Here is a 115,343-nt window from a genome sequence, read left to right on the forward strand (position 1 = left end):
TTGGGCGATGGCGACCGTCTATATCGTGTCGAATCCGTTCGTCGGCGCGACGCGCTCGAAGGCGCTGTATCGCGCGCTCGGCACCATGATCGGCGCGGCAGCGGCTCGCGGCGACCGTCAACGGACTCGAATTCCTGCTGAGTCAATTGACCTACGATCACACGCGGCCCGACATCATCCGGCGTGCGCGCGCGTTGCAGGGACGCATGCAGATCTTTCTGCCGCTCATTTCATCGATGGCCGATCCGCTCATCGAACTGATCGGGAAGCACGGCGAGCATCCTGAAGGGCTCGAAGCGCTGTTGAAGGACGTCGCCGCGTGGGTCGGCTCGCCCACGCCGCGCGCCAAAGAGGATGTCGCAAACGACCGTGCGCCCGATGCCTTCCGCGAGCGCATCAATGCGATGCGTCCGCCCGTCGAAGCGCTCGCGAGCGCGGACGGCGCGCTGCTCTCGAATGCGCTGTGGCGTCTCGGTCAGGTCATCGACGTATGGCAGGACATTCGCGCGTTGCGTGCGGCCATTCTCAACGAGACGAGCGAATGGCGTCCGCACTTCCGTCACTGGCGTTTGGGCGGCACCGCGCGCTTTTTCGATCGCGGCATGATGCTCTTTTCGACCGGCGTCGCGGTGAGCGCGATCATCGTTGCATGCGGGTTGTGGATCGAATCGGGATGGAACGACGGCGCGGCCGCCGTGACGCTCGCCGCCGTCGCGTGCTGCTTCTTCGCCGCGCTCGACGAGCCCGCGCCGCAAGTGTTCACGTTCTTTCTCGCGACGTGTCTGAGCGTCGTGCTCGCCGGACTCTACGTGTTCGCCGTCTTGCCGCACGTACACGATTTCCCGATGCTCGTCGTGATTTTCGCGGTGCCGTTCCTTATCATCGGCACGCTGATTCCGCGCCCGCGCTTCACGCTCGTCACGATGCTCACGGCCGTGAACACCGCAACCTTCATCAGCATCCAGAGCGCCTACGAAGCGGACTTCTTCGTGTTCGCCAACAGCAATCTCGCGGGCGTCGCGGGCCTGCTCTTCGCATTCATCTGGACGCGCATGACGCGTCCGTTCGGCGCCGAACTCGCGGCCGCGCGTCTCACGCGCTCGGCGTGGGCCGATATCGTGCTGAGCGCGTCGCCTTCGGTGCTGATCGCGGATCAGCGCAATCTCTACGCACGCATGCTCGACCGTCTGATGCAGCTCTTGCCGCGTCATGCCGCGACGGACTCGCATCGTCATCCGTCGATCGAAAGCTTTCGCGATTTTCGTGTCGCGCTCAATGCACTCGATCTGCGCCGCACGCGCCGCAAGCTGCCGCTGGACATACAGACATCCGTCGACGATACGCTCGACGCACTGCGCCGTTACTTCGAATCCTGCATCGCGCGGCGCGCACGACAGCCGGTGCCGCCCGAGCTGATTCGCAGCATCGATGTGACGAGCGCTCAGGTCACGTCGCGCGCGCTCGAGCAGTCGCAGAATGCGGCCGCGGAAAGATGGCTGCGCGACACGCTGCACGCGCTCGTCGGCATGCGGCTCTCATTGCATCCGCCCGCGACGCAGGAAGAGCCGGCATGATCTTCGTCACTCATTCTTCATCGGAACGCCATACATGATCGGCGAAATCGACATTCTCGGCGTCTTCGTGCCCGCCGTGCTCGTGCTGATGTTCATCGCCTATCTGTTGAATCTGGCGATTCGCAACGTGCTCGCGCGCGTCGGCTTTTATCGTTTCGTGTGGCACCGTTCCATCTTCGATCTCGGCATCTATGTTCTGGTGCTGGGCGTTGTCGTCATCGTTTCGCAGCGGCTCATCTCGTGAAAAAAACCTGGTTCTCTCTCGGACAGATTCTGCTTACGCTCATCGTCGTCGCGATTGCGTGCGTCGTGTTGTGGAAGCTCGTCGATTACTACATGTTCGCGCCGTGGACGCGCGACGGCCACGTGCGCGCCGATGTCATTCAAGTCGCGCCCGACGTGTCCGGCCTTATCACCGACGTGAAGGTCGCCGACAATCAGCAGGTGAAGAAAGGTGACGTGCTCTTCGTGATCGATCAGGCGCGCTACACGCTCGCGCTGCGCAATGCGCAGGCGACCGCGCAGCAACGCCGCGCCACGCTCGATCAGGCGCGTCGCGAAGATGCGCGCAATCGCGCGCTCGGCAATCTCGTCGCGCGCGAAGTCGTCGAGGAAACGCATTCGCGCGTCGAGCAGGCGACAGCCGCCCTCGCCGATGCCGAAGTCGCCATCGATACCGCGCGCCTGAATCTGCAGCGCACGGAGATCGTGAGTCCCGTCGACGGTTATCTCAACGATCGCGCGCCGCGCACCGGCGAATTCGTGTCGGCGGGACGCGCGGTGCTGTCGGTGGTGGACATGCAATCGTTCCGCGTCGAGGGTTACTTCGAGGAAACGAAGCTCGGCGGCATCGATATCGGCCAGCCCGTCGATATCAAGGTCATGGGCGAAGCCAACATTTTGCGCGGTCATGTGCAGAGCATCGTCGCGGCGATCGAAGACCGCGACCGTCAGCAAAGCCCGAGTCTCCTGCCGAACGTGAACCCCGCGTTCAGTTGGGTACGTCTCGCGCAGCGCATTCCGGTACGCGTCACGCTCGATGAGATCCCCGCCGACTTCCGCATGATCGCGGGACGCACGGCGACGGTTTCGGTGCGGGGCATCGGGCCGAAGATCGGCAAGCGCGCGGCGTCGGAGACGTCGCCCGCATCGGCGCCCGCGCCGACTTCGAGCACGTCGGGCACATCGCGATGAACGGCACGCGCATCATGAAAGCGATCGCCATCGCGGCTTCGTCGGCCTTCGCGCTCTTCGGCTGCACGACCCTCGGACCGAACTACACGCTGCCCGATAACGCCGCGATCAAGGCGCCCTACGCGAACGCGGCCATCGACGGCGCGGATCGCGCGCCCGTCACGCAAGGCGAAGTGCCCGCGAAATGGTGGCGTCTCTATGACGATCCCGTCGTCGATCAGCTCGTCACGCAGGCGCTCGCATCGAATACGGATTTGCGCATCGCCGCCGCGAATCTCGCGCGTTCGCGCGCCGAAGTCGAGTTCGCGAACAAGCAAGGCGGATTCTCCGGCAAGACCTCGGCCGCGTTTCAGCGCGCGCAGGAATCGGCCGAGCAATATCTGTTGTCGGAGAAGCTTCCGGTCGTCAACGAAGGCGCGCTCGATCTGTCCATTTCCTACGAGATCGATCTCTTCGGCAAGCTGAAGCGCGGTGTCGAAGCAGCGAACGCGGACGACGAAGCCGTCGAGGCCGCGCAGGATCTCGCGCGCATCACGGTGGTCGCGGATGTCGTGCGCGCGTATGTCGAATCGTGCTCGGCGGGCGAAGAGCTGGAGATCGCGCAGAAGTCGTTCAACCTGCAGAAAGAGCGCGTGAAGCTCACGCAGCGTTTGCGCGACGCGGGCCGCGGCAATCAGTCGGAAGTCACGCGCGGACAGACTCAGGCCGATACGCTCGCCGCCGACATTCCGCGCTTCGTCGCGCGCCGCCGCGTCGCGCAGTATCGGCTCGCGATGCTGCTCGCGCGCGCGCCGTCCGACTTGCCCAAAGCCGCGCTCGCCTGCAAGAAGCTGCCGAAGCTGCGCGCGCCGATTCCCGTCGGCGATGGCGCTGCGCTGCTGAAGCGCCGTCCCGATGTGCGTCAGGCCGAACGGCAGCTCGCGTCGTCGACGGCGCGCATCGGCGTCGCGACGGCGGCGCTGTATCCGTCGGTGAGTCTCGGCGCATCGGTGGGTTCCGTCGGCATCGCGGAAGACTTGTTCGGCGCGAACACGAACCGCTGGGCGTTCGGGCCGCTCATCAGCTGGAGCTTTCCGATCAACGGTCAGCGCGCGCGCGTGACGCAGGCGGAAGCATCGGCGAGCGGCGCGCTCGCGCATTTCGACGGCGTCGTGCTGAAGGCGCTGCAGGAAACGCAAAGCAGCCTCGCGACCTACGCATCCGACACCACGCGCGCCGATGCATTGCGCACCGCGTATAAATCGGCGATCGAATCCGCCGATGAGACGAATCGCCTGTATCGCGCGGGACGCGAGTCCTTCCTCAACGATCTCGATGCGACGCGCACGCTCACCGGCGTCGCGGCGCAGGTCGCGGCCGCCGAAGGTCAGGTCGCGATCGATCAGGTCAACCTCTTTCGCGCGCTCGGCGGCGGCTGGGAAACCGACGAAGCCATCGCGCAGAATTCAAAGGGCAAATAGCGCGCGCGAGCCACGGCTAAGGGTCGCATAAGTTTCGCCGGATACGATCGGCCGGATCATCGTAACCAGCGAAACTGCCGCATGAATGCACTCGAAGCGCTCAACCGCGCGTGGTTCCTTGCGATCAACGCGCGAGCCGCCACGCCGCTATGGCAAATCGACGTTGCCATCGCCATCGCCGAAGATCTCGTTTATCTCATTCCCGCGCTGCTCGCGTTCATGTGGCTCTTCGGCGGCCGCCTTCAACGCGGCGCGGCCGTGCGCGCGTGCTGCGTCACGTTCCTCGCGCTCGGGCTCAATCAGCTGATCGGCATGCTGTGGATGCATCCGCGGCCGTTCATGATCGGCCTCGGCCATACGTTCATCGAGCATGTGCCCGATTCGTCGTTTCCGAGCGATCACGTGACGCTCTTCGCCAGCGTCGCGCTGACATTGCTGCTTGCGCGTCTCTGGCATGACGGCCTGCTTGCCGCGCTCGCGGGCGTCGCGGTCGCGTGGGCGCGGGTCCGCATCGGCGTGCATTTTCCGCTCGATATGGCGGGCGCAATCGGAGTCGCGTGCATCGCGTATGCGCTCGTCGCGCCGCTCTGGGCGCGTGCCGGAGAAGCGTTGATGCGCTTGCTGATTGCGCTCTATCGCAAGGCCGCGTCGTGGCCGATTCGCCGTGGCTGGCTCGCGCCTTGAGTTTCAAAAGCGCGGACGCGCGTTCGTCTTGATCGCGTAGCCCGCGCGGAAGGCCCGCGCATCGCTCATCGACGTTCGCCAATCATGACAAGCCTTCAAGGTAGCCCCATGCGATTCGATCTCGCCAGCTTCACCGATCCGGGCGGTCGCAACAGCAACGAAGACCGGCTCGTGCTGGTCGCGCATCGCCGGCTGATCGCGGGCATCGTCGCCGATGGCGCGGGCGGTCTCGGCGGCGGCGACGTCGCGGCGCAACTCGTCGTCGACACCATGCGCGACGTGCTGCGCGATTGCGCGACGCGCGGCGAGAGCGTCGAAACGGGACAGCTCGCCGATGCGATGCTCGCCGCGAACCGCGCGATCGTCGATGCGCAATCGGCCGGCGGCACGCGCGAACGCATGCGCTCGACCGCCGCGATCCTCACGATCGACCCGCAAGGCGCACACGCGAACTGGGCGCATTGCGGCGACACGCACATCTACTGTTTCAGGAACGGACGCATCGTCCTGCAGACGCTCGATCAGGGCAGCGCGCAGCCATACCGGCTGCGCAGCGTGATGCACACGGCGCTCGGCACCGACGACGAACTGAAGATCGAAGCCGCGCGCGTGCCCTTTCCGATCGAGGATGGCGACGCGTTTCTCGTCTGCAGCGACGGCTTCTGGGAACATCTCGACGAAGCGTCGATGATCGATTCGATCGACGATGCCGGCGACGCCGCAAGCTGGCTCGCCGCGCTCGCGGCTCGTGCGCGCCGCAACGCGCCCGCCGGCGCGGACAATCTGAGCGCGATCGCGTTGTGGGCGGGCGCGCCGCGCGTCAGCCGATAGGCGCGGCGCAGGCGCGGCCGGACGCGACGATCCGTCCCGCCATGCTGCTCAAGAAGCCCGGAAGTTCCGCCGCGGGCATCGGCCGGCTCAGCAGAAAACCCTGCATCTGATCGCATTCGAGTTCGCCGAGCGTGCGGAATTGCGACTGCGTTTCGACGCCTTCCGCGACGACCTCGATCTGCAACGCGCGCGCGAGCGTCACGACCGCCGACAGCAACGCGCTGCCGCGCTGCCCGGACGAATCGAGATCGCGCACGAAGGAGCCGTCGATCTTGATCTGATCGAAACGAAAGCGCTGCAGATAACAGAGGCTCGAATACCCGGTGCCGAAATCGTCGATGGCCACGGCGTAGCCGCGCGCTTGCAGCGCCTCGATCGTGCGGCTCGTCCGTTCGATGTTCTGCATCGCGTCGATTCGGTGATCTCGAACATGAGGCGCGACGGATCGACGCCGGACGCGGCGATCAGCGCATCGACGCGCGCGACGAGATCGGGCACGTTGAACTGGATCGGCGACAGATTCACCGAGACCGAGATCGCCGGCAGGCCGTCCGCGTCCCATCGCGCGATGTTGCGGCACACTTCGCGCAACACCCAGTCGCCGATTTCGACGATGAGGCCGGAGCGCTCGGCGATCGGAATGAATTCGAGCGGCGCGATTTCGCCGAGTTCCGGATGACGCCAGCGAATCAGCGCCTCGACGCCCGTCACCGATTGCGACGCGACGCTGAACTTCGGCTGAAACGACAGGCTCAACTGGTCGTCGCTCAACGCGCGATGCAGGTCACGTTGAAGGATCAGCGACCTGAGCGCCGTGTGATTCATCTGCGGCTCGAACACGCGGACCGTATTGCGCCCGCTCTGCTTCGCGGCGTACATGGCGGCGTCGGCGCTGTGGAGCAGTTCGTCGGCGTTCGCGCCGTCGCGCGGATGAAACGCAATGCCGATGCTCGCGCTCACGCGCAGCGGCAAGCCGTTGACGACGATCTCCTGCGAGAGACGCCCCAGCACGCCATTGGCGACCGTCATTGCCGCCGAGGTGTCCGCCGCGTTCCCGACCACGATCACGAATTCGTCGCCGCCGAGCCGCGCGACCATGTCGGTATGGCGCAAATCCTCGCGCAGACGCTCGGCGCATACCTGCAGCAGATCGTCGCCGACGCCATGACCGAGCGAATCGTTGATCGACTTGAAGCCGTCGAGATCGATGAAGAGCACCGCGAACGGCGACGCGCGGCGCGCGCCGTCTTCGATCGCCTGCGCGATGCGCAGCGTGAGTTGCTGGCGGTTCGGCAACCTCGTGAGCGCGTCGTGCGTGCCGAGATAGCGCAGTTGCCGGTTCGCGCGCTTCAGCGAGATCGACAGGCTGCTCGTGTGGAGCGCGAACAGCGCGAGCGTGCCGACGAGCACGGTGAACGACATCGCCGTGACGACGAGCGCGAGCCAGTTCGCGTCGAGTTTGGCATCGGCGAGGCAGAGGCTGCCCGGCGCGAAATTGGCCGCGTCCATGCCCAGATAGTGCATGCCGGTGATGGCGACCGCCATGATGATCGCCGCGCCGAGCCGCTTGACGACGCGGTTCTCCACGTTCGACGCGCGCAGCGTGAACGCGAGCCAGAGCGCGGCCATCGACGCGAAGATCGCGACCGCGACCGACAGCGCCACTTTCCAGACCGTGTAGTCGATTCCCGGCGACATCTCCATCGCGCGCATGCCGGTGAAGTGCATCGCCGCGACGCCGACGCCCATGATCGTGCCGCCGACGACGAGGCGCGGCCACGATAGCGCGCCCCGGCTCGCGGTGGCGAGCGCGATGAACGACACGCCGATCGCGAGCACGAGCGACGCCGCCGTGATGGACACGTCGTAGCCGACGGAAATCGGCAGCGAGAACGCGAGCATGCCGATGAAGTGCATCGACCAGATGCCGACGCCCATCGACACCGCGCCGCCGGCAAGCCAGGCGGGGCGGCGTTTCGCGCTCGCAAGCGCATTCAGGCCGCCGGACAGCTCCATCGCCGTGTAGGACGCGAGGAACGCGACCACCAGCGACAGGCAGACCAGCAGCGGATTGTAGACACCAGTCATCGGCCCTCTCTCGTTTCTTGTCAGTCTTTTGCGACTGCTTTTTCTTGCGGTTCGACCGCCTCAGGCCCACGCCGAGATGACGCCCGGCGCTCGATTCCTCATGCGCTATCGGCCGGTCAGCCGAAAACTTTATGGCCATCCCCTTTCTACGACTTTCGATGTAGGCCATCCAGCCGATTTTGCGCGCGCCCCGCCGTGACTAATTTGAAAGCGCCGGCTCGCAGGAACGGCTGAAAAGCCGACACGCCTCGGGCCACGCGCCGGGCGGCGCAGCAAACGCAGGAGGGGCCATGTTCACGCACAGAGGATTCAGGGGAACGGGAGCGTCATCATGGACGCGCTGACTCATCGCGACGCAAGCGCCTTCGCGCTCGAAACGTCGACGCTCGCCGAACTGTGGCATCGCCGGACGAGTCTCTCCGACAGCGAAATCGGCCAGATCTACAAGCTGGTGTTGGCGGCGCTGCGCGGCTATTACCCGTCGGAGTTGCGCGGACTGCCCGAGGACAAGGAGGAGCTGATCTCGCAATTCTTCTTCTCGCGCGTGTTGCGGCTCGACTTCGAGCAGCGCCCGTCGCACGCGTCGCCGGAGAGCGCGCCGTCCACGGCGCATGCGCTGTGCGCGTACTTTCGCCGCTTCCTGATCGACTGTCTGCGCAGCGCGAGCCTGCAGCGCAATCTGTCGATCGAGATCGACGGCGTGCAGGCCGAAGTCGATTCGCGCGCGCACGCTCCCGACGATCCGGTGGCAGCCGCGCTCGCCGAATTCGGTCTGAGCGAGGCGGACGTGCGCGGTCTCGCGCGCGCGTTCGTCGCGGCGCTCGATGCGCCGGACCGGATCGTCCTCGCGGGGAGTCTCGGCGCGTGCGGCGAACGCAAGGGCGGGCTCAAGGCCGTCGCGGACCGGTACGAGGTGCCGTCGTATCACTATCGCGCCCGCAAGCTCGGCGTGACGATGAAGAAGAAAGCGACGCCGAAATCCTTCGCCGCGACGAAAATCGGCCGCTGGATGGAGGACACGCTCGGCATCGCGATCGCGCCGGAGAACCGCGACGCGATCCTGATCGTGCTGAATCTGCTCGCGCTAGAAGCGCACGAATGAGCGGGCGTCAGCGGTCTTCGATGTCCGTCGGCGGCGTTTTCACGATGCCCGCGCCGACGTTGCCCTGCGACACGCGCCGGCCCCGCTCGTCCGCGTCGAGCTTGCGGCCTTGCTCGGTGACGCCGGCGGACGTGATCGTCTGCAACGTCGCCTTGTTGCGCGTGTCTTGACGGGGCGTCGTCGAAAAGGTGGCGCCCTGGGGCGGCGACACCGCGATCTTGCGCAGGATTTGCGGCGCGGCGGCGCTCGTGCCCTCGAACGCAAGCGCCGAGCCGCTGCGCGTGCCCGCCGCCATCACGCCTTTGCGGATGATCGAGCGATCCGATACGGCGGCCACGTCGGGCCCGGCGCGATCGGGCGGCTTGCCCGCGCGGTCGAAGCCCGACGAGGAGTAAGGCGCGGTGGCCAGGTCCTGCTTGCGATAGCCGCCGACGACGCACGTCTGAAAGCCCGTCGCGATCGAACTGAGCGTGCCCTCGCGACGGATCCAGCTCGGCGGATTGGGGCCGTCGTAGTCCTGCGGCGCGGTGTATTTGTCGAAGCGCACGTAAGCATCGTCGTCGAAGCGGGACTGGCGTCCGCGTACGGGGAAGCCGAAGGGCGTCTCGTTGCGCTGCACCCAGGCTTGGACTTCGATGTCACTGTTCTGGTTGGCATTCTTCAGCTCGATCATCCAGTCGCCGCTCGGCGCGGGACGCCGGTTCGGGTCGCGCGTCATCGTCGGCGCGAGCGCGACGAGAATCATCGGCGGTTTGCCGCGCGCGCCGCGGCCGAGATGCACGACCGTGCACAGGCGCTCGCTGCCGAGCGTCCAGGCGGCGACGCTGCCGGGCTGGATTCCCGCGCTCGCGCCGCCGCCGGGCGGCCGCACCGCGACTTCGATGCTCGAATCTCCTATATCGGGCAGCCAGATTTCGACGAAACTCGGCGTCAGACACTCGGGCAACACGCGCCAGCGCAGTTCTTCTGTCGCGTCCTTTGCGATGGACAGCGTGCCGTGACAGCGGTCGAGATTGCTGTTGCCCGCCGGGAGCGTGATCGAGCAGGCTTGCGTTTGCGAGAGCTCGTCCATCGCGCATTCGAGCATCGACGTGCCGTCGTGCGGACCGGCGAAATAGCCATAGCTCATATTGATGAACGCGCGGCTCACATCGCCGGCGATGTCCCGCGTGCGCGCGATGATGTAGCGCAACGCATCGAGCGCCTGCGCGTCGAGCCAGAGGCCGGACGTGTCGCGCACGGTCCGGCCCGGCTGACGGAATTGCACGGCGACCAGTTCGGGCGGCGGATCCGGCGCTCGATTCGGATTCGGCGCCGAAAGATCGGGCCGCCGCAAATCGACGCCCGCGGCGAGGTCCAGCGTCGCGGTGCCGTGCGTCCATCCGCGGGCGAGCGCCGTCGCGCCCGCATCGCGATAGAGCGCCTCTTCGTCGATTACGCCGTCGCGCCGCACGTCGTTCATCCGCTTGTGAATGTCCGCCGAGAGGAACTCGCGCCCGTATCCGAGCCCTTGCGCGTCGTTGGCCGGATCGTCCTGATTCCAGAAACAGCGCACGCGCGAGTCCGTGCCGGCTGCATCGGCGTAAAAATGCGCGTGCGCGAACGCGATGGCGTCGTCGCATGCGCCGACCACGACGACCTTGGGCGCGCCATGGCGATGCGGCGCGTGAGCGAGCTTGTCCTGATTCGTGACCGGCACGGGATCGCTGCGCGGCGGCTCGCCGGCCAGCACCGGCATCGCGAGCGTGAAGCGCTCGATCATGCCGGCGAGATCGGTCTTCAGATGATCGAGAAACGCCGCCGTCACGAATGCGGTGCAAAAGCGCGTGTTTTCGAGACCCGCGGCCGGATGACGATAGAGCGCCGACATCCATATCCCGCTCTTGCCCTGCACCGTCTCGGCGAGCTTGCGCGCCGTCGTGCCCTGCGCCGTCTCGATGGCGATCGGCACGAAGCCCGGCGGCGGGCCGCCCAGGTCTGCGAATCGCGTGAGAACGGCCCACACGAGGTATGGATCGGCGCGCGTTACGCCCAGCACGCCGGCTTCGGTTTCGTCCAGCAGCGGCGTGGCATCCGAATGGACCTGCCAGATCGCGTTCATGTCGGCACGCGATTTCCGCTCAAGCCCTTGCCGTTCCACTCGTTCTTCGCCTCGTTCCATAGCCAGGCGAGAATCGGCGAGCCTGCGCCCGTCGGCTTCGGCTTGCCGAGCCAGATATGCGGGTAATCGGGGGACACCATCGTCGGCGGATCGGTCTGCTGCGCGGCGGTGGCGTTGGCGGGCCAGAGGAGCGGCTCCTGATCGTTGAAGTCCTCTTCGCCGTCGAACTGGTCGCCCCGGAACGTGCGCGGCGTGAAGGTGCCCCGATCGCCGTCAATCTTGCAGCGATGCACGAAATACTCCGCGAGCGTCGTCCCGAGCAGATGCCCCGCCGCCGTGTCCACCGGGAAGTGCACGCCCGCGATCGTGCGGTTGAGCGCGACGCGCCGCGCCTGCGCGTAAAGCTGCGTGTGCAGCGCCGTCGACGGCTGCGCGCCGGTCGCCATCGGCGCGTTGCGTAAATCTCGGAAGAAATCGTTCATCACGCCCGCGACGATGTACGCCTGCGTCGAATGTCCGCTCGGCAGCGAGCCGTGGCCGGGCGTCGGGATCATCGGCTGAACTTGCGGCGAATAGTCGATCGCGCGGCTGCACGCGAGCGCGTGCTTGAAACGCATTTCCACGGCGATCGCGAAACGCACCGCCGTCGCGAGCAGTTCGAGCGTCTTCGGCGTGCGCTGCGGACTCAGGAAAAGAATCGAGCTCCAGAAGGCTGCTTGCGGTCCCATCTGCAGCAGCGTTTCGTTGGCCCGTTCGGCGCGCAGGTCGGAGTAGCGATCCATGAACGTGAGCTGCTTGACGAACACGTCCTTGCCCGGCCGATGCATCTGAACGATCAGCTTGGGCGGATCGAACTTGGGCGCGGTGTCGTTCGGGTCGATCCTGAAACCGCGATCCCACAGCGTCACGCCGGTCCCGCCAGCCTCCTCTTCCGCATCCTTTGGCGAGAGCGTGAAGGCGAGATTCGACACCAGTTCGAAGTCGAACACGCTCGCCCGCACCCAGTCGTCCCAGCGCCAGAGCTGGCCGTTGTCGTCGAGATTGCGAACGGGATTGCCGTTCGCGTCCGTGCGGAATTCGTCCTCTTCGGGATTGATCCCAAACGGCTGACCCGGCTGCCACGGCCCGCAGATGCCGTCGCGATGGCCGATGAGACCCATCGTCTGCGATTCGGCGCCGCCGAGCATGTCGGCGCTGCCGACTCCGCCGACGCCTCCCACTCCCCCGACGCCGCCCACGCCACCGACGCCGCCCACGCCACCGACACCACCTACGCCGCCCACTCCGCCGAGAGTCGCCATTCGTTCACCTCTTTGCTTCGTCAGGAATGCCTGCGGGCTACTGCAACGGCAAACCCGCGCGCCGCAGCGCGTCCGACCAGATGCGGCCCGTCTCGAACGCCGCGCTCGGCGAACGCTCCAGAAAGCCGCGCACGGTGAGATGCGGCTCGATCGCGAGCACCTTGCGGATCGTGAGCCGCGCATCGTCGACGAGACCGAGTTCCGCCTGCGCGATCGCGAGCGCGCGCAAGGTCGACGTGTTATTCGGCCCGTTGCGCAGCGAATGCTCCGCGAGTTCGATCACGCGCTCGTACTGGCGCGCGGAAAGCGCCGCCGTCGCGCAGAGCGACTCGTAGAAACTCTTCAGCGGATCGAGCGGCGAGAGCGCGAGCGCATGTCCCGTCGCCGCGACGGCTTCGTCGCCCTCGCCCTTGAATGCATGAAGCGTTCCCTTGAGCAGCCACGCGAGCGAATCGTTGGGATTCGCCTCCAGCGCGCGCTCGTAGCAATCCTCGCCGGCATCGAGCTGCTTGAGCAGATTCGTGCGGACGAAACCTTCGACCGCGAGCGCCATCGACGAGCGCGAATCGGCGTCGAGCGCGCGCCGCGAGCAGGCGAGCGCGGAATGCGCCTCGCCGACGCGGTCCGTCGTCCAGCCGCGATTGAAGCGCAGCACATGCCATTTCGCGAGCCATGCGTAAGGCGTCGCCTGGCCGCGCGCGCGTTCCGCGAGCACGTCGAGCATCTGGCCGGCGCGCTCGAATTCGTCGCGCACGCCGCGATGCATCAGCGCAATCGAGCCGAGCAGCAAGGTCGAGCTTTCGAGCGTCGGCAGCGACTGGCTGCGCGTGCGTTCGAGCTCGTGCGCCACGATCCGCGTGCCAACCGACGTATGAATGTGCGCGACGAGCGTGCTTTCGCCCGCGATGACGGCGTCGATGCTGTCGGTGAGCGTTTCGCCCCAGACGACGCAAGCGAGTTTGGTATCGGCGAGTTCGACGGCGAGCACGATCTTGCCGCCATGCGTGCGATACGCGCCCGACAGCACGTAGCGCGCATCGAGCAGCGCGCCCGCCTGCGACGCGTTCGCGCTCCGGTCACGCAACGCGCTCGTGGATAGCCGAGAGATCACGCGCAGTTCGTCGCTGCCCGAGAGACCGATGATGATGTCGTCGGCGAGAATCTCCCCGAGCACGTCATGGCTCGCGTCGAGGCAGCGCGACGCGAACGGAATCACCGCGATCGAAGGCCGCAGCACCGCCGCGCCGATGGCGTTAGGCGCGATCACCGGACGCGGCCCCGGTCCGCCGAGACGGAACGCGTGCACCGGATGCGCCAGATGCCGCAGATGACATTCGCCGAGATCCTCGATGCACGCGTCGAAAACGCCCGCGAGCCGCGCCTGCACGCAATCCGACATCACGATTTCGCCGGGTCCGGCGAGGTTGTAGAGACGCGCGGCCAGATTCACGCCGCGTCCGTAGACGTCCCGCTCGTCCGCGAAAAGCTCGGTCTCGTGCAGACTCTCGCGCAACATGAGCGGCTCGGCCGCGGCGTTGCCGTCGCCGCGATCGGCCGCGCTCGCCCTGCACGCCGCCTGAATGTCGAGCGCGCAACGCGCCGCCGGCAACGCGTGCTCGAACAGCATCATGAGGCCGTCACCTTCGGTGCGGATCAGCCGCCCCTGATGCTCCGGCACGATGCGGTTTTCAATGACCGCGCGCAGATTGCGCCAGCGCGCGGCCGTTCCCGCTTCGTCCGCTTCGGCGAGCCGGCACGACTCGACGAGATCGGCGAACAGGATCGTACGCACGACGCGTTGCAACACATTGGCCGTACCGGCAAGTTCCGCGTTCATACTTTCAAGACCGATCGACGGCGCGTCCGTTCGATAACGGATGGCCCATGCTCTCACCGAGATCGCATCAAGCGCAGCAGGACGGCAGACGCGGGTCTCGCGCGGTGTTTGATGATGATTTGAATGGCCGCGACGCCCGGCATCTTTTACTCGTGTCCGATGTTTCGGGTCACGAAATGTCTGCCGCACACCATAACGTAGTCATTGCATCGGTGAATAGCAAGGCGCCTTTTCCGCACTATGTACGGAAGCGTTCCTAAGCGCCTCGATCCTTGTCGGCCTGCAGCCGGCTCGCGATGAGCTGGACCAGATAAAGCGCGAATTCGGGCTCCTGATAGTAGAGCCGAATGGCATCGGCGGCGGAAACGGTTCGCATCTCGCAGTCCGTCTTGCAGATCACCGTCGACGTGCGCCGATGCTCCGGCGAAAAGAGCCCGATTTCGCCGAGCACCGTGCCCGCGCCCAGTTCGATGCCGAGCTCCGAAAGCCGCACCGTGCCCTTCTCGACGTAGAACATCTGGCCGCTCGGATCGCCTTTGCGAAACAGCACTTCGCCGGGCCGGAAACGCTGGCTTTCCATTCTGGCGAGCAGGCGCGCGACCGGAAGCTGACCGCTGATGGCGTGATCGACCTGCGTCTCGCGGATCTTCGCCATGCGCGCCGCAACCGCGCTCGCTTCGCCACGGCTCGATACGTTCAGCGCCTTGAATATCGTCGTGAGATGCGTCTTGACCGTGGCCTCGGCGATATCGAGTTCGCGCGCGATCGTCTTGTTGGAGCGTCCGCGCGCGAGCAGCGCGAGCACTTCGAGCTGACGCGGCGTCAGATGCAGGTTCGGGTCCGGCGCGACGTTTCCGGACGGCATGCGCAATTCGCTTCTCTCCGACGAAAGCAGCGAGCGCGGCAGCGAAACGCCGCCTGCCAGCACGAGGCCGATCGCACCAAAAAGAAGCTCTGCCGAAGCGGATTTCTCGACACATCCGGCGACGCCCGTCGCGATCAGTTCATCGACTTGCTCGCGCGTGGCCATGTTCAACAGCACGATCACGGGCGTCGTTCCGACACGTTCGCGCGCGGCGTCGAGTTGCGCGCGGACATCGTTCAGACGATCGCCGTCCATGACGATGCAATCGGGCTTGCGTTCGTCCGGCCATCGATCGGGAAGACGGTCGGCCGCGTGCACTTCGGCATCCTGCGCGAATCCCCGCAGGAGCGCCGCGACGCCCTCGCGAAACAGCCCCGCCGGTCCGGTCAACAGTATCTTCATGCGATGCATGCTATACCGACTCGCGCGCTCATGCGCGATGGTCGAACGTTCGTCATGCGAAGCGCGCATGACGTGCGCAAATTGTAAGAGCGTGCTGCGCTGCCTATACTGCATTCGCCATCGGCACACTGCGAGGCCACGCATATGACAGGCAAAAGCAAGCGCGCATGGCGGGCGATTCATGCGCTGCTGGTCGCGCACGCCTGCATCGCCGATTTCGCCGCCGCGCAGCAGCGCGTGCCCGACAAAAGCCTCGTGTACTGCTCCGAAGCCAGCCCCGCCGGATTCGACGATGCGCAATTCACGTCGTCGATCGAAGCGAGCGCGGCGGGCTATACCGTCTACAACCGGCTCGTGGAGTTCGATCGGGAAAACGGCGATATCGAGCCGGGGCTCGCGCAGTCGTGGGAACGCTCGCCGGATGGCCTTCAATACACGTTTTATCTGCGCCACGGCGTCAAGTTTCATACGACTGGCTACTTCACGCCGACGCGCGAATTCAACGCCGACGACGTCGTGTTCACGTTCGAGCGCATGCGCGATGCACAGCATCCGTTTCGCCGCGCTTATCCCGTGTCGTTTCCGTATTTCCGCGACCTCGGTCTCGCGACGAACATCGAGCGCATCGACGCGCCCGATCCCTATACGGTGCGCTTCACGCTCGCACGAATCGATGCGCCTTTCCTGCAGAAAATGGCGATGCCCTTCGCGTCGATACTCTCGCGCGAATACGCCGACAAGCTGCTCGCCGCGGGCCGCGCGAGCGACATCAACTGGCATCCGGTCGGCACCGGTCCTTTCGTGTTTATCGACTACGCGAAAGACGCGACGATCCGCTTCGCGGGCAACACGCAATACTGGAAGGCGAACGTCGTCCGGCTGAAATCGCTGACGTTTTCGATCACCACCGATCCGATGGTGCGCCTGCAAAAGCTCAGGCAGGGCGAATGTCAGGTGATGAGCTATCCGCGTCCCGCCGACATCGCGTCGATCAGGAAAGACGCGCGCCTGCAAGACGTGAATCAACCGGGGTTCAATCTGGGCTATCTCGCCTACAACACGTCCAGAGCGCCGCTCGACGACGTGACCGTGCGCCGCGCGCTCGACATGTCGATCGACAAGCACGCGATACTCGACGCCGTCTATCAAGGCACCGCGCGCGCCGCAACCAATCCGATGCCGCCGATGCAATGGGGCTACGACTTCGGCATTCGCGACGCGCCGTACGATCCGGCACGCGCGAAAGCGTTGCTCGCGCAAGCGGGTCACGCGAACGGACTCAAACTCAGGCTATGGGCGATGCCGGTGCAACGCGCGTACAACCCGAACGCGCGGCTCATGGCGGAGATGATTCAGGCGGACTGGGCGAAGATCGGCGTGCAGGCGGAGATCGTCACGTACGAAATGGGCGAGTACGTACGCCGTGCGCGCGCCGGCGAGCATGACGCGCTACTCATCGGATGGAGCGGCAATTATGGCGATCCGGACGACTGGCTCGGCGTGCTCCTCGGCTGCGACGCCGTGAAGGGCGGCAACTTCGCGAAGTGGTGCTACAAGCCCTACGACGATCTCATCAAGGAAGCGCGGGCCACGCTCGATATCGATGCACGCACCGCGCGCTATCAGCAAGCGCAGAGAATCTTCAAGGAACAGGTTCCGTTCACGCCGATTGCGCACGCGACCGTTTATCAGCCGGTCGCGCGCAATGTGACGGGCTTCAGGATCGATCGATTCGGCATGACGCGTTTCTGGGGCGTCGGCATCGACTGATTTCGTCTGACGAGTTCAGGACGGTGTCAGCTCATCGAGCACCGACGCGAGAATCATCGCGCCCGCATTGCCCGGAACCGGACGCGGATTCGGCGCATAAACACGATCGCCGCGACGAATCTCGACGCCGCTCATCGCGCATACGCCGACGGTGCGCGCGCGCATCGCACGCCACACCTGATCGCCATAACAGCAGCGCGTCGAGTCGCGCCATTCGATCGTCGCCGTCGTGCTCGATGGCCGCTCGATCAGCTTCACCGCGACGCGTTGATCGCCGCCTTGCGCAAAAGGACGCCTCGGCGAAGGCGCTTCGAAGCTCGCGCCATCACTCAACGATGTCAGCAGGAAGATCGTTCGCGCCCACGGATCGAGGGCGAGTGCAGCTTCAGCCATGTTCGGCTCCTTGTCGAAGAAATGCGTGGAATCGGCATCGCCACTCCAAGGTAATGAAACCGAAATCGCGCGCCAACTGCCCGATGGTTGCGCCGGCCTATATCAAGGTTTAATGCGCGCGGCGGCTGCGCCCGCGAAAACTAACACCTTCGTATGAGCGCATCAGACAGACGGCTGGATTCACGGCGCGCACGCCACGCGAACGTTTAATCGATGCATCGAAGGTTGGTGCACGCACGCTCCTTCGTAGGTGTAGTCGAGCCGTTCCGTGGCCGATACAGTGTCGTCAAGGTCGAAACGCGAACGCAGACCAACGGCCTTATCGAGGGAAACCGAAGAACATCGTTATTTCGGATACCCGATCAATCGCATCACTCAATCCACCTTGGAGTCGATCATGAACAAGTACCTCGTCAGCCTCTCTCTCGTTGTCGCAACGCTCGCCGCGCCCGCGATCGCATTCGCGCAATCGAAGGGCCCCGTTACGCGCGCTCAAGTCCGTGCCGATCTCGTCGCCGTCGAGCAAGCCGGCTATAACCCCGCGATCGCGAGCGATCCGTATTACCCCGCGGACATTCAGGCAGCGGAAGGCAAAATCGCCGCGCAACACACCGACGCATCGCAAGCCTATGGCGGCGTACGGACCGGCACGAGCGCATCGGCAGCGAGCGCGTCGAAGCATGCCGCGATGAACAACGCGTGCGTCGGTCCGGCCGACTTCTGCCAGCCGTTCTTCGGCAGCTGATCCATCGTTCGCACTAGCGGAGTCTTTCATGAAGCGAATTTTGCAAGTCGCGTCGGCACTGGCGTTATCGGCTGGCGTGTTGGCATCGGCGAATGTATCCGCGCAAACGCATGCGCCGATCAAGAACATCGTGCTCGTGCATGGCGCATGGGTCGACGGCTCGGGATGGAAGCCGGTCGACGACATCCTGACGCGCGACGGCTATCACGTCACGATGGTGCAGGAGCCACTCACCTCGCTCGACGCGGACGTCGCCGCGACCAAGCGCGTGCTCGACCTGCAGAACGGTCCGACGATTCTCGTCGGTCATAGTTACGGCGGGTCGGTCATCACGGAAGCGGGCGTGCATCCGAACGTCGCCGGGCTCGTCTATGTCGCGGCGCATGCGCCGAACGTCGGCGAGGACGAAGGCGCGCTCGGCAAGAAGACGCCGAGCTTCCTCGCGAAGCAGACGAACGCCGTCGAAAAGACCGCGGACGGCTACACGTATCTGAATCCCGCCGTCTTCCCGAAAGACTTCGCCGCCGATCTTCCGCTCAGGCAAGCGACGTTCGAATCGCGCTCGCAGATCCTGACTGCGGCGCAAGTCTTCACGACGCCGCTCTCCGCCGCGGCGTGGACGACGAAACCGAGTTGGGGCATCGTGGCGGGCGGCGACAAGATCATCAATCCGGATCTCGAACGCTGGTACTACGAACGCGCGCACAGTCACATCACGGTCATTCCGGGCGCGAGCCATTCCGTGTACGAATCGAAGCCGCAGCAGGTCGCGGCCGTGATCGAAGATGCCGCGAAGCATGCGGTGCAGTAGGTGAAAATCGCGCGGCGTCGTGCAGCACGCATGACGCCGCGCGCATTCGTCTGGGGTTTGCGCTTCTTGCCGTATCCGCCGTCCATGGCTTATATAGTGTGTGGCCGCGCGTGTCGCGCACGAGGCGTCGAATGACCAGACGGAGGAAGCGATGGTTCGGCTCGTGATGATTCTTCTCGGCGTCGACTATCTGCGCACGCGCTGGCGCTCGGTGATGACGCTCGGCCTGCTCAGCATCGCGCTCGGCGGCGTCATCTTCATCGACGCGCTCGACGGTTCCCTGTACTTTCCCATCGTCCCCTTCGTGCTGCTGATGCTGCTCGAAGGCCTCGCCACGCTGGCCGTCGCGTGGACCGGCATGGGCGGCCAGCGCAAGCTGCGCTACGTGAAGGGCGCGACTTTCTGCCTCTCGGCGCTGCTCGTGCTGTTCGGCGGCGAGCACGGCAATTTCGTGCTGTCGCTCATCTTCGGCACGCTTTTTCTCGTCGATGGCGCGCTCCAGATCATTTCCGCGCGCGTGGTCCGCTTTCGCAAATGGCGTATCGCGATGGCGGGCGGCGTGCTCGAGATCGCCATCGCGATCTTCTTCTATCAGCCGTATCCGGATCACTATGCGGGCACGGTCGCGTATTGCGTCGCGTTCGGGCTTTTCTTCGGCGGCTGGAACATGATCCTGCTCGCGGCGCGCGTGCGGCGCATGGCGGCAAACCCCGCCGTCGATGACGGTGCAACCAACTCCGCTCACGACGACGCGAAGCCCGCCGCGCCATCGTTCGCAGGCGCGGTCTGGGACGGCCCGCCCGCGCCCGGCGAAGCCGCGCTGACGGTGCATGTGTGGACGCCCGTCGGCACGGCGAAGTCGCAACCGCGCAGGCAATTGATCATCGATCGCTATATCGCCGCCGTCGACAGGAACGGCACGATCTCGACCGGCCATGCGGCGCTGGAGACGCCCGAGGGCGTGTACATCAGCCTCTATCCGGCGGTCGAAATCGACCGGTCGCCGGACGAATTCTCACGCACGTTGCGCGCGACGCGCGAGAACGACGTGCCCGGCCTCTTTCAGCCGGACTACGAAACGGAATCGAAGGCGTGGTGTCCGTCGACGCAGCAGGTGCGTATCCGCAATTACGATCCGGCGCGGCTCGCGCGCTTCTGGCAGGAGTATCGGCGCGACACGACGTACAACCTCACGTACCGCAACTGTTCGAGTTCCGTGGCGCGGGCGCTGGAAGCGGCGATCGAAGGCGCGTCGGCGCGCGTGTGGGGCAAAGGCGGCGGATGGAAGCCGCTCGTGCGTATCATGACGACGCCCGAGTTGTGGGTCGCCGCGCAAGTTCGCAAACGCGCTGCGACGATGGCCTGGACGCCCGGCCTCACGCTCGACTATGCGCGCGCGCTCAGCATGCTCGCGGACCCGCGTCACTCGGGCTGGGTGAAGATGGCGCGCATCGCGGTCGCGACGATGTATCGCTCGCGGCAGCGCTGGCGCGCCGAAGAGCACGCCGCCGTGCGCGTTCAAGAGCAAGATGCGTCGGCGACGGCGGAGCAGCGTACCGGCTGACGCGCCGTGGCATCACGATTCGACCGGCTTGTCGGCAGTCTTGCGCGAGCGGTTGCCCCGCGCTGACGGCGTGCGCGATGGCTTCTCCGCCTTCGCTTCGGCATCGGGCTCGGCGACGGGCGCGGCGCTTTCATGCGGCACGTCGGCGGCGGCGCTTCGTTTCGCCGCGGTCTTGCGCGACCGGCGCGGCGCGGCGGGCTTTTTCGGTGCAGGCTCGGGAGTGGGCGCGTGTTCCTGCGACGGCTCGGGCGTTTCGACCTCGACGGGCGCCGGCGCTTCTTCGACGACGAACACAGGTTCGGGCGCCGCCACGCGTGCAGACTTTCTCCCGCCGCGTTTCTCCTTGCGCCGGCCGTTCGCCGCTCCCTCGTGTTCTTTTGCGGGCGCGACCGCTGGCGGGTCGCTCGGTCTCACGTCCATCGGCGCGACCTGAGCCGTGTGAGCAGAACGAAACACGAACGCGCCGGATTTATCGTCGCGGCCGACTTCAAGCAGACCGCGAGATTGCGCTTCGTCGAGCAGATTGCCGAACGCGCGAAAGCCGTATTGCGTCTCGCTGAAACCCGGCTTGCGGCGCTTGATGGCGCTCTTCAGCACCGATGCCCAGATCTTGCCGCTCTCGCCGCGTTCCGATGCGAGCGCCTCGAAGGTCTCGACGGTAATCGCGATCGCGTGCGACTTGCGCGATTCCATCTCCTGCTTCGGTTGCCGCTCTTCGTCGGACGCGCGCTTCGCATCGCGCTGTTCGCGCTTGGCGATGGCGCGTTGCTGCTCGCGCACGAGGTCGTCGTAGAAGATGAACTCGTCGCAGTTCGCGACGAGCAGATCCGACGTCGATTGCTTCACGCCCACGCCGATGACTTTCTTCGCGTTCTCACGCAGTTTCGACACGAGCGGCGAGAAGTCCGAATCGCCGCTGATGATGACGAACGTATCGACGTGCGCTTTCGTGTAGCAGAGATCGAGTGCATCGACGACGAGACGGATATCGGCGGAATTCTTGCCGGACTGACGCACGTGCGGAATCTCGATCATCTCGAAGCTGGCCTCGTGCATCGCCGATTTGAAGCCCTTGTAGCGGTCCCAGTCGCAATAAGCCTTTTTGACGACGATGCTTCCCTTCAGCAGCAGGCGTTCGAGCACGGGTCTGATATCGAATTTTTCGTACTTCGCATCGCGAACGCCGAGCGCGACGTTCTCGAAGTCGCAGAACAACGCCATGCTGACGCTTTCCTGAGGTCCAGCCATATGGTTCTCCAGCCCGTGCGGCATGTTTGGAATGACCACATGATAGCTTGCCGGCGTTGACTGGAAGGGATACGCGAAAATCAGCGCTTGCCGTAACGGGCCGCAAGCGCGGCGAGATCGCGGCGGACCCAGTCGGCGTCGGCGGCGAATGTGTCATCGGACATGCCGGGCTGGCGGAACAGCGTGAGCGCGATATCGGCGCCCGCGCCGTTCTGATACACGCGCAACGGAACGTAGACCTCGCCGCCATCCGGCAGACCGACGCGATGATCCATGATTCCGAACGCGTTGTGCTCGGTGAAGCGGATCGTCACTTCGCCTGCCGGACCGCGTGCGCGCCAGTGATCGCCCATGTCTTCGAGCGTCGACTGCGCCAGTCCGGACGCCCACGTCGGAAAGACTTCCGGACGCCAGATCGCGTCGTAAAGCTCGCGCCAGTCGCGATCGACGGTGACGGTGAGGGTCCGCGTATGCATCGTCACGCGGATCTCACGTTTCGATCTTCGACATCACCGCCGTGGCCGGATCGTAGCGATAGCCCTTCTGCGCGAGCTGTTGCGCCATCTTGTCGCCGATCAGCTTCTGCTGCGCCTCGCGGAACACAAGCTCGTGATCGGGCTTCAGGCGCTCCAGTTCGACCGCGAGCCGCCGCATCAGCGCGACCTCGCCCGTGCTGCGGGCATCGATGAAAAGGATCTTCTCGTTCGCCACGTCGAGGCGCTGGCGCAAGTCCTTCGCGTACGTGACCCACTGCTCGGCATTGGCGCGAAGGTCGTCGTAGGCCTTCGAATGCGCCTTCGCCTGCGCCGCCACCTGACGCTGCAGCGATGCCAGCTCGGACTCGTCGCCCTGCTCCTTTTCGACGAGACGCTTCGCGAGATCGGTCGCGTTTCTCTCGGCGGCTTCGGCGCGTTCGCGCAACGCGTTGACATCGTTCGATACGCGCGCGAGTTCCGCGCCCTGCTCGGCCTTTTCTTCCATCAGCGCGCTGACCTGCTTGCGGGCTTCGTCCAGCTCGGCGCCGATGCGTTCGGCATGTTCCCGCTGCGCAGAAACTTCCGCGCCGCGCGCAGCCGCGCTTTCTCGTTCCGCTGCCAGTGCGCTGCGCGCGTCGTTCAGTTCCGCTTCCAGCGCGGCGATGCGCGCGAGGTGTTCGCTCGCCTGCGCTTCGGCGGCCTGCGCACGCGTATGCGCCGCGTTGAGGTCCTGCAACAGGCGCTCGGCTTCCGCCGATTTTTCCTGCGATACGAGGCCAAGCGCTTCATGCTGCTGACGCGCCTGATCGCGCTCCTCGGCGATGCGCGCGAGTTCTTCATCCTTGGCCGCAAGCGACGCGCTCAACTGCTCGTGCTGCTGACGCGCCTGATCGCGCTCTTCCGCGATACGCGCGAGTTCTTCATCCTTGCTCGCAAGCGACGCGCTCAATTGCTCGTGCTGCTGCCGTGCCTGATTGCGCTCGTCAACGATGCGCGCAAGCTCCTCGTCCTTGCCCGCAAGCGACGCATGCAGATTCGCGTGCTGCTCGCGTGCCTGATCGCGCTCTTGCGCGATGCGCGCGATGTCCTCGTCCTTGGCCGCCAGCGCCGCGTTCAGCGCTTCTTTCGCGCGCCGCTCTTCTTCGAGCGATGCGTTCACGGTTTCCAATTGGGCCCGCTCCGCCGACGCGCGCTGCGCCGCTTCCTCGATGCGCGTCTCTGCGGTCTGCGCGCGCATCGTGGCTGCATCGGCCTCTTCGCGCAGTCGAACGACCGATTCCTCGGACGCCCGCAATGCGCTCAGCATTTCCATCATTTGCTGGCGGTTCTTCGCGGCCTCGTCGCCGGTCTTCTGGAATTCGGCGAGCGCCTCGTCGCGCTCCGCAAGCGCGGTCGAGAGCCGCTGGCTCACGGCGGACAGCCGCTGTCCGGACATCCGCTCGGTTTCGTCGCGCGAGACGGTCCAAAGCCGCCGCGCGACATTCACGAGCGTCTCGGCAAGGTCGTCGGGCAGTCCGGTCGGCGCCTGCTGCTGCGGCATGTCCGGGGACCGCGCCTCGCGCCAGCGCTGCAGGCCGGCCGCGATGGCGACGACGGAGCCGTTTCCGGCCTCCGCCCAAACCGTCAAGGGAGAAACCTTGCGACCTTCTTCGGTCAGTCGATCGGCGATCGACGCGATTTGCTCGTCGGTGATGTTGTCTACGTCTGTGGGCATAAGCGCCTCGAAAATCAGTGGCGTCGCACTCAAAACACTGCGATACATTGTTACGTTCGGCTAAATCCGCGCGGGGCGGAGATGGATGATACCCATTTTCCGCGCTCGACCAATCGAAGCACGTCGCATGCCGTCGAAAATAGGATTTTGTAGCGAGAGTGTATCGTCTGCGGGACCTTGAAACCGTGGCGTAATACGTTATTGACAGAAACGCGTCGAGCCCGGACGAGCAATTTCGTCCGGGCTTTCTAATTCGTTAAATCGGTGCGATTACGGCTTCGCGAAAACCGGGCCGAGTCCGATGACATCCGTATCCGCCGAACGCGTGCCCGACGCGACGTTGCCGTTCGCCGGCGCGCCGTATGCCGTCAGGCCCTTCGCGGCGTCCACGCGCGCTTGCGCGGCCTGGATGTTTTGCGGATATTGCGTCTGATCGCTTGCCGGGTCGTAGCCCGCCTTTTCCAGCTCGACGAGTTGCGCACGCACTTCGGCGCGGGTGATCGGTTGATTCGACTGAGCGAACGAAAGAACCGGAAGCGCGACGGCAGCGGCGACGATCAGCGATTGGATGACTTTCATGATTTACCTCCAGTGAATTTTGATGGAAGGCCGTCTTGGCGATTCGCCGTGTGTTGCGAATCGTTCGGCTTGGAGGTATTTGAACTCGCGGACGTATCTGGCTTGTTTCGCGAAAAGCGGATTATGAAACGCCGTGTGTCGGGATTCCGCGCAGATACAGTGCGATACAAAGCGAAACGCCGATTGTCGATGTCATCGGCAATCGGCGCGTTCGTATCAAAAAGAGAAGCGGACTCAGGCGGCCGCGCTCGCCGCTCGCATCTGCACCTTGCCGCGGCTCACCGCCGCGAGCGCCGCGAGACTGATCACCGCCGTGAACATCATGTAGAAGCTCGGCGCGGCCTTGCTGCCCGTCGCGCTCAGGAGCCAGATGATGATCGCGGGCGTGAAGCCGCCGAACACCGTCACGCCGATGTTGTAGCCGATCGACATGCCCGTCGCGCGCGTCGACACGGGAAAGATCTCCGACATCAACGCCGGCAGCGCGCCGAAATAGATCGCCTTGAGCAGCGCGAGCCACGCGACGAGCGCGAACAGCGACGCCACCGACACATGCGAAACGACATACGCGAACGCCGGATAGCCCGTCACGAAGAGCAGGAGCGCCGCCGTCGACATCTGCTTCACGCGGCCGATCCTGTCCGAGAGATGCCCCGCGAAAGGCGTCACCAGCGTCAGCATCAGGCCCGCGACGGTGCTCGCGGCGAAACCCGTCGATGCATCGAGATGCAGTTCGCGGATCGCGAACGTCGGCACGTATTGCAGCAGATAGTTCACCGCCGTCGATACCGTCAGCGCGCCGATCGAGATGAGCAGGAGCGCCTTTTGCTGCGTGAATACATCGCGCACGGGCGTCGACGTGTGCTCGGCTTCGGTGTAATCGGCCGCGTCTTCGAGATAGCGGCGCAGGAAAAGACCCGCCGGTCCGATCAGCAAGCCGAAGAAGAACGGAATGCGCCAGCCCCATGCGGCAAGCTCGGCGGCGGGCATCAGCTTGGCGAGCGCGAAGCCGAAAATCGACGCGAGCAAGGTCGCGAGCCCCTGCGTCGCGAATTGCCAGCTCGCGAGCAGGCCACGCCGATCCGGCGCGTGCTCGATCAGCATGGCCGTCGACGGCCCGAACTCGCCGCCCGCCGAAAAGCCCTGGATCAGGCGCGCGATGAACACGCCCGCGGGCGCGATCAATCCGATCGACGCATACGGCGGAATCACCGCGATGATCGCCGTGCCGATCATCATCAGCCCGACCGACATCATCAACGCAGCCTTGCGTCCGCGCTTGTCGGCGTATGCGCCGAGCACCATGCCGCCTATCGGCCGCACCAGATACGACGCGCCGAACGAGCCGAACGTGAGCAGCATCGACGCCGTCTCGTTCGCGGCCGGGAAGAAGTTCTTCGCGATATACACCGCGAAAAACGCATAGATCGCGATATCGAACCATTCGAGCGCGTTGCCGACCGAAGTCGCGAGCACGATTTGCGTCAGGCTCAGGGGCTTTTTGTTCATGATGTCAGCGTGTCATTAGTGGCGTTCGATCAATGCGCGTCGCGCGTGGCGACGATCGCCGCGCCCATCTCGCCGAGGTCCCACCAGAGGCCCGCCATCACGCCGAGCGATTCGCGCATGACGGAGCCGAGCACGTGTTCGTTCGGCGCGTGCTGGTTGCACGCGGGATACGAATGCGGCACCCAGAGCGTCGGCAGGCCGAGTGTCTTCGCGAAGACATCGTTGGGCACCGTGCCGCCCAGGTTCGGCAACAGCGCGGGCTTCTTGCCGGTCGTCGCGCGCATCGAATCGAGTGCCCAGTGAACCCACGGATCGTCGAGATCGAGGCGCGTCGCGGGCGTGCCGCGCGTCGCCTTGACGGTCACTTCGATGAAGCCGTGCTGCGCGAAGTGACGTTCGAGATGCGTCTGCAGGTTCTCCCAATCCGTTCCGACGACGAAGCGCAACTGGCACACCGCTTTCGCGAGCGGCGGAATCGCGTTGACGGGTGCATCGGCGTTGCCGGATTTCATCGCGAGCACTTCGAGCGCGTTCCAGCCGATCACGCGTTCGGTCGGCGTCAGGCCCGGCTCGCCCCACGTCGGATCGATCTCGGGTGAGCTTTCGTCGCGGCCCAGTTCGATATCGGCGAGGGCTTCGCGCACCGCATCGGAAATCGGCGGCGGCCGCAATCCTTCGACGACGATGCTGCCGTTGCGGTCGACGAGACTCGCGATCGCATGCGACAGCACGACGGCCGGATTGCGCAGCACGCCGCCCCAGTTGCCGGAGTGATGTCCGCCTTCGCGGAGGTTCACCGTCAGTTCGAACGGCACGCCGCCGCGCGAGCCGAGAAAGAGCGTCGGACGTTCGGCGGATACGCGCGGCCCGTCCGACGCGATGAATACATCCGCCGCGAGCGCATTCTTGTGCCCGGCGCAGACTTCATCGAGACCCGGCGAGCCGACCTCCTCGCCCGTTTCGAAGATCACCTTGACGTTGTAGCCGAGCCTGCCTGCGCGCGCCTGCAACACCGCGGCGAGCGCCGCGAAATTGACCGAATGCTGGCCTTTGTTGTCGGCGGTGCCGCGGCCGTACCAGCGGTCTTCGTCGACGACGATCTGCCACGGCTTCAGGCCCGCGCGCCATTGCTCGTCGTAGCCGCGCACGACGTCGCCATGGCCGTAGGTCAGCACCGTCGGCAAGTCGTCGGATTCGTGGCGTTCGGCGATCAAAAACGGCGGGCCGCCCGCGACCGGATTGTCGACGACGCGCGCCGTAAAACCGACGCGCGCGAGCGTGTCGCTGATCTCATCGGTGAGATAGGCATTCAGCGCGGGATTCCGCCCGTTCTGGCTCTCGGTGCGAAACGCGACGCGGCGCTGCAGATCCGCGAAGAACGCGCCCGAATCGAACATCTTGCAAGCGATGGCGATGGCGGCTTCACGACTTTCTTGATGTTCTTTCACGACGTCTCCGGGCGATTGTGGCTACTCATTCCGGCCAGTCTAGAAACGCCAAAAATTCGCGACAATTTCAAAATTTGCGACTAGCATTGCCAAAAAGGCAACGCTCAGGGAAGGCATCGTGCTGCATGGCATCGCTCTCAAATACTTCGTAGAAGTCGCGCGCTCGGGTTCGCTGGCGGCGGCATCGGAACAGCTTCACGTCGCGGTGTCGGCGATCAGCCGGCAGATCGCGAAGCTGGAGGAACAGGCGGGCACGCCGCTATTCGAGCGCATGCCGCGCGGCATGATCCTGACGGAAGCGGGCGAATTGCTCGTGCAGCACGCGCGCCGCGCGCTCATGGACGGCGACGCGGTGCTCGCGGAGATATCGGAGATGCATGCGCTCGGGCTCGGGATCGTGCGTATCGGCTGCACGGAGGGTTTCACGCGCTGCTTTTTGCCGAGCGTGATGGCGTCGCACTATCGCGCGCATCCGGGCACGCGTTTCGTGATGCGTTCGGGTACGCCGGGACAGGTCGAGCATTGGGTGGCGAGCGGCGAAGTCGATGTAGGCCTTGCGTTCTCGACATCGACATCTACCGCGCTGAGCGTCGAATACAGCGTGAAGGCGCCGGTCTGCGCGCTGCTGCCACCGACGCATCCGCTGGCGGGCAAGGCGAGCATCACGCTCGATGACGTGCTTCAGTACCCGACCGCCGTGCTCGATCGCGGCACGACGGTGCGCCAGCTGATCGACTGGTGCTGCTCGGCGCGCGGCGTGCATCTCGAGCCGGTTCTGACGAGCAACAACTCGAGCGCGATGCATCATTTCGCCGCGCTCACCGGCGCGATCACGCTCGGCAGCGCGGTCGCGCTCGAAGGCGATCCGGGCCCGCCGACGCTCGTCGCGACGCCCATCGACGAGCCTTTGCTCAACGAGCGCCTGCTGCAGGTCACGGTGATGCGCGAGCGGCGTCTGCCGCCTGCCGTCGATCAGTTTCTCAAGACGCTGACCGATGCGTTGCGCGAAAGTCTCGGTGCGCCGGCCGCGCGCGCGAAGCGAAAAAAGCGCTGACCCGTCATTGCGTCGCGACCCACCACGTCGTTCCGGCGGCATCGCGAAAGCCGCCGCGAAAGTCGTCGTCGTCGCGTTTGCGCGCGGGCGCCTGCACGCTTTGCGCGCCGTGCCGGAGCGCGCGATCGTAGACGGCTTGCGCATCGCGCACGTAGACGTGGATGTGCGGACCCTGCGATTGCTGATCGGTCGCGCCGCCGCCGATCATCACGACGCTATCGTCGATACGCAATTCGGCGTGCATCAGCGAGCCATCGGGACGATCGAAGCGGCGCAGCAGTTGTGCATCGAAGACACGTTCGAGGAATGCGATGATCGCCGGCGCGTTTGCGCAGACGAGATAGGGACTGACGGACGCGTAAGTCGCGGGTTTCCAGTCGGGCATGGCTTGCCTCGCAGGCGTTGTGACGAGGCTAACCAGAGTAAATCAAACGCCGCAACGCTTCAAACGCCTTCGACCACGTCATCCAGTTTGTTCGCCGCCGCCTTCGGCATGTCAGCGGTCGCCTGCGGCGCGGGTTCGTAACGATGCACGTCATGCGTCACGAAGCCGAGATCGTGACTCGGCACCTCGAACCACTCCGGATGTCCGAACGAACGGCGAATGTCTTCCAGACCGCTCGCCCAGTGCTCGTCCATCGTATCGTTGCTGAACTCGTAGTCCTTGTAGTGCCCTTCGAAAAACTTGTTCTTGTAGATGAGATGCACGACGTTCACCGCGCCGCCATCCGCGACTTTCTGCGCCTCGCGCAGCAGCGGATGCGAGCGGCGCGTCTTTTCCGGAACATGCTCCAGCAGCTCCTTGATGAGCCGCGCATGCTTCTGGTTATGCGAAACGAAATCGGTGATGGCGCGCGTTCTGCTCGAATACTGAATGTCTTTCGTGCGCTCGCTGACATCGAGAAAATCGCCGGGCAACGTGCCACGCGCGCTCCACAGGTCCACCTGAAACACGAGCGTGTCCTTGTGCTGACTTTCGCGGATGATCTCCGTCAACGGCGTATTCGATACGAGCCCGCCGTCCCAGTAGAACTCGCCGTCGATCTCCACAGCCGGAAAGCCCGGCGGCAACGCACCCGATGCCATGAAGTGCTCGGGCTCGAGCCGCATCTTCGTGTTGTCGAAGTAGACGAGATTGCCCGTGCGTACGTTCACCGCGCCCACCGATACACGCATCGCGCCATCGTTGATGCGGTCGAAATCGGCGAACTGCAGCAGCGTCGCGCGCAACGCGGACGTATCGTAAAAGCTCACGTCGCTTGGGCGCCTGCTCTTCGCATGCGTCAAAGGCAAATGCACGCGCGGCGAGAAGAAGCCCTTCTGCCCTTCGGTGAGCGCGCGCGCCGCGGCCCACATGCTCGAAAACTTGCGGCCGATATTCGCGAAGCCGAACGCAGCGGGCATGAACGCGCCCACATGCCCGACGAGATCCGCGGGCTGGCAGATCGTGTTCCAGAACCCACGCAGCGCGGCCACGCGATTCTCGGGCGCGTTGCCCGCGATGATCGCGGTATTCAACGCGCCGATCGAAATGCCCGAGGTCCATGTCGGATCCACGCCCACTTCGGCGAGCCCTTCGAACACGCCGGCCTGATACGAACCCAGCGCGCCGCCGCCTTGCAGCACGAGGCAAACGTCATCGTAGTCGGGCAGCGCGACGTGATTCGCCTGCGTGAGTGTGTTGCGTTGACTGCGGCGCATGGATTCTCCTTGTCGTTATTGCATGAACCAGCCGTGACTCACAACGACCGATTGCCCGGTCAGCGCATTCGATTCGAAGCCCGCGAGGAACGCGACGGTGTTCGCGACATCGGCGACCGTGGTGAATTCGCCATCGACCGTTTCCTTCAGCATCACGTTCTTCACGACTTCTTCTTCCGAAATGCCGAGCGCCTTCGCCTGCTCGGGAATCTGCTTTTCGACGAGCGGCGTGCGCACGAAACCGGGACACACGACATTCGCGCGCACGCCGCGCGGACCGCCTTCCTTCGCGACGACGCGCGCGAGCCCGAGCAAACCATGCTTGGCCGTCACATAGGCCGACTTCAGCTTGGACGCTTCATGCGAATGCACCGATCCCATGTAGATGATCGAGCCGCCCTTGCCCGACGCGTACATATGTCTGATCGCGGCTTTCGTCGTGAGAAACGCGCCGTCGAGATGGATCGCGAGCATCTTCTTCCAGTCGGCGTATGCATACTCTTCGATCGGCGCGACGATCTGAATGCCCGCGTTCGATACCAGCACGTCGATACCGCCGAGCTTCGCCACCGTTTCTTCGATGCCCGCGTTCACGGCATCTTCGCTCGTCACGTCCATCGACACGGCGATCGCCTTGCCGCCCGCTTCGACGATGCTGTCCGCAACCTTCTGCGCATTCGCGAGATTCAGATCGGCGATGACGACCGCCGCGCCATCGGTCGCGAGCTTGCGCGCCGTCTGTTCGCCGATGCCGCTCGCAGCGCCCGTCACGAGCGCGACTTTTCCTTGCAGTGCCATGTGAATACTCCTTTGCCGTTGTTATTGGTTGACCGCGAGCTTGAGTTCATCGGGCGGCGCGAGATAGTCGTATGCGACTTCGCCGATATCGAGCGTGAGATTCGCGATGACATGCCGCGCGCCGACGACCTTGCGCACCGGCAAATCAGCGACCGGCGCGAGCGCATGAGCGTGCAGTTCGAGCGCAGCCGGACCTTCCCATGCACCGATCACGCTCACGTCGCGCAGAAAGAAGCGCACGAGTTCGCACACGCGCGCAGTGCCGTCGACATGCGGCAGCACTTTCAGCAGATAGTTCGGCGTATCCGCGAGCTTCCTGCGTTCGGCTTCGAGATCGAGCGGACGATACTTGTAGCCCATCGTGCCCGTCGCGATGCGTTGCGTGCCGTAGTCGAGCGTGCCGAGCAGCGTGTCCTTGCCATCGACGCCAAGACGCGGCGACGCGAGCTTCTTCGGAAAGCCCCAGATTTCGCGGCCGCCCGCGATCGGACCTTCGTCGTCGAGATACATCGCATGCGTATAGCTGCCCTTCTTGCCATCCGGATCGATGACGGAAATCACCTGGCCGCTTTCGGTGTAATCGCCGAAACCGGATGAATCCGGCATGCGAATGAATTCGTAATGTACGAGACCGTTATCCACTTCGAGCGGCTCCGGAACCACGGCGCGCAGCGCGTCGGGATCGGTCTCGTAGGAAATGATGAAGTACTCGCGATTGAGAAAGCGGAACGGCGGACGCGGATAAGCGGGATTGAGCACAGGCATGGCGAACGCATTCCTGCGGATGTCGTCTTCTTTCACTGGATCGTCCCTGAGTTGAGAACAGGCACGATAGTAGATGCAGTTGATGACATTTGTCGCGGACGGCAGGCAGCGGATCGGCGTTTATGAAAGCAGTGCGAATCGACAAAAATCCCGCTGCTTCAACGCCTTATGCCCGCTCACTGATGAATTGCCTTTTTTTGTGCAATATACTGTTGCCTCAGCGGCGTCGACACGACGAGGAACCGGGCGATGCCGCGCGTCTCTCAAGCGCATGTCGATTCATCTTTCTAAGGCCATCTCCTCCAAGCGAGTCCCCGATGAAAACGTCCTTGAAGAAATCTCTCGTGCTTCTGGTGCTGGCGGCGTTTGCCGCGCCGACGCTGTCGTTCGCGGCCGCGGAGTATCCCGACAACAAGCCGCGGCCCGCCTATAAAAAGAAAGGCCAGAAGCATCATCACAAGAAGTCGGCGACACCGCCCGCTTCGCAGACGCAATAAGACGGCACGGCTCATAAAGGCACGGGCGTCCGTTAAGGACGCCCGTGCCTTTTCATTGGATGACGCGTCTTGTCAGGCCGCTTCGATTCGTTGCGCCACGAGATTCAGCACGCGTTCCAGCACATCGCCATCGACCGGCTTCACGAGATGATCCCGGACCTTCGCTTTCGACGGAAATCGCGCCGCCATGCAATTCGACGAGATGCTTCGCGAGCGCCAGCCCGACGCTACCCATCGAGGCATTACGCGCGGCAACTATTGCGACGTCGATACGAGGCGCGCACGCATCGCATCGAGGCGCGCTGCATCGACATGTCCGCGCGCCGCCATTGCTTCGAGCGCAGCCAGGGCCGATTCAGGGCCGCAAAGCGCGGCGGCTTTCGCATCCGCATCGAGTTCGAAGGCGGCGGCGCGTTTTGCGGCACGCACGCTCCAAATCTTCAGACAGACGAACAAAGTGAACGCGAAGCCGATACCGGGAAAGGTGATGCGCCAGAGATCATCTTCCGATGAAATCGCGAAGACGATGCACGGTACCGATAACAGCATCATCACTGAAAGCACGGTCCATGCGAAATCGAGCAGCATCGTCTTGCGTTGCGTCGCGTGCCCGACTTCGTGCGCCACGACGATACGAAGCAACGGCTCCGGCAACGCGAGCGTGGCGCGATCAAGTTCGATGCGATTGAACAAGGCTTCGTAGCACGGTCCGTTCGACGTATTCACGAAGCGCACGCGCGGCGTTGCAACGTGCAGAAGAGCGGCATCGTCGGCGACGAGCGAGAGGATGCGCTGTTCCTGCGCGGCGAGCCGCTTCATGATCACTGCACCGGGTTATCGGCCCACTGGCTGCGCGCCTGCCATGCGTCGATATCGGCGTTGAGCTTCGCGAGCTTGTTGCGCACGAGTTCGAGTCCGGGGCCGCCGAGCACGAGATGTCCCGGCGGCTCCGGCGACGTGACCGCTTCGATGATGACCTGCGCCGCGCGCGCCGGATCGCCCGGCTGCTTGCCGCTGCGCTCCGCGATCGCCGCGCGCCGCGTGCCCGAAGTCTGCGCGTAATCGTCGATCGGATTGCGCGTCTGCTTCAGCGAGCGGCCCGCCCAGTCCGTGCGAAACGGGCCGGGCTCGACCGCCGTCACCTTGATGCCGAGCCCTTCCGTTTCGCGTGCGAGCGCTTCGCCGAGACCTTCGAGCGCGAACTTCGTCGCGGCGTAATACCCGCTGCCCGGATTGCCGACCAGCCCGCCCACGGATGTGATGTTGACGACATGTCCCGAGCGGCGCTCGCGCATACGCGGCAATACGGCTCGGATCATCGCGGCCGCGCCGAAGAAGTTCGCTTCGAACATCGCGCGCACTTCGTCTTCCTCGCCCTCTTCGACAGCCGAGAGATAGCCGAAGCCCGCGTTGTTCACGAGCACGTCGATATGATCGAAGGCGGCGTAGGCATCGGCGATTGCGGACTTGATTTCATCGGCACGCGTGACGTCGAGACGCACGGCGATCGCTCGTCCTTCGCCACGCTCGACGAGATCGCCGACGCTATCCGGATTACGCGCGGCCACGACAGCGCGCCAGCCCTTGTCGATCACGGCGGAAGCGAGTTCGCGGCCGAAGCCGGTCGAACATCCGGTGATGAACCAGACGGGCGTATCGTGGCTGCCTTTCGAAGCTGTCATTGCGGTTCTCCATGTAAGCGGATCTCGCTACATGTTGAAGCAATTTCAACGCGCGTGCTTGCGGGCTCCTCGTCGAACGGCAGTGACTTATCGCATTGCCGGCATGCGAATGGCGCGATGATTCCGCGGCTCGAACAGAACCGCCTGCTCGACACGCGCCGCGATCTTTTTCCATCCGGCGAGCTCTTCGACGAGCACGGCAAGCGTCAGAAGAATGCGTTCACGATCGTGATTCGTGCGCGCGAGCGTCGCGCTTTCACGCATCGAGACGAGCGTGGCCTCGCGCTCGGCGATCTGCTTCGCGATTCTTTCCCGCAGGCGTTTCAGCGATTCGTCCATGTTCGTATGACCGGTTGATGTCGCCGTCATACGCGCAAACTTCGCGCCCGATCATGTTCGTGGATGCTTCATCCCGCATCGCCCGCGCTGATCGCGGTTTGCATGCTCCTCAACAGCTTCGTCAGATAGCGCAATAGGCCGACCGTATCGCCGAATTCGATGAAACCCGGCTTTACACCATCGCTGAAGAGCAACGTTCCGTCGAGCGAGTGATCGACGATCAAGCCGGCGTAAGCAGCGTGCGGCATGTAGTCGTCGCCGGCGAGGCTGAACGTATTGCCGTTCACGGCCGCATCGTGCAGACGCATCAGGAACTGCACTTCGGGCGCGCGCGACGCCGACAAGCGATGGATATCGAAGTATTCGGCGACCGCGAGGATCGCATTCGAGCAAGGCACGGTCAGCGCGAACGCGATGCGCGCATCGGCCGTATCGAACGATGGCCACGACCGCGCGTCTTCCGGCGGCGGGCTTTTGGTGGGCGTGCCGTCCTCGCTGTGCGCGTGCGCTTCCGGATGCGAGCGCTTGCGCGCAAGTAGGGGCTGCGCCTTCGCGAAGTCCGGCGGCGGCGCGCCGCGCTCGATCCAGTCGGACAGCAGGCTTGCGTAGGCATGGAGCGCGGTCAATTGCGCGTCGATGAACGCGACGCCCGCTCGGCAGGCGTCATGGTGTTTTTGCTCGGTCATACCGTCTCCCTTGTTTTTTGAGTTCGATCTAAAGACACACCCGCGTTGCTTGCATGATCGCCTGCCCTGCGTTGCAATGCGCGCGCCTGTTCGCAGGCCGTGGTGCGGCGGGATGGACCGTTAGTTGCAGACGGTGCATGGAGAATCGGGTGCCGCTCGTGACGCTGCTGTGGAAGAAACGCTACAAGGCGCTTCGCGGAATTTACCGATACCTGACGACGCGCTATATTCCACCGGCTATAGCGTCAGTCGCCGGCCGAAGGTGCCGAGGCAACGCGACTTGCCTGCGTTCTTGCAACGGGACATCGCTCGTTTCGCCTGACGAAGTGCCCTACCCATCACGAAGCACTCGACCTTTGCGAAATTCCTTCGCGAAGCCGGGATGGCCGCGCTCGCGCTCAACGAATGCGTGGCGGCGATTCCTGAACCGGGCCGCGTCGAGCGGCATCCGCTTCACGCGGACAACACCAAGGAAGAAAGAAGAATGAAGAAGCACATCGTAGCGGCGGCCGTTCTCGGCATGTTCGGCATCGCGGCACACGCGCAAAGCAGCGTCACGCTATACGGGATCATCGATGCGGGCATCACCTATGCGAATAAGGTCGCGACCGCGAGCGGCCACGACAGCCTCGTGAAGTACGGCGACGGCGTCGCGTCGGGTAGCCGCTGGGGCCTGCGCGGCACGGAAGATCTGGGCGGCGGCCTCAAGGCGATCTTCGTGCTCGAAAGCGGCTTCAACAGCGGCGACGGCACACTCGGCCAGGGCGGCGCGTTGTTCGGCCGTCAGGCGTATGTCGGTCTGGCGAAGACCGATTTCGGCTCGCTGACCTTCGGCCGTCAATACTCGTTCTCGACCGACTATCTCGGCAGCAACTACACGATGGGCAGCCAGACGGCCGCCGGAAATTACGCGTATCACATCAACGATCTGGATCAGCTGACGTCGAGCCGCATCAACAACGCGGTCAAGTTCAGCAGCGCCAGTTTCCACGGCGTGACGTTCGGCGCGATGTATGGCTTCTCGAACTCGACGAACTTCGCGGGTTCGCCCACGACGGGAACGGGCACGTCTGCCGTGCAAGGCGCCTCCAGCGCGTACAGCTTCGGTTTGAACTATGCGCAAGGCCCGTTCGGCATCGGCGCGGCGTACACGAACATCCGCTATCCGAATGGGGCGACGCCGGCGTTCAGCGTGAGCATCGCGAACGTGAACACGCAAGGGCTGCGCGATCTGGAAACGTACGGTATCGGCGCGCGTTACACGATCGCCGCCGCGACGATCTGGGCGAATTGGACGCATACGCGCTTCGAGCCGATCACGGCTGCATCGTCGAACCTGAACAACTATGAAATCGGCGGCAAGTACGCGTTCACGCCGGCGCTGAACGCGGGCCTCGGCTACACGTTCTCCGATCTCGGCGGCAACCTCGAAGGCAAGTGGCATCAGATCAACGCCGTGGTCGACTACGCGCTGTCGAAGCGCACCGATGTTTATGCGAGCGGCGCGTATCAGAAGGCGTCGGGCAGCAACAACGGCACGCCGGTGCAAGCGGAGATCGGCTCGTCGGCGTCGTTCATCGGCAGTGCGGGCGCGAACACGCAGTTCGTGACGCGCGTCGGTCTGCGTCACCGGTTCTGATCGAAGGTTGATTCGAAGAAACGCGACGCTGAAAGGCGTCGCGTTTTTTTCGCCCTTTATGATTCGGATAGCGAAGCATTCGGGCCACGCTATAACGAACTTTTGGACTAGCGCGAAAGGAAAAGGGAAACCCGCGCGCGATGCGAACTGCGCGCGGTGTCGCGTCTCGCGTTACTTGGCGGATTCCGCGGACTCTGCGGCTTTCGGAGCGGAAGCGGTGGCCGAAGCCGACGCCGACGCCGAGCGCGCCAGTCGATTCGTTTCCAGATAAACGGCGCGTTCCGCATCCGCCGACGATACTTCGCCCGCTTGCGCGCCAGTCAGATCGACTCGCGGCGCACCTTGCACGAGCGCGGTCCAGTAACGGTTGCCGCGGCACCAAACCTTGATCGCCGCACGCAGTTCTCTCTCGTTGAGTCCGAGTTCTTCCGCGTGTTTCATCAGATCTTCGAAAATGCCGACCTTCAGCGGAACCTTAGGCGCGGGATTCTTCGGAAATGCGAGCGGAAAACGCTTCTGCAGCTTACCGATGGTATGCACGACAGGATCAACCGGCTTCGATGGCGCCGCGGCAGGCCTGGACGCGGCCGCCGCGGGTTTGGACGGAGCCGCCGCCTTCGCGCCCGCCGGCGCGGGACGCCGCACGCGCGGCGCCTTCTTCTTCGCTGCGTTGCTGGCAGCAGCCTGTTTTGCGAGTTGCTCTTTCAGTCCGGCGAGTTGTTCGAAGCCCATCACATCGTGCCCGTAGAAAACGTATCGCGATTTTAACAGCCTCCGGTGACGGCCTCGTTGCGGGCGGCTTTTTCGGGCGAGCATCGGTCCGAAAGAACCGCCCTCTCAGCGTCGCGCTTACTGTCCGCCCGAATAGACGTTGCAGAACGGTCGCGGACTGCAATTGCTCTGCGTGCCGCCGGTCCAGTTCGCTGTTCTCCCGCTCCTGCTCTGCCCCGGTGCCACGCCGCCATAGGCCGTGTCGCCGGACGACGCGGCGCCCTGCGCGTTCTGCTGAACGGGTGCGGGGATGGACTGCAGGGTATCGCTCGGCTCTTGCGCCTGAGTGAGGGTGACGAGGGAAAACGCGGCCACGAGCGTGGTCGTAACGAGGACGATCTTCATGACTTTCTCCTTCGACGAAGGCTTACCGCTGCCCGACGATAAAAACCGCCAGGTGAACGCCGTGCGCAAGAATCCGCGCACTTTTAGACCCTATACCTCAATCGCGGCGAAATCTGCTTATTCGGGTTCGCGCATGAACGTTCGGCTTCTTCGCGGATGCTGCGTCACCCGTGTTTGGGCGCAGCGCGTTCGTAGCGTGCGAGAAACATGTCGGCGGCGGCTTCGGCCACTTTCTTTTGCTCGCTCTTCGATAACGGCGGCTGGCCCATCGTCACTTGCGGCCAGAACGCGAAACCCTTGACGATGCCATGCAGTTGCTGCCCTGCGAAAACAGGGTCGGTGACTGCGAGCCGGCCATCGGCGGCGGCTTTGCGAATCCAGGCCGTCACGTCTTCCTCGCGTTCGCCGATGCGCGCCACCATATCCCGCGCGCGCTCGGGCGAGTGAATGCCCGCCGCGATCGCCACGCGTGCGAGCGACAGAAAGGCCTCATCGTTCATGAGGCGCAGCTTGCGCGTGAGCATCGCGAGCAGTTGCGCGCGCAACGGTTCGCTCGCGCTATAAGCCACCGCATCGCCGGTCTCGCTCGTATCCCATAGCCGATGCAGGATCGCGGCGAACAGCGCCTCCTTGCTCTCGAAGTGGTTATAGACCGTGCGTTTGGAAACGCCCGCGCGCGCGGCGATGCGGTCCATGCTGGTGGCGTCGTAGCCCGCGGCGATGAACTCCGCAACGGCCGCGTTCACGATCGCGGCGCGCTTCCGGTCAGTCAGACGCTGGGGAATGTCGTTGATGTCGCTTGAATCCATCCCCACATTTTACACCGATCGGTTTACTTTTCTCTCAAAATTAAACTACACTGTGCAGTCTACTTTCCGCTTCGGGCTCACGTCCCTTCACGTTCATGACTTCGTTCGCCGATCGCATCAGCCGTGCCCTGGGTTTCGCCGCAGCAAAGCGCGGACGCGCGTTGTCGAGCGCATCGCCGCAACATGACGGCGAGCGCTTTCGCAATGTGAAGCCGCGTCCTGTCGAAGGCTTCGGCAAGACGCTGCGCATCATGTGGAACATGCTGCTCCACAAACCGCGCAACACGGTGCCGACGCAAGCGCCGACCGTCGATACCCTCACCCGCGCCGATCTGGATGCCGCGCCCGACCGCAGCCTTTTCCGCCTCGGCCATTCGACGATGCTACTCAAGCTGCGCGGCGAATACTGGCTGACGGACCCGGTGTTCGGAGAGCGCGCGTCGCCGTTCAAGAACGTCGGGCCGAAGCGCTTTCACGCGCCGCCCATCGCGCTTGGCGATCTGCCGCCGTTGCGCGGCGTGGTCCTGTCGCACGATCACTACGATCATCTCGATCGCGAAACCGTGCTTGCGCTTGCCTCGACGACAGCGATCTTTCTCACGCCGCTGGGCGTCGGCGATCGTTTGATCGAATGGGGCATCGATGCCGCAAAAGTGCGTCAGCTCGACTGGTGGCAAAGCGCGCAGATCGACGGCCTGACGTTCACCGCCACGCCCGCGCAGCACTTCTCCGGCCGCAGTCTCTTCGATGGCAACAGCACGCTGTGGGCGTCGTGGGTCATCGTCGACGATGACGTGCGCGTGTTCTTCAGCGGCGACACCGGCTATTTCGACGGCTTCGGGACCATCGGCGAGCGCCTCGGCCCGTTCGACGTCACGCTGATCGAGACCGGCGCGTACGATCCGCAATGGCCGTACGTGCACATGCAGCCCGAGGAGACGGTGCAGGCGCACATCGACTTGCGCGGACGCTGGCTCGTGCCGATTCACAACGGCACGTTCGATCTCGCGATGCATCCGTGGCAAGAACCTTTCGAGCGCGTGACGGGCCTGGCGCTCGCGCGAGGCGTCGCGGTGGCGACACCGCGCATGGGCGAGCGGCTCGATCTCGAAGCGCCGCATCGCGGCGAGCGCTGGTGGCGTGATACCGTCGATGCGCCGAAGCCGGCGTCATCGTGGCGGATGTGCGCGTCGCGGGCCGAGGGCGTTCACGATTGACGTCCGGCGAGCTTGCGGATCACATCGACCATGGGCGTCTTGCCTTTGACGATATCTTCGCTACGCCCTTCGAAGTCGATCCATCCGTCGTTGAAGCCATCGAGCATCTGAATGCGCGGCATCGGATGCTTCATGCCTTGACTCGCGAACAGTCCTTCCCACGTCTCGCGTTGCACTGCCTGCGCGCGCACCGGCTTGCCGAGCACGGATGAAAACGCAGCCGCGATATCGTTCGGGCTTGTGCGTTGCGGTCCTTCCAGTTCGACGACGCGCATGCCCGTCCATGTTTCCTGCATGAGCTTCGCGGCGAGTTCGCCGATGTCGTCGGTGGCGGTCATCGGAATCGCGCGATCGAGCGGCTGCAGAAACGAATGCACGATGCCTTCGTTGCGCGCCGAATCGACATCCCATGCGCAGTTCTCCATGAACCAGCCTGGCCGCAGAAACGTGACGGGAACAGGCTGCTTGCGAAGCGCTTCTTCGAGCAGCGTGCGCTGCGTCAGAAGATTGTTTTGAGCGGCTTGCGCGCCGATCGTCGACAGGCACACGATCCGGCGCGGCCTGGCACGCGCGATGGCCGCGACGATCGCATCGATGACTTCGCGCGCTTCCGGAAAACCCGGCGCGGGATCGAATTCCGGCGGCGGCAGAACGAACACGGCTTGCGCGCCTTCGAAGGCGCGAGCGAGCGCATCGGCATCGGTCATCGTGGCGTGTGCGAGTTCGCAGCCGCGCGCCGACCAAAGCGCGCCCTTCCTCTCATCGCGCACGACGGCGCGTACGGGCTTGCCCGCTTTCAGCAGCGCGTTTGCGAGCGCACCGCCGACTTGTCCTGTGATTCCCGTGACGACATACATGATCCGGCTCCTTTCTCGTGATGCGTTTGACTTCGACGGATCGAATGTTATGGCGCTGCGTCGCGAAGAAAAATGGCCCGCGCGTCATGAGATTGATGACACCACGTCATAGGTTGAACCTATGCCCGGCACATGAAAGCGATATTTCCGCCCCGCCCGATATTTCTCTAAAGTCGTAATTCACCGGCTCCGCCCGGCAATGGAGACGACACAATGAAAACAGAGCGCGCCGTCGATATCGTTGCGCCCACATCCGTCGCGGCCCTCGCGGCCACACTCGATCACGATGCCGCCCCGCATGAAGGGGATGCCCTTCCGCCGTTGTGGCACTGGATCTTCTTCCGGCCCATTGCAAAACAGTCCCTCATCGCGGAAGACGGTCATCCGAAGAAAGGCGGCTTTCTGCCCGATCTCGGTTTGCCGCGCCGCATGTGGGCCGGCGGACGCCTGCGCTTCCCCGCGCCGGTGATCGTCGGTGAACGCATTACGCGCGAATCGACGATTCTCAATGTCAGCGAGAAGCAAGGACGCACCGGCAAGCTCGGCTTCGTGACAGTCAGGCATCGCATTTACCGCGGCGATGCGACCGCGATCGAGGAAGAGCACGACATCGTGTATCGCGAGCCGGCAGCGCCCGGTGCGCCCGCGCCCGCTCCGGTCGCCGCGCCTCGCGATGCGCAATGGCAACGCGACCTCGTTCCAGACGAGACATTGCTGCTGCGCTATTCGGCGCTCACCTTCAACGCGCATCGCATTCACTACGACAAGCCTTATGTGACGCAAGTCGAAGGTTATCCGGGACTTGTCGTGCATGGGCCGCTCATTGCCACCTTATTGATGGACCTGCTGCGCCGCGAGTTGCCCGACGCGACCGTCATCGACTTCGCATTCAAGGCGCAGCGCCCGTGTTTCGCGGGCAATACGCTGCGTCTGCGCGGGCAGCCATCGGCGGATGGCAGGACTGTCGAACTCTGGTCGAAGGATCACGAAGGCTGGCTCGGCATGACGGCGCGCGCCACGCTCGGCTGACGATCTCCACACATCCGCAGGCACATCATGATCGAATCGACATCCGACGCTTATCAGGACATTCGTGAGGCCGTGCGCGATCTCTGCGGCCAGTTCACCGGCGAATACTTTCGCAAGATCGACGAAGCACGCGGTTATCCCGAAGCATTCGTCGATGCCCTCACGAAAGCGGGCTGGCTCGCCGCATTGATTCCGCAGGAATACGGCGGCTCGGGTCTGGGGCTTACCGAAGCGTCCGTCATCATGGAAGAGACCAATCGCTCGGGCGGCAATTCGGGCGCGTGTCATGGGCAGATGTACAACATGGGCACGTTGTTGCGTCACGGCTCGACGGAACAGAAGAAACGCTACTTGCCGAAGATCGCATCGGGCGAGTTGCGTCTGCAATCGATGGGCGTGACCGAACCGACCACCGGCACCGACACGACAAAGATCAAAACGACCGCGGAAAGAAAAGGCGATCGTTATGCGATAAACGGCCAGAAGGTGTGGATCTCGCGCGTGCAGCATTCGGATCTGATGATTCTGCTCGCGCGCACGACGCCGATCGCAGACGTGAAGAAGAAGAGCGAAGGCATGTCGATCTTCATCGTCGATTTGCGTGAAGCAATCGGCAATGGCCTCACGGTGCAGCCGATCCTCAACATGGTGAATCACGAAACCAACGAGCTCTTCTTCGACAATCTGGAGATTCCTGCCGAGAATCTCATCGGCGAAGAAGGCATGGGTTTCAAGTACATACTCGATGGCCTAAACGCCGAACGCACGCTGATCGCGGCGGAATGCATCGGCGATGGCTACTGGTTCATCGACAAGGTCACGCAGTATGTGAACGATCGAATCGTATTCGGGCGTCCCATCGGGCAGAATCAGGGCGTGCAGTTTCCGATTGCGCGCGCGTACGTCAATGTCGAAGCCGCGAACCTGATGCGCTTCAAGGCATGCGAACGCTTCGACGCGCACAAGCCTTGCGGCGCACAGGCGAACATGGCGAAGCTGCTCGCCGCCGATGCATCATGGGAAGCGGCCAACGCCTGTCTGCAATTTCACGGCGGCTTTGGCTTCGCGGCGGAATACGATGTCGAACGCAAATTCCGCGAGACGCGTCTGTATCAGGTCGCGCCGATTTCGACCAACCTGATTCTCTCTTACGTCGCCGAGCATATCCTCGGCCTGCCGCGTTCGTTCTGAAGGAGGCCGGTCATGCGCCCGCTGCAAGGCATCAAGGTCGTCACGTTCGAGCATGCAATTGCAGCGCCCTTCTGCACGCGTCAGCTCGCCGATCTCGGCGCGCGCGTCATCAAGATCGAGCGTCCAGGCACAGGTGATTTCGCTCGCAACTATGACGAACGTGTGTCGGGACTCGCATCACATTTCGTGTGGACGAACCGCTCGAAAGAAAGCGTGACGCTCGACGTCAAGCATCCTGAAGCACTCGATGTCGTGCACAAGCTGCTCGCCGATGCCGATGTATTCGTGCAGAATCTCGCGCCCGGCGCGACGCAACGGCTCGGCCTCGATTACGACGCGTTGAAGGAGCGCTATCCGCGGCTCATCGTGTGCGACATTTCCGGCTATGGTTCCGATGGCCCGATGCGCGACAAGAAAGCGTATGACTTGCTGATTCAAAGCGAAGCGGGTTTTCTGAGCATCACGGGTTCGGAAGGCGCACCGGCGAAAGCAGGCTGCTCGATCGCAGATATCGCCGCCGGCATGTATGGCTACACGAACATACTCGCGGCGCTCATCGAACGCGGACGCACCGGGCGCGGCAAACGCATCGACATTTCGATGCTCGAAAGCATGGTCGAATGGATGGGCTATCCGCTCTATTACGCGATCGACGGTCAGACGCCGCCGCGCAAGGCGGGCGCATCGCACGCGACGATCTTCCCTTACGGCCCTTTCCCGGCAGGCGATGGCAAGACCGTCATGCTTGGCCTGCAAAACGAGCGCGAGTGGAAGAAGTTTTGCGAAATCGTTCTTCGTATGCCCGAGCTTCAGCGCGACGAGCGCTTCTGTGCAAACAGCCTTCGCGCGCAGCATCGCGACGAGTTGATGCGCCTCATCGTCGATGCATTCGCCTCATTGACGGCCGCACAGGTCATCGAACGGCTTGAAGAAGCGGGCATCGCGAATGCGCGGATGAACGACATGCACGATGTCTGGAAGCATGAACAGCTCGAAGCGCGCAATCGTTGGACACAGGTCGATACGCCCGCCGGCAAGATTCCCGCGCTCTATCCGCCGGGACGCTTCAGCGCCGATGAACCGCGCATGGACGCCGTGCCCGCGCTCGGCGAGCACACGGAATCCGTGTTGCGCGAACTGGGGCTGAATAGCGAAGCCATCGAACGCTTGCGCGCGGCGAAGGCGATCTAGGTTCGTCGCATCGTCACGCCTTGCCAGCGATCGCGGTCAATGTGCTCGGCGATCAACTCGATCAACGTCTCGCGCACGGCGACGGTCGCTGAGTTCATCGGCGCATCGTTGGGCCAGCAAATGCTGGCCGGGCGCCTGATGATCGGATCGACGATTCTGCGCATTTTCGGCAGCAACGCCTCGTTCCATTGCACGATCGCGGACGAAGGCAGAATCGTGCTGGCTCTGCCCGAATGCGCGATAAGCAAAAGCGATGGCAACGAGTCGATATCCGCAACGATGTTCAGCTCGACTTTCTCGCTCGCGAACGTGCGCTCGATCAGCAAGCGCAAGCCATTCGATGCGCCGGGCGCGACGAGTTTCACGCCCGCGAGCTTCGCAAGCGGACATGTCGATGCGCGCGGCGAGATGCCGCCGCCCGGCTCGCCCGCAAGATAAAGCGTTTCGTCGAGCACGGGCAACGCGGTGATGCCGGGTGTATCCGATTCACGAAACAGAATCGCGAGGTCGAGCCGGCCATTGGCAAGCAACTCGTTCAGATAGCCGCTCATGCTTTCGAAGAACTGCAGGCGTATGCCGGGATACCGGTCCTGAATGCGCTCGAACAGGGGCACGGCGAGAACGGATGCCATCGTCGTCGGCAGGCCGACCGCCACGGTGCCGGATTCCGCGCCCGCGCCCTTCGTCACTTCCTGCTTGAGCTGCTCCATTTGCCGCAGCACGACGCGTGCATGCCGATAGAGCGCGTCGCCCTCGGCCGTGGGGGTGACGCCATGATTGCTGCGCAGAAGGAGCGTGACGCCGAGTTCCTCTTCGAGCCGCGCCATTTGCTGGCTGAGCGAAGGCTGTGCCACGTAGAGCTTTTCCGCTGCTTTGCCGAGACTGCCGTAATCGACGATGCTGACGAAGTAGCGAAGCTGGCGAACATCCATATGAGGGTGCGAGGATCGAAGTCAGGGCGCGCTCGTGAGCGTCTGGCGCCGGTCGCCTATTCTATAGCTCGCATCGTCATACGAATCGATTCGCTTCGCTCAGGGCGCATCAATGCCCCGGCCCGTTCGGTTCGATGCAGCTCGACACGAGCGTGCTGTTTGTGCCGACTTCCGATGCCCGCTATCGCGCAAGCCGCTTAAAGCTCATGGCTTGCGTAGCCGCCCTGTTCCTGCCCATGGCGTCCTCCTTCTGCGTTATTCGAAAACGCACGCCGGATAACTTCGATAGCACGCCCGCGACGATTTTAGCCCGGCGATCGCTTGAGACGCATAGACACCGAAAAGCGCTCTGCGGGATGCACCGTCACCGATATCTCGAACGTCGCGCCGCTCGCGTCGAGATAGCGGCGCACGATTTCCAGCGCCGCCGTTCCCGCCTCGACGCGCAGGCGTCTCGCCATCTCCGCCGATACGGCAATGGCACGCACGTCCTGCTGAATTTCGTCGATGCAGCGTCCGTAACGCGCTTCGATCAGCGCGCTGATGAGCGTATCCGGGTTCTCCTTCGCGGCTTGCGCGACGTCCTCGTATTCCGGATCGATATACACATCGGTCCAGCCAACGGGCGGACTGTCCTTGTCGCCGTCGATACGCACGCTCGATATGCGCAGCCACGGCGTGCCCTGTGCGCAGCGCAGGGCGCTTTCTGCGCTACATCAAGGACGAGATCTTCATCGTGCTCAGTACTGCTTCGTCGGAAAGCGCACTGCCGCGTCTTCTGATCAAGCTCGAACGGCTCGGCTGCGCGAAGCAGACGGTCGGACTCGTGCTGCCCACAGGCTATGCGTTCAATCTCGATGGCACGTCGATCTTCATGTCGATGGGCGTCATGTTCATCGCGCATGCTCATGGCGTGCAGATCACGCTGGAACATCAGATCGGCATTCTGCTGCTGATGCTGCTGACGTCCAAAGGCGCAGCCACGGTTTCCGGCGGATCGTTCGTGGTGTTTGCAGCGACCGTCACGTCGACGGGCATCCTTCCCGTCGAAGGACTCGCGTTGATCTTTGGCGTGTACCGCTTCATGTCGATGGCAATCGCGACGTGCAACACCATCGGCAACAGCCTTGCGACGGTCGTCATCGCGAAGTGGTCGCGCACGTTCGATGCGGCCGTCAGCGAACGGCATCTTTATCCGGAGCGCTATCCGGAGATCGCCGAAGCAGACCGGCGGCTCGCGGACGGCAATCTTCTCCCCGAAGACATGAACGACGCGAATCCTCATCCGGACGGTATCCCGCTAAAAACGGCGCGATGATTCTCGCAGCGCGGCAATCGCCGCGCTTTTTTTCACTTCGCTTATCATCGGAAAACCGCGCATCGAACGTGCTGGATGAGCAACCGCAACGGAGGTCGCATGCCACCGCTACGCGCAATCCATCTGCTGCAAACGAAGGAAGGCTCCCGTCTGCATGGCGCCGGGCTCGACCGGTGGCGCCGCTGGGGCCCGTATCTGAGCGAGCGTCAATGGGGCACCGTTCGCGAGGATTACAGCGAATACGGCACGGCGTGGGACTACTTTCCGCACGACCATGCGCGCAGCCGCATGTATCGATGGGGCGAGGACGGTATCGCGGGATTCGGCAACGACCCGCTCGACTGGTGCGTGTCGCTCGCGTTGTGGAACGGCCGCGATCCGATCATCAAGGAGCGGCTTTTCGGTCTCACGAACGAGCAAGGCAATCACGGCGAAGACGTAAAGGAACTGTACTTCTATCTCGACGGCACGCCGACGCATTCGTACATGAAGATGCTGTACAAGTATCCGCACGACCCGTATCCGTATCAGCAACTCATCGACGAGAACAAACGGCGCGGTCCCGATCAGCCCGAATACGAACTGCCCGACACGGGCGTATTCGATTGCGACCGTTACTTCGATGTCTATGTCGAATACGCGAAGCACGCGCCCGATGACATCGTGATGCGCGTGACCGTCGAGAATCGCGCGGACGAAGCCGCGACGCTTCATCTCTTGCCCCAATTCTGGGCGCGCAACCGGTGGGCGTGGTCGAGCAAATGGGGCAAGCCGTCGCTGAAGCTCGAACACGATGCGCGCGAAGGTGCCCGCGTCATCGCGCACAATCCGTCGCATGGCGAGATGGATGTCACGGCTTCTGCGCAAGCGCCGGTCGAATGGATTTTCTGCGAGAACGAGACGAACGTTCGTCGCATATACGGCATCGAAGGCGCGGGGCCGTTCAAGGATGGCTTCAACGACTATCTCGTCGAAGGCGACGAACAGGCGATACGCCGCGATCGCGGCACGCGTTGCGCCGCGCATGTGCATCTGCAACTCTCACCGCATGAAAGTTCCGTGATGTACTTGCGCTGGCGTCCGGCATCGGTTTCGAACGATCCGCCGCTCGACCTGGCCCAGCTTTTCGCGCGTCGCGAAGCGGAAGCCGACGAGTTCTATGCGACGCTGCAACACGATATCGACGATGCCGACGCGCGTCTCGTGCAACGCCAGGCGCTCGCCGGCATGCTATGGACGAAGCAGTATTATCAGTTCGACGTCACGCGCTGGCACGACGGCGATCCGGGCCAGCCCACGCCGCCGAAAGAACGGCGGCATGGCCGCAATGCTGACTGGCGGCACATGTGCAACGGCGACATCGTATCGATGCCGGACAAGTGGGAGTATCCGTGGTACGCATCGTGGGACCTTGCGTTCCATGCGGTCGCGTTCGCGACGATCGATCCCGACTTCGCGAAGAAGCAATTGCTGTTGCTCGTGAAAGAACGCTACATGCATCCGAACGGGCAATTGCCCGCTTATGAATGGGCATTCGGCGATGCGAACCCACCCGTTCACGCATGGGCGACATGGCGCGTGTTCGAGCTCGATCGCGAGATGACCGGCATCGGCGATCACGCGTTCCTCGAGGTCATGTTCCACAAGCTGCTGCTCAACTTCGCGTGGTGGGTGAACCGCAAGGACGCCGACGACCGCAATATCTTTCAGGGCGGATTTCTCGGCCTCGACAACATCGGCATCTTCGATCGCTCGCAGCCGCTGCCGACCGGCGGACGTATCGATCAGGCCGACGGCACCGCATGGATGGCATCCTACGCGCTCGACCTCATGCAGATCGGCCTCGAACTCGCGATGACGAACGAATCGTATGTCGAGATCGCGGTGAAGTTCTTCGAGCACTTCCTCTATATCGCGGAAGCCGTGAGCTGCGGCGAAGTCTGCAATACCGGCCTATGGGACGGCAGCGACGAATTCTTCTACGACGTACTGCATCTGCCGAACGGCGCGCGCGTGCCCATGCGCATTCGATCGATCGTCGGACTGATTCCGCTCTTCGCCGTTCATGTGCTCGAGGAAAGCGTGTACGGCGACTTGCCCGGACTGCGTGAACGCCTCGTATGGTTTCTCGATCATCGGCCGAACCTTGCGAAGCTCGTATCGCGCTGGACCGAGCCTGGCAAAGGCAACACGACTTTGCTTTCGCTCTTGCGCGGACATCGCATGAAAGCGCTGTTGCGCCGCACGCTCGATCAAGCGGAGTTCCTGTCGGACTATGGCGTACGCGCGTTATCCCGCGTGCATTGCGACAAGCCTTATGTGTTCGATCATGATGGCGTGAACGTCTGCATCCGGTACTTGCCCGCGGAATCGGATTCGCGCGTATTCGGCGGCAATTCGAACTGGCGCGGGCCGATCTGGATGCCGGTCAATTACTTGTTGATCGAATCGCTCTACGAGTTTCATCGCTACTACGGCGATGATTTTCGCGTCGAGCATCCGACGGGATCGGGCAAGTTTCATTCGCTGAGCGAAATCGCCGACGATCTCTCACGGCGCATCAGCATGCTCTTTTTGAAAGACGAAGAAGGCAAGCGTCCTGTGATGGCCGCGTATCCGATGCTGCAAGCCGATCCGCGCTCGCAGGATCTCATTCTCTTTCACGAGTACTTTCATGGCGACAACGGGCGCGGTGTCGGTGCGTCGCATCAGACTGGATGGAGCGGGCTCGTTGCGCTGCTGCTGCAACCGCGTCTGATGAAGTTATCGCACGTGGGGCCGGAAGCGCCCGTCATGGCCGTGCGTCTGCATGAAGAAGCGAGCGCCGAGATGGGACGCTAGCGCGTCATGAAGCAATCGACTTCGAATGCGTAGCTGCCGAAACAGAAGCCGCCTGTCCGTCGCTTTCGATGACACATTTTTCTGGTGCGCGGGGTACCGCCGGAACGTTTGTACCATGCGAATGCGGACGATGAAAACATTCTCGTGGATCTGATTTTCGCGCTGGAAATTCTGGCGCTCGCCTATACTTGAATCGTCGGTTCGCGTGTTTCTTTCATGTCCCCAGAGAACCGGAGGACGTCATCATGTTCAACCATCTGCTGGTTCCCACTGACGGGTCCGCGCTCTCCGAAGCGGCTGTCCGCATGGCGGTCTCGCTCGCCAAAGAGAACAGTGCGCGCATCACCGGTCTCTATATGGTGCGGCCATTTCATATGACCGTTTATAGCGCCGAGATGGTCGGCGCAAGTCAGGATGAGGCGCACGCCGCGGATCAGGCCCGCGCGCGGCAATATCTCGAGAATCTGCGAAGTATCGCCGCCCAGGCCGGCGTCGCTTGCGATACGGAAGCGCCGACGGGAGCGCATCCGTATGAGGCGATTCTCGATACGGCGAAAGCGCGGCACTGCGATCTCATCGTGATGGCGTCGCATGGGCACGGCGGAATTCGCGGGCTATTGCTCGGGAGTGAAACGCAGAAAGTGCTTACACATAGTCATTTGCCGATTCTGGTGGTGAGGCCGCCGGAGTGATGCGTCCGCCGTCCTACCGCTCCAGATTCCCGAAACAGACATACTTCGCTTCGAGATACTCCTCGACTCCCGACGATGCCCCTTCGCGCCCCATGCCCGATTCCTTGATCCCGCCGAAGGGCGCAACTTCGTTGAACACGAGGCTGTCATTCACGCCGACGACGCCGCATTCGAGCGCTTCCATGACGCGGAATGCGCGGCTGATATCGGCGGTATAGAAATACGCCGCGAGCCCCGTGCGCGTATCGTTCGCGAGCGTGACGACGTCGTCCTCGTCCCTGAACGGCAGCACGCTCGCAATCGGGCCGAGCACTTCGTCGCCGCATACGCTCATCGACGGATCGACGTTCGTCAGCACCGTCGGCCTGAAGAAGTTCGATCCCGGCGCGACGCGCGAGCCGCCCGCTGCGATCTTCGCGCCGAGCCTGACCGCTTCGTCGACGAGACTTTCGATGCGCGTCACCGCCGCATCGCCGATAAGCGGGCCGATCTGCGCGCCCTCGTCCAGCCCGTCGCTCACTTTCAGCAACGCGACCTTGGACACGAGCTTGGCGACGAAAGTCTCGTACACGTCCTCATGCACGAAGAAGCGGTTCGCGCACATCGCCGCCTGCCCCGAATGACGAAACCGCGCATCGAGCGCGCCCTTCACGGCGAGGTCGATGTCCGCGTCGTCGAACACGATGAAAGGACAGTTCGCCCCCAGTTCGAGCGACATCTTCTTCACGGTAGGCGCGCATAAAGTCATCAGCCGCTTGCCTTCCTCGATGGAACCGGTGAACGATACTTTCCTCACGTCGGGGCTCGCAAGCAGCGTGCTGCGAACCGGTTCGCCCTCGCCCGTCAACACGGAGAGCACGCCGCGCGGCAAGCCCGCGTTCTCGCCGAGCACGCACAGCGCGAGCGCGGAGAATGGCGTCTGCGGATCCGGGTGATGGATGACCGTGCAGCCCGCCGCGAGCGCAGCGCCGACGCGTCGTGCAACCATCGACGAAGGAAAGGTCCATGCCGTGATCGCGCCGCACACGCCAATCGGCTGATGCAGCACACGTATGCGTTGATTGCGTCGCGGCGCGGGAATGTTGTCGCCGTAAATGCGGCGCGCTTCCTCGGCGAACCAGTCGAGATAATTCGCGGCCTGCGTGATTTCGGAGCGCGCTTCGTGCAGCGGCTTGCCTTGTTCGCGGCAGAGGATGATGGCGAGATCGTCGCGATGATGTTCGACGAGGCGCGCCCACTCTCTCAGCACCGACGCGCGCTCGCGACTGCTCCAGCTGCGCCAGTCCTGCAGCGCCGCGTGCGCGCACTGGATGGCCTCCGTCACCTGCTCGTCCGTGACCTGCGGCACCGAGCCGATGATTTCTTTAGTGGATGGATTGATGACAGACACGCGCGGCAGCGAAGTATTGTCGATCCACGCGCCGCCGATATACGCCGATTGTTCGAAAAGACTGGGGCACTGCAGTTCCATGGCTCGCTCCAATGCGTTGGCGCTTCGTGCAATCAGGTGCATCGAGCTTAACGCATTTTCCACTCGCCATTCGGACGCGCGCGGCATCCCGGGTATACGAATACTGCGCGCGCCGCTCACTCAACATCACATCAATGGCTCGCGCCCTCCACCGCGCCGATGCCCGTTTCGGAGCGCACGGTCTGCGCTTCGAAGCCTGCTTTATCGACACGCGCACGCGCCGATTGATCGGTTACGGAGAAGAGCCAGATGCCGATGAAACCGATCGCCATCGAGAACAGCGCAGGCGATGCATACGGGAACGGCGCATCCGCGTAGTGGAACACATCGACCCATACGGCTTTGGACAGGACCGTCATCACGACCGCCGAAAGCAGGCCGAGAAAGCCGCCGATTGCCGCGCCGCGCGTCGTGCAGCCGCGCCACAGGACCGACATGAAGAGCACCGGAAAGTTGGCGGACGCCGCGACCGCGAACGCGAGCGACACCATGAACGCGATGTTCTGCTTCTCGAACACGATGCCGAGCACGACCGCGACGATGCCGAGCACGATCGTCGTGATGCGCGACACCTTCAGTTCGCTCTTGCTGGACGCCTTGCCCTTCTTGAACACGGTCGCATAGAGATCGTGCGACACCGCCGATGCACCCGCGAGCGTCAGGCCCGCCACCACTGCGAGGATAGTTGCAAACGCAACTGCCGAGATGAAGCCGAGGAACACGTTGCCGCCGACCGCGCTCGCGAGATGCACCGCCGCCATGTTCGTGCCGCCGAGCAGCTTGCCGCCCGCATCCTTGAACATCGGATTGGTGCTCACCAGCACGATCGCGCCGAAGCCGATGATGAACGTGAGTATGTAGAAGTAGCCGATCCACGTCGTCGCCCAGAACACCGACTTGCGCGCTTCCTTCGCGTTGGGGACGGTGAAGAAACGCATCAGGATATGCGGCAGACCGGCCGTACCGAACATGAGCGCGATGCCGAACGAGATCGCCGAAATCGGATCCTTGATGAAGTTGCCCGGACCCATGATCGACGCCTTCTTCTCGTGCACGTCGACGGCCTTCGCGAAGAGCGCCTCGGGGCTGAAGTGGAATTGCCACAGCACCATGAACGCCATGAACGATGCACCCGCAAGCAGCAAACACGCCTTGATGATCTGCACCCACGTCGTCGCGGTCATGCCGCCGAAGAGCACGTACACCATCATCAGCGCGCCGACGATCACGACCGCGATCCAGTATTCGAGCCCGAACAGCAGCTTGATGAGCTGTCCCGCGCCGACCATCTGCGCGATCAGATAGAACGCGACGACGACGAGCGTGCCCGATGCAGCGAACGCGCGAATCGGCGTCTGCTTGAAGCGATACGCGGCGACATCGGCGAAGGTGAAGCGGCCGAGATTGCGCAGACGCTCCGCCATCAGGAACGTGATGATTGGCCAGCCGACGAGAAAGCCGATCGAATAGATCAGCCCGTCATAGCCATTGCTATAAACCGCCGCCGAAATGCCGAGAAACGACGCCGCCGACATGAAGTCGCCCGCGATCGCAAGACCGTTCTGAAAGCCCGTGATGCCGCCGCCCGCCGTGTAGAACTCGGCCGCGGAACGCGTCTTCTTCGCGGCCCATTTGGTGATGAAGAGCGTCGCGATCACGAACGCGATGAACATGCAGATCGCGGTCCAGTTGGTCGCCTGCTTGACTGCCTGACCGAGATCGCCGCCTGCTGCAAATGAACTCGCGGACGCCGCGAAAAGCGCGACCGCCGTGACGATGCGTTGCGGCTTCATGCGGCCTCCCGCTTGATCTTGTCGGTGAGTTCGTCGTACGTGCTGTTGGCGTGGCGCACATACAGCCCCGTGATGACGACCGTGAACACGATCACGAACAGGCCGATCGGCATGCCCCATGTCATGACGCCCGCGCCCATCTTCGCGGCGAGCAGATCCTTGTTGAATGCGATGAGCAGCACATAGCCGTAATAGACGACCAGCACGAGTGCCGTCAGCGTCCAGCCGAGCTTCGAGCGCTTTCGCACCAGTTCGCCGTAAGCGGCGCTCGACTTTATTTTCTCTACGATCTTCAGATCCATTTCCGTCGTCTCCTGCATGAATGCCTCGTTTACGATGCGCTGGAGACTAAGGTAAAAGCGTCCGCTTACCCGTTTCTTACGTGAAGCGTTTTCTTTCGACGGGGTTTACGCGAAGCATCGTCCATTGCTATGCACCCGATAGGCGATCCATCGTTCGCCCGGGCAGCGTCGTCGCGCTGTCGTCTTTGAGGCTCACGCCCGTCAGCTTGCGCGTGCGCGCTTCGTTCAGCAGCCACGCGAGCTTGAACGCGGCCGCGTCGTAAGCAAGTCCTTCAGGACGCACGTTCGATATGCAGTTGCGCTCCGCATCGCTGCGGCCCTGCACGGGATCGTAAGTCACATACACGCCGAGGCTCGCGGGCGAACTGAGCCCCGGCCTCTCACCGATCAGCACCGCGACGATGCGCGCCCTCAATATCGCGCCGATGCAATCGCCGAGCGCGACGCGCGCCTGAGTCGCGACGACGACCGGACCGATGCGCCATCCGTCGAGCCGCGCGATCGTTCTTTCGATGAGCGGTATCGCGTGCGTCGCCGCTGCGTTCGACGACAGTCCATCGGCGATGACGAACACGACATCCGCGTCCGTCGCGTGGATCGCGAGACTCGCGGCGCTGTCGTCGCTCAGCATGCGGCCAAGATCCGGACGACGGAGATAAACATCGCGTGCCGAAGCGGCGCTGCATACCGAAGCACATGCGAATCGCTTCGAAGCCAGTTCTTCCAGCAACGACGCGACATCGAGCGGCCGATGCACCGCATCGCGCGCCTGCGCATGCGCGAGATTGAACGCGAGCAGCGGCGCGGTCGGCACGCTGTTGCCCGCGCGTCCCAGCGCGATGCGCGCATCGGTGAAACGGCGCAGCGCTTTCCACGGATTCTGGCTGACGCTCATCACGCCCTCATCCAGTCGTTCAGCGCGGGCCACTCGGCGCGCGTCTGAAGCATGCCGCGCGCATTCGTGATCTGAATCGCGCGCAGCCACGCTTCGAACTCCGGCGCGCGTTTCAGACCGAGCACGTCGCGCACATACAGCGCGTCATGAAACGACGTGCTCTGATAGTTCAGCATGACATCGTCTGCGCCGGGCACGCCCATGATGAAGTTCACGTTGGCCGCGCCGAGCAGCGTGAGCAGATTGTCCATGTCGTCCTGATCGGCTTCGGCGTGATTCGTGTAGCAGACGTCGCAACCCATCGGCACGCCGAGCAGCTTCGCGCAGAAATGATCTTCGAGTCCGGCGCGAGTGATCTGCTTGCCGTCGTACAGGTATTCCGGACCGATGAAGCCGACCACGGTATTCACGAGAAACGGATCGAACTTCCGCGCGACCGCATAGGCGCGCGCTTCGCAAGTCTGCTGATCGACGCCATGATGCGCGTTCGCCGACAACGCGCTGCCCTGTCCCGTCTCGAAGTACATCAGGTTCTCGCCGACCGTCCCGCGCTTCAGCGACAAAGCCGCTTCATACGCTTCCTGCAACAACGCGAGCGAGATGCCGAACGACGCATTCGCCTTTTGCGTGCCCGCGATCGACTGGAACACGAGATCGACCGGTGCGCCGTGTTCGATCGCCGCAAGCGTGTTGGTCACGTGTGTCAGCACGCAGGTTTGCGTCGGCACGTCGTAGCGTTCGCGGAACGCGTCCATCATCGCGAGCAATTTGCCGATGGCCTGCGGCGAGTCGGATGCGGGATTGATGCCGATCATCGCGTCGCCGCAGCCGTACATGAGGCCATCGATCATCGAAGCGGCGATGCCTTGCACATCGTCGGTCGGATGATTCGGCTGCAGGCGCACCGACATGTGCCCCGGCAATCCCACGGTATTCCTGAAACGCGTGACGACCGGACGTTTCTTCGCCGCGAGAATGAGATCCTGATTGCGCATCAGCTTCGATACGGCCGCGACCATCTCGGGCGTCAATCCTTGCGATACGGCGACGAGCGCGGCGGTATCGGTCGTATCGGCGAGCAGCCATTCGCGGAACTCGCCGACCGTCAGATGCGACACGACGGCGAACGCCTCCCGCGAATGTTCATCGATGATGAGGCGCGTCACTTCATCGTCCTCATACGGAATCAACGCTTCTTCGATGAACGCGCGCAACGGCACCCTCGCCAATGCCAACTTCGCCGCCGCGCGTTCTTCTTCCGTCGCGGCGGCGATGCCCGCGAGTTCGTCGCCGGAACGTCGCGAACTCGCTTTCGCCAATAGCGTCTTGAGATCGTCGAAACGATACGTCCGAACGCCTACGGTTTCGCTGAAGCTCATACGCCGCTTCCGCCGACCGTCCTCAAACTCTTCCATTGCCCTTGCTCGACCTGAAAAAGCGTGTATGGAGGCTTGATGAGATCGCCATATGGATCGAACGAAATCTTGCCGGTCACGCCAGTGACGTTGACCTTCGCGAGCGCATCCACGATCTTGCCGCGATCGAGCGAGTTCGCATCGTGAATGGCCTTGATCATCGCGAGCGCGGCATCGTAGGCGAATGGCGCATATAGTTCGACATCCTGATTGAAGCGTGCCTTGTAGCGCTTGCCGAACTCCTGCGCGGAAGGCAGCTTGTCGAGCGCGGGACCGGGCTCGAGGTCCTGCGTGCCGTTGCCCGATGTGCCCGCGATCTGCAGGAACGCGTTGCTCTTCAGTGCGCCCGCGCCGAAGAGCTGCGTCGTCATGCCGAGCGAGCGCATCTGCTTGACGAGCATCGCGCCTTGTTCATCGAGTCCGCCGAAGAAGATCAGATCGACGTTCTGGCTCTTCATCGTCGTGAGAATCGCGCGGAAATCGACGGCCTTGTCGTTCGTGTATTCGCGCGCGACGACCTTGCCGTTGGCTTCCTTCACGCCCTTCTCGAAGGCATCGGCGAGACCTTGCCCGAACGCCGTGCGATCGTCGATGATGCCGATGCGCTTCGGCTTCATCTGCTCGACGACGAAGCGCCCCGCCACCACGCCGCCCACGCCATCGTGGCCCATCGTGCGGAACACGTTCTTGAAGCCCTGTTTCGTGAGTTGCGGATTCGTCGAGCCGGGCGTGATCATCGCGACATTCGCCTGGTGATAGACGGTCGATGCCGGAATGCTGCATCCCGAGTTGTAATGCCCGATCACGCCGACGATGCCGCTATCCACCGCTTTCTGCGCGACCTGAATCGCGACGCGCGGATCGGCCTGATCGTCGTACACCTCCAGTTCGAACTTGACGGCCTTGCCGCCGACGATGGGATGCTTCGCGTTCTCTTCGTCGATCGCGAGTTGCGCGCCGTACTGCAAGTCCTTGCCGACGCGCGCAACCGGCCCGGTCAACGGTCCGACGAACGCGATCTTCACGACCTCGGGATCGGCGGCCCACGACATCGGCATGTACGCGGCAAGCACGCCCGCGGTCACGCCCGAAAGAAAGATACGGCGATTCATGTTCATGCTCCTCAGTGAAAACGCGACGCGCGATAACTCGCGAGATCGAGTGGCGGCGAACGTCGCGCGATGAGATCGGCGACGATGCGTCCGCTCACGCCCGCGAGCGTCAAGCCAAGATGCTGATGCCCGAACGCATACACGACGCGCTCGCTCGCCTTCGATGCGCCGATGACCGGCACGCCGTCCGGCAGCGTCGGACGAAAGCCCAGCCATTCGCGATCGGGCGTGCCGAGCGCGGGCAACGCGCGCTTCGACGATACGGTGACGAGATCGAGCAGCGCGCGATTGCGCTCCTCGATGAAACCCGCGAGTTCGACGGTCCCCGCGACGCGAATGCCATCGCTCATCGGCGTCATGTAGAAGCCGCGCTCCGCCCAGCCGCACGGCCGCGATATGAGGTTCGATGCCGACGCATAACGGATGTGGTAGCCGCGCTCGGTATCGAGCGGCACGCGATCGCCACATTGCTGCGCGAATTCGCGCGAACGCGCGCCCGTCGCGACGACGACATGATCGAAGCGGCGCGCATCGCCCTCGATGCGCAACGCGACGTCCTGCACGCCCGGCTCGATCGCGTCGACCTTCTTGCGTTCGAGTTGCGCGCCACGGGCGGCGAGCCGCTCGTGCAAGGCCTGAAGAAAGCCCGCCGGATCGCTGAAATGCCAGCTATCGCGAAACAGCACGCCGCGCGCGAAAATCGGCGCGAGTTGCGGTTCGAGTTCGCGGATCGCGCCGCTGTCGAGCACATCGAAGCCGACGCCAAGCCTCTCGCGCAATGCCAGCGAATCGCGCGACGCGTCGAACGAAGCCGCGCTCGAATACAGATAAAGGCATTCGCGCGGCTTGACGAAGCGCTTCAAGGCATCGTCGTCGAGCAAGGGTGCATAGCCTTCCTGCGCACGCGACAACAACGCGGCCAGCGCCTGCGCGCTCGCTTCGAAATTCTTTTGTCGCGAGCTCATCAGAAAGCGCGCGAGCCACGGCGCGAGTTGCGGCAGATAACGCCAGCGCAATCTGAACGGACTATCGTTCGAGAAGAGAAAGCGCGGAATATCGCGGAATACGGACGGATTGTTCACCGGCACGCATCCGTATGGCGCGAACGTGCCCGCGTTGCCGAACGACGCGCCCTGCGCCACGCCCGACGGATCGAACAGCGTCACGCTGTGACCGTCGCGCGTAAGCCAGGCCGCGCTCGCCATGCCGATGAACCCCGCGCCGATGATCGCCACGTTCGACATCAGTCCTGCCCCTTCCATGCGAGCCGATTGTCTTGCGACAGGAAGCCCGTCGCCGATTCGCTCTCTTCATGACGATGATGATGCTTCGCGGCGAAGAAGTACGCCGCCGATGCGGCCGCGAGGCTCGCGAGACTCGCCATCAGTTGCGGGCGCAGTTCGTGGTCCGCGCCCATGGCCGCAAGCACACCGACGATCGCGATCACGACGGCATACGACAGCCACGGGAAGAGCCACATCTTCAGCGTGAGACGCTCGGGCGCTTCGCGTTGAATGCGTCGGCGAATGCGGATTTGCGCCAGCGCCGTCGCGAGATAGACGAACAGCATCACCGCGCCCGATGCGTTCACGAGAAACAGGAACACGCCCTGCGGCGACACGATCGCGGCGACGATCGCCACATAACCGACGACGCTCGACAGCACCACCGCGAGACGCGGCACCTTGTTCGGCGTGAGCTCGAGCAGCGACTTCGGCGCATCGCCGCGTTCGGCGAGACGGAACAGAATGCGCGACGACACGTACAGGCCCGAGTTCAGCGCGGACAGCACGGCGACGAGCACGATCGCGTTCATGATGTCGGCGGCGTAGGGAATGCGCATCGTCTCCAGCGCGGCGACGAACGGCGAGTGGCCCGTCATGATGCTGCCCCACGGCACGATGCACGCGATCAGGAACAGCGAGCCGACATAGAACGTGATGACGCGCAGGATGACCGAGCGCGTCATCGCGGCGACGCTTTTCGCGGGATCGTCGGATTCGGCCGCGGCGATGGTCGCGATTTCCGCGCCGCCGACCGCGAAGATGACGGTCGGCACGGCGGAGAACACGGACATCGCGCCGAACGGCAGGAAGCCGCGATTGCCGGTGAGATGCGCCACGGCGCTGCCCGCGTGCCCGAAGCCGAGCAGATAGCCCGCGCCGATGGCGAGGAACACGATGATCGCCGCGACCTTGATCGACGCGAACCAGAACTCGAATTCGCCGTACGACTTGACCGAAAGCAGATTGATGACGGTCATCACGGACAGCAGCACGAGGCCGATGACCCAAACCGGCGCGGGTATCCAGCGCTGCAATATCGCCGCGCCGGCGACCGCTTCGACCGCGACGACGATCACCCAGAAATACCAGTACAGCCAGCCGCTCGTGAAGCCGGCCCAGTTGCCGAGGCCGATGCGCGCATATTCGGTGAACGAGCCGACGCCGGGCACGGCGAGCGCCATTTCGCCGAGCATGCGCATGACCATCAGCACCACGATGCCGGCGACGAGATACGACACGCACGCCGCCGGACCGACGGGCGCGCGCGTCGCGCTGCTGCCGACGAACAGCCCCGCGCCGATGATGCCGCCGAGCGCGATCATCGTGACGTGCCGCTGACGCAGCGCGGAGCCTAGCTTCGGTTGCGAGGTTTCAGGCAAGGACATCGGGGAATCTCCTGGGGACAAAGATCGGATGAAACGGGAAGCGCGGGATGAGACACGCACCAGACAAACTCTGATCCTAGAATCACACAATATTTTTTTGTGTGCAATTAAAAGCGCGGTTGTGTGGTGCCGGTATTTTCCCTGAGGGGAGGATGGAGCGGCTCTTGCAGAGGCGTTTCGGTCCTTATACGGCCACTGCGTCGGCCATGCGCTGGGTTAGAATCGGCAGACTTCCGCACAAATCGCGGACAAAGCAATGTTTGTATGGAGACACAGATTCATGGCTTCCGACAAGGATCAGACGTTGAGCGCAAACGGCGAAGCCGACGGCACGACGAAGCGATCGACCTATATCGAGGTGTCGAGCTCCATCGAGAAGGAAATCCGCAGCGGCATGTATCCGCCGGGCAGCCGTCTGCCGCCGCAACGGCAACTGGCGAGCGAACTGGGCATCAACGTGTCGACGGTGTCGCGCGCGTACAAGGAGTTGCAGCTGCGCGGCCTTGTGATCGGCAGCAAGCGGCGCGGCTCGCTCGTCACGGGAGGCGCGATGCCGAGCGTCGAGATGCCGCCCGCGAGCACGGGCAGCTCGGTCATCGATCTGACGGTGAACCGGCCCGCGACCGGGGAATTCCTCGCGTGCCTCGCGCGCACGATGGGCGAACTGCCGCGCGATCCGCGCTTTGCGCAATTGCAGGAATATCAGCCGCCGCAGGGGCCGTCATGGGCGCGCGCGGCCGGTGCGCGCTGGATGAGCGCGCCGGGTTTCGCGCCGACGGCGGATCAGGTCGTCGTGACGAGCGGCGCGCAGCACGGGCTGTATGCGGTCCTCAACAGTCTGATCGGCACGGACGGCGTGATTCTCGCGGATCAACTCACGTATTACGGGCTGAAGGCGCTCGCGCCCGTCTTCCAGTTCGAGATCGTGGGCATTCCGAGCGACCGCGACGGCTTGCTGATCGACGAGGTCGAGCGCGTGTGCAGGCGCGTGCCGGCGAAGGCGATTTTCACGGTGCCGAATCTGCAGAATCCCACGGTCACGACGATGAGCCTGGAACGGCGCATGGCGCTCGTCGATGTCGCGCGGCGGCATGGCGTCGCGATCATCGAGGACGACGTGTACGGGCCGCTCGTCGCGCAGCGTCTGCCGACGCTCGCGAGTCTGTGCCCCGAACTGACGTATCACATCTCGGCGACGTCGAAGATCCTAGCGCCCGGCTTGCGGCTCGGTTATCTGCTGAGCCCGCAGGACAACGCCGCGCTATGCGCGGAGGCCGTGCGTACGACGGCGTGGATGCCCGCGCCGCTGTCGATGCTGATCGCGACCGTCTGGATCGAGGACGGCACCGCGCAGCACATCATGAATGCGCAGCTCGCGGAAATCCGCGCGCGGCATGATCTCGCGCGCGAGTTGCTGCCGCAGGAATTCCTGCAATCGGATCCGGCGTGCATGTTCGTGTGGTTGAAGCTGCCGCTGCCGTGGCGCGCGGACGATTTCGCCGCGAATGCGAAGGCGCGCGGCGTCGTGGTGATGCCCTCGTCGGCGTTCGCGGTCGACCGGTCGGAAATCGAGCATGGGGTGCGCGTGAATCTCGCGTGCGCGGAAAGCCGCGATCAGCTCGTCAGCGGATTGCGGATGCTGGCGGGAACGTTGAGGGACCGGCCGCGGGCGCTGTTCGGGCATTTGTGATTCCGACTCGCCGCCGGAAAGCGCACGGCGGCGACGTCACGGCGCCCAAGTCAGGACATCGACATTTCGGTTCGGCGTTGCATTTATCGTCACGATGAATCCGACGGCTCGCTAAGCCATCCATACCTTCCCCGCCGATTCAGCACGCCAGTTCAGTAATTGCTGCGCATCCCGATCCACACCATTCAGTCAAAATGCCGATAAACGCTATGGCGTTTTCATCCGAGTTCAGCTATTAGTAGACTCGTCACGCACGTCACGCCACTCGGTGGCGAACCAAGAGCATCTCTCTGGCTATAACTCGACCGTCAAAACCGGAGGCAGCTACGCCACATTACAAGCATCAGGCTCGCGCTCGCTGACGTCGCCCTAAGTCCTGTCCCGCGCGATTTCATCGCATGGCGCAGGCGCACCGGAAATGCGCACGCTTTCCGGGCGCATCCGCCTAAACGCACACCGCGAGCATTGTCGTGGCGAGGCGCTCTGTTGGCGCGTTCGCTCATCAACGATCGGCCATCCCAACGGGGGAGGCGCCCATGGCGTTCGTGTCGGAACACGTACTGGACTGCTGCTCGTTCGCTCCACCTTCGCGCTCCATGCGCGCGCTGCGCGTGGCCGCGATCGCCGCGCTCGCGTCGCTCTCGCTCGCGGCGTGCAAGAAGCCGGCGCCGCCAGCGCAGAAGCCCGCCGTCGATGTCACCGCCGTGACTGTCACGGCGCAATCGACGCCCGTCGACTTCGAATTCACCGCGCAGACGCAAAGCTCGCGCGAGGTCGAAATCCGCGCGCGCGTCGACGGCTTCCTCGAAAAGCGCATGTACACCGAAGGCGCGCTCGTCTCGGCCAATCAGGTCATGTTCCTCATGGACAAACGGCCGTTCGAGGCCGCGCTGCAGACGGCCAAAGGCTCGCTCGCGCAACAGCAGGCGCGGCTGCTCGTCACGCAGCAGAATCTCGCGCGCGTGAAGCCGCTCGCCGCGATGAACGCATTGAGCAAGAAGGATCTCGATGACGCCATCGGCAACGAAAAGAGCGCCGAGGCCGCCGTCATCGCCGCGAAAGGCGAAGTGCAGACCGCCGAACTGAATCTCAGCTACACGACGATCCGCTCGCCGCTCAAGGGCCTGTCCAGTTTCGCGCGCATCCAGGAAGGCAGTTACGTAACGCCGACGCAGGGCGGCCTGCTCACCTACGTCTACCAGCTCGATCCGATGTGGGTGAACTTCAGCATCTCGGAGAACGAACTGCTGGGCTATCGCGAGCAGATCAAGAAAGGCGAACTGCGCTTTCCGCCCGACAACAAGTTCGATGTGACCGTCATCCAGGCCGACGGCTCCGTCTTTCCGCAAACCGGTCGCATCGACTTCACGAATCCGGCGTTCAGCACGGAGACGGGCACGTTCCTCGTGCGCGCGGTGTTCGCGAATCCGCAAGGCACGTTGCGACCGGGACAGTTCGTCAAGGCGCGCGTGGCGGGCGCGGTGCGACCCAACGCGATTCTCGTGCCGCAACGCGCCGTGCTGCAGGGCGCGAAGAGTCACTTCGTGTGGGTGCTCGACGAACAGTCGAAGCCGCATCAGCGCGTCGTCGAAGTCGGCGAATGGCACGGCGACGACTGGTTCATCACGAACGGCCTGAAGGCGGGCGAACGCGTCATCGTCGATGGCGCGATACGCGTCGGCGCGGATACGCAGGTTCGCGTCGTCGCCGCACCGGCCGCGGGCGGCGCGGCGGCATCGGGCGCGCAGGAGGCGTCGCTCGGAGACGCGAAGAACGCAAGCGGCGGGACCGAAAAGTGAAGTGATTTGATCTGACGACAAGCACGTCGCGCGGAAGAGGCCAATGAACATTTCACATTTCTGCATTGACCGTCCGATTTTCGCGTCGGTCATTTCGATCATCATCACGCTGGGCGGCGCGCTGACCATGCTCGCGCTGCCCACCGCGCAGTATCCCGACATCACGCCGCCGCAGATCACGATCTCCGCGACTTATCCGGGCGCGAGCGCGGATGTGGTCGCGAACAACGTCGCCGCGCCGATCGAGCAGCAGGTCAACGGCGCGGACAACATGATCTACATGAGCTCGTCCAGCTCGTCGACGGGCAATCTCACGATCAACGCGTACTTCCAGATCGGCACGAATCCGGAACTCGCACAGGTCGACGTGCAGAACCGCGTGAACCTCGCGCTGCCGCAACTGCCGCAGTCGGTGACGGCGCAGGGCGTGCAGGTGCAGAAGAAGTCGCAGGCGTTCATGATGGTCATCGCCATCTATTCGCCCGACGAGCGTTATGACGCGACGTATATCGCGAACTACGCGAACGTGTACGTCCTCGACGCGTTGAAGCGCATTCCGGGCGCGAACCAGAGCGCGATCTTCGGCACGCCCGATTACGCGATGCGCATCTGGCTCAAGCCCGACCGCATGGCGCAGCTCGGCATCACCGCCGCCGACGTGCAACGCGCCGTCGCCAATCAGAACCAGCAGTTCGCGGTCGGCCGTCTCGGGCAATCGCCGACTGGCGCGCCCGTCGAACAGTCCTTCGCGGTGACGACGACGGGCCGCCTCACCGAGCCTGCCGAGTTCGAGAACATCATCATCCGCGCGCAATCGGGCGGCGCGGCGATCGTGCGTCTGAAAGACGTGGGACGCGCGGAGCTCGGACAAAAAGACTATTCGATCCGCAGCCGCTTTCAGGGCAAATCGGCGACGGTGCTCGCGGTGTATCAGCAGCCTGGCGCGAACGCGCTCGATGTGTCCAAGCAGGTGCGCGCGTCGCTCGCGGAAATGAAGAAGACGTTCCCGCAGGGCATCGACTACGAAATCGCGATGGACACGACGGAGTTCACGCGCGCGTCCATCTCCGATGTGGTGCATACGTTCTTCGAAGCGGTCGTGCTGGTCGTGATCGTCGTGTTCGTGTTCCTGCAAAGCCTGCGCGCGACGCTCATTCCGGTGCTCGCGGTGCCGGTGTCGATTGTCGGCACGTTCATGGGCATGGAAGCGCTCGGCTTCTCCATCAACATGTTGACGCTGTTCGGCATGGTGCTTGCCATCGGCATTGTCGTGGACGATGCGATCGTCGTGATCGAGAACGTCGAGCGCAACATGACGGTGCACAAGCTCGATCCGAAGACCGCCGCGAAGAAGGCGATGGACGAAGTGGCCGGGCCGGTCGTCGCCATCGTGCTCGTGCTGTGCGCGGTGTTCGTGCCGGTGGCGTTCCTCTCCGGCATCACGGGGCAGATGTACAAGCAGTTCGCCATCACGATCGCGATATCGGTGGTGATATCGGGCCTCGTCGCGCTGACCTTGTCGCCCGCCCTCGCCTCCTTGCTGCTCAAGCCGGGACATCACGAGAAAAAGGGCTTTTTCCGCTGGTTCGACAATCAATTCGCGCGCATGACGCGGGGCTACACGCACCTCGTGCGGCTCGTCATCAAGCGTTTCGCGATCGCGCTGCTGCTCTTTGTCGGCATGATCGCGCTCGCCGTCATGATGATGCGCGACATTCCGACGGCGTTCCTGCCGCCCGAGGATCAGGGCTATCTGCTCGGCGCCGTCATCATGCCCGATGCCGCGTCGCTCGACCGCACCGGCGCCGTGTCCGACCGCGTGACCGAATACTTCATGAAACAGCCGGCGGTCGGCAGCATCACGACGGTCGATGGCTTCTCCATTCTCGACAGCCAGAACAAGAACAATTCGTCGACGTTCTTCGTCGGCTTCAAGAGTTTCGAGGATCGCTATACGTCGGCGAATATCCGCACGCAGAACGCGCGCGCCGTGCTCGTCGAAGCTTACAAGCATCTCTCGCAGATTCGGGAGGGCATCGTCGTGCCGCTGAATCCGCCGTCGATTCCGGGCCTCGGCACGACGGGCGGCACCGAAATGTGGATTCAGAGCAAGGGCGACGCGACCATCGCGCAGTTCGCCGGAATCGTCGACGATTTCGTCGCGAAGGCGAAAGCGCGGCCGGAACTGACGGGCGTGACGAGCACGTTCAACGCGTCGTCGCAGCAACTGCTCGCCAACGTCGACCGCGACAAGGCCGAAACGCTCGGCGTGCCCGTCGAGGACGTCTACAGCGCGATGCAGACGATGTTCGGCTCGCTGTACGTGTCGCAGTTCAATCGATCGAGCCGCCTGTGGCAGGTGATTCTGCAAGCGGAGCCGCAGTATCGGCTGAAGCCCGACGATCTCACGCAGATTTTCGTGAAGAGCAAGAGCGGCGAGATGGTGCCGCTCAAGTCCGTGGTCAATACGAAGTACGTGACCGGTCCCGATCTCATCACGCGCTTCAACAACTTCCCCGCGGTGAAGATCACGGCGAACGCCGCGCCGGGCTACGCGTCGGGGCAAGTGATCGCGGCGCTGGAAGACATCGCGAAGGACTTGCCGAGCGATTACGGCATCGGCTGGAGCGGCGAGGCTTACGAGGCGAAACAGTCGGGCAGTTCGTCGGCGCTCGTGTTCATATTCGGCCTCATCATGGTCTTCCTGATTCTCGCCGCGCAGTACGAGAAGTGGAGCCTGCCGTTCGGCGTGCTGATGGCGGTGCCGTTCGCGATCTTCGGCGCGCTGCTCGCGATCCTGTTGCGCGGCCTGAACAACGACGTGTACTTCCAGATCGGTTTGACGATGCTCGTCGCGCTCGCCGCGAAAAACGCGATTCTCATCTTCGAGTTCGCCGTGCTGAATCGCGAGGCGGGCGCGTCGGTCTACGACGCCGCGATGACCGCCGCCGAAGAGCGCCTGCGCCCGATCGTGATGACTTCGCTCGCGTTCATTCTCGGCTGCGTGCCGCTCGCGATCGCGACGGGCGCATCGGCGAACAGCCGGCACTCGATCGGCACGGGCGTGATCGGCGGGATGCTCGGCGCGACGGTCATCGCCGTGTTCTTCATCCCGATGTTCTTCTGGGGACTCGAAACGATGTCCTCCCGCTCGAAGAAGAAGAAAGGCGCCGAAGCGAGCGCGCCGGATGCCAAGCAGACGCACGGCGGAAGCGGCCCGAACGCGTCGCCGTCCGCTCCGGACAAGGGAGACTGACATGCGGCGCGCCAGCCTCGTTCACTCGTTTTCGGGCATCGCCGCGGCGCTGTCGCTGTCCGGCTGCCTGCTCGGCCCGAACTACTCGCGTCAGCCGGTCGAAACCCCGGCGACGTACCGCTTCGCCGCGCCCGAAGTCGCCGACGCCGCGAACTCGGAATGGTGGCGTCAGTTTCAGGATCCGGTTCTCGACGAGCTGATCTCGACGGCGCTCGCGAACAACAAGGACGTCAAGATCGCGGCGGCGCGCGTCGATCAGTTCATGGGCCAGTTCGTCACGACGCGTTCCTTGCTGTTCCCGCAGATATCGGCGGGCGCGACGGCCTCGCGGCAGCGCGCGTCGGCGGCGGGACCGCAACCGCTCAACGGCTTCGGGCCGGTCTACAACGACTTCCAGGCGTCGATCGCCGCGTCGTGGGAACTCGATCTCTTCGGCCGCACCCGGCGTCTGACCGAAGCCGCGCGTGCGAATCTGCTGTCGAGCGAAGAAGGACGGCGCGCGACGATCCTGTCGCTGGTGGCGTCGGTGGCGTCGTCGTATCTGAATTTGCGCAGTCTCGACAAGCAGCTCGAAATCGCGAAGGCGACGACGCAAAGCCGCGCCGAATCGGTGCATGTGTTCACGCTGCGCTTCGAAGGCGGCGAAGTCTCGCAGATGGAACTCGCGCAAAGCCAGTCCGAATACGAAGCCTCGCTCGCGACGATTCCGCAGCTCGAAACGCAGATCGCGCAGCAGGAAGACGCGCTGTCTATCCTGCTCGGCGCGAATCCCGGGCCGATCGTGCGCGGCCGAACGCTCGGCGAGATGGCGACGCCCGTCATCCCCGCCGGCCTGCCTTCGGACTTGCTGGAGCGCCGGCCCGATCTGCTGCAGGCGGAACAGGATTTGATCGCGGCGAACGCGCTGATCGGCGCGGCGCGCGCGCTCTATTTCCCGCAGATTTCGCTGACGGGCCTGCTCGGCACCGCGAGCGGCCAGTTCTCGTCGCTGTTCACGGGGCCGTCGCGCATCTGGTCGTTCGCGGGACAGGTCACGCAGCCGATCTTCACGGCGGGCAATATCTCGGGTCAGGTGCAGTCCGCCGAAGCGCAGCAGCAGGCGGCGCTGCTCACGTATCAGAAGGCGATCCAGGTCGCGTTCCAGGAAGTCGACGACGCGCTCATCGCCTCGCAGAAACTGCACGAACAGCTCGAAGTGCAGGGCCGCCAGGTCACGGCGCTCGCGACCTACTCGCGCCTTGCGCGGGCGCGCTACGAAGGCGGTTATACGAGTTACATCGAAGTGCTCGACGCCGAGCGCAGCCTCTTCAATGCGCAGTTGTCGGCGACGCAGACGCAGGCCGCCGCGCTCGTGTCGTTCGTCACGCTCTACAAGGTGATGGGCGGCGGCTGGGTCGTCGCAGCCGACAAGATGACGACGCAACAGCAGTCGGCCACGCCTTCCGCCGATTCGCCCAAACCGGGCCAGCCCGCTTCGCAGACGGTGCAATGAACACGGTCACATCGGAGGATCGCGACGCGCGGCCGCTGATCGCGTGTCACGAATGCGATCTGATGCAGCGCGAGTGCGACGTGCCGCCCGGCGGCACGCTGCGCTGCTGCCGCTGCCGCGCCGTGCTGTACCGGCGCCGCGGGCGCGGCTTCGATCGCGCGCTCGCGTACGCGCTCGCCGCCTGCGTGCTGTGGCTGATCTCGAACGCGTTTCCGATCGTCGGTCTCGCAGTGAACGGCGATCTCGTCGAGACGACGCTCTTCGGCGCCGTGCGCGTGCTCTATCGCGACGGCATGTGGCCGCTCGCCGCCCTCATCTTCTTCACGACGATCCTGATGCCCGCCGTGCAGGCGCTCGGCATGGTGTGGCTGCTGCTGCCGCTTTATCTGGAGCGCCGGCCGTGGCGCGCCGACACCGTGTATCGCCTGCTGCGCGTCGCGCGCAACTGGGGCATGACCGAAGTGCTGATGCTCGGCTTGCTCGTCGCGGTCGTGAAGCTCGCGCATATCGCATCGGTGGTGACGGGGCCGGCGCTGTGGTCGCTCGCCGCGCTGATGCTGCTGCTCGTCGCGGCGTCATCGTCGTTCGATGAACGCGCCATGTGGCAGCGCGTCGAAGGCGCGCCGCCCGGCATGCCCGCCGACACGCCGCTCAAAGGGCGCACGGCGGCGGAAAGCGGCATCTGCGTATGTCACGATTGCGGCCTTTCCACGCGCGGCATGCAGCACCGCGGCCATCTGTGCTGTCCGCGCTGCGGCGCGCATTTGCATCTGCGCAAGCCCGCGAGCCTTTCGCGAACCTGGGCGTATCTGATTTCGGCGGCGATCCTGTATATCCCGGCGAACATCCTGCCGGTGATGAACACGAGCTCGCTCTTCGGCGCGCAGAAAGACACGATCATGAGCGGCGTCGCGTATCTGTGGACGTCCGGCTCGCCGCCGCTCGCGGTGCTCGTGTTCATCGCGAGCATCGCCGTGCCGATGCTGAAGATTCTCGCCATCGGTTATCTCGCCACGAGCGCGAATCTGCGCATGACGCAGCAGAGCGCGTTTCGCGCGCGCGTCTACCGTATCGTCGAATTCGTGGGACGCTGGTCGATGCTCGATATCTACGTGATCGCCGTGCTTGTCGCGCTCGTGCAGTTCAGCGCGATGGCGACGATCGAGGCCGGGCCGGCGGCGATCGCGTTCGGCGCGGTCGTCGTGCTGACGATGTTCGCGGCGATGTCGTTCGATCCGCGCCTGATCTGGGATTTCTCGCCGACTCGGGAAGGTACGCGATGAACACGCCCGATGCCGAAGTCGTGCCGAAGAGGCGCTGGCGCATTCCGTGGGTCTGGATCGTGCCGCTGGTCGCCGTGGCGATCGGCATCTGGCTCGCGGCGCAGGCCGTGCTGGAGAAAGGGCCGACCGTCACCATCAGCTTCAAGACCGGCGAAGGCCTCGAAGCCGGCAAGACGAAGATCAAGTTCAAGAACGTCGACATCGGCCTCGTCAAGACGGTCGCGCTGTCGAAGGATTACACGCGCGTGATCGCGACGGCCGAGCTGACGCGCGACGCGACCAACATGCTCGTCGACGACACGCGCTTCTGGGTCGTGCGGCCGCGCGTGGCGGGCGGCTCGGTGTCGGGCATCAGTACGCTGCTGTCGGGCGCGTATATCGGCATGGACATCGGCCGCTCGAAGCAGGACCGGCGCGATTACACCGGCCTCGAAACGCCGCCGATCTTCGCGAGCGACGTGCCGGGGCGGCAGTTCATCCTGAAGGCGACCGATCTCGGCTCGGTCGATGTCGGCACGCCGATTTATTTTCGCCGTCTGCAAGTGGGCCAGGTGACGGCGTTCGAACTCGACAAGGACGGCAGCGGCGTCACGCTGCACGTATTCGTCAACGCGCCCTATGACCGTTACGTGAACGCCGATTCGCGCTTCTGGCAGGCGGGCGGCATCGACGTGACGCTCGGCACCGACGGGCTCAAGGTCAACACGCAGTCGCTCGTGTCGATCCTCATCGGCGGACTCGCGTTCGAGACGCCCGCCGTGTCGCTCAGTTGGGCGGAAGCGCCGCGCGACACCGTGTTCACGCTGCATCCGACACGCGCCGATGCGCTGCGCGTGCGCGAAAGCATCGTCGATAAATATGTCTTCGCGTTCGATGGTTCCGTGCGCGGCCTCGCGGTCGGCGCGCCGGTCGAATTCCGCGGCATTCAGATCGGCGAGGTGTCGGCGATTTATACGCGCTTCGATCCGGTGACGAAGCGCATCAGCATACCGGTCGAGGTGAATCTGTATCCGGAGCGTTTCACGTCGCGCTTCGCCAACGTGCCGAAGGGCGGCCGCCTCACGAACGACCGCAAGGAACTCGCGGACGTGCTCGTCGCGCGCGGCATGCGCGGGCAGTTGCGCACCGGGAGCCTGCTGACGGGCCAGTTATATGTGTCGATCGACTTCTTCCCGGCTGCGAAGAAAGCGAGCATCGACTGGAGCCGCACGCCGCCCGAAATGCCGACGACGCCAAGCGGCCTCGACTCGTTGCAGGATTCGGTCAACCGCATCATGACGCGTATCGACAAGCTGCCGATCGAGGAGCTGACCGCGAGCGCGCGGCAGACGCTCGACAGCACTACGCGGCTGATGCAGGGCCTCAACACGGAAGTCGTGCCGCAGGCCGCGACGACGCTCGCCGCGGCGCGCGCCGCGCTCGATGCCGCGCATTCCACGCTGATGCCGGATTCCGGGCTGCAGCAGGACACGGCCGAAGCGATCCGCGAACTGACGCGCACGGCGGTCTCGTTCCGCAGTCTCGCGGATTATCTGCAGCAGCATCCGGAAGCGTTGCTGCGCGGCAAGCCGGAGGACAAGAAGTGATGCGGCCCGTACTCGTCTCTCTCGTTCTTTCGATGGCGATGCTCGCCGGATGCGCCTCGCCGAGCGCGAGCTTTTATCGCTTGAGCGCCGATCCGTCGCTGACCGCGGCGACCGCGCGCGCCGCATCGAGGCCGGTGATCGTCGGACCGGTGACGGTGCCCGATCTCGTCGACCGGCCGCAGATCGTCACGCGCAGCACCGACAACGAAGTCACGTTGAACGAATACGCGCGCTGGGGCGAGCCGCTCAAGAGCAGCATCGCGGATGCCATCGCGGGCGATCTCGCGCTGCTGCTCGCATCGGATCAGGTCGCGCCTGCATCGCGCGCCATCGCGGATGCGAACGCGTGGCGCGTGCGCGTCGATATCCAGCAGTTCGAATCCGTTCCCGGCGATGCCGTCGCGATCGACGCGCACTGGTCCGTGCGCCGCTTCGGCGACGACAACGCGCTGACCGGCCGTTCGCTCGTGCGCGAGCCGGTCAGCGGAAGCGGCTGGGATGCGCTCGTGGCCGCGCACAGCCGCGCGCTCGCAAGCGTGAGCAGGGATATTGCGGGGGCGATCGGGGGTAGTGTGAAATGATTCCTTGAAGTAATCGCAACCGCCGCTCGCCGCTATTTTCGAGACGCGTCCGGGAAGTCGAGTCTGCCTGCCCCTAGGATCAGCAGTCCTGCTGAAATACGGAGGCGACATGCCGTTTCCCGGATGGGGCTACTCCTGCAATGCGCTTTACGTCCCGTTGACCGGCGGCTGGCATTGCGCGTTGATGCCGGCTCGCGAAGTGCAGGAAGTCGATCGCACTTGGCGTTTGCCGTTCGACGTGCGCAAGCAAAAGAGAAAAGAACAGCAAGAGCAGATCGAGCAAGACCGAAAGGACTTCGACCGCCTGTTCAGAGTACGGATCGACCGGCGCGACGCGCTCTCGCGTCACGACTTTCGCGAGTATGTGGACTTCATCATCCGAACGCTGCGGGTTTCAACCTGGGACAGGCCAGTTGACGGCGCTGGCATTACGCGCGTTCTGCGTCGTGCTGCCCGAGAGCGCCAGCTTATTCCTGTGATTGCGCGCAATTGGCACGGTGGACAGCGCGTTTTCAGGTATTACGCGCCACAGAGCTGGTCGGCTGCGGGCAGCGGAGCGCACGCCACGCGCGAGGTTCTCGGTTGGCGCGAATTCGCGGCCCTCAAACGAGCCAACGGAGAATGGCCGTCGCTGAAAGCCGTCGCAAATCGCGCAAGCCTGAGTGCCGTGCGTGACGTTGCGTCGAGCGCGAGCGATGACGACAGCGGCTTGAACTGGATGAGCGTCATCGAAGCGGCGGACGGTGCAATTGCCGGTATTGCGCGAGACGCCTCGCGTGCCGACAGCGGCAGCGACTCGATGCTCGAACGCCTCGATGATTCGAACGCCGGCAGATCTTTGCTCGGTGACGCGCCGCCGTTCGACTATCAGCCGGATGCGATGAACGGCGAAAGTTTCGAAGTCGCGGCGCGCGGCGTGAAGATGTCGGGAAATGAACCGGGAGGCTTTCGCCTCAATCCGAATGGCCTCGATACCGACTTCTTCGATGCCAATGGAAATCTGAGCGCGCAGTATCACGAAAGCCACGGCGACGCGCATGGGCATAATTTCCATGACGGATCGCGTGATCCCGCCCATTTGCCGATGTCGCCAATACCCCGGCGCTAGCTTTCTGAAAAGGATGAATATGAATGAAAAAACATTTGGCTGGGAGTTGGCAAAAAATGGCTTTTTGCTTCTCGAAGCCTTGGGGAAATATCCATCGTTCCACGATGCAGCAGTGCAATCGTTCTTCATGCAGCGAACGAGATCGTCGAACACGAATGACAACGGCGAGCCACTGATGCCCGGTTGCGAGCGTGATCTGGTCGACCTTACGCTTGCAATTCTTCATAACCGATACGGTCCGCGCCATGCCGCCGGTGCCGACGACTATCGGGTAACGATCAAACTGTTGGAAATAAAAGCCGCAAACATCGACATTAACTCGATGCTCGCAGAGGCGTGGATCAGAGACATCACCTTGAGTGATGAATCGAATGGCCTGGTCAAGTTCGATCTCAACCCCAATATCGGCCTTGACATCGTGCTGACGTGTCGCGAAGTCATCGTCGAATCGATCGAGCCATATCATCGTTGAGCATGGCTTGCGCCCCTCACAGCACCAGCTTCGCCGCCTCATCGAACGCCGCGCCCGCGGGCGGCACATCGCGCCGCGAAATCCGCACGATTTCCACCGCGCGCGTCTGCGGCGGCTGCGTCGGCAAGTGCGCAAGCTCAATCGCGATGTCGGCGTGCGGCTCGTCGCAGCGCGTTTCCATCAGCAGGTTCATCTGATTCAGACACAGCTCGCGGTGCGTGACGGAAATCAGCGCCGCCGGCTCGGCGAGCAATTCGACGATGGTCTGAAGCTGCATCTCGATGGAATCGGCGAGCGAGCCGAGTGCCGAGAGCGCGGCTTCGTTCTCCTCGAAATCGCGCTGCAGCCGCGTGGCGTCGCCGGCCAGATCCGTCGATGCAATCAGACCGCTCATGCCCGCGCCGCGCCGGCCGAGCATCTGCATGCGCGCGGTCAGCAACGCGCGATGTTCCTGCAGCGCGTCGCGCCGCGCGTCGTTGTGCGCGACGCGCGACATCGCTTCCAGCACGAACTGCTCGACGATCCGCTGCACGAGATCGCGTCTGAGCGCTTCGTCCGTTCCGTTGCAAAAGCGCATGCGCTTGTCGTCGAAGCTGACCGCCGTGCGCGCGACGTCCGAACGCAACGCGCCGCCCTCCACCGCCGCGACGAGCACCTTCCGCTCGACGAGCGTCGCGCCCAGCACCGCGAACCCATGATCGGCGGCGATGTTGCCGTCGAACCAGCCGCGCACATCGTGCGATTCGCCGATCACGCGCGCGACGTCGTCCGGCGTCGCGAACTTCGCGCGCAGATACGGGTCGTCCGCCCATGCCGCCGGTGTCGCGTCGCGCGGCGCGGGCAGCGCCGCGACGAGTTCCCGCGCGTGATCCAGCGTCTTGCCGACGACCGGCGCGAGCCGCGACTCGTAACGGCTCGCGAGGCGCACCTGAGGCGCGACCGCGACGATGCGGCCGAGCGCTTCCTTGACATCCTCGCGCGAGCTCGCGTTATCGCGCCGGAACAGCCAGTTGAACATGCTTATCCCATGATATGCACGCCGCCGTCCACGTACAGCGTCTCGCCGGACATGCGCCGGGCGAAAGGCGTCGCGAGGAACGCGCAGGTAAAGCCGACGTCCATGATGTCGACCAGCTCGCCGAGCGGCGCGCGCTGTGCGGCTTCGGTCAGGAGCAGGTCGAAGTCCTTGAGTCCCGATGCCGCGCGTGTCTTGAGCGGCCCCGGCGAAATAGCATGCACGCGAATGCCCTGCGGACCGAGCTCGTAGGCGAGATAGCGCGCGCACGCTTCGAGCGCGGCCTTCACCGGGCCCATTACGTTGTAGTTCGCGACGACCTTGTTCGCGCCGTGATAGCTCATCGTGAACATCGCGCCGCCGTCTTTCATCAGCGGCGCCGCGAGCCGCGCCATGCGGACGAACGAATGGCAGGAAATGTCCATCGCCTTCGCGAAGCCTTCGGCGGAACAGTTCAGCAGGCCGCCCTGCAGATCGTCCTTCGGCGCCCACGCGATCGAGTGCACGAGAATATCGAGCTTGCCCCACTCGCTCGCGATACGCTCGAACACCGCTTCCAGTTCCTCCTGGCTCGACGCGTTCAGCGGCATGAAGATCGGCGCTTCGAGGGCTTGCGCGTGCGGCTCGACGTAAGGCCGCGCTTTCTCGTCGGCATACGTGATGGCGAGATCGGCGCCCAGTTCGCGGAACGCTTTCGCGCAACCATAGGCGATCGAATGCTCGTTGGCGATGCCGGTGACGAGCGCCTTCGCGCCCTTCAGCACGGGCTGCGGGACATTCAATGTCATGCGGATGCTCCTTCGCGTTTGTCATCGATCAGCGCGAGCGTGTGGCGCGCGATCATGAGTTCTTCGTTGGTCGGAATCACCCATGCGCTCACCTTGCTCGACGCCGTGCTGATGCGCGGGCCGCCGCTCGCATTGGCTTCTGTATCGAGTTCGATGCCCCACCACGCCGCTTCTTCGCACACGCGTTGTCGTATCTCCTTCGAATGCTCGCCGATGCCCGCCGTGAACACGATCGCGTCGAGCCCGTGCAGCGCCGCGCTCATCGAGCCGAGCTCCCGGCCGATGCGATGCACGTAAAGATCGATCGCGAAGCGCGCGCGTTCGTCGCTGCTCGCGAGCAGCGCGCGCATGTCGCCCGACACGCCCGACACGCCGAGCAATCCCGACTGGCGATACAGCATGTCTTCGATCTCGCGCGCGTTCATGCCGAGCTCGTCGAGCATGTAAAGAACCACGCCCGGATCGAGATTGCCGCAGCGCGTGCCCATCATGAGACCGTCGACGGCGGTGAAACCCATCGTGCTGGCGACGCTCTTGCCCGCGTGCATCGCGCACAGGCTCGCGCCGTTGCCCAGATGCGCGACGACCGTGCGCCCGCGCGCGGCATCGGGTGCAACATCCGGCAGGGCACTCGCGATGTATTCGTACGAGAGACCATGAAAGCCGTAGCGCCGCACGCCGTTCTTCGTGATCGATTCGGGCAGCGCGAACGCCTGCGCGAGCGGCGCCTGCGTCGAATGAAAGGCCGTGTCGAAGCACGCGACCTGCGGCAGGCCCGGATTGCGCTCGGCGACGATGCGTATCGGCCTCAAGTTATGCGGCTGATGCAGCGGCGCGAGCGGTGTGAGCTTGTCGAGTTCGTCGAGCACTTCGGGGCTCGTCAGTACGGGCTTCGTGAAACGCGCGCCGCCGTGCACCACGCGATGCCCCACGCCGACCAGACGATGCCCCGCGCCATGCCCGCGCAGATACGCGCCCAGATGCGCGATCGCTTCGGCATGTTGCAGCTTCGCGCCCTCGCCCCATGAATGCTCCGCGGACTTCTCGCCTCGCCTGTCGTAAGCGACGAAATGCGGCGCGCTGAACAGCGCTTCAACCTGTCCGTGCGTGACGAGTTCGAGCGCGTCGCCTTCGACATCGAACGCGCTGAACTTGATGCTCGACGAGCCCGCATTGAGAACCAGAATCACATCGGCCATGAAATCACCCCACTACTTGCGCTTCTTCGCGGCGCTTCGACGCCACGAGCGATGCGATCGCGCACGATGCGAGCCGCGATTGCAGCGAATCGGCGCGGCTCGTCAGAATGATCGGCACGCGCGCGCCGAGCACGATGCCGGCCGCATCCGCATTCGCGAGAAAAGACAGACTCTTCGCGAGCATGTTGCCCGCTTCGAGGTCCGGCACGATCAGCACGTTCGCGCGCCCCGCGACGGGCGAATCGATCTTCTTCGTATGCGCCGCTTCGAGGTCGATGGCATTGTCGAGCGCGAGCGGCCCGTCGACGAGCGCGCCCGTGATCTGATGACGATCGACCATCTTGCAGAGCGCGGCGGCCTCCAGCGTCGACGGCACCTTCGGGTTCACCGTTTCCATCGCCGAGAGAATCGCGACGCGCACTTCCGCGAAACGCAGCGCGTGGCCGAGATCGATCGCGTTTTGCAGGATGTCGACTTTATCGGCGAGCGTCGGCGCGATGTTGATGGCCGCGTCGCTGATGATGAGCACGTCGTCGTGCCCTGGCACATCCATGATGAAGCAATGCGACACGCGCCGCGACGTGCGCAGTCCGCCTTCGCGCTTCACGACCGCGGCCATGACTTCGTCGGTGTGCAGGCTGCCTTTCATGAGCGCTTCGGCCTTCGCCTCGCGCACGAGTTCCACCGCCTTTTCGGCAGCGGCGTGGCTGTGCGGCGCATCGACGATCGGAAAGCCCGCGATGTTGAGGCCGCATTCTTCCGCCACCTCGCGAATGCGATCGCGTGGCCCGACGAGTTGCGGCGCGATCAGACCCATCTCGTGCGCCTTCACCGCGCTTTCGAGCGATGTCCGGTCGCAGGGATGCACGACCGCCACCGCGAGCGGCGGCAACGCCTGGCAAACCTCGATGAGCCGTACATATTTTTCGCGCGGCTGATTCATTTCACCCTCCGTAGTTACGTGTGATGCAACGCCCGAACATCAGTGCGCGGGCGCGGAACGTCTTGGCGCGCGTGCAGCCTTGACCGGCAGCGCCGCGCGGATGCGCGCGAGCATGTCGTGCTGCGCGGCCGTCGGCTCGAAGCCCTGCATGCGGCTGTCGTCGTGCAGCTTGTCGAAGAGCGTGAGGAGCTTCTTGCGGTCGTCGCTGTCGTCGAGCAGACCGGGCAACGACGCGAGCGCCTGCTCGGGCTCGTAGCGCACGATGATTTCCTGTTCGCCGCGAATGCGCCGCCATTCGTCGCGCGGCATCTGCGGCAAATACTCCGCATAGTCGGCCGCGAGTTCCTGACGCAGCACCATGCGCGTGAGCGGCAACGGCTCGTCGTGACGCATGAGCAGGCACGCGACGCGCGCGACGGCTTCCGCGTATCCGCCGTGCGCAACCGACGCGAGCGCTTCCTGAACGAACGGCAGATCGCGCGGATCGGTCCGATTTTCTTGCGTCTCGCGTTCCTGCACGCGCTGTGCCGGCAGCAGGTTGCCGTACACGGAGAAGAACATCGCTTCGGTCGTGGCGTCGCGCATCGCACGATAGAAGTCGAGGCTCGCGCTGATCATGTCGGAGCCGCAATGCTCCGCACGGCGCAACGCGTCGCGTTCGGTGTCGGGCTTGCGCGTGGCCTTCACCGCTTCCGCCGCCGGGCCGAGCCATGCGAGCCACGGGTTCAGATCGGAAAACATCCAGCGCTGCGCGCGCAACGGATGGAACGCGCGCAGCATCGTCGCGGTCGCGTCGTTGGCCATTGCCTGAACGAAGGGTTGCGCGAACAGTTCGTACGCGCGCTGATTGAAATCCGATACCTGTTTCACCGCTTCGAACGGCAGTTCGTCGATACGCTCGAAACGGTTGAAGCGCGCGGTCACGTCTTCGAGACGTCGCTCGTGAAAGCTCACGTCGTATTCGGTCTTGCCGTTCGCGTTCTTGCGTTCGGCGATCTCCATGCCGTACAGCCCCGGCGGAAACGATTCGATCGCTTCCAGCACCGATGCGATCTGCGTGTATTCCTTCTTCGCGACCTTGCCGCTCACGAAGATGCCGAGATGCCCGATGCTCTTGTGCATCAGTCCGACGATCACTTGCCCGCGTGCCTTGATCTCGTCGGTGCTGCCGTAGATATCCGCGACCCAGTTGAAGGCCTGTTGCGGCGGCGTGATGTTGTCGCCCATCGAAGCGAAGAGAATGATCGGCGATTTGATCGCGCGCAGATCGAACGATGCGCCCGACGCGCCGCGCACTTCGCCCGACCACAGCTTGTTGCCGACGAAAAGATTGCGCGTGATCCATTCGATCTCTTCGCGGTTCATCAGGTAATAGCCGCCCCACCAGCGCTCGAAGTCGAGAAAGCGCGGCGGTTCGGTGTCGATCTTGTCGAACAGCGTGTAGTACTTGTCCCAGAAACTGTTCGCCGGATTCAGGTTCTCGAAGTTCTCGACGAGATACGCGCCGTCGAACTTGCCGTTGCCGAGATCGGCCGTCAGCGAAGCGAGCCACGTCCCGCCGAGCATGCCGCCCGAGTAGCGCATCGGGTTGTCGCCCTCGCCTTCGCTCCACGCGCCGCTCCAGTAGGACATCGGCGCGCCGTTGATGACGAGCGGACCGGTATCGTCGGGCTGCGAGCTCGCGAGCATCATCGCGGCCCAGCCGCCCTGGCAATTGCCGACGATAGCGGGCTTCGGGCTGTCCGGATGCATCTCGCGCACATGCTTCACGAACTGCTGCTCGGCCGCGCATACGTCGAGCAGCGTCTGGCCGGGCTGCGGGTCGCGAAAGAACGTGACGAAGTACACCGGATGACCCGCGCGCAACGCGACGCCGACTTGCGAATCGTCCTTGAATCCGCCGATGCCCGGACCATGCCCCGCACGCGGATCGATGATGAGATACGGCCGCTTCAGCGGATCGATGACTACGCCTTCGGGCGGCACGATACGCAACAGCGCATAGTTCACCGGCCGCGCGAACGTGCGTCCGTCGAGCAGCATTTCATGCGCGAAATGCAGCACCGGTTCGAGACCGCGCTTCGCCTGCTCGATGAAGTTGTTGCCGCGCTGACGCAGGGTGTCCCAGAAGAGCACCGTGCGCTGCATGACATCGACCGCATAGTCGAAGCCGTTGAAACGATCAGCCTCGCCGTTGCCGAGGACACGCACGCCTGCTTCGCGCGCGCGCTCGCTGAATTGATGCTGCGCAAGCTCCGCGCGCTTCTGATAAACGCGTGTGACCTTTTCCGCGATTTTCTGGCTGCGCGCCAGTTGATCTGCATACGTCATGACGTGATCTCCGCGAGGGAACGTGCAAGGGACAACGCAGGAAGCAGATGCATCGGCGGCCATGATGAACGCATGGTCCGATGACTTGGATACCATCATCAAAATATATGCGCAATGTGCGACAAGCAGGTGGCAAAAATTCGCGACTCAACGACGCGCGACTTCATCGCCATTGCGCGAAACAATCTCCTGATACTTCGCGACGACATGTTCGAGGTTATAGAACATGCGCGCTTCGCCGAGCAGCGCGCCGAGCGGCGAGCGCCGCACCGCCGCGAGCACGCCCGGATTCAGGCCCGCGAGCCAGAGCGTGGTGCCGTTCGCGGCGAGACGCGCTTCGGCTTCGATCATCATCTTGAGCGCGGTGTATTCGACATCGAAGACGCGGCTCAGATCCAGCACGACGATCTTCGCGTCGGAATCGCGCACGAGCGGGCGGATCTTTTCGGCGACACGTTGCGCATTCGCGAAGAATATCCGCCCTTCGGGACGCAGCAGCAATAAGCCGGGAAACGCTTCGTCGTCCGGATGCCGCGACGAAGCGCGCCGGAACACGTTGGTTCCCGGTATCCGCTTCAATGCGTACACAGGCGGATTGGACACCTGATGCGCGAGCGCGAAGAGCGACACGACGATCGCCACCACGATGCCTTCCAGCGTTCCGAACAACACGACGCCCGCGCATGCCGTGAGCGCCCACACGAATTCGGTGCGGCGAATCTTCAGGATCGCGCGGAATTCGGCGGGGCTGAAAAGCCCGATCGAATAGAACACGACGACGGCCGCGAGCGTCGCGTGCGGCATCAGCGCCATGAGCGGCGCGAACAGCAGCATGACGGCGAGCGCGAGCGCCGCGGTCACGAGTCCCGCGAGTTGCGTGCGCGCGCCCGCCTGCCGGTTGACGGCCGTCTGGCTCGTTCCGCCGCCTGAGACCATCGCGCCGAAAAGCGCGCCGGCCGCGTTCGCGAGGCCGGTCGCGAGCAGTTCGCGGTTCGCGTCGGGCGCGGGTTCGTCGTTGCGTGCGAACGCCCGCGCCGCCGCGATGCTTTCGGTGAAGCTCATCAACGCGATGCCGAGCGCGTCCGGCCACAGCTTCAATGCAAGCGACAGATCCGGCCGTGTCCACGACGGCAATCCCGCCGGCACCGCGCCGACCGTTTCGACGCCGTGCGCGCGCAGACCGAACGCGGCCACCGCGACGATCGCCGCCGCGACGACGAACAACGGCGCGGGCGCGCGCGGTGCGAAGCGTTCGAGCGCGATGAGCGCGGCGAGCGTCGCCAACGCGAGCGCGAGCGTGCTCGCCGACAGATGCGGCAAGCCCGCGACGAACGCGCCGACGTTGTGAAAGAACGATCCCTTCGGATAGTGAATGCCGAAGAGCTTCGGCAACTGATCCACGACGATGACGATCGCCACGCCCGCCTTGAAACCGACGAGCACCGGCTCGGAAATGAAGTTCGCGACGAACCCGAGACGCAGGCACGCCCCCGCGACGAGCATGATGCCGACGAGCATCGTCAGCGTCGCGTTGGCGACGGCGAGCGCGTGCGGATCGCCATTCGCGACGGTCGCGCCGAGCGCGTTCGCCGCGAGAATCGCGAGCGTGGTCGTCGTGCTGACGGACAGCGCGCGCGACGTGCCGACGAACGCGTAGACGATCATCGGCACGCAGGCCGTGTAGAGGCCGACCTGAACCGGCAGGCCCGCGATGGTCGCGTACGCGAGCGCCTTCGGTATGACGACCGCCCCCGCCGTCAGGCCCGCGACGATATCGGCGCGCGCCCACGGCTTCTCGTAACGAAACAGCCATTCGGGCGCGATGGACGCGCGATGCGGCATGACGATCCCGCGTTCCGAAGTCGCGCTAAAAACGCTCGGGCACGTAGCGCAGCGGCCGATCGCTTTCGCGATACCCCTCCGCCTTCTGGCGCTTCGGCAACTTCACCTTTTCGCGCGGCACGGCCTTGTACGGGATATTCGCGAGCAGATGGCTGATGAGATTCAGGCGCGCGCGGCGCTTGTCGTCGGAACGCACGACGTACCACGGCGCCTGTTCCGTGTCGGTGGCCTCGAACATGTCGTCGCGAGCGCGCGAGTAGTCGTACCAGCGGCTGTAGGAACGCAGGTCCATCGGCGAGAGCTTCCAGATCTTGCGCTCGTCGTGGATGCGTTCCTCGAGACGCCGCGTCTGCTCTTCCTGACCGACCTCGAGCCAGTACTTGAGCAGAATCACGCCCGAATCGATGATCGCGCGCTCCACGAGCGGCACGCCTTTCAGAAAGGTTTTCGCCTGGTCCTCGGTACAGAAGCCCATCACGCGTTCGACGCCCGCGCGGTTGTACCAGCTTCGGTCGAAAAGCGTGATCTCGCCCGCGGCGGGCAGATGCGGCAGATAGCGCTGCACGTACATCTGCGTCTTTTCGCGCTCGGTGGGCGCGGGCAGCGCAACCACGCGGAAGATGCGCGGGCTCACCCGCTCGGTGATCGCCTTGATCGTGCCGCCCTTGCCCGCGCCGTCGCGTCCCTCGAACACGACGCAGACTTTCGCGCCCGTGTAGACGGCCCATTCCTGCAGCTTCACGAGTTCCACATGCAGGCGCGCAAGCTCTTTTTCGTACTGTTTCCTGTTCAGGCGCTCATGCACGCCCGCGCCTTCACGCACGCCTCTCGATTCGCCGACAGCCCTCTCTTCGTTCATTGCTGTCTCCCGATATTTTTGGATGCCATCCGCGCGGACGAACCGAGTCCGCCGTCGCGACGATGCGCGCGGCACATGGTCGCGGACCCGTCATGACGCCGTCAGGTTTCGTTGCGCTCGGGCACGACCTGCACCACGAGCGTGCGGTTCTTCCAGAACATGTTGTGGATGCGCGGCTGAAAGGTGCGCAGCACGTGCGGCTCGATCGAATCGAAGGTGACGACCGCGGCCGGATGCTCGCCGGTGCCCGTCACGCGCTGAATCGAATCGTAGGGTGGAAAGCCGTAGCGGCAGAGAAATTCCCTGATTTCGTCGTCGGTCGTGGACTCTTCCACGTTGCCTATCCAGAGATCGCCCATTGCAAGATTCTCCGTTGAGTTGTGCGACGTTTCTTCGACTAATACACCAACGGACGGCTCAGGTCGACCCATCTCGCTTGGCCGATTTGCGCTGCGCGAGCGGATTCAGCGCGACGACGAAAGTCACGATCCCGATGCCGAGCGCCCACATGCCGTAACGGAATTCGAGTTTCATGTCGTACAGAAGGCCGTGGATCGTGAAATACAGCCCGGCGAGCCAGATGAACACGCCAATCGAGGCAACCACCATGCGCGGCTCGTTCAGTCTCATCGATGTCTCCCGGAAGCGGTGCGCGAGATAGCTTCAGTTTAGGAAAACTTCCGTCGTCCTGTGAACACACTCGTGTGCAATGACCTTGGCGCGCCGCGATCGTTAGGCTACATTTCCCGCGTATGGCGGAGCAGCAAATGCAACGCATGACCAACTAAACCAATTAACGTTCTGACGCGCCCCGCAGATGCAAAAGCCAACCCCTTTCCCGACCAGGTTGCGAAATTTCGTGATGCTCTTCGTCCTCGCTGCCGCGCCCTGCGCCGCGCTGGCGCAGGGCGCGCCGGACCGCGCGGTCGTCGGCGCAAACGTCAAGCAGTATGCGAATTCCGTGCTCGCGATCATGTCGTACACCGCGGTGCCAGATGTCACGACAAGTTCACTGTCGATCAATAGCGGCACGACCGGCAATCCGGGCTTCGGTCAGACGCAACTCGGCGGCGGCTTTACCCTCAGCAATTCGTTTCCGCTCTACCTCGAAGGCACGCTCGCGTACAGCCGCTACGATCCGACCTTCATCGCGACCGACGGCGACCAGCAGCGCGCGGTGCCTGCGAAATGGAACACGTTCAGCACGACGGTTGGCGTCGGCTGGGACTTCCCGATCACGAGCGAGCTGAAATTTCGCCCGATCATCAACGGCATGATCGGCCGCGTCGCGAGCGATGCGCGCATCGCGCAGACGGTGTTCAATCACGTCGCCAACACCAATCTGCAGTTCCTCGAGGACGGCGCGCTCAATGCATACGGCGTCGGCGGCTCGCTGATGCTCGATCTGGAGCATTATCGCGAGCACTACGAGGTCGATGTCGAACTGCGCGCAACCGATATTTATCTACGCAGCTTCGGCAGTTCCTCGGAAGCGGTGCAAGGCTCCGCGACCGCGCAGCAGTTCAGCCTGTGGGCGCGCTGGCGTGCGCCCACAGGCTTCGCCGCGCTCGACAGGCCGGTGCGCTACGTGCTCGAAACCGCGTACTCGCATTACTTCGGCGACAGCGCGGGCGTGCTCGGCTTCAACGATCTGACATCGCTCGGCGTCGGGCTCGAACTGGACAGCAGCAAATATCCTGTCGTCATCACGCGCACGCGCGCGATGGTGCGCTACGTGTTCGGCCACAACGTGCACGGCGTGTCGTTCGGTCTCGCCGTCAGCTTCTAGCGCGCGCCGTTCAAAGCACGTTGCGCTGGCTCGGATCGTATTTCGGATCGGGCTGCTTCTGCGTCTGCCGGAGCACGCCCTGAGCGTCGAAATAGAAATGGAACAGCATGTGGTCGATGTTGTTCTCCAGGTATCGATACGTCCACACCTCGCGATCCATCCGCTTGAAATAGGCCGTCTCGAACGGGCGTCCGAACGCGATCATCACGTCGTTGCGCGTCCACTTGTTGACCTCGGCGCGGTAGAACTCGTTTTCCTGAAGCACTTGCCGAACACTGACCGTATTGCCCGACGCATCGAGATCGACGGCCGTGGTCGTCGATCCCATCGGCTGCGTGGGCCACATCAGACGCTTGCCGCCGTTCGGCAGGTCGTAGGTTTCCTTCGGCGGCCCGAGCCTGGCGACGATCGCCTGCTGATCCATGCCGGGCTGCACGCGCTGTTCCGGCTGCGCGCAACCGGCGAGCGCGAGCGCGACGGCGCACGCGCCGTGCGTCAGCGCGAATGCAAAGCGTTTTTTCATGGGTCTCTCCCGCGTCCGCCACGGTTCGTGGCGCCTTATTTTGTCATGGCGGGTTCCACGGATATGGCGAACGCTTCCGTATAAACGGCCTTCACCTGATCGCCCTTCTTGACGCGCTTCAGGCGCTCGGGATCCTGAACGTGCAGATCGACCGTCTCGCCGCGCGGCCCGCGCAGCGTCACGGTCTTCGCATGACGATCGACGGCGATCACATCGGCGATGATCGTCACTTCGCGCCCGACCTCGCCGCCCGGCTTCGCGCCCGGCGCCGCGCGCTCGGCCGAGTCGCTCTCGGAACGCGACGGCTGCGTCTTCTTGTCGAGCAGGCTCAGCGTCAACGACTCGCGGTACTGCGCGGTGACGACATCGCCGACTGCGAGCTGATCGAAGTTGCGCGCTTCGTTCGTGACTTCCAGTTCCATTACCTTGCCGGCGTTCGTTTTCAGCGTGACGGTGCGCGTCGCCGGATCGATGCCGACGATCGTCGCCGTCACCTTCGCGACGCCCTGCACCGTCGCGCCGTCCGGGTTTCGCACGACGCTGACGTCGGCCTGAGGATCGGCGGTGGGATCGGCTGCAAAGGCGCTTGCGGATAGCGCAAGGCATGACAAGACAACGAGGCTGACGCGTTTCATGTTCGCGCTCCTTTTGTTCTATCGATACCGCGACGACGTTACTGGATCGTGTAACCGCGTCCCTGCATGCACGCCGACCACGCGCGATAGTACGTCTGCATCGCGCCCTGGCTCTGCGCCTGCGCGTTGGATTCCTGCGCCCGCTTGTTCTGCCGTGCGCGCATGCCGCCGGCCATCGTGCCCGTCGCCGCGCCGATGGCCGCGCCCTTGCCCGCATCGCCCGCGATCGCACCGATCACCGCGCCGCCCGCCGCGCCGCGCGCCGCGCCGCCGACGCGCTCGCCGCCGCCCACAGCCGGTCCGCCTTGCGGTGGCGCCGCCGCCGATGCCGTCGCCGGGTCGATGCCCGTGTTGCTCTTCGCCCAGCTGTAGCACGCGCCGTCGTCGCTTTGCTGCTTCTGCGCGCTCTGTCCCTTGGCCGGATAAGCGATCGGCTTGCTCTGCGCAATGGCGTCGAGCGTCATCACGGCGATCACGATGGCGCAGCCGGCACGCAATCTCGTTGCATTCATGGCGACTCCTTGCCTGATTTCCAGAGTTGGCGATTCAAGATTCTTTTGATACACGACGCCGTCGTTATTGACAATGAAAGTCATCGCGCCGCTTGCGCCGGATTGCACGCGATAGTCTGCAATACAGACCACTCCGGATTCAGGAAGCGAACGCGTGAAGAACCTCTGACCAGAACAGCAAATTTGTATTCTCGTGTTGCCGTTTGTAGCTTGATGCGCGCCGGACGCAGCGCCGCGAAAAACATGCATATTCGAAGATATGCGAACGTCCTGGCGAATTCAAGAATCGCCGCATAGGTGTTTGTTCGCTGATTTGTCGAACGACTCGGGCTTTTAATTACCCGCCTAAAGCGATGATCGCCATCGTCAGAAGCACGCCGAGCGCCATCATCGCGAGACCGGCTTTCCAGCCGCGCCAACCCGCATAACCGCCCAGCGCGAAGCCGCAGCAAAACAGCATCGCGAGCGTGAGCACGCGCGATATGAAGAGCGCGGTCGGAACGTGCTTGACGAGAACAAAAGGCGCGGCGACCGGAAAGGTCGACAGTACGATGATGATGAAGATGCCCAGCGCCGCGAGAAAATCGTCGCGCACGAAGCGCGCGCGTTCCGGCAGGCTGTCGCTCGCGGCGATGCGCTTGCGGATGGATTCGAGATCGTCGTCGGAGATGAACGGATCGAGCGTCGCGGATACTCTCTCGCGCAACATGCGCACGCCCGCCGCCGCGTCGCGCTCGCGCTGGATCGCAAGCGCGAGCGCGTGCCTGCGCGCGCGGTCCGCGATCGTGCGAACGAGATACATGACGGCATCGGCGAGACCCCACGCGAGATTGCAGCCGAGCGCCGTGTAGAGCATCTTGTGTCCCGCCGCCTCGCCGCCCGTCGCCGCCGATACCGTGCCGACAAACGTCAGCGCCATGAAGAGGCCGAAGCACAACTCCGACACGCGATCGACGGTGTCGAGCACCGGCGCTCGCGTGCGTTTGCCCGGCGAAGTCTCGTCGTGCATGAGCGCGCGGCTATCCGACCTTCACCTCGTTTTCCAGGGGTTGATTGTTCTCGAAAGCCGTGATGCTCTGCAGCGTGGTTTCGCAGATCGTCGTCAACGCTTCGCGCGTCAGATAAGCCTGATGCCCCGTCACGATCACATTCGGAAACGACACGAGCCGCTGGAAAACGTCGTCGGTGATGATTTCGCTCGAGAGATCGCGGAAGAAGAGATCGGCTTCCTGTTCGTAGACGTCGATTGCGAGGCCGCCCAGTTGTCCCGTCTTCAGCGCTTCGATCACCGCTTCGGTGTCGATCAGTCCGCCGCGGCTCGTATTGACGAGCAACGCGCCGTGCTTCGAACGCTTGAGCGATTCCGCGTTGATGATGTGATGCGTCTCTGGCGTCAGCGGGCAAAAGAGCGCGACGATGTCCGCCTTCTCGCCGATCTCGCCGGACGTCGCGTAACGCAACCCGAGCGCCTCGAACTGTTTCGACGGATACGGATCGTAGCCGATCACGTTGCAGCCGAAGCCCTGCATGATCTTCGCGAACACGCAGCCGATCTTGCCCGTTCCCACGACCGCGACGGTTTTGCCGTACAGATCGAAACCGATGAGGCCGTCGAGCGAGAAGTTCGAATCGCGCGTGCGGTTGTATGCGCGATGCACTTTGCGATTGATCGCGAGCAAGAGCGCGACCGCGTGCTCCGCGACCGAGTTCGGCGAATAGTTGACGACGCGAACCACCTTGATGCCGAGCTTCGCGGCGGCCGCGAGATCGACGTTGTTGAAGCCGGTGCAGCGCAGCGCCACGAGACGCGTGCCGCCTTTGTGCAACGCTTCGAGCACTTCGGCATTCGCCGTATCGTTGACGAAGATGCAGACCGCGCCGTAGCCCGCCGCGAGCTCGACGGTGTCCATGTCGAGCGACATGTCGTGGTACCGGAGCTTGTGGTTTTCCTTCTTGTTCGCCTGGTCGATGTACTGACGCTCGTAAGGGGTCGAACTATAGATCGCCACTTCCATGATGCACTCCTTGAAAATTGTATTGACGGGCCGGTCAAAAGCCTAACCCGCGGCCAGCGATATGGCGATCTGCACGAATAACACCTTGACGATGGTCATCGACGGAAAAATCATCGCGTACATGATGTCCGGCTGATCCGTCGGCGCGACGCGGTTCGCGAACGCGAGGATCGCCGGATTGCCGGTCGCGCCGCAGATCACGCCGATCGACGTGTCGAACGGCAGCCTGAAAATCCACAGGCAGCATATCGCCGTGACCGCCACGAGCACGAATACCGTGATGATGCTGAAGACGAGCAGAATCGGCCCGGCGGTGCCAACGGTGTCGACGAACTTCGGCCCGCACGAAATGCCCACTTGCGCGAGAAAAATCGTGAGGCCGAGATTGCGCAAGACGAGATTCGCGGACAGCGGCATCACCCAGACGAACGGCCCGTTGCGGCGCGCCTTGCCGAGACACAGCGCGACCAGGAGCAGCGCGGCGAGACCAAGACTGAACGCGCCGAGGCCGGGAATCGGCAGCGGAATCGCGCCGGCCAGCAAGCCCAGCGCCGCGCCGATGCCGAGGCAGATGAAGCTCAGGTCCGCCGTGCCCTTGATCGAATCGCCGAAGAACGTCCGCATGGTCGCCTGATGCGCGCGATTGACGAGCAGCCCGACGCGATCGCCCGCTTCGAGGATGAGATCGGGCGTCGAGAGCATGTCCGCGTCGCCGCGCCGCACGTGCGCAATGGCGCAGTTCACGCCATCGGGAAAGCGGATGTCGCCGAGCGCCATGCCGACGACCGCCGGATTCGACGCGAACACGCGCATGTAGTCGAGGTCCTCGCGATGGCTCGTCATGCGGCCCGGCTGCATTTCGCCGCAGAGCGCGGCGGCTTCTTCGAGCAGACGGCGATCGGTGCTCGTGGCGAGCAGCACGTCGTCGGCGCGCAGCGTGAGGTCGGCCGCGGGCAACTGATTGTGATGCGCGCGCCGCACCGCCGCGATCGCCACGCCCGAGGGCAGCCGGCTCGACAGCTCCGACAACCTGAGGCCGATGAGGCCCGCGTTTCGCAGCGCGATTTCGGCCGTTTCGAGTATCTTCGCGGGCGGCTTCTGAATCTTTACCTTCAGCGCAACGTTGAGCAGATAGATGAGCAGGATCGGCCCAGCGACGCCGAACGGATAGGAAATGCTGTACGCGACGGCCGCATCGTTGCTTTTCATCGATGCGATCGCGACCTGCAGGCTCGCCGTGCTGGTTCCGCTGCCGGCGAACATGCCGAGCGCATCGGCGAGCTTGATGCCGAAGTGGATGAAGCCGCACGCCACGAGGCCCGCGACGATCACGCCGACGCACGCGGCGATGTTCGCCTTCATGCCCTCGCGGCTCGTCAGTCCGCGAAAGAACTGCGCGCCGTACTGAATGCCGATGCCGTATAAAAACAGCAGCAGCCCCAGCGTGCCGAGCAACGGCGGCGGTGCGGACTTCGGCGCGAACGCGCCGATTGCGAGCCCGACGAACAGCACCGCGCCGGAGCCGAGGGCCACGCCTTTGATGTTGATTTCACCGATCAGATAGCCCAGCGCGATCGTCAGAAAAAGCGCGAACAACGACTGATTCTCGAGGAAGGTTCTGACTGCATCCATGCCGCCTCCTGTGGGTGGACAAAGCAACTCGGCAGTACACGAACATTAAAGGCGCTTTGCGTCGCACAGTCCAGCACCGCCGTGCGCATTCAACGGGACTGAAGCACGACGACGCTGCGCGCCTCGACGCGGCACGCACCGCGCTCGACGAGCGCCGTTTCGACATTCGGAACAATGTCGTTCGGCGATTCGGCAGATGTATCGACGACGCGCAGCCAGCTCGAATTGTCCACCGCCGGCAGCGCGGCCTCGCGCGCATCGTCGTTCATGTTGAGGACGATGTGCAGCATCGGCTCGCCCGGCGCGTGGCCCGCGAGCGTGAACGCCACGAAGCGCGCGCCGGGGTCGTGCCACGCGGGCGCATCGAGACGTTCGCCGTGCCATGCGACATCGGGATGCGTCTGTCCGTTCGCCGGACGTCCCGTCAGAAAGCGTCGGCGGCGCAGGCTCGCGTGACGCTTGCGCAGCGCGATCATTTCGCGCGTGAAACGCAACATGTCGCGCGCGTCGTCGGAAAGTTGCCAGTCCATCCACGAAAGCGCGTTGTCCTGACAGAACGCGTTGTTGTTGCCGCGCTGGCTGCGCAGGAGCTCGTCGCCGGCGAGAAGCATCGGCACACCTTGGCTCAGCAGCAGGATCGCGATGAAGTTGCGCGCCTGCCGAAGCCGCAGTTGGATGATCGCGGGATCGTCCGTCTCGCCTTCCGCGCCGCAATTCCACGACAGATTGTCGTTGCTGCCGTCTCGGTTGTCCTCGCCGTTCGCCTCGTTGTGCTTCGCGTCGTAGCTGACGAGATCGGCGAGCGTAAAGCCGTCATGGCACGTCACGAAGTTGATGCTGTTCGCGGGCAGCCGGCCATCGTCCTCGTAGAGGTCCGCGCTGCCCGCGATGCGCGTGCACACTTCGCCGACGACGCCCGGCTCGCCGCGCACGAAGCGCCGGATCGCGTCGCGATAACGCCCGTTCCACTCGGACCAGTCCATGCCGGGGAACGTGCCGACGTGATACAGACCGCCCGCATCCCAGGCTTCGGCGATCAACGGCACGCGCGCGAGGATCGGCGATGCTTCCATCGCCCAGGGTAACGGCGGCGTGCGCAGCAATTCGCCGTGCTCGCCGCGAGCAAAGACGCTCGCGAGATCGAAGCGGAAGCCGTCGACGCCGAGTTCGCGCACCCAGTATTCGAGGCAACGCATGATGAACGCCGACACCAGCGGATGATTGCAATTGACCGTATTGCCGCAGCCCGTGTAATCGAGGTATCGCCGCGAATCGTTCGGGTCGGACTGATAGAAGGCGTCGTTGGCGAAGACCTTGAAGTGGATCAGCGGGCCGTTGCTGCCCGCCTCCGACGTGTGATTGAACACGACATCGAGCAGCACGCGAATGTCCGCCGCGTGCAATGCGTCGACGAGTTCGCGGAATTCCTGCGGCGCCCGCGCGGGCTCGACGCAATAGCGCGGATGCGGGCTATAGAAGCCATATGTGCTGTAGCCCCAATAGTTGCGAAGTCCGCGCTCGGCGGCGAAGGCGGGAAGGTCCTGTTCGTCGAAGGCCATCACGGGAAGCAGTTCGACATGCGTGACGCCGAGCGCCTTCAGATAGGGAATCTTTTCGATGAGACCTGCGAACGTGCCCGGATGACGCACGCCGCTCGACGCATGCCGCGTGAAGCCGCCGACATGCAGTTCGTAGATGATCGCGTCGTCGAGGGTGCGGATGTCCACGTCGTCGACGGGCCGATTCAACGGCTCCGTCACGATGCCTCTGAGCGACGCGTGTTCGGCGGCGTGCACAGCGGCGGCCTGCGCGCGATCGTAGAAGCGGTCGCTCACGCCGCGCGCTTGCGGATCGAGCAGTTCCTTCCGGCTCGCGGCTTCGTCGCCCATCTGGGGCACGTCGAGCGGGCCGTATGCGCGCCACGTATAGCAGCAACGCAGCGGCAGATCTTCGACGAACACATGCCAGAAGAAATACGTGCGGTTCGTTTCGCTCGTGAGCGCGATGACCTGAAACGGTTCGACGCTCTCTTCCGATGCGTACAGCAATAGTTCGACGCGCGTCGCGCGCCGGCAGAACGCGCAGAAGTTGACGCCGCCCGGCATGACCGTCGCGCCGAGCGGGAAGCGCGAGCCGGTCCGCGTGCGATAGCCCGCGTGATCGTGCGCGACTGCAGGAACATCGCTCATGGTCGTCTCCCGCTTCGCTTCGTCACACTGAGCAAGGATATGTGAGGCGTCGCGGATTACAAGTGGACGGCTCGGGCGCGCGTCGCATCGGCGGGTGTTAAGCGTTTCAATATTTCTGTCGGATCGTTTCATCCGCTTGACCCCATTCGGATTCCGGCTACAACGGAATCAGTGCACACGTTGCGTGGAATCGTTCATGCCATCCGAACAAACGTTACAAGAAGGCTCGAGCGGCGGCGGCGTGCAAGGCTGGTCGCGTCATGTGCCGTTGATCGCGTTGCTGCGCGACTATCGCGTGGGGTGGCTGAAGAACGACATCATCGCCGGACTCGTTCTGACGACGATGCTCGTGCCCGTCGGCGTCGCATATGCGCAGGCGTCGGGCGTGCCGGGCGTGTGCGGCCTCTATGCGACGATCGTCCCGCTACTCGCCTACGCGATCTTCGGCCCGAGCCGCATTCTCGTGCTCGGCCCCGATTCCGCGCTCGCCGCGCCCGTGCTCGCGGTCGTCGTGCTGAGCGCATCCGGCGATCCGTCGCGCGCGATCGCCGTCGCGGGCATGATGGCGATCGTCTCCGGTTTGGTGTGCGTCGTTTTCGGCCTGCTCAAGCTCGGCTTCGTCACCGAGTTGCTCTCGAAGCCGATTCGCTACGGCTATATGAACGGCATCGCGCTGACCGTGATGATCAGCCAGTTGCCGAAGCTCTTTGCGATATCCATCGAAGATCACGGGCCGTTGCGCGATCTCGCGACTCTCGCCAAAGGCATCGCCGCCGGCCAGTCGAACTGGTACAGCTTCGCCGTCGGCGCGGCGAGCCTCGCGCTCATTCTCCTGCTCAAGCGCTTCGACAAGGTGCCGGGCATTCTCATCGCCGTCGTGCTCGCGACGCTATGCGTGAGCGTGTTCCATCTCGACCAGCGCGGCGTGAAAGTGCTCGGGACCATCCCGCAAGGACTGCCCGCGTTCTCGCTGCCGTGGCTGAGCGATGCCGATTTCGTGCGCATCGTGCTCGGCGGCTGCGCGGTCGCGCTCATCGCTTTCGCCGATACCAGCGTGCTGTCGCGCACCTTCGCGGCGCGCGCCAATACGCGCGTCGATCCGAATCAGGAGATGATCGCGCTCGGCGTCGCCAATCTCGCGACCGGTCTGTTTCAGGGCTTCCCGGTCAGCAGCAGTTCGTCGCGCACGCCTGTCGCGGAAGCGGCGGGCGCGCGCACGCAGGTGACGGGCATCGTCGGCGCGGTGGCGGTGGCGGCCGTGCTGCTCGCCGGGCCGAATCTGCTGCGTCATCTGCCGAGCAGCGCGCTCGCGGCCGTCGTGATTGCCGCGGCCATCGGACTATTCGAGTTCAGGGATCTGAAGCGCATCTATCGCATTCAGCAATGGGAGTTCTGGCTGTCGATCTGCTGCTTCGCCGGCGTGGCGGTGTTCGGTGCGATTCCCGGCATCTGCATCGCCGTGGTGATCGCGGTCATCGAATTTCTATGGGATGGATGGCGGCCGCATTACGCCGTGCTCGGGCGCGTGGAAGGACTGCGCGGTTATCACGACACGATGCGATACCCGCAAGCGGAACAGGTTCCGGGCCTGCTGCTGTTCCGCTGGGACGCGCCGCTTTTCTTCGCGAACGCCGAGCTGTTCCAGCAGCGCGTGCTCGAAGCGGTGAAGCAGGCGCCGACGCAAGTCAAACGCGTCGTCGTGACGGCCGAGCCGGTCACGAGCGTCGATGTCACGTCCGCCGACATGCTGCGCGAACTGCATCGCGCGTTGCAGGAACGCGGCATCGCGCTGCATTTCGCCGAGATGAAAGACCCGGTTCGCGACAAGCTCAGGCGCTTCGAACTGACGCCGATCTTTCCCGATGCGTGCTTTCATCCGACGATAGGCAGCGCCGTCGACGCCTGGCTCGCCTGTCAGACGCCCGCCGCCTGAATGTCGGCGAAGCGCGCCCGGAGCGTCTTCTTGTCGATCTTGCCGACGCTCGTCTTGCTGATCGCGTCGATGAAGCGCACGTCGCGCGGCACCGCATAGCGCGAGATGCGTCCGGTTTCGGCGATGCCGCGCAGATATCGCGTGATCATTTCCTCCGTGATCGGCACCGCGCAATCCGGCTTCTGCACGACGAGCGCGAGCGGGCGTTCGCCCCACTTCGCATCGGGCACGCCGATCACCGCGACCTCGGCCACGCCCGGCAACTGCGAGATCAGGCTTTCGACTTCGAGCGACGACACCCATTCCCCGCCCGACTTGATGACGTCCTTCGCGCGATCGGTGATGCGCAGATAGCCGTCGGCATCGACGTTGCCGATGTCCTGCGTATGCAGCGCGCCGCCTTCCCACAACGTCGCGGATGCCTCGCGATTCTTCAGATAGCCTTGCGTGAGCCACGGCGCGCGCGCGACGATCTCGCCGCACGTGCGGCCATCGCGCGGCGCTTCGCGCAGTTCGTCGTCGACGATGCGCAAGTCGACGAGCGGAATCGCGCGGCCCGTCGTGCAACGCAGGCGCACTTGCTCGTCGGCGTCGAGCGTGTCCGCGTGCGGGGGCAATTGCGCGAGACTCAGCAGCGGACCGCTCTCCGACATGCCGTATCCCGAGAACACGTCGATGCCGCGTCCGAGCGCCGCGCGCGCGAGTCCTTCGGTCAGCGCGCCGCCGCCGATCACGACCTTCCATCGGCGCAAATCGACGGCTTCGGCATCCGGGCACGTCAGAAGCATATGCAGGATCGTGCCGACGCAATGCGAGAACGTCACGCCTTCTTCCTCGATCAGGCGCATGATGTTCTGCGGCACATAGCGGCCGGGGTACACCTGTTTCACGCCAAGCATCGTCGCGATGTAGGGCATGCCCCACGCGTGCACATGGAACATCGGCGTGAGCGGCATGTAGACATCGCCGCGATGAAAGCGCTGGCCGCTCGCCGGGCTCGCGAGCGCGGCCATTCCGGCAATCGTATGCAGCACGAGCTGGCGATGCGAAAAGTACACGCCCTTGGGCTTGCCGGTCGTGCCGGTCGTGTAGAACGTCGTGGCGCGCGTGTTCTCGTCGAAATCGGGAAACTCGCGCACGGGATCGGCGGCGGCGAGCATCGCTTCGTATTCGCGCGCGAACCCGATGCCGTGCTCCGGAACCGCGACGCCTTGCTCATCGATCCAGATGAAAGTACGCACGGTTTCGAGGCGCGTTCTGATCGCGTCGATCACCGGCAGGAAATCGGTATGCACGATCAGCATGTCCGCGCCCGCATGATTGAGCGTGTACAGAATCTCGTCCTGCGAAAGCCGCACGTTCACCGATTGCAGGACCGCGCCCATCATCGGCACGGCGAAATAGCATTCGAGATAGCGATGGCTGTCCCAGTCCATCATCGCGACGGTGCTGCCATGCTTCGCGCCGAGCGCGTCGAGGGCATTCGCGAGGCGCGCGACGCGCTCCGTCATCGTGCGATACGACTGCCGCACCGCGCCGCGATAGACGATCTCCTGATCCGGCGAATTCGCGAGCGGCGTGTGCAGCAACTGCTTGATGAGCAACGGGTACGAATACGCGTCGGGCGCGGCGTGCGGGTCGAAATACGTGTCTTGCATCCTTGTCTCCAAATATTCAGAAGTTGTGGCGCAGGCCGAGCATGGCCGCGGTCGTCGACTTGCCCGGCGCGGTCGGCTGGCCGTAGGCGATCATCTGGTTCATCGTGCCGTTGTTGTCGACGTGGCCGACTTCGGCATACGCGAGCGTGCGCTTCGACAGGTTGTATTCCGCGCCGATCGCGAATTCCAGTGAGTGATTCGACGACTGGTTCTTGTCCTTGATGTAGTAGACGCCGGTCGTCACGTTGAGATTGGGCGCGAAGCGATAGCCAAGACCGCCCGAGTACATGTCGAAGTTCGCGCGATCCGAATCGGCGGGGTTCTTGCCGTTCGCGTAGGACATCGAGATCGAGAAGCCGTGCGTCGTGTACAGGCCGCCGAAATACATCATGCGATTGTTGTTGAGTCCGGTGGGCACGGAGCCGGGCGCGGGATTCGCGTCGTGGCCGTTGTAGTAGACAGCCGTCAGCGTCAAGCCGAAGTTCGAGTACTTCAGCACCGCCGATTCGCGCGTGCCGCCCTGAAACTGTCCCGCCACGCCGCCGGGCGCGTATTCGAGCGATGCCGACAAACCCGCATACGTCGGCGACTGATACACGAGCGCGTTGCTGTCGTAGAGTGCGCCGATCGAGCCGTTGGTGCTCGTGCCGGGCCAGCCGGCCGCCGTGTTCATGCCGAGCCATGCGGTCAGCACGCTGCCGAAATACTGCGCGCGGCGCACGTCGGTGTCGTACATCGCCCAGATCATCGGCACGATCTGGCGGCCCGCGTTGAAGGTGCCGAACGGGCCGGACACGCCGATCGTCGCGTATTGATTGAACATCGCGGTGGCGCCGGGCGTATCGGAGAGGCCGGTCTTGCCGGTGCCCGAATCGAACGAGCCTTGCAGCTTCACGTTGATGAAGTAGCCGCCGCCGAGATCTTCGCTGGCCTTCAGGCCCCAGACGCTCGAATAGATGCCGCCGTCCTTGAAGCGATACACCTTCCCCGTGTCCCGCGCGTTGCGCGCGAAGCTCGCCGCCGACGTGCTCTGATACATGAGGCCGGCGTCGAGCACGCCATAGAGCGTCACGGTGGATTGCGCATGCGCGCCGCCGGCGGCCAGCACGAGCCCTGCGGCAGTGGCGAATCTGAGCTTCATCGAGTCTCCTGATCTTGTTCTGGATGCGCCGCGCACCGATAGGGTCGCGGCGTCAGGAGGCAAGAATACGCATCGGCCAAGTGCCGAACCCCTCTCACGGAGAGAGGGGTAGGGATTGCGAGAGAGGCGGGAAAACCCTGCTGAAAACGCTTGAAAAAGGCGCTATTGCACGCCTTCGAGCAGGCCGAGCGCGATGGCGCGGCGCACCGCGTGCTTGCGCGAACTGGCGTCGAGCTTGCCGAAGAGATTCTTCAGATGCCACTTGACGGTGCCCTCGCCGACCGCCGCCGCGAGCGCGATTTCCTTGTTGCTCAAGGTGCGCGCGAGCAGTTCGAGAATCTCGCGCTCCTTCGGCGTGAGGATCACGCTCGGCAACGCGCGCGGCCCGCCTTCGCCCGAACGCGGCGGCACGCGCACGACATGCGGCGGCACGACCGGGCGCTCGCCGGCATCCACGCCGCCCGCTTCGCTCACGCGCCGCGCCCAGTCGGCGAGACCGGGATGCGCGTCGATCAACACGCGCCCGAGGTGATACGTGCGCGCGAGGTTCAGCGCTTCGAGAAACGGCGCGTGGCCGTCGCCCGTCGCGCGTTCCTGGGCGAACGCGCGCAACGCCATCAGCTCGATGCGCTCGCGTCCGCGCTTCATCGTCGCGGCGATCTGTTCCGCGCGCGCGAGCGGTTCGACCGCACCCGGCCAGTCCTGACGCGCGAGCGCCGCGCCGCCGTGCGCCATCGTCTGCAGCATCTGCACGGAGCGGCTCCAGATCGGCCCGCGCGTGGCGATGTGTTCATCGACGATCGCGTCGATACGCTCGACGAGCGCATCGCAGGTCTGCGCGCGATAGCGTCCCGCATGCGCGCTCACCTGCTCCGCGAGGCTCGTCACGCAAAGACGCGGCAGATTGCGCGCGACGCCCATCGCGTAAAGCATTTCGAGCAGATCGAGCGCGCGATGCTCGTCGCCGCGCAACGCCGCGATGCGCGCCGCCGTGCGATACGCGAGCACGACGGTCTCCGGCAACGCCGCGCGTTCGAGCACGTCGAGACGGTTGGCGAGCAGCGCGGCGGCCTCGTCGATGCGATCGTCCTCATACGCGATCGACGCGCACGTCGCCGCGAACATGCACGTCAGCGGATGACGCCGCCCGAGGTCTTCTTCGGCGCTCGCGAGCGCGGGCAGCAGGACGCTTTCGGCGAGCTTCACCTGTCCTTCCTGAAGCCACGTCAGGCCGACCATGTGATCGCCCCAGCGCACGACATAGCCGAGCCCCTTGCCGATCTGCGCGCGCGTCACCGCCTGTTGCAGACGCCGCGCCTGCGCCGGCTCGCCGAGCAGCATCGCGCGGGCGGCGAGGCGGTTCGCATGCGACTGCGCGAGCCACGAGTCCTTGGGCGGCGGCGTCTGCGCCCACGGCTCGAAAAGCGTCAGGAAGCGGTCGGGATCGTCGGCGTACCACGCGGCCGCGCTCAGGATCAACGCGCACTCGTAACGCAAGGCGTCGTCCGCACCCGGCGATGCAAGCACGCGCTCGACCTGACGCTGCGCCTCGTGATGACGTTCGCCCAGCGCGAGCGCCCACGCGACCGCCAGACACAGGCGCGGACGCTTTTCCAGTTCCGCTTCCGGCAGACGTTCCAGCCACTCGAGCACGGTGCCGAGCTGGCCTTGCTTCACGGCGTCGTGCAGCGACTGCTCCGCGAGTTCGTACGCATGTTCGCGCTCGCCCGCCGCGTGCGCGTGGCGCGCCGCCTGTTCGAGCATGCCGCGCGCGCCGAGCCAGCGCGCCGCGCGCCGATGCAGTTCCGCGCGCGCATCGTCCGCGAGCGCGGCAAAGCGCGTCTGCAGCACGTCGCGCACGAGCGGATGCAGGCGGCACCAGTCGCTCTCCTCCGCCGTCACGAAGACGGGCGTATCGCGCGTGAGACGTGCGAGGCGTTGCGGCGCGTCGGCGTCGCCGGTCAGGGCTTCGCACAAGTCGGGATGCAGCACGTCCACGACGCTGATGTCGACGAGCAGGCGTTCATCGGCGGATGACAGCTCGCTCAACAGCGCCGCGACGAGCGGTTCGCGCAAGCCGCGCGGGCCCGCCGCGAGATTGTCGAGCGCCGTGCGCGGGTCCTGCGCGCGCGCCATCGCGGTGAGCGCGAGTTGCAGGCCGAGCGGCCAGCCGCCGGTGATTTCGAAGAGGCGCGCGGCGGCATCGGCGTCGACGCGCGCGCCGAAACGCTGCGTGACGAGCGCGATGGTTTCATCGACGCGAAAACGCAGCGCGTCCGGCGCGACGAGTTCGGCCTGTCCGTAGGCGAGCAGTTCCGCCGCGGGCTTGTCGAGCCCCTGCCGGCCCGCCGCGACGATGCGCAGATTCTGCGGCGCGTTGTGCATCACGTAATCGAGCAGTTGCGCGCCGGGTTCCGGCAGACGATCGGCTTCGTCGACGATCAGCACGACATCGAGCGATAGCTGCGCAAGCTCGGCCAGCCACGCGGTGGCGAGATCGAACGCGCCGGCGGGCACGCCCGGATTTTCCGCGATGAGACGCCCGAACGAGGGCCGCGCGCAGCATGTCCGGATCGCGTGGACGAGCGCGCGCAGGAAGCGCTCCGCGTCGTCGCGATCGTCGGCGAGCAGCCACGCGACCGCCGCGCCGTGCGCCAGAAACTCGCGCCGCCATTGCGCGAGCAGCGACGTCTTGCCGTAACCCGCGCCGGCCTGCACGAGCACGATCTGGCTGCGTGCGGTGTCGGCGTTCAAACGGGCGCGCGCGAGCAGCCCGGACGGCGCGCGCGGCGCCATCGTCTTCAGCACGAGCTCGGTGGATGGGGAGTCGGTGGGCATCGGTAATTTTTTGTCTTCCATCTAGGATGGTTCGGATCGCGCGCGTGCGTCAAGCCCCTCCCGCCGCGAGAGGGGCGCTCGCCCGCCGCCCGCACTACGATTCGATCAACCGTGCAATTGAAAACCGAAGGATCACCATGTACCGACATCTGCTCGTGCCCGTCGAGCGCAACGACGCCAGCGTCGAGGCGACTGGCCATGCGGCCGAGCTCGCGCGCTCGCTCGGCGCACGCATCACGTTCGTCAGCCTGCATGCGGGCGCGAGCGACGATGCGGCGCAGCATCGCCGGATCGCGGCCGCCCTCGCCCGCGCCGAAGCCGCCGCTCGCGCGCACGGCGTGCCGGCGACGGTGCTCGGCGTGCAGGGCATCGATTCGGCGGCGGCGAACGATTACGACCTCGTGTGCATCGCGCAAGGCAGCGCGGTGCCGCCCTTGCCGGGCGTGGCCGTGCTGATCGCGCCGAGCGACGCGCGCCCGATGGCCACGAAGGCGGCGGGCGCGCTGCTCGCCGTGCATCGGATGCGCTCGGACGCTTACGACGATGCATTGCGCACTTCGCGACCCGATGCGCGGACGATCGAGCGTCTTCGCGAAACACATCACGAAGAAACCGCGCTGACCACGGCATTGCGCGAGCGCACATCGACGCTCGATGCCGAACTCGACGAACTCGCGCGCCTCGCCGAACGCGAAGCGGCGCTGCTCGCGCGCGTCGCGGCATCGATCGCGAATGGCGAGGTCATCGACGACACATTGCTTGCGAGCGCGCGCTTCGCGTGCGAACGCATGGGACGCATCGAAGGCGTCGTGCTGCCGGCCGCGCGCCGCTATCTGCGCGACGCCGACTGGAACGCGCTCGCGCGCTGAACGCCATACAGGAAACAGAGACTCAAGGAGACGAAACAATGGCACATGCAATCCGCTTTCACGAAACCGGCGGTCCGGAAGTGTTGCGCTGGGAAGAAGTCGCCGTGGGCGAACCCGGCCCGTTGGAGGTCCGTCTGCGTCACGAGGCCGTCGGGCTCAATTTCGCGGACACGTATTTCCGCTCGGGCCTCTATCCGGTGCCGCTGCCTTCGGGCATGGGCGTCGAAGCGGCGGGCGTCGTCGAGAAGGTCGGCGCGAACGTCACGCATCTGAAGGAAGGCGATCGCGTGACCTACACTGGTTTCATCAACACGCTCGGCGCGTACAGCACGGAGCGCATCATTTCCGCCGCGCCGCTCGTCAAGCTGCCCGATGCGATCGACTGCACGCGCGCCGCCGCCATGACCATGCGCGGCCTCACCGCCGCCTATCTGATGACGCGCATCCGCCGCTTCGAGCGTGGCGACACGCTGCTTTTGCACGCGGCGGCGGGCGGCGTCGGGCTGATCGTGTCGCAATGGGCGAAGCTGCTCGGCGTGACGGTGATCGGCACGGTATCGAGCGAAGAGAAAGCGCGCGTGGCGCGCGAGCATGGCGTGGCGCACACGATCGACTACAGCCGCGAGGACGTGGCCGCGCGCGTGCGCGAACTGACCGATGGCAAGGGCGTGAACGCGGTATTCGACAGCGTCGGCAAGACCACTTTCAACGCATCGCTCGATTCGCTCGCGCGCCGCGGTCTGATGGTGTGCGTCGGCACCGCATCGGGTCCGATTCCGCCGTTCGATCCGCAATTGCTCGCGATGAAAGGCTCGCTCTATCTGACGCGCCCGGCGCTCGCGGATTACATCGCCGATCCGGCCGAGAAGAATGCGCTCGCCGCCGAACTCTTCGATCACGTCGCGAGCGGGCGCATTCGCATCGAGATCAACCAGCGCTATGCACTGCGCGACGCGGCGGACGCTCATCGCGATCTCGAAGCGCGCAAGACCACGGGTTCGTCCGTGTTCGTCGTCTGAGGAGACATTCATGCGTATCGAACAACTTACTTGCGCGATCGGCGCGGAACTCACCGACGTCAATCTCGCCGACGCCATTCACGACGACGCCCTCTTCGCCGAAATCCGCGCCGCGTTGCTCGCGCATCGCGTGCTTTTTCTGCGCGATCAGGAAATCACGCGCGCGGAGCACGTCGCGTTCGCGCGGCGCTTCGGCGAACTGGAGGATCATCCGGTCGCGGGAAGCGATCCGGACCATCCGGGGCTCGTGCGTATCTACAAGTCGCCCGATCAGCCGAACGACCGCTACGAAAACGCGTGGCACACGGACGCGACCTGGCGCGTCGCGCCGCCCTTCGGCTGCGTGCTGCGCTGCGTGGAAACGCCGCCCGTCGGCGGCGACACGATGTGGGCGAACATGGTGCTCGCGTATGAGAAGCTGCCCGCGCACGTCAAGGAACAGATCGCGGATTTGCGCGCGCGGCACAGCATCGAGGCGAGTTTCGGTGCGGCGATGCCTATCGAGAAACGCCTCGCGCTGAAGGCGCAGTTTCCCGATGCCGAGCATCCCGTCGTGCGCACGCATCCGGAAACGGGCGAGAAGGTGCTGTTCGTCAACGCCTTCGCGACGCACTTCACCAACTATCACACGCCGGAGCGCGTGCGCTTCGGGCAGGACGCGAATCCCGGCGCGGGGCAGTTGCTCGCGTATCTGCTGAGCCAGGCGTATATCCCGGAATATCAGGTGCGCTGGCGCTGGAAGAAGAACAGCATCGCCATCTGGGACAACCGCAGCACGCAGCATTACGCGGTGATGGACTATCCGCCGTGTCATCGCAAGATGGAGCGCGCGGGGATCATCGGCGACGTGCCCTTCTGATGGATCGACGCATGAACGCACCGACGATACTCATGGTCCCCGGCCTGCGCGATCACGTCGAGGACCACTGGCAGACGCATTACGCCAACGCGCATGACAACGTGCGTACCGTGCCGCCGCTGCAACGCGACAAGCTCGATCGGAGCGCGCGGGTCGCCGCGCTCGACGCGGCGCTCGCGCAGATCGACGGACCGGTCGTGCTCGTCGCGCACAGCGCCGGCGTGATGATTTCCGTGCACTGGGCGCAGCGGCATCGTCGCGAGATTCAGGGCGCGCTCTTCGTCACGCCGCCCGATTTCGATTCGCCGCTGCCGGAAGGCTATCCGTCAGTCGATGAACTCGAGCTGCACGGATGGCTGCCCACGCCGCGCGAACGCCTGCCGTTTCCGTGCGTCGTCGCGGCGAGCCATGACGATCCGCTCGCGCGCTTCGAACGCGTCGCCGGCATGGCGCACGACTGGGGCGCGCGGCTCGCCGATCTCGGCCGAGTCGGGCACATGAATCCGGCGTCGGGATTCGGCCTCTGGCGCGACGCCGGGCGATACATCGCGGAGATCACCGAGCGTTAAGCCGACAAGCTCGCGAGGATATTCGCCGCTGCCCGCGCCGCCACTTCGCAGCCGAGCACGATGTGCGACTCCGCCGTGTCCTCGATGAAATCGTGACTCACTCCGCCGATGCTCGGCACGAACAACATGCACGCCGGCACATGATGCGCGATCACCTGCGCATCGTGCGACGCGCCGCTCGGCATGCGTTCCCACTGACCCGGCGCGAGCGCTTCGGCGGCCTCCGCGATATGCGCCTGCAAGGCGGCGTCCATCACGACGGGCGCTTCGGGCGGCTCGCTGTCCGTCATCGCGACACCGATTTTCCCTTCGGCATTGAAGTCGCGGATCAGCGCGGCGAGCGCGGCTTCCATCGCGCGCAAACGCTCCGCGCTGGCGTCGCGGAATTGCAGATACATGTCCGCCGCGCCCGGCACCACGCTGAACGAACCCGGATCGAGCTCGATGCGCCCGACGGTCCAGACGGTGTCGGCATCGGCGATTGCGCGAAACGCTTCGTCCATGCGCGCGATGAACGCAACGAGCGCCGCGCCCGCATCGCGCCGGATCGACATCGGCGTCGTGCCCGCGTGATTGCGCTGCCCGGTGAAGCGCAGCTTCAGCTCGCGTATGCCGACGATCGTCGTCACCACGCCGATCGACTTGCCGTGCGCCTCCAGCCGTCCGCCCTGCTCGATGTGCGGTTCCAGATACGCCTTGTGCCGCGCCCTGTCGATACGCACGCGCGCCGCGCCGATGAGTCCGGCTTGCGCGAGCGCATCGCCGAGCAGGACGCCCTCGCGATTGCGCGCGTGGCGCAGGGCTTCATCGACGGCTTCGCCGACGAAACTGCGGCTGCCGAGAAAGCCCGAGAACGTGCCTTCCTCGTCGATCCACGATGCGACGTCCACCGCGAAATGACGCGTCGTTTCGCATTCGGCGAGCGCCCGCGCGATTTCGAGGCCGTAGATGACGCCGAGCGCGCCGTCGAGCCAGCCGCCGGTCGGTTGCGTGTCGGTGTGCGAGCCGATCAAAAGCGCCGGGCCCGCGTTGCGCGAGCGGCCGAACACGGTGCCGACGCCGTCGATCGTCGCGGCGAGTCCCGCTTCGTTCATGCGGCCCGCGAGCCAGCGGCGCGCGTCCATATCGACCGATGACAGCGAGAGGCGCACGACGCCCGGACCGGTCGCGCCGAACGTGCGCAGATGACGGAGGTCGTCGAGCAGGCGGGCGGGATTGATCTTCAGCACTGTTTGTCCTCGATGTAGTCGTTACGTTTGAGTGCGCGCCTCGCGCCGCACTTCCTGCGGCGGCACGCCGAAGCCGCGCATGAATGCTTCGCGCATGTGACGGCGGTCCCTGAAGCCCGTTTCCTGCGCGATCGTTTCGAGCGAATGCCGGCTTTTCTCGATCATCAGACGCGCCGCTTCGAGCCGCAATCCTTCGATGGCTTTCGCCGGCGACTGCCCCGTCTCCAGCGTGAAGACGCGGCTGAACTGACGCGGGCTCAGATGCGCCTCGCCCGCGAGCTCCTCGACCGTCAGCGGCCGGTTCAGATTCTTGCGCGCATAGTTCAGCGCATTCTGGATGCGATCGGACTTCGGCGCGAGATCGAGCATTTCCGAATGCTGCGACTGCCCGCCCGCGCGACGCTGATGCATGACGAGCTTGTGCGCGACCGAACGGGCGATATCGGCGCCGAGATCCTTCTCGACCATCGCGAGCGCGAGATCGAGCCCCGCGGTCATGCCCGCCGACGTCCAGACCGGGCCATCGACAATGAAGATGCGGTCTTCTTCCACTTGCACATCGGGATAAAGCCGCTGCATGTCGCGCGCGTAGGCCCAATGCGTGGTCGCGCGGCGATTCGCGAGCAGGCCCGCTCCGGCCAGCACGAATGCGCCCGTGCAGATGCCCGCGATACGCCGCGTGCGCTTCGCCGCGCGGTGCAGGAACGCGAACACGTCGGCGGGCGGCGCGATCGTGAGCGGCGTGGTGACGCCGACGGCGATCCAGGTGTCCATCTGCGTGCGCGCGGTGATCGCTCGCGTGTCGATCTTCATGCCGAGCGACGAGCGCACTTCGCCGCCCGCCGTCGAATAATTTTCGATGCCGTAGAACGCCTCGCCCGATACGTCGTTCGCCATTTCGAAAACCGTCTGCGAGGCGAGCGCCATGATCTGGAAGCCGTCGCTCAATAAATAGCCGATGCGGTGCATGTCGTTTTCCTGCCGCGCGATGTCACGAATCACTACCCTATACGTCATTTGCGTCACGGTCAAATCCGGCCAGAATTCACTCACGCAATCAACCACTTGTTTTCTGACGGAGTGAAACATGACGCAGACACACCTCGGCACCGCGCTCGTCACGGGCGCGTCTTCCGGAATCGGCGCGGTCTATGCGGAGCGCCTCGCGCGGCGCGGCTACGACCTCATTCTCGTCGCGCGCAATCGCGACAAGCTCGCGGCGCTCGCCGAACGCATCACGAACGAGACGCGCCGCAGCGTCGAGATTCTCGATGCCGATCTGAACGACCGCAGCGCGCTCGCCACTGTCGAAGCGAAGCTGAAGAATGACGCGAGCATCACGCTGCTCGTGAACAACGCGGGCATCGGCACGCATACGCCTTTGCTCGACAGCGACGTCGACGCGATGACGCGCATGATCGATCTCAACGTGACCGCGCTCACGCGCCTCGCTTACGCGGCGGTGCCCGGCTTCGTCGCGCGCGGCCGTGGCGCGATCATCAACATTGCGTCGATCGTCAGCATTGCGCCGGAGATCCTCAACGGCGTGTATGGCGGCACCAAGGCGTTCGTGCTCGCGTTCAGCCAGTCGCTGCATCGCGAACTGGCGGGCAAGGGCGTGCGCGTGCAGGCCGTGCTGCCCGGCGCGACGGCCACCGACTTTTGGGAAACGGGCGGCCTGCCGATCGAGAATCTCGACAAGGCGATCGTGATGTCGGCGGGCGATATGGTCGATGCGGCGCTCGTCGGCTTCGATCGCGATGAGCTCGTGACGATTCCGTCGCTGCACGACGGCGCGAAGTGGGATGCGTACGAAGCGGCGCGGCAGGCGATGGCGCCGGAGTTGTCGGCGAACAAGCCGGCTGCACGGTATGTATCGGGCGCTTCAAGCCTTTCGTGACGCGGAATCCGCTCGCCGTGGCGCGAAGCACATGACGAGCGGTATCAGCGCGAGCGCGGCGCCGGTGTAGAAGGTCGCCGGCGCGCCATGGCGATCCCAGATCCATCCGGCGATCGCGCTCGCCAGCACCATGCAGACGCCGCTCGCGAGATTGAACACGCCGAATGCGGTGCCGCGCAGGGAAGGCGGCGCGGATTCGGCGACCATCGCCGCGAGAATGCCTTGCGTGAAGCCCATGTGCAGTCCCCACAAGGCGACGCCCGCGAACAGCGTGAGCATCGACGATCCCGCGCCGAGCAGCACATCGGCCGCGATCAGCAGCGCCAGGCCGCAGGCGAGCAACGCGCGCCGGTCCCATCGATCGGACAGCACGCCCGCCGGATACGCGCTCGCCGAATACGCGAGGCTCATCACGACCATCACGGCGGGAATCCACGCGATATCGAGTCCTGTCTGCTGCGCGCGCAGTACCAAGAACGCCTCGCTGAAGCGCGCGAGCGTGAAGGTCGCGCCGATCGCGACGACATACCAGTAGCGCCCCGAAAACTCGCGCATCGACCGCCAGTGCAGCGGCGAGCGGAAGCTCTCGCCTCGTGCGGACGCGCTTTCCGGCTCACGCACGCCGAACAGAATGATGATGACGGCGATGAACGCCGGCACCGTCGCGAACCAGAGCACCGTGCGGATGTGATCGGAGAACGCGAGCATCAGCACGATGGCGAGCAACGGCCCGGCGAACGCGCCGATCGTGTCCATCGACTGCCGCAGGCCGAAAGCGGCGCCACGGATTTCCGGCGGCGCGACATCCGCGACCAGCGCATCGCGCGGCGCGCCGCGAATGCCCTTGCCGAAGCGATCGACGAGACGCGCGGCCACGACCAGCGCGGGCGTTTCGGCGAGGGGAAATAGCGGCTTTGTCAATGCCGCGAGGCCGTAGCCGAAGAGCAGCAGGCCCTTGCGGCGTCCGAGCCAGTCGCTCAGCGCGCCCGAAAAGACTTTCACGATCATCGCGGTTGCTTCGGCTGCGCCTTCCAGCGCGCCGAGTGCGGTGACGCTCATGCCCATGGTCGTCACGAGGTAGATCGGTAGAAGCGCATGCACCAGCTCGGAGGACAGGTCCATGAACAGGCTGACGAGGCCGAGCGCCCAGACGGTGCGGGGGATCGGCGGGCGCGGTGTGGCGAAAGGAGATGGCATGGGCTCGATTCGTGTCATCGATTCGATGTCATCGTGCCAAAGAATGGCCCAGCGTGGCGGTCCGATCGCGCATTCCGCTCGCTCATCCGCCTCACACCGCGCCCGCAAAAAAAATCGCCCCGCTCAAAGCGGGGCGATTTCGTTTCCGGCGAGCGCGCATCGAATCACGTCACCGGCGCCGGATTGAACAACACAAGCGCGTTGTGCAGCTTCAACGCCTCGGCCTTCGTCTGCTTCTTCCCGCTCGCGACATCGAGCATCAGCCGGAACAGTTCCCAGCCCACATCGGCGATGGTCGCCTCGCCCGTCGCGATGGTTCCCGCGTTCACGTCCATCAGATCGTGCCAGCGGCGCGCGAGATCGGAGCGCGTCGCGACCTTCAGCACCGGCACTTCGGCGAGGCTGTACGGCGTGCCGCGCCCCGTCGTGAAGACATGAAGGTTGATGCCCGCCGCGAGCTGCAGCGTGCCGCAGATGAAATCGCTCGCAGGCGTCGCCGCGTAAATCAGCCCCTTCTGCTTCACCTTCTCGCCCGGCGACAGCACGCCCGAAATCGTCGATGACCCCGACTTGACGATGGAACCCATCGCCTTCTCGACGATGTTCGACAGCCCGCCCTTCTTGTTGCCCGGCGTCGTGTTCGCGCTGCGGTCCGCGCCGCCGCGCTTCAGATAATCGTCGTACCACTGCATCTCGCGGATGATCGCCTGCGCCACCTCACGGTTCGCCGCGCGCGCCGTCAGTTGCGCGACGCCGTCACGCACTTCCGTGACCTCGGAGAACATGACGGTCGCGCCCGCGCGCACCAGCAGATCGGTCGCGAAACCGACCGCCGGATTCGCCGTCAGCCCGGAAAACGCATCGCTGCCGCCGCACTGCACGCCGACGACGAGATCCGCCGCCGAACACGTCTCGCGACGGCGATTGTTGAGGCGCTTCAGATGCGTCTCGGCCATCCGCATGATCGACTCGATCATCGAGCCGAAGCCGACGTGCGCCTCGTCCTGCAACACGACCGTGCCGCCGTTGTCGTCGTGCGTGTTGTCGCCGATATCGGCCACGTCTTCCGTTTCCGCCGATGCCGCCGCGATCGGAATCGTGCCCGGCGGCATCAGGCGTTCCGGCTGGAGCTTCTCGCAGCCGAGCGACACCATCATCACTTCGCCGCCGAAGTTCGGATTCAGCGCGATGTTGCGCACCGTGCGGATCGGCACCATCGCGTCGGGCGCGTCGATGGCCACGCCGCAGCCGTATGTGTGACCGAGGCTCACGACGTCATCGACATTCGGATACCGCGGCAGCAGTTCCGCCTTGATGCGCGTCACGGCGTGCTGCACGACGTCCGCGACGCATTGCACCGTCGTCGTGATCGCGAGGATGTTGCGCGTGCCGACCGAGCCGTCGGCGTTCCGATAACCCTCGAACGTGAAGCCTTCCAGCGGCGATTCGTCCGGCGCCTTGATCGTCGCAATCGGCAGGTCGTGCAGCTCGGGCGGCGTCGGCATGCGCGTGACGTGCTCGTTGATCCAGCTTCCCTTCGGGAGCGCCTTCGTCGCATAGCCGATCACGACGTTGTAGCGGATGACCGCATCGCCTTCCGCGAGATCCTTCAGCGCGACCTTGTGGCCCTGCGGCACGCGTTCGCGCAGCACGAGGCCATCGGCGAACGTGGCGCCTTCGCCGAGACCGCCGTCGTTCACGACGATCGCGACGTTGTCGTCCGGGTGGACGCGAATATAGAGAGGGGACTGATTCATTCTGACGAATCCTTGAGCAAACATACCGCGCGGCTGCGGCTTGAGTTATGTCATCCTACAACATAGACAATCACAATTGGTTAGTATTTACCCGTATCCATTGATCTTGCACGCGTAAATAGATTGTCTGACGTCAGTCTATGTTGTACGATGACTTACGAGATCGGCAATCGGCCGGTCGCCGAACATCGAGACTTCATCACCATGACGACACCGCAAGAACTGAAGCAAATCGTTTCCGAAGGCCTGCTCTCCTTCCCCGTGACGGATTTCGACCAACAAGGCAACTTCCGCGCGAACACGTACGCGGAGCGCCTCGAATGGCTGGCTCCTTACGGTGCTTCAGCGCTGTTCGTCGCGGGCGGCACGGGCGAGTTCTTCTCGCTGACGCAACCCGAATATTCGCAGATCGTGAAGACGGCCACCGAAGTGTGCCGCGGCAAGGTGCCGATCCTCGCCGGCGCGGGCGGCCCGACGCGCACGGCCATCGCCTTTGCGCAGGAAGCGGAGAAGCAAGGCGCGCAAGGCGTTCTGCTGATGCCGCACTATCTGACCGAAGCGTCGCAGGAAGGCATCCGCGCGCACGCCGAGGAAGTCTGCCGCGCCGTGCCGAACATGGGCGTCATCATTTACAACCGCGCGAATTCGAAGCTCAACGCCGACATGCTGGAGCAACTCGCGGATAGCTGCCCGAACCTGATCGGCTTCAAGGACGGCGTCGGCGAAATCGAGAACATGGTGACGATCCGCCGTCGCCTCGGCGACCGCTTCTCGTACTTGGGCGGCCTGCCGACGGCCGAAGTCTACGCAGCCGCGTACAAGGCGCTCGGCGTGCCGGTGTACTCGTCGGCGGTGTTCAACTTCATCCCGAAGACCGCGATGGAGTTCTATCGCGCAATCGCCGCCGACGACCACGCGACCACGGGCCGCCTGATCGACGAATTCTTCCTGCCGTACCTGAAGATCCGCAATCGCCGTGCGGGCTATGCGGTCTCGATCGTCAAGGCGGGCGCGAAACTCGTCGGCCACGATGCGGGCCCGGTGCGCGCGCCGCTGACCGATCTGACCGAAGACGAGCTCGAGCAACTCGACGTGCTCATCAAGAAGCTCGGCGCGCAGTAAAGGCACAGGCAGGAGACGGGCGAAGCGAGGACGCACGACGCCGTGTGACGCTTCGCCGATGAGGGCCGCGCGAGCGGCCCTCCGTGCATCTCGCACGTACGGAAAGAAAGGGGAAGTCCATGTCGATGAGCCGCACCGCGAATCCCGCGGACGTCATGAAGCGCACCAAGGTGCGCTATCTCATTCTGTTGCTGATCTTCGTGATCACGACGTTCAACTATGCGGACCGCGCGACCTTGTCGGTGACGGGCTCCGCGATGCGCGCCGAATTCGGTTTCGACGCGATCCGCATGGGCTACATCTTCTCGGCCTTCAGCTGGGCGTATGTGCTCTCGCAAGTGCCCGCGGGCTGGCTGCTGGATCGCTTCGGCGCGCGGCGCGTGTATGCGGCGAGCATTTTCCTGTGGTCGCTGTTCACGTTGCTGCAAAGTTCGATAGGCCTGCTCGGCAGCGCGGCGACCGCCGTGACCGCCCTCTTCGTGCTGCGCTTCGCGATGGGCGCGGCGGAAGCGCCCGCGTTTCCGGCCAATGCGAAGGTCGTCGCGAGCTGGTTCCCGACGAAAGAACGCGGCACGGCATCGGCGATCTTCAACTCGGCGCAGTACTTCGCGGCCGTCGTTTTTACGCCGTTGATGGCGTGGCTCACGCATGCTTTCGGCTGGCATCACGTCTATATCGTGATGGGCGTTGCGGGTCTCGCGCTCGCGCTGACGTGGCTCGCCGTGATGAAGAATCCGGCGGATCATCCGCGCGTGAACCGGCAGGAGCTGGAGTACATCGAGGAAGGCGGCGGTCTCGTGCGCGGTCATCAGCGCGCGGGCGGCGTGGCGCGTGGCACGTCCCACAGCGTGGGCTGGCCCGTCGTCAAGCAATTGCTGACCAACCGGATGCTGCTCGGCGTGTATCTCGCGCAGTACTGCATCAACGTGTTGACGTACTTCTTCCTGACGTGGTTCCCGATCTATCTCGTGCAGGCGCGTCACATGACGATTCTGCAAGCAGGCTTCGTCGCGTCACTGCCGGCGATCTGCGGCTTCACGGGCGGCGTGCTGGGTGGCGTGATCTCCGATGGCCTCATCCGTCGCGGCAAGTCGCTCACTTTCGCGCGCAAGGTGCCGATCGTCGGCGGCATGCTGCTGTCGTCGTGCATCATCGGCTGCAATTACGTCGACACGGACTGGATCGTCGTCGCGCTGATGTCGCTGGCGTTCTTCGGCAAGGGCATCGGTGCTTTGGGATGGGCCGTGGTCGCGGATACGTCGCCGAAGGAAGCCATCGGGCTTTCGGGATCGATCTTCAACATGTTCGGCAATGTCGCGGGCATCGTGACGCCGATCGTCATCGGCTATCTCGTCGCGCAGTCGGGCTCGTTCAATGGCGCGCTGGCGTTCGTCGGGATCAATGCGCTGATCACGGTGTTCAGCTATCTCGTGATCGTGAAGGACATCAAGCGGGTGGAGTTGAGGGTCTGATCCGCTGCAAGCGATGAATCGGAAAAGCCCGTTCTGCTCATGGCAGAACGGGCTTTTGCTTTACTGCGCCCGAACCACGTCGACCCGCAACGCCTCGCCGCCATCGACGATCGCAATCAGCCGATCCACATTCGGATGCGCGCCCGGGCGATTGCGCGCATCGGCCGTATGTTCGGCGAACACGGCGAGACCATGCTCGGCGGCTTGCGCGTCCAGCGCGCCGAACGCCTGCTTCAGATAGTGATAGACCGCGAGCGAGCCCTGCTTGCCCGGCTTGTTCTCGATGCTCGCGACCACGTCACCTTTGCCATCGACCAGATCGATGCGCTCGAGGCCGTCGATGGCGGGCAATTGGGCGAGGTTATCCTTGAATACGTTGCTCGGCTGGATCACGAAAAGCACTCCACGTTTTGAGTTGATGTTGCGGGGCGCCGTATCTTATCCGATCAACGAAAGGGCTCGATCGCGCGCATCGTCACTCGGGGATCACAGGCTCGACGAGCCGCGCGAGTTGCTCCAGCGACTCTTGCCAGCCGAGATAGCACATCTCCACCGGAATGACTTCGGGCACGCCCTCCTGAACGATGCTCAACTCGGTCCCGCACACGACCTGCTTCAACGAAACGGTGACCTGCATTTCGCCGGGCAGGTTCGGATCGTCGAAGCGGTCCGTGTAGCGAATCTTCTCGAACGGCACCAGCTCGACGTACTCGCCACCGAACGAGTGACTATTGCCCGTGCCGAAATTGCGGAACGACATCTTGTGCGTGCCGCCCTGGCGCGCATCCATGTGATGGACCTGACATGTGAAGCCGTAAGGCGGAAGCCACTTCGCGATCGCATCGGGTTCGAGGAACGCGCGATAAAGACGCTCGGGCGTCGTACGCAAGACACGGTGAAGGCGGATGGTTCCGGTGGCCATGGTGTGCTCTCCTTTCGCGGAAAAATTGGACACATCTCTACGACGATGCATCGAAGCGTGAATCGACATGCAAGGGAATCGGGAAAACCCTTGGTTCGCCTCGTTGCCGCGGAATGATACTTGCGCGCGGGTTCCCACTTGTGCCATTTCAAGGAAACGACTCCATGCCCAACATCGATCGCCGTAGCTTTCTCATGACCAGCGCAGCAGGCGCTTTCGCATCGGCGGCAGGCACGACAGCGTTCGCGCAGACAGGCAACGCCGCATCTGCATCCGCTTCCGCATCGGCCAGTGGCGCGCATGCGAAGCCGCCGCGCGTCACGCGCATTCTTGCGGACTTCATCGTAAGAACGGGTTATGGCGATCTGCCCGCGCCGGTGCGCAAGGAAGGCGTCAGGACGTTGATGAACTGGGTCGGCGTCGCGGTCGGCGGATCGCACGACGAGACCGTGAATCGCGCAGTCGCCGCGCTCACGCCGTTCTCCGGTCCGCCGCAAGCGAACCTGCTCGGCCGGACCGAGCGCTTGGACATCATGAACGCGGCGTTCATCAACGGCGTGAGCAGTCATATCTTCGACTACGACGACACGCATCTGAAGACGATCATTCACCCGGCGGGACCGGTCGTATCGGCGATATTGGCGTACTCGCAATATCGCGCCGTCACGGGCAAGGACTTTCTGAACGCGCTCGTGCTGGGCGTCGAAACGGAGTTGCGCATTGGCAATGCGGTGTATCCGAATCATTACGATGTCGGCTGGCACATCACCGGTACGTGCGGCGTGTTCGGCTCGGCGGCGGCGACGGGCAAGCTGATGGGACTGAGCGTCGAGCAGATGGTCTGGGCGCTCGGTCTCGCCGCCTCGCAGCCGGTCGGCTTGCGCGAGTCGTTCGGCTCGATGAACAAGAGCTTCAATCCCGGCCGCGCCGCCGCGAACGGCATCTTCGCGGCACTGCTCGCGGGCCAGAACTACTCGAGCTCGGACGGCATGATCGAAGCCAAACGCGGCTGGGCCAACACGATCAGCACGAAGCAGGATTATCGCGAGATCACGGAGGGCCTCGGTTCGCATTGGGAATCGACGTTGAATACGTATAAGCCTTTCGCGTGCGGCATCGTCATTCATCCGTCGATCGATGCAGCGATCCAGTTGCGCAATCAGGAACACTTGAGCGCGGATCAGATCGCGCGCATCGATCTTCGCGTGCATCCACTCGTGCTCGAACTGACGGGCAAGAAGACGCCGCAGATTGGGCTCGAAGGCAAGTTCAGCATCTATCACGCGGTGGCGATCGCGATCATCGACGGCGCGGCGGGCGAGAAACAGTTCAGCGACGCCAAGGTACGCGACCCGAAGACAATCGAGCTGCGCGACAAGGTGAACGCGATCGTCGATCCGTCCATCAAGCCGGAACAGGTCGACGTGACGATCACGCTGAAGGATGGCCGCAAGCTGCACAAGTACATCGAACACGCGATCGGCAGCACGCAAGTGCCGATGACCGACAAGCAGCTCGAAACCAAGTTCTCCGATCTGGCGGACGGCATCCTCACGCCGGAGCAAACGCGCGCGCTGATCGATAAATGCTGGCACGTCGAGCAACTGGACAGCGCGAGCGAAATCGCGACTTCGGCGCTGCCGCGATGATCGTTCATCCGAAGAGCGCCAGCTCGATGTATCGGCGTTCCATCCGACGATATAAGCAAAGAACATTGACGTCGCGTTAATGCGCCCGAATACTGCGGGCTGCAGGGCGTCGCCTGCAACTGCTTAATCATCCGTCGCAAATGAATGCGTTATAGATCAGGAGAATCGATCGCGTCGCGTCTTCCATAAAACCTGTCGATGCAAGGAAACGTCAATGAAGAATGCCTTGTCCGTGAGCTTCGCCATGAAAGCTGCCGTTGCAGTCTCCACTGTCACGTTCGCGATGTGCGCGAGCGCCGTCGAGCCGATCAAGATCACGCTAGCAAATTGGGCCGATACGCAGGCGGTCGTCTATACCGCGAAGTACGTTCTCGAAACGAAGCTGCAACAACCCGTTACCCTGACCACGGCGGACCTCGGCATTCAGTTTCAGGGCATCGCGCGCGGCGATGTGGACCTGATGCTCGGCGCGTGGCTTCCGGTCACGCACGCGGCCTACTACGCGCGCTTCAAGAACGACATGGAAGATCTCGGCGTCATCTATTCCGGCGCGAAGATCGGCTGGGCGGTGCCGGATTACGTGCCCGAGAGCGAAGTGGCGTCCATCGGCGATCTGAACAAGCCCGAAGTCAAGAGCAAGTTGAACAGCACGATTCAGGGCATCGAACCGGGCGCGGGCGAGATGGTCGCTTCGGAAAAGGCGCTGAAGGAATACGACCTCGCCGGATATAACCTCATTCGCGCAAGCGAGGCCGGCATGTTGACCGCCGTTGCGCGCGCGTATCAATCGAAGAGCTGGATCGTCGCGACGGTGTGGAGTCCGCACTGGCTCTGGCAGAAGTACAAGATGCGTTATCTGAAAGATCCCAAGGGCGTGCTCGGCGGCGACGAGCAGATTCACGGCTTCTCTTCCAAGCAGTTCGCGACGAAATTTCCGCGCGCGAATGTCTTCATCCGGCACTTCAAGCTGACGCTGGCGGATGTCGAATCGATCGAGCTCGACGGCAACGCATCGAACGACTGGAGCGCGGCGGCGAAGAAGTTCGTCGACAGCCATCCCGAGAAGGTCCAGGCGTGGCTCCAGCAATAGGCGCGAAGCCGCGCCCGGCCTTGCACGCCGGGCGCGGCGGCGTCGTCGGACCGCCGATTACCTAGGTAATTGGCACGTATGGACCTAAGTAATTTGAGCACTTACGCTCCTTTCAATCCGGATCGAATCCGACACGCGAAAGGGGTGAAGCGCCATGCCACATCAAGCAACTCACGAGGTCGATACCAAAACGCTGAGACGTGTCATCGCGGCGGCGTCGATCGGAAACTTTGTCGAATGGTTTGATTTCGCGGCGTACGGCTTTCTCGCGACCATCCTGACGCGCGAGTTCTTTCCCAGTGGCGATCCTACGGTCGGTCTCCTGAAGACGTTCGCGGTCTTCGCGGTCGCCTTCGCATTCCGTCCGCTCGGCGGCCTCTTCTTCGGCGTGGTCGGCGACCGCATCGGCCGCAAGCGCACGCTCGCTTTCACCATCCTGTTGATGGCCGGCGCCACGACGCTGATCGGGCTGCTGCCGACTTATGCGAGCATCGGCTATTGGGCGCCGCTGCTTCTCACGATCATCCGCTGCGTGCAGGGCTTTTCCGCAGGCGGGGAATACGCGGGCGCGTGCGCCTATGTGATGGAGCACGCGCCGCGCCGACGCCGCGCGTTCTTCGGCAGCTTCGTTCCGGTCTCGACGTTCTCTTCGTTCGCATGCGCGGCCGTTGTCGCCTATGCGCTCGAATCGTCGCTCTCGCCCGCGGCGATGGTCGACTGGGGCTGGCGCGTGCCGTTCCTGATCGCGGCGCCGGTCGGTCTCATCGGCGTGTATCTGCGCGTGAATCTGCACGAGACGCCGGCATTCCAGGCGCTCGAAGGCAAGCATGAAGTCGCGCATGCGCCGCTGATGGAAACCCTGCATTCGCAG

At 64.1% G+C, this 115,343-nt stretch carries 98 protein-coding genes and 5 pseudogenes (1 of these 103 cut by a window edge); 43 read left to right on the forward strand and 60 right to left on the reverse strand.

Annotation, left to right across the window (positions count from 1 at the left end):
* Positions 1–7: 7 nt before the first annotated feature.
* The 7 genes and pseudogenes from QCE58_RS21235 to QCE58_RS21265 all read left to right on the forward strand — a co-directional run.
* A pseudogene (locus QCE58_RS21235) lies at positions 8–50 on the forward strand (hypothetical protein); the annotation flags it as partial.
* A 39-nt stretch (positions 51–89) separates the two neighbouring features.
* A pseudogene (locus QCE58_RS21240) lies at positions 90–1,574 on the forward strand (FUSC family protein); the annotation flags it as partial.
* 34 nt (positions 1,575–1,608) lie between these two features.
* Complete coding sequence (locus QCE58_RS21245; RefSeq protein WP_008348368.1) at positions 1,609–1,818, forward strand: DUF1656 domain-containing protein; 210 nt, start codon at positions 1,609–1,611, stop codon at positions 1,816–1,818.
* Positions 1,815–2,768 carry an HlyD family secretion protein gene (locus QCE58_RS21250; RefSeq protein WP_008348371.1) on the forward strand — a complete coding sequence of 318 codons (954 nt, stop codon included), beginning with the start codon at positions 1,815–1,817 and terminating at the stop codon, positions 2,766–2,768. The genes QCE58_RS21245 and QCE58_RS21250 overlap by 4 nt, the downstream gene beginning before the upstream one ends.
* 14 nt (positions 2,769–2,782) lie before the next feature.
* On the forward strand, positions 2,783–4,228 hold the full coding sequence (locus QCE58_RS21255; RefSeq protein ID WP_409014138.1) for an efflux transporter outer membrane subunit: 1,446 nt from the start codon (positions 2,783–2,785) through the stop codon (positions 4,226–4,228).
* 81 nt (positions 4,229–4,309) lie between these two features.
* Complete coding sequence (locus QCE58_RS21260; protein ID WP_250521990.1) at positions 4,310–4,912, forward strand: phosphatase PAP2 family protein; 603 nt, start codon at positions 4,310–4,312, stop codon at positions 4,910–4,912.
* Positions 4,913–5,020: 108 nt separating this feature from the next.
* The gene (locus tag QCE58_RS21265; protein WP_008348376.1) at positions 5,021–5,743 is read left to right on the forward strand and encodes a PP2C family serine/threonine-protein phosphatase; all 723 of its coding nucleotides are present in this window, start codon (positions 5,021–5,023) and stop codon (positions 5,741–5,743) included.
* Here QCE58_RS21265 and QCE58_RS21270 read toward each other — a convergent pair.
* Positions 5,733–7,831, reverse strand: a pseudogene (locus QCE58_RS21270) (putative bifunctional diguanylate cyclase/phosphodiesterase). The gene QCE58_RS21265 and the pseudogene QCE58_RS21270 overlap by 11 nt on opposite strands.
* Before the next feature lie 331 nt (positions 7,832–8,162).
* Here QCE58_RS21270 and QCE58_RS21275 point away from each other — a divergent pair.
* The gene (locus QCE58_RS21275) at positions 8,163–8,933 is read left to right on the forward strand and encodes a hypothetical protein (RefSeq protein ID WP_008348380.1); all 771 of its coding nucleotides are present in this window, start codon (positions 8,163–8,165) and stop codon (positions 8,931–8,933) included.
* Positions 8,934–8,940: 7 nt separating this feature from the next.
* On the opposite strand, the gene QCE58_RS21280 is transcribed toward QCE58_RS21275, so the two are convergent.
* From QCE58_RS21280 to QCE58_RS21295, 4 genes are all read right to left on the reverse strand, one after another.
* A complete protein-coding gene (locus QCE58_RS21280; RefSeq protein ID WP_250521991.1) occupies positions 8,941–11,034 on the reverse strand; it encodes a hypothetical protein in 2,094 nt (697 codons plus the stop codon).
* Positions 11,031–12,335 carry a phosphatase PAP2 family protein gene (locus QCE58_RS21285; protein WP_250521992.1) on the reverse strand — a complete coding sequence of 435 codons (1,305 nt, stop codon included), beginning with the start codon at positions 12,333–12,335 and terminating at the stop codon, positions 11,031–11,033. Before QCE58_RS21285 ends, QCE58_RS21280 begins: the two co-directional genes overlap by 4 nt.
* A 37-nt stretch (positions 12,336–12,372) precedes the next feature.
* On the reverse strand, positions 12,373–14,172 hold the full coding sequence (locus tag QCE58_RS21290) for an adenylate/guanylate cyclase domain-containing protein (protein ID WP_250436710.1): 1,800 nt from the start codon (positions 14,170–14,172) through the stop codon (positions 12,373–12,375).
* A 256-nt stretch (positions 14,173–14,428) separates the two neighbouring features.
* Positions 14,429–15,439 (reverse strand): LuxR C-terminal-related transcriptional regulator, encoded by a 1,011-nt coding sequence (locus tag QCE58_RS21295; protein WP_250521993.1) that lies wholly within the window; start codon positions 15,437–15,439, stop codon positions 14,429–14,431.
* Positions 15,440–15,583: 144 nt separating this feature from the next.
* Between QCE58_RS21295 and QCE58_RS21300 the strand changes: the two genes are divergently transcribed.
* Positions 15,584–17,209 carry an ABC transporter substrate-binding protein gene (locus tag QCE58_RS21300; protein WP_250521994.1) on the forward strand — a complete coding sequence of 542 codons (1,626 nt, stop codon included), beginning with the start codon at positions 15,584–15,586 and terminating at the stop codon, positions 17,207–17,209.
* A gap of 15 nt (positions 17,210–17,224) precedes the next feature.
* Here QCE58_RS21300 and QCE58_RS21305 read toward each other — a convergent pair whose 3' ends face one another.
* Positions 17,225–17,602, reverse strand: coding sequence for a DUF3331 domain-containing protein (locus QCE58_RS21305; RefSeq protein ID WP_008348391.1), 378 nt, complete (start codon positions 17,600–17,602; stop codon positions 17,225–17,227).
* A gap of 397 nt (positions 17,603–17,999) precedes the next feature.
* Here QCE58_RS21305 and QCE58_RS21310 point away from each other — a divergent pair, with 397 nt between their 5' ends.
* The 3 genes from QCE58_RS21310 to QCE58_RS21320 all read left to right on the forward strand — a co-directional run bounded on the left by QCE58_RS21310 (position 18,000) and on the right by QCE58_RS21320 (position 20,722).
* Positions 18,000–18,347, forward strand: a complete 348-nt coding sequence (locus QCE58_RS21310) for a DUF4148 domain-containing protein (protein WP_250521995.1) — start codon at positions 18,000–18,002, stop codon at positions 18,345–18,347.
* A gap of 28 nt (positions 18,348–18,375) precedes the next feature.
* Positions 18,376–19,158 carry an alpha/beta hydrolase gene (locus QCE58_RS21315; protein WP_250521996.1) on the forward strand — a complete coding sequence of 261 codons (783 nt, stop codon included), beginning with the start codon at positions 18,376–18,378 and terminating at the stop codon, positions 19,156–19,158.
* Positions 19,159–19,309: 151 nt separating this feature from the next.
* On the forward strand, positions 19,310–20,722 hold the full coding sequence (locus QCE58_RS21320) for an HdeD family acid-resistance protein (protein WP_250436718.1): 1,413 nt from the start codon (positions 19,310–19,312) through the stop codon (positions 20,720–20,722).
* Positions 20,723–20,734: 12 nt separating this feature from the next.
* Here the strand turns inward: QCE58_RS21320 and QCE58_RS21325 are convergent, their stop codons facing one another.
* From QCE58_RS21325 to QCE58_RS21350, 6 genes are all read right to left on the reverse strand, one after another.
* Positions 20,735–21,970, reverse strand: a complete 1,236-nt coding sequence (locus QCE58_RS21325) for an NYN domain-containing protein (RefSeq protein ID WP_175981133.1) — start codon at positions 21,968–21,970, stop codon at positions 20,735–20,737.
* 80 nt (positions 21,971–22,050) lie between these two features.
* Positions 22,051–22,446: a polyketide cyclase gene (locus QCE58_RS21330; RefSeq protein ID WP_008348401.1), complete on the reverse strand. Its 396-nt coding sequence runs from the start codon at positions 22,444–22,446 to the stop codon at positions 22,051–22,053.
* 13 nt (positions 22,447–22,459) lie between these two features.
* Positions 22,460–24,160: a DNA-binding protein gene (locus tag QCE58_RS21335; protein WP_309780242.1), complete on the reverse strand. Its 1,701-nt coding sequence runs from the start codon at positions 24,158–24,160 to the stop codon at positions 22,460–22,462.
* Positions 24,161–24,430: 270 nt separating this feature from the next.
* Entirely contained in the window at positions 24,431–24,739 is a 309-nt protein-coding gene (locus QCE58_RS21340) for a DUF4148 domain-containing protein (RefSeq protein WP_008348405.1), read from the reverse strand.
* 234 nt (positions 24,740–24,973) lie between these two features.
* The gene (locus QCE58_RS21345; protein WP_033536226.1) at positions 24,974–26,251 is read right to left on the reverse strand and encodes an MFS transporter; all 1,278 of its coding nucleotides are present in this window, start codon (positions 26,249–26,251) and stop codon (positions 24,974–24,976) included.
* A 26-nt stretch (positions 26,252–26,277) separates the two neighbouring features.
* Positions 26,278–27,645 carry a M20 family metallopeptidase gene (locus tag QCE58_RS21350; protein ID WP_284502582.1) on the reverse strand — a complete coding sequence of 456 codons (1,368 nt, stop codon included), beginning with the start codon at positions 27,643–27,645 and terminating at the stop codon, positions 26,278–26,280.
* Between the two features lie 169 nt (positions 27,646–27,814).
* On the opposite strand from QCE58_RS21350, the gene QCE58_RS21355 reads away from it, so the two are divergent.
* Positions 27,815–28,750: a LysR family transcriptional regulator gene (locus tag QCE58_RS21355; protein WP_034473156.1), complete on the forward strand. Its 936-nt coding sequence runs from the start codon at positions 27,815–27,817 to the stop codon at positions 28,748–28,750.
* 4 nt (positions 28,751–28,754) lie between these two features.
* On the opposite strand, the gene QCE58_RS21360 is transcribed toward QCE58_RS21355, so the two are convergent.
* From QCE58_RS21360 to QCE58_RS21375, 4 genes are read right to left on the reverse strand one after another with little or no spacing between them, the layout of a single operon-like run.
* Positions 28,755–29,135, reverse strand: a complete 381-nt coding sequence (locus QCE58_RS21360; RefSeq protein ID WP_008348411.1) for a VOC family protein — start codon at positions 29,133–29,135, stop codon at positions 28,755–28,757.
* A gap of 59 nt (positions 29,136–29,194) precedes the next feature.
* Positions 29,195–30,451, reverse strand: coding sequence for a patatin-like phospholipase family protein (locus QCE58_RS21365; protein ID WP_008348413.1), 1,257 nt, complete (start codon positions 30,449–30,451; stop codon positions 29,195–29,197).
* Between the two features lie 15 nt (positions 30,452–30,466).
* Entirely contained in the window at positions 30,467–31,249 is a 783-nt protein-coding gene (locus tag QCE58_RS21370; protein ID WP_008348415.1) for a 3-hydroxybutyrate dehydrogenase, read from the reverse strand.
* A 21-nt stretch (positions 31,250–31,270) separates the two neighbouring features.
* A complete protein-coding gene (locus QCE58_RS21375) occupies positions 31,271–32,050 on the reverse strand; it encodes an acetoacetate decarboxylase (RefSeq protein WP_034473154.1) in 780 nt (259 codons plus the stop codon).
* A 281-nt stretch (positions 32,051–32,331) separates the two neighbouring features.
* Between QCE58_RS21375 and QCE58_RS21380 the strand changes: the two genes are divergently transcribed.
* Positions 32,332–32,511, forward strand: coding sequence for a hypothetical protein (locus QCE58_RS21380; RefSeq protein WP_033536228.1), 180 nt, complete (start codon positions 32,332–32,334; stop codon positions 32,509–32,511).
* A 255-nt stretch (positions 32,512–32,766) separates the two neighbouring features.
* Here the strand turns inward: QCE58_RS21380 and QCE58_RS21385 are convergent, their stop codons facing one another.
* The 4 genes from QCE58_RS21385 to QCE58_RS21400 form a co-directional block, all read right to left on the reverse strand.
* A complete protein-coding gene (locus QCE58_RS21385) occupies positions 32,767–33,330 on the reverse strand; it encodes a M48 family metalloprotease (RefSeq protein WP_239294852.1) in 564 nt (187 codons plus the stop codon).
* A gap of 2 nt (positions 33,331–33,332) precedes the next feature.
* On the reverse strand, positions 33,333–34,193 hold the full coding sequence (locus QCE58_RS21390; RefSeq protein ID WP_250459908.1) for an oxidoreductase: 861 nt from the start codon (positions 34,191–34,193) through the stop codon (positions 33,333–33,335).
* A gap of 87 nt (positions 34,194–34,280) precedes the next feature.
* On the reverse strand, positions 34,281–34,562 hold the full coding sequence (locus tag QCE58_RS21395) for a hypothetical protein (RefSeq protein WP_250521999.1): 282 nt from the start codon (positions 34,560–34,562) through the stop codon (positions 34,281–34,283).
* A 38-nt stretch (positions 34,563–34,600) separates the two neighbouring features.
* A complete protein-coding gene (locus QCE58_RS21400; protein ID WP_250522000.1) occupies positions 34,601–35,218 on the reverse strand; it encodes a hypothetical protein in 618 nt (205 codons plus the stop codon).
* Positions 35,219–35,702: 484 nt separating this feature from the next.
* Here QCE58_RS21400 and QCE58_RS21405 point away from each other — a divergent pair, with 484 nt between their 5' ends.
* Entirely contained in the window at positions 35,703–36,857 is a 1,155-nt protein-coding gene (locus QCE58_RS21405) for a porin (RefSeq protein WP_250441079.1), read from the forward strand.
* Between the two features lie 171 nt (positions 36,858–37,028).
* On the opposite strand, the gene QCE58_RS21410 is transcribed toward QCE58_RS21405, so the two are convergent.
* From QCE58_RS21410 to QCE58_RS21420, 3 genes are all read right to left on the reverse strand, one after another.
* Entirely contained in the window at positions 37,029–37,589 is a 561-nt protein-coding gene (locus tag QCE58_RS21410; protein ID WP_250522001.1) for a ProQ/FinO family protein, read from the reverse strand.
* A gap of 117 nt (positions 37,590–37,706) precedes the next feature.
* Positions 37,707–37,973 (reverse strand): hypothetical protein, encoded by a 267-nt coding sequence (locus QCE58_RS21415; protein WP_175981149.1) that lies wholly within the window; start codon positions 37,971–37,973, stop codon positions 37,707–37,709.
* Between the two features lie 164 nt (positions 37,974–38,137).
* Positions 38,138–38,782 (reverse strand): TetR/AcrR family transcriptional regulator, encoded by a 645-nt coding sequence (locus QCE58_RS21420; RefSeq protein WP_008348435.1) that lies wholly within the window; start codon positions 38,780–38,782, stop codon positions 38,138–38,140.
* Between the two features lie 95 nt (positions 38,783–38,877).
* On the opposite strand from QCE58_RS21420, the gene QCE58_RS21425 reads away from it, so the two are divergent.
* On the forward strand, positions 38,878–39,999 hold the full coding sequence (locus QCE58_RS21425) for an MBL fold metallo-hydrolase (protein WP_175981151.1): 1,122 nt from the start codon (positions 38,878–38,880) through the stop codon (positions 39,997–39,999).
* On the opposite strand, the gene QCE58_RS21430 is transcribed toward QCE58_RS21425, so the two are convergent.
* The gene (locus QCE58_RS21430; RefSeq protein ID WP_250522002.1) at positions 39,990–40,856 is read right to left on the reverse strand and encodes an NmrA family NAD(P)-binding protein; all 867 of its coding nucleotides are present in this window, start codon (positions 40,854–40,856) and stop codon (positions 39,990–39,992) included. The genes QCE58_RS21425 and QCE58_RS21430 overlap by 10 nt on opposite strands.
* Positions 40,857–41,069: 213 nt before the next feature.
* Between QCE58_RS21430 and QCE58_RS21435 the strand changes: the two genes are divergently transcribed.
* Genes QCE58_RS21435 through QCE58_RS21445 form a run of 3 tightly spaced genes read left to right on the forward strand, consistent with a single transcriptional unit; the run spans position 41,070 to position 44,267 of the window.
* On the forward strand, positions 41,070–41,885 hold the full coding sequence (locus QCE58_RS21435; protein WP_250436743.1) for a MaoC family dehydratase N-terminal domain-containing protein: 816 nt from the start codon (positions 41,070–41,072) through the stop codon (positions 41,883–41,885).
* Positions 41,886–41,912: 27 nt separating this feature from the next.
* Entirely contained in the window at positions 41,913–43,076 is a 1,164-nt protein-coding gene (locus QCE58_RS21440; RefSeq protein ID WP_250522003.1) for an acyl-CoA dehydrogenase family protein, read from the forward strand.
* Between the two features lie 12 nt (positions 43,077–43,088).
* Positions 43,089–44,267 (forward strand): CaiB/BaiF CoA-transferase family protein, encoded by a 1,179-nt coding sequence (locus QCE58_RS21445; RefSeq protein ID WP_250522004.1) that lies wholly within the window; start codon positions 43,089–43,091, stop codon positions 44,265–44,267.
* On the opposite strand, the gene QCE58_RS21450 is transcribed toward QCE58_RS21445, so the two are convergent.
* Entirely contained in the window at positions 44,264–45,199 is a 936-nt protein-coding gene (locus QCE58_RS21450; RefSeq protein ID WP_250522005.1) for a LysR substrate-binding domain-containing protein, read from the reverse strand. The two genes, QCE58_RS21445 and QCE58_RS21450, sit on opposite strands and share 4 nt — an antisense overlap.
* Before the next feature lie 305 nt (positions 45,200–45,504).
* On the reverse strand, positions 45,505–45,855 hold the full coding sequence (locus QCE58_RS21455; RefSeq protein WP_309780251.1) for a UTRA domain-containing protein: 351 nt from the start codon (positions 45,853–45,855) through the stop codon (positions 45,505–45,507).
* Between the two features lie 35 nt (positions 45,856–45,890).
* On the opposite strand from QCE58_RS21455, the pseudogene QCE58_RS21460 reads away from it, so the two are divergent.
* From QCE58_RS21460 to QCE58_RS21470, 3 genes and pseudogenes are all read left to right on the forward strand, one after another.
* A pseudogene (locus QCE58_RS21460) lies at positions 45,891–46,517 on the forward strand (cation:dicarboxylate symporter family transporter); the annotation flags it as partial.
* A gap of 99 nt (positions 46,518–46,616) precedes the next feature.
* Entirely contained in the window at positions 46,617–49,358 is a 2,742-nt protein-coding gene (locus tag QCE58_RS21465) for an MGH1-like glycoside hydrolase domain-containing protein (protein WP_250522006.1), read from the forward strand.
* A gap of 245 nt (positions 49,359–49,603) precedes the next feature.
* Positions 49,604–50,050 carry a universal stress protein gene (locus tag QCE58_RS21470; protein ID WP_008348456.1) on the forward strand — a complete coding sequence of 149 codons (447 nt, stop codon included), beginning with the start codon at positions 49,604–49,606 and terminating at the stop codon, positions 50,048–50,050.
* Positions 50,051–50,063: 13 nt separating this feature from the next.
* On the opposite strand, the gene QCE58_RS21475 is transcribed toward QCE58_RS21470, so the two are convergent.
* From QCE58_RS21475 to QCE58_RS21510, 8 genes are all read right to left on the reverse strand, one after another.
* Positions 50,064–51,521, reverse strand: a complete 1,458-nt coding sequence (locus tag QCE58_RS21475; RefSeq protein WP_250522007.1) for an NAD-dependent succinate-semialdehyde dehydrogenase — start codon at positions 51,519–51,521, stop codon at positions 50,064–50,066.
* A gap of 131 nt (positions 51,522–51,652) precedes the next feature.
* Positions 51,653–53,314, reverse strand: coding sequence for a cation acetate symporter (locus tag QCE58_RS21480; protein ID WP_250441064.1), 1,662 nt, complete (start codon positions 53,312–53,314; stop codon positions 51,653–51,655).
* Positions 53,311–53,616, reverse strand: coding sequence for a DUF485 domain-containing protein (locus tag QCE58_RS21485; RefSeq protein WP_008348462.1), 306 nt, complete (start codon positions 53,614–53,616; stop codon positions 53,311–53,313). Before QCE58_RS21485 ends, QCE58_RS21480 begins: the two co-directional genes overlap by 4 nt.
* A gap of 127 nt (positions 53,617–53,743) precedes the next feature.
* Positions 53,744–54,511: an ethanolamine ammonia-lyase subunit EutC gene (gene eutC / locus QCE58_RS21490; protein ID WP_250522008.1), complete on the reverse strand. Its 768-nt coding sequence runs from the start codon at positions 54,509–54,511 to the stop codon at positions 53,744–53,746.
* Positions 54,511–55,890: an ethanolamine ammonia-lyase subunit EutB gene (locus QCE58_RS21495; protein ID WP_250522009.1), complete on the reverse strand. Its 1,380-nt coding sequence runs from the start codon at positions 55,888–55,890 to the stop codon at positions 54,511–54,513. Before QCE58_RS21495 ends, eutC begins: the two co-directional genes overlap by 1 nt.
* The gene (locus QCE58_RS21500; protein WP_250522010.1) at positions 55,887–57,038 is read right to left on the reverse strand and encodes a branched-chain amino acid ABC transporter substrate-binding protein; all 1,152 of its coding nucleotides are present in this window, start codon (positions 57,036–57,038) and stop codon (positions 55,887–55,889) included. Before QCE58_RS21500 ends, QCE58_RS21495 begins: the two co-directional genes overlap by 4 nt.
* 11 nt (positions 57,039–57,049) lie before the next feature.
* Complete coding sequence (locus QCE58_RS21505; protein WP_250522023.1) at positions 57,050–58,282, reverse strand: FAD-binding oxidoreductase; 1,233 nt, start codon at positions 58,280–58,282, stop codon at positions 57,050–57,052.
* Positions 58,282–59,709 carry an amino acid permease gene (locus QCE58_RS21510; RefSeq protein WP_309780255.1) on the reverse strand — a complete coding sequence of 476 codons (1,428 nt, stop codon included), beginning with the start codon at positions 59,707–59,709 and terminating at the stop codon, positions 58,282–58,284. The genes QCE58_RS21505 and QCE58_RS21510 overlap by 1 nt, the downstream gene beginning before the upstream one ends.
* A 280-nt stretch (positions 59,710–59,989) precedes the next feature.
* On the opposite strand from QCE58_RS21510, the gene QCE58_RS21515 reads away from it, so the two are divergent.
* The 9 genes from QCE58_RS21515 to QCE58_RS21555 all read left to right on the forward strand — a co-directional run bounded on the left by QCE58_RS21515 (position 59,990) and on the right by QCE58_RS21555 (position 72,976).
* Positions 59,990–61,399 (forward strand): PLP-dependent aminotransferase family protein, encoded by a 1,410-nt coding sequence (locus QCE58_RS21515; RefSeq protein ID WP_250522012.1) that lies wholly within the window; start codon positions 59,990–59,992, stop codon positions 61,397–61,399.
* Between the two features lie 536 nt (positions 61,400–61,935).
* Complete coding sequence (locus tag QCE58_RS21520; protein WP_250436763.1) at positions 61,936–63,198, forward strand: efflux RND transporter periplasmic adaptor subunit; 1,263 nt, start codon at positions 61,936–61,938, stop codon at positions 63,196–63,198.
* A 43-nt stretch (positions 63,199–63,241) separates the two neighbouring features.
* On the forward strand, positions 63,242–66,454 hold the full coding sequence (locus QCE58_RS21525) for an efflux RND transporter permease subunit (protein WP_250522013.1): 3,213 nt from the start codon (positions 63,242–63,244) through the stop codon (positions 66,452–66,454).
* A 1-nt stretch (position 66,455) separates the two neighbouring features.
* Entirely contained in the window at positions 66,456–67,946 is a 1,491-nt protein-coding gene (locus tag QCE58_RS21530; RefSeq protein ID WP_008348477.1) for an efflux transporter outer membrane subunit, read from the forward strand.
* On the forward strand, positions 67,943–69,229 hold the full coding sequence (locus tag QCE58_RS21535) for a paraquat-inducible protein A (RefSeq protein ID WP_008348479.1): 1,287 nt from the start codon (positions 67,943–67,945) through the stop codon (positions 69,227–69,229). The genes QCE58_RS21530 and QCE58_RS21535 overlap by 4 nt, the downstream gene beginning before the upstream one ends.
* Positions 69,226–70,815, forward strand: a complete 1,590-nt coding sequence (locus QCE58_RS21540) for an intermembrane transport protein PqiB (RefSeq protein ID WP_008348480.1) — start codon at positions 69,226–69,228, stop codon at positions 70,813–70,815. Before QCE58_RS21535 ends, QCE58_RS21540 begins: the two co-directional genes overlap by 4 nt.
* Positions 70,815–71,396 carry a membrane integrity-associated transporter subunit PqiC gene (locus QCE58_RS21545; RefSeq protein ID WP_250522024.1) on the forward strand — a complete coding sequence of 194 codons (582 nt, stop codon included), beginning with the start codon at positions 70,815–70,817 and terminating at the stop codon, positions 71,394–71,396. The genes QCE58_RS21540 and QCE58_RS21545 overlap by 1 nt, the downstream gene beginning before the upstream one ends.
* A 157-nt stretch (positions 71,397–71,553) precedes the next feature.
* A complete protein-coding gene (locus QCE58_RS21550) occupies positions 71,554–72,504 on the forward strand; it encodes a hypothetical protein (protein WP_309780262.1) in 951 nt (316 codons plus the stop codon).
* A gap of 19 nt (positions 72,505–72,523) precedes the next feature.
* Positions 72,524–72,976, forward strand: coding sequence for an Imm50 family immunity protein (locus QCE58_RS21555; protein ID WP_309780264.1), 453 nt, complete (start codon positions 72,524–72,526; stop codon positions 72,974–72,976).
* A gap of 16 nt (positions 72,977–72,992) precedes the next feature.
* Here the strand turns inward: QCE58_RS21555 and QCE58_RS21560 are convergent, their stop codons facing one another.
* The 9 genes from QCE58_RS21560 to QCE58_RS21600 form a co-directional block, all read right to left on the reverse strand.
* Complete coding sequence (locus QCE58_RS21560; protein WP_250522016.1) at positions 72,993–73,994, reverse strand: hypothetical protein; 1,002 nt, start codon at positions 73,992–73,994, stop codon at positions 72,993–72,995.
* 2 nt (positions 73,995–73,996) lie between these two features.
* A complete protein-coding gene (fabI, locus tag QCE58_RS21565; RefSeq protein ID WP_175981176.1) occupies positions 73,997–74,779 on the reverse strand; it encodes an enoyl-ACP reductase FabI in 783 nt (260 codons plus the stop codon).
* Complete coding sequence (locus tag QCE58_RS21570) at positions 74,776–75,978, reverse strand: acetate/propionate family kinase (protein WP_008348486.1); 1,203 nt, start codon at positions 75,976–75,978, stop codon at positions 74,776–74,778. Before QCE58_RS21570 ends, fabI begins: the two co-directional genes overlap by 4 nt.
* 4 nt (positions 75,979–75,982) lie before the next feature.
* Positions 75,983–76,921 carry a phosphate acetyltransferase gene (locus QCE58_RS21575; protein ID WP_008348487.1) on the reverse strand — a complete coding sequence of 313 codons (939 nt, stop codon included), beginning with the start codon at positions 76,919–76,921 and terminating at the stop codon, positions 75,983–75,985.
* 39 nt (positions 76,922–76,960) lie between these two features.
* Complete coding sequence (locus QCE58_RS21580) at positions 76,961–79,252, reverse strand: DUF3141 domain-containing protein (RefSeq protein ID WP_250436782.1); 2,292 nt, start codon at positions 79,250–79,252, stop codon at positions 76,961–76,963.
* A gap of 147 nt (positions 79,253–79,399) precedes the next feature.
* On the reverse strand, positions 79,400–81,094 hold the full coding sequence (locus QCE58_RS21585; RefSeq protein WP_008348493.1) for a SulP family inorganic anion transporter: 1,695 nt from the start codon (positions 81,092–81,094) through the stop codon (positions 79,400–79,402).
* Positions 81,095–81,119: 25 nt separating this feature from the next.
* A complete protein-coding gene (gene ppk2, locus QCE58_RS21590) occupies positions 81,120–81,953 on the reverse strand; it encodes a polyphosphate kinase 2 (RefSeq protein ID WP_008348496.1) in 834 nt (277 codons plus the stop codon).
* 101 nt (positions 81,954–82,054) lie between these two features.
* Complete coding sequence (locus QCE58_RS21595; RefSeq protein WP_008348497.1) at positions 82,055–82,312, reverse strand: RNA-binding protein; 258 nt, start codon at positions 82,310–82,312, stop codon at positions 82,055–82,057.
* 58 nt (positions 82,313–82,370) lie between these two features.
* Positions 82,371–82,583 (reverse strand): DUF2964 family protein, encoded by a 213-nt coding sequence (locus QCE58_RS21600; RefSeq protein WP_033536232.1) that lies wholly within the window; start codon positions 82,581–82,583, stop codon positions 82,371–82,373.
* A 232-nt stretch (positions 82,584–82,815) separates the two neighbouring features.
* On the opposite strand from QCE58_RS21600, the gene QCE58_RS21605 reads away from it, so the two are divergent.
* Entirely contained in the window at positions 82,816–83,742 is a 927-nt protein-coding gene (locus QCE58_RS21605; RefSeq protein ID WP_008348502.1) for a hypothetical protein, read from the forward strand.
* Between the two features lie 10 nt (positions 83,743–83,752).
* Here QCE58_RS21605 and QCE58_RS21610 read toward each other — a convergent pair whose 3' ends face one another.
* The 8 genes and pseudogenes from QCE58_RS21610 to glgX form a co-directional block, all read right to left on the reverse strand.
* The gene (locus QCE58_RS21610) at positions 83,753–84,265 is read right to left on the reverse strand and encodes a hypothetical protein (RefSeq protein WP_008348503.1); all 513 of its coding nucleotides are present in this window, start codon (positions 84,263–84,265) and stop codon (positions 83,753–83,755) included.
* A gap of 35 nt (positions 84,266–84,300) precedes the next feature.
* Positions 84,301–84,900, reverse strand: a complete 600-nt coding sequence (locus QCE58_RS21615; protein WP_008348505.1) for a hypothetical protein — start codon at positions 84,898–84,900, stop codon at positions 84,301–84,303.
* 38 nt (positions 84,901–84,938) lie between these two features.
* Positions 84,939–85,412, reverse strand: coding sequence for a glycine zipper family protein (locus tag QCE58_RS21620; protein ID WP_309780271.1), 474 nt, complete (start codon positions 85,410–85,412; stop codon positions 84,939–84,941).
* A gap of 21 nt (positions 85,413–85,433) precedes the next feature.
* Positions 85,434–85,661, reverse strand: a pseudogene (locus QCE58_RS34130) (DUF2950 family protein); the annotation flags it as partial.
* Positions 85,662–85,749: 88 nt separating this feature from the next.
* A complete protein-coding gene (locus QCE58_RS21625; protein ID WP_175981181.1) occupies positions 85,750–86,421 on the reverse strand; it encodes a VIT1/CCC1 transporter family protein in 672 nt (223 codons plus the stop codon).
* A gap of 10 nt (positions 86,422–86,431) precedes the next feature.
* Positions 86,432–87,427 carry a 2-hydroxyacid dehydrogenase gene (locus QCE58_RS21630; RefSeq protein WP_008348512.1) on the reverse strand — a complete coding sequence of 332 codons (996 nt, stop codon included), beginning with the start codon at positions 87,425–87,427 and terminating at the stop codon, positions 86,432–86,434.
* A gap of 42 nt (positions 87,428–87,469) precedes the next feature.
* Entirely contained in the window at positions 87,470–89,059 is a 1,590-nt protein-coding gene (locus tag QCE58_RS21635) for a TrkA C-terminal domain-containing protein (protein ID WP_175981183.1), read from the reverse strand.
* A gap of 89 nt (positions 89,060–89,148) precedes the next feature.
* The gene (gene glgX, locus QCE58_RS21640) at positions 89,149–91,248 is read right to left on the reverse strand and encodes a glycogen debranching protein GlgX (protein ID WP_250522025.1); all 2,100 of its coding nucleotides are present in this window, start codon (positions 91,246–91,248) and stop codon (positions 89,149–89,151) included.
* A gap of 196 nt (positions 91,249–91,444) precedes the next feature.
* On the opposite strand from glgX, the gene QCE58_RS21645 reads away from it, so the two are divergent.
* Positions 91,445–93,181, forward strand: coding sequence for a SulP family inorganic anion transporter (locus QCE58_RS21645; protein WP_250522026.1), 1,737 nt, complete (start codon positions 91,445–91,447; stop codon positions 93,179–93,181).
* Here the strand turns inward: QCE58_RS21645 and QCE58_RS21650 are convergent.
* From QCE58_RS21650 to QCE58_RS21660, 3 genes are all read right to left on the reverse strand, one after another.
* Positions 93,163–94,839, reverse strand: coding sequence for a fatty acid--CoA ligase (locus QCE58_RS21650; RefSeq protein WP_250522027.1), 1,677 nt, complete (start codon positions 94,837–94,839; stop codon positions 93,163–93,165). The genes QCE58_RS21645 and QCE58_RS21650 overlap by 19 nt on opposite strands.
* Before the next feature lie 16 nt (positions 94,840–94,855).
* The gene (locus QCE58_RS21655; RefSeq protein WP_175981191.1) at positions 94,856–95,980 is read right to left on the reverse strand and encodes a porin; all 1,125 of its coding nucleotides are present in this window, start codon (positions 95,978–95,980) and stop codon (positions 94,856–94,858) included.
* 162 nt (positions 95,981–96,142) lie between these two features.
* Positions 96,143–98,818, reverse strand: a complete 2,676-nt coding sequence (locus QCE58_RS21660; RefSeq protein WP_250522028.1) for a LuxR C-terminal-related transcriptional regulator — start codon at positions 98,816–98,818, stop codon at positions 96,143–96,145.
* Positions 98,819–98,955: 137 nt separating this feature from the next.
* Here QCE58_RS21660 and QCE58_RS21665 point away from each other — a divergent pair, with 137 nt between their 5' ends.
* From QCE58_RS21665 to QCE58_RS21680, 4 genes are read left to right on the forward strand one after another with little or no spacing between them, the layout of a single operon-like run.
* Entirely contained in the window at positions 98,956–99,687 is a 732-nt protein-coding gene (locus QCE58_RS21665; RefSeq protein WP_250457507.1) for a universal stress protein, read from the forward strand.
* A gap of 38 nt (positions 99,688–99,725) precedes the next feature.
* The gene (locus QCE58_RS21670) at positions 99,726–100,706 is read left to right on the forward strand and encodes a quinone oxidoreductase (protein ID WP_175981196.1); all 981 of its coding nucleotides are present in this window, start codon (positions 99,726–99,728) and stop codon (positions 100,704–100,706) included.
* Positions 100,707–100,716: 10 nt separating this feature from the next.
* Positions 100,717–101,565: a TauD/TfdA family dioxygenase gene (locus QCE58_RS21675; RefSeq protein WP_008348529.1), complete on the forward strand. Its 849-nt coding sequence runs from the start codon at positions 100,717–100,719 to the stop codon at positions 101,563–101,565.
* An 11-nt stretch (positions 101,566–101,576) separates the two neighbouring features.
* Positions 101,577–102,134 carry an alpha/beta hydrolase gene (locus QCE58_RS21680; protein WP_175981198.1) on the forward strand — a complete coding sequence of 186 codons (558 nt, stop codon included), beginning with the start codon at positions 101,577–101,579 and terminating at the stop codon, positions 102,132–102,134.
* On the opposite strand, the gene QCE58_RS21685 is transcribed toward QCE58_RS21680, so the two are convergent.
* Entirely contained in the window at positions 102,131–103,363 is a 1,233-nt protein-coding gene (locus QCE58_RS21685) for a Zn-dependent hydrolase (RefSeq protein ID WP_175981200.1), read from the reverse strand. The genes QCE58_RS21680 and QCE58_RS21685 overlap by 4 nt on opposite strands.
* Before the next feature lie 21 nt (positions 103,364–103,384).
* Entirely contained in the window at positions 103,385–104,332 is a 948-nt protein-coding gene (locus QCE58_RS21690) for a GlxA family transcriptional regulator (protein WP_250522029.1), read from the reverse strand.
* Positions 104,333–104,450: 118 nt separating this feature from the next.
* On the opposite strand from QCE58_RS21690, the gene QCE58_RS21695 reads away from it, so the two are divergent.
* Positions 104,451–105,263, forward strand: a complete 813-nt coding sequence (locus tag QCE58_RS21695; RefSeq protein WP_008348538.1) for an SDR family oxidoreductase — start codon at positions 104,451–104,453, stop codon at positions 105,261–105,263.
* On the opposite strand, the gene QCE58_RS21700 is transcribed toward QCE58_RS21695, so the two are convergent.
* Both QCE58_RS21700 and garD read right to left on the reverse strand, forming a co-directional pair.
* A complete protein-coding gene (locus QCE58_RS21700) occupies positions 105,249–106,460 on the reverse strand; it encodes an MFS transporter (protein ID WP_175981204.1) in 1,212 nt (403 codons plus the stop codon). The two genes, QCE58_RS21695 and QCE58_RS21700, sit on opposite strands and share 15 nt — an antisense overlap.
* A gap of 164 nt (positions 106,461–106,624) precedes the next feature.
* Complete coding sequence (gene garD, locus QCE58_RS21705) at positions 106,625–108,217, reverse strand: galactarate dehydratase (RefSeq protein WP_250436816.1); 1,593 nt, start codon at positions 108,215–108,217, stop codon at positions 106,625–106,627.
* Positions 108,218–108,421: 204 nt separating this feature from the next.
* Here garD and kdgD point away from each other — a divergent pair, with 204 nt between their 5' ends.
* Positions 108,422–109,339, forward strand: coding sequence for a 5-dehydro-4-deoxyglucarate dehydratase (kdgD, locus tag QCE58_RS21710; RefSeq protein WP_008348545.1), 918 nt, complete (start codon positions 108,422–108,424; stop codon positions 109,337–109,339).
* A gap of 119 nt (positions 109,340–109,458) precedes the next feature.
* Positions 109,459–110,811 carry an MFS transporter gene (locus QCE58_RS21715; protein WP_008348547.1) on the forward strand — a complete coding sequence of 451 codons (1,353 nt, stop codon included), beginning with the start codon at positions 109,459–109,461 and terminating at the stop codon, positions 110,809–110,811.
* Between the two features lie 60 nt (positions 110,812–110,871).
* On the opposite strand, the gene QCE58_RS21720 is transcribed toward QCE58_RS21715, so the two are convergent.
* Both QCE58_RS21720 and QCE58_RS21725 read right to left on the reverse strand, forming a co-directional pair.
* The gene (locus QCE58_RS21720) at positions 110,872–111,204 is read right to left on the reverse strand and encodes a DUF2322 family protein (RefSeq protein WP_250522030.1); all 333 of its coding nucleotides are present in this window, start codon (positions 111,202–111,204) and stop codon (positions 110,872–110,874) included.
* A gap of 82 nt (positions 111,205–111,286) precedes the next feature.
* Entirely contained in the window at positions 111,287–111,733 is a 447-nt protein-coding gene (locus tag QCE58_RS21725) for an SRPBCC family protein (RefSeq protein WP_008348550.1), read from the reverse strand.
* Positions 111,734–111,897: 164 nt separating this feature from the next.
* On the opposite strand from QCE58_RS21725, the gene QCE58_RS21730 reads away from it, so the two are divergent.
* The 3 genes from QCE58_RS21730 to QCE58_RS21740 all read left to right on the forward strand — a co-directional run.
* Positions 111,898–113,382: an MmgE/PrpD family protein gene (locus tag QCE58_RS21730; protein ID WP_250522031.1), complete on the forward strand. Its 1,485-nt coding sequence runs from the start codon at positions 111,898–111,900 to the stop codon at positions 113,380–113,382.
* Between the two features lie 214 nt (positions 113,383–113,596).
* Positions 113,597–114,472, forward strand: coding sequence for a glycine betaine ABC transporter substrate-binding protein (locus QCE58_RS21735; RefSeq protein WP_175981212.1), 876 nt, complete (start codon positions 113,597–113,599; stop codon positions 114,470–114,472).
* A gap of 154 nt (positions 114,473–114,626) precedes the next feature.
* On the forward strand, positions 114,627–115,343 hold the 5' portion of the coding sequence (locus tag QCE58_RS21740) for an MFS transporter (protein ID WP_250522032.1). 645 nt of this gene lie beyond the right edge of the window; only the first 717 of its 1,362 coding nucleotides appear in the window; it begins with the start codon at positions 114,627–114,629; its stop codon lies beyond the right edge, outside the window.

The organism is Caballeronia sp. LZ028 (genome assembly GCF_031451415.1).
In the GTDB taxonomy this organism is placed as follows: domain Bacteria; phylum Pseudomonadota; class Gammaproteobacteria; order Burkholderiales; family Burkholderiaceae; genus Caballeronia; species Caballeronia zhejiangensis.

Coding starts and splice junctions, on each gene's coding strand:
- eutC (WP_250522008.1), bottom strand. CDS start 54,511: ATGAGCGTCAGCCAGAATCCGTGGAAAGCGCTGCGCCGTTTCACCGAT.
- QCE58_RS21350 (WP_284502582.1), bottom strand. CDS start 27,645: ATGTTCGATTCGGGCGCGTTCTTCGCGGATCTGCAGCGCCGCGTCGCG.
- QCE58_RS21725 (WP_008348550.1), bottom strand. CDS start 111,733: ATGGCCACCGGAACCATCCGCCTTCACCGTGTCTTGCGTACGACGCCC.
- QCE58_RS21620 (WP_309780271.1), bottom strand. CDS start 85,412: ATGAATGCAACGAGATTGCGTGCCGGCTGCGCCATCGTGATCGCCGTG.
- QCE58_RS21265 (WP_008348376.1), top strand. CDS start 5,021: ATGCGATTCGATCTCGCCAGCTTCACCGATCCGGGCGGTCGCAACAGC.
- QCE58_RS21360 (WP_008348411.1), bottom strand. CDS start 29,135: ATGCCCGACTGGAAACCCGCGACTTACGCGTCCGTCAGTCCCTATCTC.
- QCE58_RS21405 (WP_250441079.1), top strand. CDS start 35,703: ATGAAGAAGCACATCGTAGCGGCGGCCGTTCTCGGCATGTTCGGCATC.
- QCE58_RS21395 (WP_250521999.1), bottom strand. CDS start 34,562: ATGACGGCGACATCAACCGGTCATACGAACATGGACGAATCGCTGAAA.
- QCE58_RS21260 (WP_250521990.1), top strand. CDS start 4,310: ATGAATGCACTCGAAGCGCTCAACCGCGCGTGGTTCCTTGCGATCAAC.
- QCE58_RS21635 (WP_175981183.1), bottom strand. CDS start 89,059: ATGGATGCAGTCAGAACCTTCCTCGAGAATCAGTCGTTGTTCGCGCTT.
- QCE58_RS21525 (WP_250522013.1), top strand. CDS start 63,242: ATGAACATTTCACATTTCTGCATTGACCGTCCGATTTTCGCGTCGGTC.
- QCE58_RS21420 (WP_008348435.1), bottom strand. CDS start 38,782: ATGGATTCAAGCGACATCAACGACATTCCCCAGCGTCTGACTGACCGG.
- QCE58_RS21670 (WP_175981196.1), top strand. CDS start 99,726: ATGGCACATGCAATCCGCTTTCACGAAACCGGCGGTCCGGAAGTGTTG.
- QCE58_RS21520 (WP_250436763.1), top strand. CDS start 61,936: ATGGCGTTCGTGTCGGAACACGTACTGGACTGCTGCTCGTTCGCTCCA.
- QCE58_RS21630 (WP_008348512.1), bottom strand. CDS start 87,427: ATGGAAGTGGCGATCTATAGTTCGACCCCTTACGAGCGTCAGTACATC.
- QCE58_RS21650 (WP_250522027.1), bottom strand. CDS start 94,839: ATGCAAGACACGTATTTCGACCCGCACGCCGCGCCCGACGCGTATTCG.
- QCE58_RS21400 (WP_250522000.1), bottom strand. CDS start 35,218: ATGACCGAGCAAAAACACCATGACGCCTGCCGAGCGGGCGTCGCGTTC.
- QCE58_RS21255 (WP_409014138.1), top strand. CDS start 2,783: ATGAAAGCGATCGCCATCGCGGCTTCGTCGGCCTTCGCGCTCTTCGGC.
- kdgD (WP_008348545.1), top strand. CDS start 108,422: ATGACGACACCGCAAGAACTGAAGCAAATCGTTTCCGAAGGCCTGCTC.
- QCE58_RS21305 (WP_008348391.1), bottom strand. CDS start 17,602: ATGGCTGAAGCTGCACTCGCCCTCGATCCGTGGGCGCGAACGATCTTC.
- fabI (WP_175981176.1), bottom strand. CDS start 74,779: ATGACATTGAATGTCCCGCAGCCCGTGCTGAAGGGCGCGAAGGCGCTC.
- QCE58_RS21315 (WP_250521996.1), top strand. CDS start 18,376: ATGAAGCGAATTTTGCAAGTCGCGTCGGCACTGGCGTTATCGGCTGGC.
- QCE58_RS21320 (WP_250436718.1), top strand. CDS start 19,310: ATGGTTCGGCTCGTGATGATTCTTCTCGGCGTCGACTATCTGCGCACG.
- QCE58_RS21245 (WP_008348368.1), top strand. CDS start 1,609: ATGATCGGCGAAATCGACATTCTCGGCGTCTTCGTGCCCGCCGTGCTC.
- QCE58_RS21715 (WP_008348547.1), top strand. CDS start 109,459: ATGTCGATGAGCCGCACCGCGAATCCCGCGGACGTCATGAAGCGCACC.
- QCE58_RS21445 (WP_250522004.1), top strand. CDS start 43,089: ATGCGCCCGCTGCAAGGCATCAAGGTCGTCACGTTCGAGCATGCAATT.
- QCE58_RS21385 (WP_239294852.1), bottom strand. CDS start 33,330: ATGAAGCGGCTCGCCGCGCAGGAACAGCGCATCCTCTCGCTCGTCGCC.
- QCE58_RS21585 (WP_008348493.1), bottom strand. CDS start 81,094: ATGCCGCATCGCGCGTCCATCGCGCCCGAATGGCTGTTTCGTTACGAG.
- QCE58_RS21280 (WP_250521991.1), bottom strand. CDS start 11,034: ATGAACGCGATCTGGCAGGTCCATTCGGATGCCACGCCGCTGCTGGAC.
- QCE58_RS21560 (WP_250522016.1), bottom strand. CDS start 73,994: ATGTTCAACTGGCTGTTCCGGCGCGATAACGCGAGCTCGCGCGAGGAT.
- QCE58_RS21570 (WP_008348486.1), bottom strand. CDS start 75,978: ATGGCCGATGTGATTCTGGTTCTCAATGCGGGCTCGTCGAGCATCAAG.
- QCE58_RS21290 (WP_250436710.1), bottom strand. CDS start 14,172: ATGAACGCGGAACTTGCCGGTACGGCCAATGTGTTGCAACGCGTCGTG.
- QCE58_RS21595 (WP_008348497.1), bottom strand. CDS start 82,312: ATGGGCGATCTCTGGATAGGCAACGTGGAAGAGTCCACGACCGACGAC.
- QCE58_RS21495 (WP_250522009.1), bottom strand. CDS start 55,890: ATGAGCTTCAGCGAAACCGTAGGCGTTCGGACGTATCGTTTCGACGAT.
- glgX (WP_250522025.1), bottom strand. CDS start 91,248: ATGAGCGATGTTCCTGCAGTCGCGCACGATCACGCGGGCTATCGCACG.
- QCE58_RS21275 (WP_008348380.1), top strand. CDS start 8,163: ATGGACGCGCTGACTCATCGCGACGCAAGCGCCTTCGCGCTCGAAACG.
- QCE58_RS21435 (WP_250436743.1), top strand. CDS start 41,070: ATGAAAACAGAGCGCGCCGTCGATATCGTTGCGCCCACATCCGTCGCG.
- QCE58_RS21485 (WP_008348462.1), bottom strand. CDS start 53,616: ATGGATCTGAAGATCGTAGAGAAAATAAAGTCGAGCGCCGCTTACGGC.
- QCE58_RS21600 (WP_033536232.1), bottom strand. CDS start 82,583: ATGAGACTGAACGAGCCGCGCATGGTGGTTGCCTCGATTGGCGTGTTC.
- QCE58_RS21575 (WP_008348487.1), bottom strand. CDS start 76,921: ATGAATCAGCCGCGCGAAAAATATGTACGGCTCATCGAGGTTTGCCAG.
- garD (WP_250436816.1), bottom strand. CDS start 108,217: ATGAATCAGTCCCCTCTCTATATTCGCGTCCACCCGGACGACAACGTC.
- QCE58_RS21505 (WP_250522023.1), bottom strand. CDS start 58,282: ATGTCGAACGTGGCGATCATCGGCGCGGGGTTCATCGGCATGGCGAGC.
- QCE58_RS21340 (WP_008348405.1), bottom strand. CDS start 24,739: ATGAAAGTCATCCAATCGCTGATCGTCGCCGCTGCCGTCGCGCTTCCG.
- ppk2 (WP_008348496.1), bottom strand. CDS start 81,953: ATGAACGAAGAGAGGGCTGTCGGCGAATCGAGAGGCGTGCGTGAAGGC.
- QCE58_RS21540 (WP_008348480.1), top strand. CDS start 69,226: ATGAACACGCCCGATGCCGAAGTCGTGCCGAAGAGGCGCTGGCGCATT.
- QCE58_RS21645 (WP_250522026.1), top strand. CDS start 91,445: ATGCCATCCGAACAAACGTTACAAGAAGGCTCGAGCGGCGGCGGCGTG.
- QCE58_RS21605 (WP_008348502.1), top strand. CDS start 82,816: ATGCTCTTCGTCCTCGCTGCCGCGCCCTGCGCCGCGCTGGCGCAGGGC.
- QCE58_RS21610 (WP_008348503.1), bottom strand. CDS start 84,265: ATGAAAAAACGCTTTGCATTCGCGCTGACGCACGGCGCGTGCGCCGTC.
- QCE58_RS21480 (WP_250441064.1), bottom strand. CDS start 53,314: ATGAAGCCGCAACGCATCGTCACGGCGGTCGCGCTTTTCGCGGCGTCC.
- QCE58_RS21700 (WP_175981204.1), bottom strand. CDS start 106,460: ATGCCATCTCCTTTCGCCACACCGCGCCCGCCGATCCCCCGCACCGTC.
- QCE58_RS21475 (WP_250522007.1), bottom strand. CDS start 51,521: ATGGAACTGCAGTGCCCCAGTCTTTTCGAACAATCGGCGTATATCGGC.
- QCE58_RS21470 (WP_008348456.1), top strand. CDS start 49,604: ATGTTCAACCATCTGCTGGTTCCCACTGACGGGTCCGCGCTCTCCGAA.
- QCE58_RS21515 (WP_250522012.1), top strand. CDS start 59,990: ATGGCTTCCGACAAGGATCAGACGTTGAGCGCAAACGGCGAAGCCGAC.
- QCE58_RS21335 (WP_309780242.1), bottom strand. CDS start 24,160: ATGCCCACAGACGTAGACAACATCACCGACGAGCAAATCGCGTCGATC.
- QCE58_RS21535 (WP_008348479.1), top strand. CDS start 67,943: ATGAACACGGTCACATCGGAGGATCGCGACGCGCGGCCGCTGATCGCG.
- QCE58_RS21440 (WP_250522003.1), top strand. CDS start 41,913: ATGATCGAATCGACATCCGACGCTTATCAGGACATTCGTGAGGCCGTG.
- QCE58_RS21365 (WP_008348413.1), bottom strand. CDS start 30,451: ATGCGCCGCAGTCAACGCAACACACTCACGCAGGCGAATCACGTCGCG.
- QCE58_RS21580 (WP_250436782.1), bottom strand. CDS start 79,252: ATGACGTATGCAGATCAACTGGCGCGCAGCCAGAAAATCGCGGAAAAG.
- QCE58_RS21545 (WP_250522024.1), top strand. CDS start 70,815: ATGCGGCCCGTACTCGTCTCTCTCGTTCTTTCGATGGCGATGCTCGCC.
- QCE58_RS21695 (WP_008348538.1), top strand. CDS start 104,451: ATGACGCAGACACACCTCGGCACCGCGCTCGTCACGGGCGCGTCTTCC.
- QCE58_RS21665 (WP_250457507.1), top strand. CDS start 98,956: ATGTACCGACATCTGCTCGTGCCCGTCGAGCGCAACGACGCCAGCGTC.
- QCE58_RS21735 (WP_175981212.1), top strand. CDS start 113,597: ATGAAGAATGCCTTGTCCGTGAGCTTCGCCATGAAAGCTGCCGTTGCA.
- QCE58_RS21325 (WP_175981133.1), bottom strand. CDS start 21,970: ATGGCTGGACCTCAGGAAAGCGTCAGCATGGCGTTGTTCTGCGACTTC.
- QCE58_RS21660 (WP_250522028.1), bottom strand. CDS start 98,818: ATGCCCACCGACTCCCCATCCACCGAGCTCGTGCTGAAGACGATGGCG.
- QCE58_RS21690 (WP_250522029.1), bottom strand. CDS start 104,332: ATGCACCGCATCGGCTATTTATTGAGCGACGGCTTCCAGATCATGGCG.
- QCE58_RS21410 (WP_250522001.1), bottom strand. CDS start 37,589: ATGGGCTTCGAACAACTCGCCGGACTGAAAGAGCAACTCGCAAAACAG.
- QCE58_RS21675 (WP_008348529.1), top strand. CDS start 100,717: ATGCGTATCGAACAACTTACTTGCGCGATCGGCGCGGAACTCACCGAC.
- QCE58_RS21500 (WP_250522010.1), bottom strand. CDS start 57,038: ATGAATCGCCGTATCTTTCTTTCGGGCGTGACCGCGGGCGTGCTTGCC.
- QCE58_RS21510 (WP_309780255.1), bottom strand. CDS start 59,709: ATGTCCTTGCCTGAAACCTCGCAACCGAAGCTAGGCTCCGCGCTGCGT.
- QCE58_RS21370 (WP_008348415.1), bottom strand. CDS start 31,249: ATGGCACTGCAAGGAAAAGTCGCGCTCGTGACGGGCGCTGCGAGCGGC.
- QCE58_RS21390 (WP_250459908.1), bottom strand. CDS start 34,193: ATGACAGCTTCGAAAGGCAGCCACGATACGCCCGTCTGGTTCATCACC.
- QCE58_RS21655 (WP_175981191.1), bottom strand. CDS start 95,980: ATGAAGCTCAGATTCGCCACTGCCGCAGGGCTCGTGCTGGCCGCCGGC.
- QCE58_RS21380 (WP_033536228.1), top strand. CDS start 32,332: ATGAAAACGTCCTTGAAGAAATCTCTCGTGCTTCTGGTGCTGGCGGCG.
- QCE58_RS21425 (WP_175981151.1), top strand. CDS start 38,878: ATGACTTCGTTCGCCGATCGCATCAGCCGTGCCCTGGGTTTCGCCGCA.
- QCE58_RS21430 (WP_250522002.1), bottom strand. CDS start 40,856: ATGTATGTCGTCACGGGAATCACAGGACAAGTCGGCGGTGCGCTCGCA.
- QCE58_RS21530 (WP_008348477.1), top strand. CDS start 66,456: ATGCGGCGCGCCAGCCTCGTTCACTCGTTTTCGGGCATCGCCGCGGCG.
- QCE58_RS21625 (WP_175981181.1), bottom strand. CDS start 86,421: ATGCACGACGAGACTTCGCCGGGCAAACGCACGCGAGCGCCGGTGCTC.
- QCE58_RS21415 (WP_175981149.1), bottom strand. CDS start 37,973: ATGAAGATCGTCCTCGTTACGACCACGCTCGTGGCCGCGTTTTCCCTC.
- QCE58_RS21730 (WP_250522031.1), top strand. CDS start 111,898: ATGCCCAACATCGATCGCCGTAGCTTTCTCATGACCAGCGCAGCAGGC.
- QCE58_RS21680 (WP_175981198.1), top strand. CDS start 101,577: ATGAACGCACCGACGATACTCATGGTCCCCGGCCTGCGCGATCACGTC.
- QCE58_RS21310 (WP_250521995.1), top strand. CDS start 18,000: ATGAACAAGTACCTCGTCAGCCTCTCTCTCGTTGTCGCAACGCTCGCC.
- QCE58_RS21330 (WP_008348401.1), bottom strand. CDS start 22,446: ATGCATACGCGGACCCTCACCGTCACCGTCGATCGCGACTGGCGCGAG.
- QCE58_RS21300 (WP_250521994.1), top strand. CDS start 15,584: ATGACAGGCAAAAGCAAGCGCGCATGGCGGGCGATTCATGCGCTGCTG.
- QCE58_RS21615 (WP_008348505.1), bottom strand. CDS start 84,900: ATGAAACGCGTCAGCCTCGTTGTCTTGTCATGCCTTGCGCTATCCGCA.
- QCE58_RS21555 (WP_309780264.1), top strand. CDS start 72,524: ATGAATGAAAAAACATTTGGCTGGGAGTTGGCAAAAAATGGCTTTTTG.
- QCE58_RS21285 (WP_250521992.1), bottom strand. CDS start 12,335: ATGGCGACTCTCGGCGGAGTGGGCGGCGTAGGTGGTGTCGGTGGCGTG.
- QCE58_RS21465 (WP_250522006.1), top strand. CDS start 46,617: ATGCCACCGCTACGCGCAATCCATCTGCTGCAAACGAAGGAAGGCTCC.
- QCE58_RS21450 (WP_250522005.1), bottom strand. CDS start 45,199: ATGGATGTTCGCCAGCTTCGCTACTTCGTCAGCATCGTCGATTACGGC.
- QCE58_RS21295 (WP_250521993.1), bottom strand. CDS start 15,439: ATGAAGATACTGTTGACCGGACCGGCGGGGCTGTTTCGCGAGGGCGTC.